Consider the following 115343-nt stretch of genomic DNA (forward strand, 5'->3'; position numbering starts at 1 on the left):
CGGCGGCAGACCCGGCGTCAAGCACACCATGTTCATGGCCGCCCTCACCGCCGCACGCCGCCACCCCGACCTCAACGCCTTCTATCGCCGCCTCCTCGCCAACGGCAAAAAACCCATCGTCGCCACCGTCGCCGTCATGCGAAAACTCATCGTCATCGCCAACGCCAGGCTCAGAGACGCAGCCATCTTCTGAGTTGATGACGGAGGCAGGTGTTGCGAGGGTCCTGCCTCACCGCAGACGCCCCTCCCCTTCCAAACCCCACACGTTACGTATGGATGACGGCCGCGGCAGGCGCTAAAGGTCGCGTCCCATGTATCGTCCCGCGCTGTCCGTCGTCATCCCCTGCTACAACGAGGCCGCGTGCCTCGACCTGCTGCACGCGCGGGTCGCGGCGGCGGCGCGCGCCGCGGTCGGCGACGATCACGAGATCGTGCTCATCAACGACGGCAGCCGCGACGACAGCTGGGCGGTGATGCAGCGCCTGTCCGCGCAGGACCCGCGGCTGGTGGCGATCAACCTGTCGCGCAACCACGGCCACCAGCTGGCACTGACCGCGGGGCTCGACCTGTGCTCGGGCGAACAGATCCTCATCATCGATGCGGACCTCCAGGACCCGCCCGAACTGCTCGCCGACATGCGCGCGACCATGGCGGCGCAACAGGCCGACGTCGTCTACGCCGTCCGCCGCAAGCGCGAGGGCGAGACGATCTTCAAGAAGGCGACCGCCGCCGCCTTCTACCGCGTGCTCGACCGGGTCACCGACACGCCGATCCCGCTCGACACCGGCGATTTCCGGCTGATGAGCCGCCGCGCATTGGATGCGTTGCTGTCGCTGCCCGAACAGGCGCGCTTCATCCGCGGCATGGTCGCCTGGGTCGGCTTCCGCCAGGTCCCCTTCCCCTACGATCGCGCCGAACGCCATGCGGGCGAGACCAACTACCCGCTCGGCAAGATGGTGCGCCTCGCCTTCGACGCGGTCACCGGCTTCTCCACCGCGCCGCTGCGGTTCGCCAGCCATGCCTCGGTGATCCTGGCGGGCGCGTCGCTGCTGCTGCTGTTCTACATCCTGTGGGGCTTCTTCGAAGGTTCGCCGGTGCAGGGCTGGACCTCGACCATGCTCGTGGTGACGGTATTGTCCGCCGTGCAGATGTTCGTGCTCGGCATGATCGGCGAATATCTCGGCCGGCTGTATATCGAATCGAAGCGGCGGCCGCTGTATCTGGTCGCCGACATCGCCGGCCCGGTGAAGGGCCATTCGACGCTCGGCTTCAACGCCGCGGAACCCTCGCCGGAGTTCGAGGTGGCGGACGGCCGCAAGGCGGCGGAGTGATTGTCATTCCTCCCCCGCCAGGGCGCATCGGGTTGAACAGCCCCCGGCCGTTCAAGATCATGCCGGGGGCATGATCGACCCGAAGCGGTGGCCGCCGCAGGCGGTCGGAGGGGGAGGTAAGCGGCACACGTCGTGCTTGTGGAGACGCCCCCTCCACCATTCGCTACGCGAATGGTCCCCCTCCCCCGGCTGCGCCGAGGGAGGACTTAGGCGGGCTCCGCCAGCGTGACGATCGATACCCCCGGCGTCAGCGGCACGCGCCCGACGGCGTGGCGCTCCAGCCGGAAGATCGTCTCGAACAGCGCATTCAGCGGCTTGGCCGGCGGCGAATCGTCGCTGTCGTCGCGCCCGGTCAGCCGCCCGGCGATCCGCGCCGCCGCGGCGAGCGGGAACAGCAGCGAATTGAAATAGGTGAGCTTGGCGGGCTTCAGCCCCGCCGCGTCGATCGCCCTCGCCAGGCTCGCCTTCGAATAGCGGCGGTGGTGGTGGTTCACCACGTCGTGTGCGCTCCACATCCACTGGTGCGCCGGCACCGCGATCAGGATCTTGCCGCCGGGTTTGAGCAGGCTCGCCATCCCCTTCAGCGCGGCGACGTCGTCCTCGATATGCTCGACCACGTCGAGCACCGCGACGAGATCGTAGGCGCCGCGCGCCACGCCGGGCAGGTCGGGCAATGGCGCATCGCCGACCGGCTTGCCGAGCCGCTCGCTTGCGATTGCGCGGGCGGCGGGATCGATCTCGATCGCGTCGACCTCGCCGAACCGCTCGAGCATCGGCAGGTTGTGGCCGGTGCCGCAGCCGATCTCCAGGATGCGCGCGCCCTTGGGCATCTTGCCGTAGCGGGTCAGATAGTCGCTCAGGATGTCGCGGCGCGCGCGATACCACCAATGGGTGGAATCATAGGCGGCCATGCGGTCGTAGACGATGCGGTCCATGTTAAGCGAACACCAGCCAGCGATTGAGGATGAAGGTGAGGATCGTCGCCAGCGCGATCGCCGGCAGCAGCGGCGCCCAGGCGGGCAGGCCGAACTGCGCGGTGCCGATCCAGGTGATGAGCGCGTTCAGCGCCATGCCCGATCCCTGCACGCCGACGAACTGCACCTGTTGCCGCATGCCCGGATGGCGGACCCCGTGGCCCTTGAAGCTCCAGCGGCTGTGCAGGAAGAAGCCCGCCGTCACCGCGACGACGAAGGCGAACGGCACCGCATAGACCGCATGGTCGCGCGGGAAGACCCAGGTGGTCAGCGGCAGGTACACCGCCGAATAGATCAGCGTCGACAGGCCGCCGGCGATGCCGAAGCGCAGGATCTGCCCGCGCATGTCGTTGCCCTGCACGACGTCCAACAGTGCCGATACTTCCCTCGCCATCACGCTCGCCCTAAAGGGAATGACGCGGGAGCGAAACGGGCAATTGGGGTCTGAAGGCTTGAACAGCATAGCACGCGGTCGGCTGGCCGAGGAACTCGACCGGCGCTGGATCGCGCTCACCCTCATCGCCTGGGTGGCGGTGGCCGTCTGGTACGTGTGGAGCGACTGGAACCTGGTCCGCTGGCTGTCGCTCGGCGACACCGACGACAACATGCGGCTGATGCAGGTGCGCGCCTGGCTGGCGGGGCAGCCGTGGTACGACCTGCGCAATTACCGGCTCAACCCGCCGGCGGGCTTCGACATCCACTGGAGCCGCATCGTCGACCTGCCGATCGCCGGCCTGATCCTGTTCTTCCGCCTGTTCACCAGCAACTTTTGGGCGGAGCGGCTGGCGTGCGGCATCGCGCCGCTGATCCCGCTGTCGATCGCCATGCTCGGCGTCGGTGCCACCGTGCGGCGACTGATCCATCCCTTGAGCTGGCCGCTCGCCATCGTCTTCCTGCTCGGCACGTCGGCGACGATGCTGATGTTCCTGCCCGAACGGATCGACCACCACGGCTGGCAACTGGCGATGCTGAGCCTCACCGTCGCCGGCCTGTGCGATAGCCGCGGGGTCCGCGGCGGGCTGATGGTCGGCCTCGCTAGCGCGGTCAGCCTCGCCATCGGGCTGGAGATGCTGCCCTATTGCGCGATGGCCGGCGCGATCCTGGCCTTGCGCTGGGTCTGGGACCGGGCGGAGGCGACGCGCCTTGCCGCTTATGCCCTCAGCCTCGGCGGCGGCAGTGCGATCGGCTTTGCCGCCTTCGCCTCCAACGCCAATTACGCGATGCGCTGCGATGCGCTGACGCCGGTGTGGCTCAGCGTCTGCATCGCGGCAGGCGCGCTGCTGTTCCTGCTCGCCCGGCTCAACCCCGCATCGCGCGGTGTCCGCATCGGCCTGGCGCTGCTCGCCGGTGCGGCGATCGTCGCGGGCTTCGTTCACTTCTTCCCGCAATGCCTCGGCCGGCCGGAGGGCGTCTCGCCCGAGTTGCAGAAGAACTGGCTCGACAACGTCCGCGAGGCCAAGCCGATCTACAAACACCCCTTCCGCCTCGGCTTTCCGATAGCGGCGCTGCCGATCGTCGGCGTGCTGGGCGTGATCGTCGGCACCTGGCGCGCGCGGCGCACTCGCGCGCTGATCGGCTGGAGCGCGGTGGCGCTGTTCGTCACCTTCGCCTGCCTGATGCTGCTGTGGCAGGTGCGCGCCGGCCCCGCCGCGCAGCTGCTCGCGGTGCCGGGCGCGACGCTGCTCGGCTGGATCGTGCTGCCCTGGCTGCTCAACCACCGTTCGATGCCGGTGCGCGTCGGCGGCACGGTGGCGGCGTTCCTGCTCGTCTCCGGCCTGTTCGCCGGGCTCATCATCAAATACCTGCCGGTCGACCGGCCCAACGCCTATACCAAGCGCGTCAACGGCGCGACCGGCAGCTGCGTGCGCTACACCGTGCTGAAGGCGCTGGACCGGTATCCGGCGCAGACCGTCTTCACCTTCGTCGACCTCGGGCCGCGGCTCATCACCGTGACGCATCACGATGCCATTGCCGGGCCGTACCATCGCAACGGCGCCGCGATCCTCGACGTGCAGCATGCCTTCGGCGGCAGCGCGGATCAGGCGCATGCCATCGTCCGCCGCCATGGCGCTACGCTGCTGCTCGTCTGCCCCAACCATTCGGAATCGACCAACTATCGCGCGCGCAACCCCGGCGGCTTCTACGACCAGTTGGCGCATGGCGAGGTGCCGGCATGGCTCACCCCGCTGCCGCTACCGCGTAATTCGCCATTGCGACTGTTCAAGGTGGATTGACGCAAGGCTCCCAATCCACCCGTTCGTGCCGAGCGTGTCGCAGCACGGGTCAGTCCCAAGCCTTCCGTCAGGCCCAGGGTCAACGGGGAGGTTGCCGCTCTTCCGGCGATCGGCAACCCGCCGTCCCGGCAAACTCCAGACTGGCCACGCAAAAAACCACGTGTATGCTGGCGCGCGCGCTGCCGGGGGGCCGCGTGCTCCTTTCCCGCAGGTTCTTCGATGCATCGTATCCTGATCGGCGTTGCCGGCATCCTCGTCATTCTCGGCCTCGCCTTCGCGCTGTCCACCGATCGCCGCGCGATCCGGCTGCGCGTCGTTGGCGCGGCCTTCGCGCTGCAGGCGCTGATCGCGACGATGGTGCTCTATTGGGGGCCGGGCCGGGCCGCGTTGGCCGGCGCCTCGGCCGGCGTGTCGGCGCTGCTCGGCTATTCGCAACGCGGCACCGAATTCCTGTTCGGCAAGCTCGCCAGCCCCGAGATCGGCGGCCAGAGCTTCGCGATCGCCGCCCTTCCCGTCATCATCTTCTTCGCCAGCCTCGTCTCGATCCTCTATTATCTCGGCGTCATGCAATTGGTGGTGCGCTGGGTCGGTGGCGCGATCGAGCGGGTGATCGGCACCTCCAAGGTCGAATCGCTCTGCGCGGCGGCGAACATCTTCGTCGGCCAGTCCGAATCGCCGCTCGTCATCCGCCCCTATCTCGCCGGGCTCACGCCGCCGCAGCTGTTCACCGTGATGACCAGCGGCATGGCGGGCGTCGCCGGCACCATCCTCGCCGCTTATGCCTCGATGGGCATCCGCATCGAATATCTGCTCGCCGCGAGCTTCATGGCGGCCCCCGGCGGCATCCTGATGGCCAAGATCATCATGCCCGACCGCAGCGTCGCACCCGAAGGCGAACTGCCGCTGGGCGACCTGCCCGACGAGAACCGCCAGATCCACCTCGCCGAAAGCCGGATCAGCGGCGCCGGCCCCGCCGCGCTGCTCCCCGAAGGCACGCCGGGCGAACCGCTGCCCGAAGCGACGCACGACGAGGAAAAGCCCGCCAACCTCATCATGGCCGCCGCGCAAGGCGCGCAGACCGGCGTGCGCCTCGCCGTCGCGGTCGGCGCGATGGTGCTCGCGTTCGTCGCGCTGGTCGCGCTCGCCAACGGCCTGCTCGCCGGCTTGGGCGGCCTCGTCGGCCTGCCCGGCCTCAGCTTCCAGGCGCTGCTCGGCTACGTCTTCCAGCCGGTCATGTTCCTGCTCAACGTGCCGTGGGACGAGGCGGGGATCGCCGGCGGCCTGTTCGGCGAAAAGATCGTGCTCAACGAATTCGTCGCCTATATCGATCTGGGCAAGCAGACCGGCCTGTCGCACCAGACGGTGGCGGTGGTCACCTTCGCGCTGTGCGGCTTCGCCAATTTCTCGTCGATCGCGATCCAGATGGCGGTCACCGGCAGCCTCGCGCCCAACCAGCGGCCGATGATCGCCAAGCTCGGCCTGCGCGCGCTCGCGGCGGGCAGCCTCGCCAATCTGATGTCGGCGGCGCTCGCCGGGCTGCTGATCGGCTGATCCCGCGATGACCGGTCTCAAGCGGACATTGGGACCGGGCCAGCTGGCGATGATCGCCATCGGCGGCGCGGTCGGCACCGGGCTGTTCCTCGGCAGCGGCTTCGCGATCGGCCTCGCCGGGCCGGCGGTGCTGGTCAGCTATGCCATCGCCGGGCTCATCACGCTGGCGCTGATGGGCTGCCTCGCCGAGATGACCGTCGCAGACCCCGCCACGGGATCGTTCGGGCTGTTCGCCGAACGCTACCTCGGCCGCTTCGCCGGCTTCCTGGTCCGCTACGCCTATGTCGCCTGCATCATCCTGGCGATCGGGACGGAGGTGACCGCGGTCGCCGTCTACATGCGCTACTGGGCGCCGGACGTGCCGGGGCTGTGGTGGATCGCCGGCTTCGGCCTTGCCCTGCTGGCGGTGAACGGCGCCAGCGTCCGGCTGTTCGGCGCAGTCGAATACGTCTTTTCGGCGGTGAAGATCGCCGCGATCGTGGCGTTCATCGCGATCGGCCTGTGGGTGATCGCGCGCAGCGGCATCGGCCTCACCCACTACACCGCGCACGGCGGCTTCGCGCCCCACGGCATCGGCGGCGTCTGGACCGCGGTGATCGTCGCGATCTTCAGCTATCTCAGCATCGAGATGATCGCCGTCGCCGCCGGCGAAGCCCGCGATCCCGAACGCGCGATCGTCCGCGCCTTCCGCTCGACGATGCTGCGGCTCGCGCTCTTCTATCTCGGCAGCCTGGCGGTGATGCTGGCGCTGGTGCCCTGGACCGCGGCGGGCACCGCGACCAGCCCGTTCGTCACCGTGATGCAGGCGACCGGCGTGCCCTATGCCGCCGGGATCATCAACGCGGTGGTGCTGATCGCGGCACTGTCGGCGATGAACAGCCAGCTCTACACCGCCTCGCGCATGCTGTTCAGCCTCGCGGAAAGCGGCCTCGCACCGGCAGCGCTGGCGCGGGTCAGCGCACGCGGGGTGCCGATTGCGGCGCTGTTGGTGTCGGCAGCGGGGATCGCGGTCGCAGCGGGCGTCTACGCGTGGCGGCCGGAGGCGGCGTTCGGGGTGATGATCGCCATCTCGATCTTCGGCGCGCTGTTCACCTGGGGGATGATCTTCGTCACCCATCTCGCTTTCCGCCGCCGCCACGGGCCGCCGCCGGGCTTCCGGCTGTGGGGCTATCCCTGGACCAGCCTCGCCGGGGCCGGCGCGATCCTCGCGATCCTGCTGACGACGCCGTTCACCACCGCGTTCGCGGCGACGCTGGTCTATGGCCTGCCGTTCCTGGCGGTGCTGGCGCTCGTGTATGCGGTGCGTTACCGCTCCTGATCGTCATCCCGGCCTTCGCCGGGATGACGGTTGAGAGCGGGACGCCCCTACTCCCCCGTCCGCGTCTTCACCTTGTTGGGCAGGTCCTTGCCCTTCGTCCGGCGCGAGGGCAGCTGCACCGGGTTCTTCTTCTTCCATTCCTTGAACGTCATCGGCCCCTCGGGCGTCTCGACGATCGTATCGTCCAGGCTCATCGCGCGTCTCCTCAGCGGGTCGGCTCCGGCGTCGCGCCGCTGTAATCGTAGAAGCCGCGGCCGGTCTTGCGGCCGAACCATCCCGCTTCGACATATTTCACCAGCAGCGGCGCCGGGCGGAACTTGGGATCGCCCGTCCCTTCGAACAACACGCGCGTGATCTCCAGGCAGGTGTCGAGGCCGATGAAGTCGGCCAGCGTCAGCGGCCCCATCGGGTGGTTGAGCCCCAGCTGGCAGGCGAGATCGATATCCCGGATCGTCGCGACGCCTTCACCCAACGCAAAGATCGCCTCGTTGATCATCGGCATCAGCACGCGGTTGACGATGAAGCCCGGCGCGTCGTTGGCGCGCACCACCGCCTTGCCCAGCCGCTCGGCATAGCCTTCGATCCCCGCGACGGTCGCATCGGACGTGGCGAGCCCGCGGATCACCTCGATCAGGCCCATCACCGGCACCGGATTGAAGAAGTGCACGCCGATGAAGCGCGCCGGATCGGGCGTCGCCTGCGCCAGCCGCGTGATCGGGATCGACGAGGTGTTGGAGGCGAGGATCGCGTCCGGCGCCAGCACCTTGCCGACATCGCCGAAGATCGCGCGCTTGATCGCCTCGCGCTCGGTCGCCGCCTCGATCACCAGGCCGCATTCCGCCATCGCTGCGACATCGCCGACCGGCTCGATCCGCCCGAGCGTCGCATCGCGCGTCGCCGCGTCGATCTTCTCCTTCTCCACCGCGCGCGCCAGCAGCCTGGCGATCCCCGCCTTGCCCGCCTCCGCCCGCTCCAGCGACACATCGCTCAGCACCACGCGATAGCCCGCCGCCGCCGACACCTGTGCGATGCCCGCGCCCATCTGGCCCGCACCGATCACGCCCACTGCTTCGCTCACGTCCATCTCCTCGCTCGTTGGACGCGCCATAGCGGCTTTCGATCCTCCGGCAATCAGGGCGCGGGCCGCTCCGCTTGCGCCTCGGCGAGGTAGACGGAGAACAGGCCGTCGGGGTCGGTCCATTCCTTGAGCGGCGTCCACCCGCCCGAGCGCAGCAGGATGCGCGCGTCGCGCGATCCGTATTTGTGGCTGTTCTCGGTATGGATGCTCTCGCCCGCCGCCATCGCGAAGGGCCGGCCATCGACGGAGAAATCGACGTCGCGGCGCGCGACCAGATGCATCTCGATCCGCGCGCGATCGTCGTTCCAGCGCGCCTCGTGCGCGAAGGCGTCGACGGGGATGGTCCCGTCCAGCTCGCGATTGATCCGTTCGAGCAGGTTGAGGTTGAACGCCGCGGTGACGCCCGCCGTGTCGTCATAGGCGGCGACCAGCGTCGCCGGGTCCTTCACCCGGTCCATGCCGATCAGCAGCATCGCGCCCTCCCCCAGCGAGGCGCGCATCGCCCGCAGCAGGTCCACCGCCATCAGCGGGATCATGTTGCCGATCGTCGATCCCGGAAAGAAGCCGAGCTTCGGCGCATCGGCCACCGCTTGCGGCAGCACCAGCGCGCGCATGAAGTCCGCCTCGAACGGCAGCACCAGCAGGTTGGGGAACGCCTGCGACAGCACGCGCGACGATTCGCGCAGGAACGCGCCGGAGATATCGATCGGCACATAGGCCGACGGCTCGGTGCAGCGCAGCAGCACCGGCGTCTTGGTCGACGACCCCGATCCGAACTCGACGACGGCGCGGCCGCGGCCCGCGATCCCCGCGACCTCGGGGCAGATCGTCTCCAGGATCGCCGTCTCGGTCCGCGTCGGGTAATATTCCGGCAGCGCGGTGATATCCTCGAACAGCTCCGATCCACGCCGGTCGTAGAACCAGCGCGCCGGGATCGCGCGCGGGCGGCGCTCCAGCCCGGTCAGCACGTCGGCGCGGAACTGCGGATCGGCCAGGCCCTGCTCGCCGTCCTCGATCTCGGGCTTCGACATTCAGATGTCCTTGGCAAGGCGCACGCCGGTGAACTGCCAGCGCTGGTGCGGATAGAAGAAATTGCGGTAGCTGGCGCGCGCATGGCCGCGCGGTGTGGCGCAGCTGCCCCCGCGCAGCACGAACTGGCCGCTCATGAACTTGCCGTTATATTCGCCGACCGCGCCCTCGACCGGGCGAAAGCCGGGATAGGGGCGATAGGCGCTGCCGGTCCATTCCCACACGTCGCCGAAGAAGGCGGGATCGCCCGCCGCCGCGGGACGCGGCTCGACCGGCCCGGCGCGATCCATCTGGTTGCCGCCCGCCGCGTCATGCGCCTGCGCCGCCGCTTCCCATTCGAATTCGGTCGGCAGCCGCGCACCCGCCCAGGCGGCATAGGCATCCGCCTCGTACAGGCTGACATGCGTCACCGGCGCCGCCGGGTCGATCGGCCGCCGCCCGTCGAGCCCCATCCGCGTCCAGCCGCCGTCCCGCTCTTCCCAATAGAGCGGCGCCGTCACGCCCTCCGCCTTCACCCAGGCCCAGCCGTCCGCCAGCCAATGCCGCGGCTCGCGATAGCCGCCGTCGGCGATGAACGCCGCCCATTCGCCGTTGGTGACGGTGCGGTCGGCGATGCCATGCGACACCAGCAGCGCCTCGTGCCGCGGCCCCTCGCAGTCGAACGCGAAGCCGTCGCCGTCATGGCCGACCGTCACGATGCCGCCCGCCCGCTCGATCCAGCCGATCGGTCCGGGCATCGCCACCGGCACCTTGGGCGCCGCCGGCCACAGCGCCGGCTCCAGCGGGTTCTCGCCGAACAGGTGGAGGATGTCGGTGACCAGCAGTTCCTGGTGCTGCTCCTCGTGGTGGCAGCCCAGCGCCACCAGCTCGCATGCCGCCGCGGGCAGGGCCGGCAGCGCCGCGACCAGCGCCGCGTCGACATGCGCGCGATAGGCACGCACCTCGTCCAGCGTCGGCCGGGCGATCATGCCGCGGCGGTCGCGTGCATGCCGCCGCCCTTCCGCCTCGTAATAGCTGTTGAACAGGAACGGAAAGCGATCGTCGTGCAGCCGGTAATCCGGCACATGGTCGCGCAGCACGAACGTCTCGAAGAACCAGGTGGTATGCGCCAGGTGCCACTTCGCCGGCGAGGCGTCGGGCATCGACTGCACCGTCGCGTCCGCATCGGACAGCGGCGCGGCCAGCGCCAGCGTCAGCCCCCGCACTGCGCGATAGCGTTCGCCAAGCGCATGGGACGGGTCGGGGGCAAGCTTCAACACGACCTATGCTCCCCCCACCATTGATCGAGGTGAAGCGTTTGGCGGCGCAAAGGGTTGCATCCGCACCGCCCTCGGTGCGGAATCGATCAATCGTGACGCGTCAGCGGCTGGCGCCCGGCTGCCACAGCACATCGCCCGCGCCGCGCCCGTTCACCGCACGCGCCGCGACGAACAGCCAGTCGGACAATCGGTTAAGATAGGCAAGCGCCGCGGGGCTCAGCCCCTCGACCGCGGCGGCACTGCGTTCGGCGCGGCGCGCGATTGCGCGGGCGAGGTGCAACGCCGCCGCCGCCGGGTCGCCGCCCGGCAGGATGAAGCTGGTCAGCGGCGCCAGGTCGGCGTTCATCGCGTCGATCTCCGCCTCCAGCCGCGCCACCTGCGCCGGCACGATGCGCAACGCACCGTCGATGCCGGCCGGCGTCGCGATGTCCGCGCCGAGGTCGAACAGATCGTTCTGGATCACCGCCGCCCACGCCGCCGGCTCGCGGGTCCCCAGCAAGCCGATCGCCACGCCCAGCGCGCTGTTCGCCTCGTCGACGTCGCCGATCGCCGCCATGATCGGCGCCGCCTTCGACACGCGCGATCCGTCGACCAGGCCGGTGGTGCCGGCATCGCCGGTGCGGGTATAGATGCGGTTGAGCTTGACCACCCGGCGCGTCAGGTCCGCCCGGCGGCGAACAGGATCACCACCACGATCAGGATGGCGAGCGCCTGGTAGAAGATGCGCATCTGCATCATCCGGTTCGACTTCAGCGAAGCGGCGGATGGCCCTTCGCCGTTCTTCACCTGCGCATGGCTTTCCTGGAGGAAGGCGATGATGCCGCGGACCAGCGAAACCACCGTCGCCAGCATCGCCGCGATCAGCAGAATGATGAGGAAGGTGTTCATGCCGCCAATTTAGGCGTTCGCCGTCGCAAAGCCAATGGGCCTAGGCGCTCGTCGCCGCAAAGCCCAAGGGCAGCCGCCCGGCGCGCAGGCTATCGGCGAGCGCCCGTCCATCCTCGCCCGCGGCGCGCAGGTCGCCGAGCGCGGGCGCACCGTTGCGCTTGGCCAGCCGCGTGCCGTCGGGCCCCAGCAGCAGCGCGTGATGACGATAGACCGGCGTCGGCAGGCCGAGCAGCGCCTGCAGCAGCCGGTGCACGTCGGTGGCGCGCATCAGGTCGCGCCCCCGCACCACATCGGTGACGCCCTGCGCGGCATCGTCGATCGTCACCGCCAGGTGATAGCTCGCCGGCGCATCCTTGCGCGCCAGCACGACATCGCCGAACGCCGCCGGATCGGCGACCTGCGGCCCCGCCGCCAGATCGGTCCAGCCGAGCGGCCCCGCCGCCGCCACGGCCCGATCCATCGCCAGCCGCCACGCATGCGGCACGCCCGCCGCGATCCGGCGCTCCACCTCGGCAGCGCCGAGATGCCGGCACGTTCCGGGATAGACCAGCCCGTCCGGCCCATGATGCGGCGCGCTCGCACTCGCCGCGATATCCGCCCGCGTGCAGAAGCACGGGTAGAGCAGCCCGCCCGCCCGCAGCGTCGCCAGCGCGGCCTCGTACGCTCCGAGTCGCTGCGATTGCCGCACCACCGGCCCGTCCCAGGCCAGCCCCAGCCAGGCGAGATCCTGCATGATCCCCGCGACATGCTCCTCGCGGCTGCGCGTGCCGTCGATATCCTCGATCCGCAGCAGGAAGGTGCCGCCGGCCCCGCCCGCGGCCCCCCGCGCATGGTCATGCGCCCGGATCGCCGCATAGGCATGGCCCAGGTGCAGCGGCCCCGTCGGGCTGGGCGCGAAGCGGGTGACGACGCCGGTCATCCGCCGCGCGCCGTGCGGGGGCTGACGCAGGACGCTTGACCCCGATCGTCCGGCCGTGCTGTCATACCCCCGTCACTCTCGTGGGCGACACGGCCTGCGGGTAATCCGTGGGAGGAGCCGTGTTTCATCCCGATCTGATCCGTCACCCCGACAGTTGTCCGGCGCTCGTCCTCAACGCCGATTACACGCCGCTGTCCTATTATCCCCTCAGCGTCTGGCCGTGGCAGACCGCGATCAAGGCGGTGTTCCTCGACCGGGTCGACATCGTCGCGCATTACGAGCGCGCCGTGCGCAGCCCGAATGCGGAGATCAAGCTGCCTTCGGTCATCGCGCTCAAGCAATATGTCCGCCCCTCGGCCTTTCCCGCCTTCACCCGCTTCAACCTGTTCCTGCGCGATCGCTTCGCCTGCCAATATTGCGGCGTCACCCGCGATCTCACCTTCGACCATGTCGTGCCGCGCGCGCAGGGCGGGCGAACGACGTGGGAGAATGTCGTCACCGCCTGCGCGCCGTGCAACCTCAAGAAGGGCGGGCGCACCCCCAAACAGGCGCACATGCCGCTCTACCTCGAGCCGATCCGCCCGACCAACTGGCAATTGCAGGAACACGGCCGCGCCTTTCCGCCCAACTATCTGCACGACACATGGCATGACTGGCTCTATTGGGACGTCGAGCTCGAGGCGTAGCGACACGGGGAGACAGCATGTGCGTGGCGGATTGATCGTGGCGGCGCTGGGCGGCGCGCTGCTGGCGCTGGGCGCCTGCGGCAAGCAGGAAAACTCCGCGGCAGAGGCGGACGCCACCGTCAATGCGGCCGGCTTCGTGCCGCCGGCGGTGACCAGCCGCGTCGATTTCTCCAGCGCCATGGAACGCCGCTTCCGCACGCTCGACCGTAACGGCGACGACCGGCTCGACCGCACCGAACTGCCGCGGCAGAACAGCCGCCTGATGGCACTCGACCGCAATGGCGACGGCGAGATCAGCATGATCGAATGGAGCGAAGGCACCATCAAGCGCTTCGACCAGATGGACCTCAACCGCGACGGTACCGTCACCTCCGAAGAGGAAAAGGAATGGCGCGCCGGCCGCCGCCCCGCCCCCGCCGCGACCGGCCCCGTCCTCGGCGAGCCGCTGGGCAACCAGGCCGCCGAGAAATAGGACCACCCGATCCTTCCCGGCACGCGTTAACAAAAAGTCCTCCCTCGGCGCAGCCGGGGGAGGGGGACCGCCCGGCGCAGCCGGGTGGTGGAGGGGGCGCCTGCCGCAAATACCACGTCCGCCGCTTACCTCCCCCTCCGTCAGCGCCACCGCGCTGCCACCTCCCCCTGGCGGGGGAGGAGTGAAGCCCTGCCTCGCCAACACCCGCTTTCCCCCGCCCAACGCCATCCCCGGTTGACCGCGCCTCTACCGCAGCGCAGCATGGCGGCATGGCCACCGTCGATCCCGCATCCCTGCCGCCCATCGCCAACAACCCGGACGTCCGCTTCCTCGGCGCCAAGCTCGGCGACGTCATCCGCGCCTATGGCGGCGAGGCGCTGTTCGAGGCGACCGAGACGATCCGCCGCGCCTCCGTCGAGCGCCACCGCGGCCATGGCGACAGCGACGCGGTGCATCGCCAGCTGAGCGACCTCGGCCTCGACGAGACGCTCGATTTCGTGCGCGGCTTCATGCTCTTTTCCATGCTCGCCAACCTGGCCGAGGATCGCCAGGGCATCGCCGCCGAACAGGGCGCCGACGTCGCCGCCGCGCTCGCGACGCTGGAGGCGGAGGGGATCGGCCGCGATCGCGTCCAGCAGCTGCTCGCCCATGCGCTGATCGTCCCCGTGCTCACCGCCCACCCCACCGAGGTGCGGCGCAAGAGCATGATCGACCATCGCAATCGCATCGCCCAGCTGATGCAGCTGAAGGATGCCGGCCGCGAAGAGACGCCGGACGGCGACCGGGTGGAGGATGCGATCACCCGCCAGATCGCGCTGCTCTGGCAGACGCGGGTGCTGCGCCGCGAGCGCCTGTACGTCACCGACGAGGTCGAGACCGCGCTCTCCTACATGCGCGACGTGTTCCTCCCCGCCCTCCCCGCGCTCTACCAGCGCTGGGACCGCGCCTTCGGGGAACGCGTGCCCAGCTTCGTGCGGCCGGGCAGCTGGATCGGCGGCGACCGCGACGGCAATCCGTTCGTCACCGCCGATTCGCTGCGTACCGCGCTCGCCCGCGCCTGCGAGACGGTGCTCGGCTTCTATCTCGACGCGGTGCATGCGCTGGGCGCCGAACTGTCGATCTCGACCCAGCACGTCCCCGTCGACGCCGCGGTCGAGGCGCTGGCGGCGGCGAGCGGCGACACCGCCGAGAGCCGTTCGGATGAGCCCTATCGCCGCGCGCTGTCGGGCATCTACGCGCGCCTCGCCGCGACCCATCAGGCGCTGACCGGCAAGCCCGCCGCCCGCCCCGGCCATCTCACCGGCGATCCCTATCCCGATCCGCAGGCGTTCCGCGCCGATCTCGTCGCCATCGCCCATGGCCTGTCCGCCGCCGGGGCGCTCAAGACCGGCGGCGCGCTCGGCCGCCTGATCCGCGCGGTCGAGACGTTCGGCTTCCATCTCGCGACGCTCGACCTGCGCCAGAACAGCGCCGTCCACGAGCGTGTCGTCGCCGAACTCCTGAAGACCGCCGGGGTCGAGGACGATTACCTGGCGCTCGACGAGGCGGCGCGGGTCACGCTGCTCCGCCGCGAACTCGCCAACGCCCGCCCCCTCGCCAGCCGCTTCACCACCTATTCGGACGAAACCGATTCCGAACTGAAGATCGTCCTCGCCGCGGCGGAGGCGCATGCCAGATACGGCCCGGCCTGCATCACCAACTATATCGTCTCGATGGCGCAGTCGGTGTCCGACCTGCTGGAGATCAACCTGCTGCTGAAGGAGGTCGGCCTCTACCGCGCGGGCGATCCGGCGACCGCCGCGATCATGGCGGTGCCCTTGTTCGAGACCGTCGGCGACCTCGAAGCCGCGCCGGGCATCATGACCGACTGGTTCGCCCTGCCCGAGATCGCCGCCATCGCGCGCGCACGCGGGCATCAGGAGGTGATGATCGGCTATTCGGACAGCAACAAGGACGGCGGTTACCTCACCTCTACCTGGCAGCTGTCCAAGGCATCGACCGCCTTGAAGCCGGTGTTCGAGGCGGCGGGCGTCGGCATGCAGCTGTTCCACGGCCGCGGCGGCGCGGTCGGCCGCGGCGGCGGCTCGGCCTTCGCCGCGATCCGCGCGCAGCCCGCCGGCACCGTGCAGGGCCGCATCCGCATCACCGAACAGGGTGAGGTGATCGCCGCCAAATACGGCACCCGCGACAGCGCGATGACCAATCTGGAGGCGATCGCGTCCGCGACATTGCTCGCCAGCCTCGAACCCGAACGGCTGTCCAATACGGAAAACACGCAATTCGCCGGCGCGATGGATCGGCTGTCCGACACCGCCTTCCACGCCTATCGCGACCTCGTCTACGGCACGGAGGGCTTCCGCACCTTCTTCCGCCAGATGACGCCGATCGGCGAGATCGCGGGGCTCAAGATCGGCAGCCGCCCGGCGAGCCGCAAGAAATCGGACGCGGTCGAGGATCTGCGCGCCATCCCCTGGGTGTTCAGCTGGGCGCAGGCGCGGGTGATGCTGCCCGGCTGGTACGGCGTCGGCCAGGCGCTCGCCGGCTTCGAGGACAAGGCGCTGCTCAAGGAGATGGCAGAGGGCTGGCCGCTGTTCGCCGCCACCCTCGCCAACATGGAGATGGTGCTCGCCAAGTCGGACATCGAGATCGCCGGCCATTACGCCCAGCTGGTCGAGGACGAACGCCTGCGCGAGGCCATCTTCACCCGCATCCGCGACGGCTGGCACCAGACCCACGACGGCCTGCTGGCGATCACCGGCCAGTCGCGCCTGCTCGAAAAGCATCCCGCGCTGGAAGCCTCGATCCGCCTCCGTTTGCCCTATATCGAACCGCTCAACCTCCTCCAGATCGAACTCATGAAGCGCCACCGCGCCGGCGAAGACGACCCCCGCATCGGCGAAGGCATCCTCCTGTCGATCAACGCCGTGGCGACGGCGCTGAGGAACAGCGGGTAATGCAAATCCTCCCCGCTTTGCGGGGAGGGGGACCGCTCGGCGCAGCCGAGTGGTGGAGGGGCAGCCCCAAGCGACAGTCTTGCTTGGCTGCCCCTCCACCCCGCCTCTGCGAGGCGCGGTCCCCCTCCCCTGCGGAGCAGGGGAGGATTTTAGGACAAGAACGGCGCCGCCACCTCCGGCCGCACGCGCAGCAACCGCCCGGTCGCGCGGTCGAGCAGCGCCCAGGTCGTCACCGCCTCCACCTTCACCCGGCCATCCGCGCCGGTGAAGCGGACGTGCCGGTCGAAGCGCGCGCCCTTCGGCGGTTCCGGCACCCAGGTTTCGCCGGTCACGCTCTCGCCGGCGGCGACGTTGCCGCGGTAATCGATCGCATGCCGGGTCACGACCCAGACGAAGGCATCGCGCTGCTCGGGCGGCGCCACCGCCTGCCAATGCGCCACCGCGATGTCCTGGATCCAGCGCACCCACACCGCATTGTTGACGTGGCCCAGCTCGTCGATGTCCTCCGGCCCGGCGGTGATCGTCAGCGTGAAGCTCATGCCCGTCGCCTCCTCCACCAGCGGAAGCCCGCAAAGCCCAGCCCCAGCACCAGCGCCGCCAGCGCCACCCACAGCCACTGCCGCCCGTGCGGGCGATAGCGGCCGAGCAGTTCGGCAATGCCCGTCCCGAACACATAGCCAAGGCTGGTGAACAGCACCGCCCAGATGCACGCCGCCACCGCGTTGATCCACAGGAAGGTGCGGGTCGGCACATGACTGGTGCCGATCGCGATCGGGCTGACGGTCCGCAGGCCGTAGAGGAAGCGGAAGGCGAAGATGAACCCGGTCGGATGCCGCTCCAGCGTCCTCAGCGCCTTGGCGAACGCCGGTTTCCCCTGCGCCCGCTGCACCCAGCGCGTGGCGCGGAAGCGGCGTCCGGCGGCGAAGAACGCCTGGTCCGCGACGAACGAACCCGCCGCCGCCGCGATCATCGCGCCGGGCAGCGACAGCATCCCCTCATGCGCGAACAGGCCGCCGGCGAGCACCATCGTCTCGCCTTCCAGCCCCGCGCCCAGGAACACCGCGGCAAGCCCGTATTGGGCGATCAGCGTCTCGATGCTCAGGCTTCGATTCCCATCTGCCAGAGCACGAACGCATGCTCCTCCGCCGCCTCGCGCAGGGATTCGAACCGCCCCGACTTGCCACCATGCCCTGCGCCCATGTTGGTCTTGAGCAGCAGCAGGTTATCGTCGGTCTTGGTCGCGCGCAGCTTCGCCGCCCATTTCGCCGGCTCCCAATAGGTCACGCGCGGGTCGTTGAGCCCGCCCGAGATGAACATCGGCGGATAGGCCTGCGCGACGACATTGTCGTACGGGCTGTAGCTGCGGATCAGCTCGAACGCCGCCTGGTCCTCGATCGGGTTGCCCCATTCCGGCCATTCGCCCGGCGTCAGCGGCAGGTCGGCGTCCAGCATCGTGTTGAGCACGTCGACGAACGGCACGTCGGCGATCACCGCGCCCCACAATTCGGGGTCCGAATTGACCACCGCGCCCATCAGCTCGCCGCCCGCCGATCGGCCCGCGGTGGCGATCCGCCCGGCGCTGGTCCAGCCCGCCTCGATCAGCCCCCTGGCGACATCGACGAAGTCGTTGAACGTGTTGGTACGCTTTTCGAGCTTGCCGTCGTGATACCATTGCTGGCCCAGATCGTCGCCGCCGCGGATATGCGCGATGGCATAGGCGAAGCCGCGATCGAGCAGCGACAGGCGCCCGGTCGAGAAGCCCGGCGGGATCGCATAACCGTAAGCGCCATAGGCGTAGAGGAACAGCGGCTGCGAGCCGTCCCGCTTGAAGCCCGCCGGATAGACGATCGACACCGGCACCTCGGTGCCGTCGCGCGCGGTGATCTTCAGCCGCTCGGTGCGATAGCCCGCCGCATCGTAGCCGGCAGGGATCTCCTGCACCTTCAGCACGGCAAGGTCGCCGCTCGCCACGTCGTAGTCGTACACCGTGCCCGGCGTCACCATCGATTCATAGCCGAGACGCAGCGTCGCCACGTCATATTCGGGATTGTCGCCGAGCCCGGCGGCATAGCTCGCCTCCGGAAAGGTGATCCGCCGGGGCACGGTCGGTGCGTCGTAGCGGTGGATCGCGATCTGATCGAGCCCGTCGAGCCGGCCCTCCACCACGAAGAAGTCGCGGTAGCATTCCACCCCGGTCATGTAGAAATGCGGATCCGCCGGGATCAGCTCCCGCCAGTCGTCGGGCGCGTCGATGCTGGCGGTGCACAGCCGCCACATCGGATCGGTGTCGTTGGTGTGGATGAACAAGGTGCCGTCATGCGCATCGACGTCATATTCGCGGCCCGCCCGGCGCGGCGCCACCAGGATCGGCGTCGCCAGCGGATCGTTCGCCGGCAGCAGCCGCACCTCGCTCGTCACATGGTCGCCGGTGCCGATCACGATCCACTGCCGGTCGCTCGTCTCCGCGACGGCGACGCGATAGCCCTCGTCATCCTCGTGGAACAGCTCGACATCCTCGCTCACCGGCGTGCCGAGGCGGTGGAAACGGGCATTGTCCGTCCGCCACTGGTCGTTGGCGAGGCCGTAGAGGAAGCCCGCATCGTCGCTGGTCCAGACGATGTCGGACAGCATGCCCGGAATGACCTCGGGCCAATGCTCGCCCGTGTCGAGGTTCTTCACCCGCACCTCGAAGCGCTCGGCACCGCTGTCGTCGATCGCATAGGCGAGCTGGCGCCCGTCGTTGCTGACCGCAAAGGCACCCAGCCGGAAATAGTCCTTGCCCTCGGCCAACGCCGGCTCGTCGAGCAGCAACTGGTCGTCGCCCCCGGCAACAGGCTTGCGCCACCATTTGCGATACTGGCCGCCGGTTTCGAAGGCGGTCCAGTAGATCCAGTCGCCGTCCTTCTGCGGCACGGAGGATTCGTCCTCCTTGATCCGCGCCTTCATCTCTTCGTACAGCCGGTCGACCAGCGGCCGGTGCGGCGCCATCACCGCCTCGAAATAGGCGTTCTCCGCCTCCAGGTAGGCGAGCACGTCGGCATCGTCGACCTCGGGATAGTTCGGGTCCTTCAGCCAGGCGTACGGATCCTCGATCGTCACGCCATGCGCGGTGAAGCTGTGCGGCCGGCGCTCGGCGACGGGGGGCGTGGGATCGGTCGGTTCGGTCATGCCCCTGCCATAACGTCCTGCCCGTCCTTGTCGACGCCCTGTCCTCGGCACGGCGCGGGGCCATCGGGCGCCTTACGGTGCCATTAACCACTTCTTGGCTTCACCCAGGTTAGGAAACCGCGGGTTCGATCGGATGATGCATGCCATGATGATGCAAGGTGCCGGAATGCCGCAGCCCGTCTCACCGGACGATCGCGCGCGCGCCTATGGCATCGATGCCGCGTTCGGCGACGATCTGCGTGAGGTATGGGATTGTATCGCCGACGCATACGTCGCCTGCGTCCTGCCCGCGGTATGGCAGCATCTCGCCGCCGCCCGCCCGGCGGTGTCGCAGGCATTCCACGCCCTGGTCGGCGGGCGCGAGGATGCCGAGCGGCTCCGGATGCTCCAGGGCCGCTTCATGTGCGCGCGCAAGGATGCACGCTGGATCGATGCGACCACCGACCGGTTCGCCGCTTATGCCGATTTCGGAGTCGCCCCGCATGAGCTGATCGGGCTGATCGGCGCATCCAACCTGGCGACGATGACCGTGCTCGGCCGCCGCTGCACCGATCCCGAACGCTTCACCCGCCTCGCCGCGGCGATGGTGCGGCTGAGCCTGGTACAGGGGGACATGGTCGCCACCGCGCTGCAACGCCGCGCCGCCGTCGATACCGCAGCCCGGCTGGAGGCGCAGGCGTGCGCCTTGCAGGACGGTTTCGCCGCAGTGATCGCCGAGGCGGGGACCCGCAGCAGCGCCGTCCGCGATCACGCGCAGGCGGTCGGCGACAAGATGCAGCGGATGGTGGCGCGGAATGCCGCCGTGATCGCCACGGTCAGCGGATCGGTGACGGCGATGCAGGAGGCGACGGGCACCGCCCGTGCGCTGCGCCGCGCGATGGAGGACAGCCGCGGCGAATTCGCGCGCGCGTCGGACACCGCCACCCGCTCCACCGGGCAGGTCGAACAGGCGGTGGAGGTGTTCGACCGGCTGACCGGCCACACCCGCTCGATCGAACCGGTGGTGGCCCTCATCCACGACATCGCCGGTCGTACCAACCTGCTGGCGCTCAACGCCACGATCGAGGCGGCGCGCGCCGGCGAGGCGGGACGCGGCTTCACCGTGGTCGCGCAGGAGGTGAAGCACCTCGCCCGGCAGACCGCGTCGGCCAACGACGTCATCGCCCGCGAACTGGCCGGCATCCTCACCCTGATTACCGCCGCGCTTCAGGCCAATGCGCTGATCCGCGACAATGTGCTCGCGGTGAATCACGCCTCGCAACAGGCGCACGCGACCGTCCAGCAGCAGCTGGCGCGGCTGGACGTGATCGCCGACGCGACCGAACGCACCATGGCCGCCGCCGCCGGCGTGGACGACACGCTGACCGATCTCACCCATTTCGCCGGCGATGTCGCCCGCGATCTCGCCACCTTCGGATCCGCCTTCGCCGCGGTGGACGACCAGTTGCAGGCATTGCAGCATTCGGTCGGCGCCTTCGTGGATCGCGTACGGGCTTGAACCGGCCCCGCCGGCAAGCAACGGGAAACACGTCTGCGGTTGCCTGAACGCCCTGCCCCCGTCATGGCGATGATCGGGAAAACAGGGGAGTAGACGGATCATGGCCGGCGGACTGGTCGCCTTGCTCGACGATATCGCGGCGATGGCAAAGCTTGCCGCCGCCAGCCTGGACGACGTCGCCGGCGCCGCCGGGCGCGCCGGGGCCAAGGCGGCCGGCGTGGTGATCGACGATACCGCGGTCACGCCGACCTATGTCGTCGGCCTCAGCCCGGCGCGCGAACTGCCGATCATCTGGAAGATCGCGCGCGGCTCCCTGCGCAACAAGCTCCTGTTCCTGCTGCCCGCCGCGCTGGTGCTGAGCGCGCTCGCACCCTGGGCGATCACGCCCATCCTGATGGCAGGCGGCGCCTTCCTCTGCTTCGAGGCGGCGGAAAAGATCATCGGCGCGCTCACCGGCCATGGCCATGGCGAGGCGGCCGCCGCGGTGGCCGATGCCGCGGAGCTGGAGGAGCGGCAGGTGTCGGGCGCGATCCGTACCGACCTGATCCTGTCGGGCGAGATCATGGCGATCGCGCTCGGCGAACTCGCCGATCAGAGCCTGGTCAACCAGGCGATCGCGCTCGCCCTCGTCGGCATCGCGATCACCGCCGGCGTCTACGGCATCGTCGCGCTGATCGTGAAGATGGACGATATCGGCCTGCATCTCGCCCGCCGCCCCGGATCGGGCGCGCAGGCGTTCGGCCGCGGCCTGGTCGCGGCGATGCCGCGGGTGCTCTCCGCACTGTCGCTGATCGGCACGGCGGCGATGGTCTGGGTCGGCGGCGGCATCATCGTCCACGGCCTGGAGGCGTTCGGCGTGGCGGCGCTGCCCCACGCCATCCACCACGCCGCGGAGGCCTCGGCGCATGCCGTCGGCGTGCTGCCGGGCGTCGTCGCTTGGATTGTCGGTGCCGTGGGATCGGGCATCGTCGGGCTCGTCATCGGCGGCGTCATCGCCGGCGCCCTCCACCTCGTTCCGCGCAGGCACTGACGGATCGCCGCGAAGGGAAACTGTCCTACACGTGCCGGTCATGCCATGACCCCACTCGGCTTGGCGCCGGCCCGGCGCTATGGCTGCAGAACACATGCCTGCGTGTGACTTTTGTGACTTTTGACGGACCCTTCCGATGACCCATCATGCCCGCCTCGCCGCGCTCCGCGCCGAACTCGCCCGCGCCGGGCTCGACGGCTTCGTCGTGCCGCTGACCGACGAGCATATGAGCGAATATGTCGGCGGCTATGCGCAGCGGCTCGGCTGGCTGACCGGCTTCGGCGGCTCGGCCGGCACCGCGGTGGTGCTGGGCGAGGCGGCGGCGATCTTCACCGACGGCCGCTATACCCTGCAGGTGCGCGAACAGGTGTCGGCGGACGACTGGTCCTATGTCGCCGTGCCGCAGGACAGCGTCGCCGGTTGGCTCGCCACCCATGCCCCACAGGGCGGCCGGATCGGCTATGATCCCTGGCTGCACACCAGCGCCTGGGTGGCTGACACCGCCACCGCCCTCGCCGCGCGGGATGCGACGCTGGTGCCGGTCGCCGCCAATCCGATCGATGCGGTCTGGACCGATCGCCCCGCGCCCTCGCCCGCCCGCCTCACCCCGCATCCCGATGCGCAGGCGGGGCGTTCCTCCGCCGCCAAGCGCGCCGATATCGCCGACTGGCTGGCGGCGAACCGGGCGGATGCGGTGGTGCTCACCGCGCTCGATTCAATCGCCTGGGTGCTCAACGTCCGCGGCAGCGACGTCGCGCATACCCCGGTGGCGCTATCCTATGCGATCGTCGGCAGCGACGGCACCACCGACCTGTTCGTCGCGCCCGACAAGGTCGACGACGCGGTGCGGCAGCATCTCGGCAACGCTGTCCGCCTCCACGACCGTGATGCCTTCGACGGCGCCCTGCGCACCCATGCCGGCCGGCGCATCGCCGCCGACCCGGAGCGCGCCGTCGCCGCGATCTTCGACGCGCTCGCCGCGGGCGGTGCGACGGTGCTGCCGCTGCGCGACCCGGCGGTGCTGGCCAAGGCGCTCAAGAACCCCGTCGAGGTCGCCGGTCACCGCGCCGCCAGCCTGCGCGACGGTGCCGCGCTGTCGCGCTTCCTGCGCTGGGTGGAGACGGAGGCGGTGCACGGCGGCCAGACCGAACTGTCCGCTGCCGCCAGGCTGCTGGAATTCCGCCAGGCGACCGGCTGCCTGCTCGACACGTCGTTCGACACCATCTCGGCCACCGGCGCGCACGGCGCCAGCCCGCATTACCACGTCACCGAGCAATCGAACGCGCCGCTCGTGCCGGGCGACCTGTTCCTGATCGATTCGGGCGGTCAATATGCCGACGGCACCACCGACGTCACCCGCGTGGTGCCGATCGGCGCGCCGACCGCGGAGATGCGCGATCGCTTCACCCGCGTGCTGAAGGGGCATATCGCCATCGCCACCGCGATCGTCCCCGACGGCACCTGCGGCGCGCAGATCGACGCCTTCGCCCGCCGCCCGCTCTGGGAGGCCGGGCTCGACTTCGCGCACGGCACCGGTCACGGCATCGGCAGCTATCTGTCGGTCCATGAAGGGCCGCAGCGCATCGCCTCGCCGAATTACCCCGGTGGTGCCAGCCTGGAGCCGCTGCGCGCGGGCATGATGCTCTCCAACGAGCCAGGCTATTACAAGGCCGGCGAATACGGCATCCGCATCGAGAACCTGCTGCTGACCGTCCCCGTCACGGTGCCGGGCGGCGACCCCGACCGACAGATGCTGGGGTTCGAGACGCTCACCTTCGCGCCCATCGAACGCAGCCTGATCGATCCCAGCCTGCTCACCCCCGCCGAACGCGCCTGGACCGATGCCTATCACGCCGACGTGCTCGCCAGGATCGGCCCGATCCTGGCCGGCGAGGATCACGCCTGGCTGGTGTCCAAATGCGCGCCGCTCGACTGATTCCCCTCGGCCGGCGCGTCCGCCGCGGCCGCGCCGGCGCGCGCCTGTGCCTTGCGCCGACGCAGGTTGGCCCGCAGTTCCGCCGCCAGCCGCGCGGCCCGTTCGTCCTTGTCGCTCATCGAATCTGCCTAAACCGCGCACCCAACGCTTGACAATCCGCCCCCGTTCGTCTCTAGGCGCGCTTCCCGCGTTGGACGCGAGTGCTGCCGTAGCTCAGTGGTAGAGCGCATCCTTGGTAAGGCTGAGGTCGTGAGTTCAATCCTCACCGGCAGCACCATTTTTCAATGACTTAGACGGTTTCGGCGCGGGTTGAGTACGATGGGTCACAACCGGGTCACATGGATGATCCGCCCTTTTCTCGGTGTCCGACACGCCGATGCGTTCTGGTAACGAGGCGAACGGGGCGTGATCCGTGGACGCAATGGCGTCTGAGGGGCTGGATATCGGCGGACGTTCAGGATCTCGGCCGTGCCTTCGGCCAGCTCCGCGCGCGGCTTCCCCGTCATGCATGCCTGCGTATGGGAGATCGCTGGCGGTCGAGTGGCGCGAGAACGAACCCGATCCGCAATCGCATCGGGAGCCGACTGCGGAGCGAGGAGGGCTCAAGGCTCCAGGACCACGACTACGCCACCCGTCGAGCGGAGCGGATCGCGGGCGGTGACAGTCACGCTCGATCGGCCGGCCCATCAGTCCTTCGCCTGGGGCGGTGCCTCGTTCCATTCCTCGGGAGATGCGCCCCGAAGTTCACCGGCCCCGTAGTCGAGCCTCCTCTGCACGTCGCGGATCGCATGCCGAAGATCGGGGGCCATGTCCTTCGCCATCCGTTCGATGGCCTTCTCTCCCCGCACTAGGAATTGTCCCGCCTTGTGCGCCAGCGGCGACGTAGTCGCGAAGTCGGAAACCACGGCATCGAGCATCAGGGACGCCCAGAAGCCGACGACCACGACGACCAGGTTCGTCCCGGACCTCCGCGCCACGCCGGCCGCCTTCGCGCCCTGAAAGGCCCCGCGGGCGCTGGCGCGCTCGAGCTGCCGAAACGTCTCGAGGTCACGAGTCTCGAGAAGGTCCGTCTCCCTGGCGACGTCTATCACCTGGACGACGGGTTGGAGGGCGGCCGCCTCGACCAGGAAGCGACTGGCGTCCTCGTCCGCCTGCCGCACGCTAGGAAAGGATCTCAGCCACGGAGCGAGGCTGCGCACCAGGTCGGTAAGGACACGCCGCACCTCGGGGTCCAGCGGGGCGGCGTACGAGGCCGCCCCGGCTGACAGCTGCTGGTCGAGCTCCACGAACGATCCGATCTCGAGTGCAGTCGGGTAGAGATGACCTAGCACCGTCGGCACGCCGGCGGCGGGTCGGTCGAGCAACTCGACCAGCATGCCCGCGGATCGCGACAATCCATTCCAACCGGGCTGATTGTCCACCCGCACGGCAAGACCGGCGAAATTGCGCGCCTTGTCGAGGATGGCGTTCTGCATCTGACCGACCATCGGCCTCAGCGCGGCCTCGAGGTCTCCCTGCGCGGCGTCTGCGACCATGGAGAACCGATCACCCGCTGGCTCGAATGTGGCGCCGCCGGGCAACTGTCGCAACAGCGCCGCGCGGTTCGCCGCAGCGATGTTGGCCAGCGTCGCTTCGAAGTCCTCTGGCGGCCATCCTGGTGAATTCATGCCGAGCCGCAGGTCGAGCCGGCGCAATGCCGAGCCGATCTCATCGATTGTGGCCTTATCCGCTTCCGGCATTCGCAGGATCTCGGCCTCGGTACGGCTGACGAGGTCGCCGACGTAGATCATGTTGTCGAGGCGGAGGATTTCGGCGGTCGCCGCCGTGAGGGGAAGGTCCGCGATCTCGCTGAACATCTCCACGGTGAGATCGTCGAAGAGGACGAGGTTAATCATCGGAACCCATGATCGGATCTGCGTGATCAACTGGCCCAGTTCGTACTCGATCGGCGCCATGTTCCACCCCGACAGGTCGATCACGCCGTATCGCGACGACAGGTCCCTCGGTGGAGATCCGCGTAGCGACACAAGAACGAGCGACCTTGCCGCTGCGGCCTGCTTGATCACAGCCGCCAGCCAGGACTGGTCATCCGATGCCGACATGTTCGGAGACAACATGACGACGAGCGGGTTCGCCACGGCGTCACGGGCGTCCCACTCGAATGGTGCACTCCTGGCGCGGAGACGGAGTTCCGGCGCACGCCGCAGCAGGGCGCCCTGCAGATCCTCGACCAGCGCCGCATCCGCGGGATGGAAGGCGATCGTGACCTCCGTGTTCTCAGTCATCCAGATCGCCTAGGCCAAATTGCGTCGTCGATACAGCGGCGGCGCACGAACCGCTCGCTCCATCTCCGCTACCCTGACGCTGAACACATAAGGCCAATACTCGGACTCATGGGCCACGCCCGCGCGAATCGCCATGACATCGCAATCCTGCGGCAGGCGTTCACACCCCCCGCCGAGGTTGCGGGATCGGGCTTCCCTAGCGACCGCACGGCCTTGCTGACCCGAAGAGACCTTGGAGGCCTGTCATGCGCGTACCGCCACCGCGTGTGGATCTTACCTGTGGCCTGCATACCGAACTAAGCCGGAATGGTGGTCTCGTGCCCACAAGAATTACGCGGATGGCTCCGGAAATCGGAAAGCGCTAAACTCTCATCCATTCGCATCGAAGCTCGATCGCTGGTCGGCCCCTCACGATCGAAGCCCTTCTCGACGAGCACGAGAAAACGAGCGCTTTGGACGGGCTTGAGGTGGGATGCGATCAGGTCTGGGTTCGCGGGCACTTGACCGACGCGCTTGCTCCGTTGTTCACGACGCTCCTGGACATGCAGTCCTGCCTCGCCTGGTCGGCGATTTCGGATCGAGCGAGACGGTCGCAATCCTGTTGGTCTTCAAGGACGTGGTCGCCACGCAGGATGGGCGGTATGCGTTCGCGTCGCCAAGCGGAGCGAGATTTTAACATGGGCCTCCTCCGCGACGCGGACGTCTACCCTACCTATAGGACCGCCGCCGCCGCGCTGGACGGCGAAGAGTTTGAGGACGTAGTCAGACTTGCCAAAACATTCCGCGCACGCATCAAGCTGATCCGCAGAACAATCGGCGCAAACCTGGCTTCAACCTCGTCCTTGTCCGGCTCCATGCGCTGCGACGTTTCATGATGGTCGTAGGCAACGGACGATTTAAGGTCGAAAATCGTGAATGCAGCTCTCATAGATGCATCGTCGATGATCGGGACTTATTCGATTCCCATCGCGAGCCCGCCGACGGAGGCAGCTGAGCACCGAGACATTGGAGTGCCCCTCGTATGGGTTGCCAGCCTCTCCTCCTCTGGTGCCGGACACGCCGCCATGAACGCCGCAGCGGTCTGGAATTGTCCCGCTAACAAGCTCGTGCGTCCTACGAAACGATGCGGTATCGATCTCCAGAAATGACGAGCAGAAAGCACGACTCGGCCGACGCACTTAGCCGACGGTGGCAGCCGGCGCTCAGGGCGTTTTTCATGCGTCGCCTTCGGGATCCTGCGTCAGCCGAAGACCTCACGCAGGAGGTTCTCATCAAGCTCCTTCAACAGCCGGAGCAGCGCGGCGACAGCTATGTTTTCCAGATAGCGCAGAACCTGCTGATCGATCAGCGGCGGCGCGCGACCGTTCGCGACCGGCACCTTCGATCCGCCCTCGCGGATGAGCAGCGGGACCGCAATCCGATAGATGCCCACACCATCCTCGAGGGACAGCAGCAGCTCGGACTTGCCGCGGAGGTCCTCGCCGCACTGCCGGATCGCACACGGCAGATCTTCATTCTCTATCGCTTCGAGAAGATGAGCCAGCATGACATCGGCTTGGCGTTCGGCATTTCGTCGAGTGCGGTCAAGCAGCATGTGGCAAAGGCGATGGCCGCGCTGGCACGGGCGTTGAGGAACGATCGATGAAGCTGATTACCGGCAGCCCGGCGATCGACCGCGATGAGGAGGCCGCGCTCTGGTGCTTCGAGCTTGCCGAAGGCGACCTGCAGTCTGAAAGGCGGCGAGCATTTGACGACTGGCATGAGGATCCTGACAACGCCGCGGCGTTCCAGCTCGCCGCCGAGGCGTGGGACCTCACCGAGGCCATCGGCAGCGCGCCGGAGATCGTGAGGATGCGCAGCGAGGCTTTGGACAGCTATCGTCAGGGCACGCTGCGTCGCTGGCGGAGCTCGCCGCGGCGACGGTCGGCGATTTGGAGCGTTGGAGCGATGGCGGCGGCACTTTCGGTCGTAATCGGCTGGGCGGCGTGGCCCGACCGGACCGACTACCACACCGCGGTCGGGGAGCGGCAGGTGGCGAAGCTCGACGACGGATCGCTCCTTTCACTCGACGCCGACAGCTCGGTTGAGGCGCGCTTCGATAGTAGACAACGCTCGCTGGTGCTGACTCAGGGTCGCGCCAGGTTCGACGTGGCGCACAACCCGCTACGTCCGTTCACCGTCACGGTCGGCGACAAAGTCGTGGTCGCAACCGGCACGTCCTTCAGCGTAGAGAAGCTTGGCCATGACGTCCGCGTTGTACTTTTCGAAGGGCACGTAGCGGTGCTTGGTCCGACGGGCGCACCGGTCGCGCTGGACCACACGGGGGGGGCAGCGGACGAGGTTCTGGCGCCCGGCCACGAGCTCGTCGTCCACGATAGCGAGGCAGGTCCCGCCCGCGTCGCGGCGACCGACGTGCAGGATGCGGTGCTTTGGCAGCAGGGGCAGGTCAGCTTCGACGATCAGCCATTGCTTCTCGCTGTCGAGCGGATGAATCGCTACCTCGCCGAGCCGCTAGTGGTGGTCGATGTCCCGACGGCACGGGTGCGAGTGACTGGCGTGTTCGATGCGCGCGACGCTTCAGGCTTTCTGGACAGCCTGAAGCAGCTCAGCGGCGTGCGCGCGGTCCGACGCTCGGGCAGAGTACTTCTAACGAAGGATTGAGGACGTGCCCGGAACCGGGATATTGGACGTCGCACTGCTCGCGCCCGTCGCCGCTTGACCAGAACAGTCTTCCTTCCCGCTGCCTGCGCGCTTCTCGTTGGCCCCACCGCGGGAGACGCCCAGTCGCCCCGCCTGCGTCTGGCGATTGCCGCGCAGGACATCGCTCAGGCGCTCAGGGCCTTCGCCCGCGCGTCGGGTCGACAAGTCGCCTTCGACACGGCTGAAGTCGGAAAGCGCCGCTCGCGCGCCGTCACCGGCATCTTCTCGCCCGAAGAGGCGCTGCGCCGCATCATCGCGGGCAGCGGGCTGGTCTTCGCTCGCGGCGCGGCAGGCATCTTCATCGTCACCCGCGCACCGCAAGCCGCGTCTCCGCCGCCGACGACGCGGGTGATCGAGGATCAGACGCCGGCAGACATCGTCGTCACCGCCCGCAAGCGCGAGGAGCGGGCGGTCGACGTTCCGATCGCGTTAAGCGCCGTCAGCGGCGAGGCGCTCGAGCGGCGCGGCGTGCGCAACCTGTCGGACTTCCTGCAGGAAGCGCCGGGCGTCGGCATATATGACTACGGCAACGGCGTTCAGAAGATCACGATCCGCGGGATCTCCACATCCCTGGGAGCCAACGAGAACGGCTATTATCTTGACGACCTGCCGTTCACCGGCGTGACCGTGCCGATCGCGCCGGACGTGCGCGCGTGGGACCTCGACCGCGTGGAGGTGCTGCGTGGACCACAGGGGACGCTGTTCGGCGAAGGCTCTCTCGGCGGCACGGTGCGCATCCTGACCAAGGGCGCCGACCTGAACGACTGGGAAGCCAAGGGCTCGACCTACGTTTCGGACACCGAGGACGGAGGAACCAACCGCGGCATCAAGGGCGCGTTCAACGCGCCGATCGTGCCCGGCGTACTGGCGGTGCGGATCGCGGGCACGGCCGAGAAGCTTCCCGGCTGGATCGACGACGCGACGACCGGCCGCCGGAACCTCAACGACCAGAGCTTCACCACCTTCCGCGCCAAGGCCCGCTTCGATCCCACCGACCGGCTGACGATCAACGGCAGCTACTGGTACTACAACGGCAGCTTCCCAGGCGGCGGCGCCAGCGCCACCGATGACGGGCAACAATCACGCTCGATCGTGCTCGACTCGGGAACGAAGTACCGACTTTACGGCGGCAGCGCGCGCTACGACCTGGGCGGAGCAGAGCTGTTCTACGGGTATTCACACAACAAGCTCGATCTGCCGCAGGAGGGCCCGTTCCTGGGCGGGACGCTGATCTCGACAATCGGCATCACCGTCGATGCGCATGAGGCGCGGATTGCGTCCTCGGGCAGTGGTCCGCTGCAGTGGACTCTCGGCGGTTACGCCCGTGACGCCAAGCGGAACGACGTCTTGTCCTTTGCCCTGTTCGGCCTAGACAACACGAGCGAAACCACGAGCAAAGCGCGCGCGCTGTTCGGAGAAGGCACCTATACGCTACCGTTCGCGCCCATCGATCTCACAGCCGGCTTGCGCTACTACCACGAACGTCTTCGAGGTTTCGAAACCAACGCAGGCATCGTCACCGACCAACCCGGCGACACCTACGAGAGTTGGAACCCACGCTTCTCCGTCGCCTGGCATCCCGTCGCGAACACGACCTTGTACGCAAGCGCCGCCAAGGGCTTCCGCGCGGGTCAGCTCCAGCCAACCGTGTCGGCGTCGTTGGCCGCGCCTCTCGGCATCACCCTCCCCCCGGCGCTCGGCCAGGATTCGATCTGGACGTACGAGCTAGGCGGCAAGGCGGAGTTGTTCAACCGGCTGCTGACGGTCGAAGCCGCCGTCTACTACAGCGACTGGAAGGACGTGACCGTCCGCATACCGATCGGCACCACCGGCTTCAACGGCCTCATCAACAGCAATGGGACGATAACGAAGGGCGCGGAGCTTAACCTCGTGCTAAAGCCGGTCACCGGCCTGAGCCTCGCGGCGAACGGATCTTACAACGATGCGACCTACTCGGGGGCGGTGGCCGGAACCGGGATCGTCAAGGGAGCACAGGTGGACGATGTCGCCAAGTTCACGGCGAACATGTCCGCAGACTACCGGCGGGAGATCGTCACGGGCGTTTCCGGCTTCGGCCGCATCGGGTGGCAGCACACGAGCCCGCGCCGCTTCGTGTCGTTCCCCGGCTATCTACCCGGCGACACGATCGATCGCATCGACGCCCGATTCGGGGTGGATCTGGACCGCCTGACCATCGCAGCGTTCTTCGACAATCTGACCGACGATCGTGGCGCAACCAGTTTCCGCACCGTCCAGCCGATCGCACCCGGCGACAATGACATCACCGCCTTCCGTCTACGGCCGCGCACGATCGGCCTCGAATTGACCGCGCGCTTCGGCGGCTCGGCCCGGTGAGGATGGAGGAGGTAGGATGATGAAGTTTACGATCGCCCTGCTGCTCGCCGCCTCGGGGGGAAGCGCACTGTCGCAAGCGATCAGCCTTCCGGCCGATCGGCCGGGCACCGCGGTTTTGACCGGCACGCCCAAGCGCGCCATCACCGATCCGCGCAGTCTCATCTCGCCCGAACAACGAAACGCCGCGCCGATCCCGATCGGCGACCTGCTGTCGCTTCGCTCGAGCTACTTCGCTGCCTGGACGCCGGACGGCCGGGACATCGTGATGGCCACCGACCTTACCGGGCGGATCAACCTATGGCGCGTGCCATCGTCCGGAGGCTTTCCGCGGCAACTCCAGCAGTCGGAAGACAAGACCTTCTACCCCGCCATCTCGCCAGACGGAAAGACGGTTCTATTCGCCTCCGACGTTGGTGGACGCGAGATCTACGACATCTTCGCGGTGCCGCTGGACGGCGGCACGACGGTGAATCTGACCAACAGCAACGATGCCTCGGATACGGGGCCATTCGTCTTCTCGCCCGATGGGCGCACGACGCTGTTCAACCGCCGGGTCGCTACCGAGCCTTCGACCAACGTCGCCATGCTGACGCTCGACGGTGCCAAGGTCCGCCTGCTGACACACGAGCAGCAGCCTGGCATCTACTGGCGAGCGGTTGCCTTCACCCCGGATGGTCGCCGTGTCATCGCCAACCGGTCTGACCTTCACGCCTCATCGATCTGGAGCATCGACCTCGCGTCGGGAGCGATGACGCGTATCGGCAGCCCGGCCGGCAGCTTCGATTCCGCTGCGGCAATTTCGCCCGACGGCCAATTTCTCTCTGCGACAAGCGAGAACGGTGCAGGCATCCGTGAAGCGGTCCTAATCGACATCGCCACAGGCAAGCGTACTGCCATGATGCCAGGGCCATGGCCGCAGGAGGGTCGTTCCATCTCGCCGGATGGGCGAACCGTGCTGATGGTCAGCAACGTCGACGGCTCGCGCGATCTCTTCGTTTATGACGTGGCGTCTGCGCGAGCGCGCAAGCTCGACCTGCCTGCCGGCCAGAACAGCGACAACGAATACTTCGGCCTCCTCCCCGCCTTCTCGCCGGATGGCGGGCGACTGCTACTGCCTTACTCGTCCGGCAGCGCCCCTTTCGACTATTGGACCTATGATCTGACGACCGGCAAGCGCACGCGGACCACCGACCTCGGCCTCGCGAGCGTGCGGGCACAGGCGCTCCCGAAAAGCCGCACCGTCACCTACAACAGTGCCGATGGAACGCCGATCAGCGCGCTGATGTGGATGCCGTTCAACCTGAAGCGCGACGGCACCGCTCCCGTCGTGGTCATCGCCCATGGCGGACCGACCGGGCAGACCGAGAACAACTTTGACGCGACTGCGGTCGCGCTGGCGTCCCGCGGCTACATGGTGATCGCCCCCAACGTACGCGGCTCGATCGGCTACGGCCGGGCGTTCGAGGAGGCGAACCGCCGGGACCTCGGCGGCCGGGATCTGGAGGATGAGGCCTGGGCGGCCAAATTCCTGGTGGCGTCAGGCTATGCCGATCCGAAACGCATCGGCATCACCGGCGGCTCATACGGCGGCTACATGACGCTGATCGCCGTCTCCCGCATGCCCGATTTCTGGGCGGCGGGAGTGGAAGAGTACGGCATCGTCAACTGGCGGTCGATGTGGGAGCGAGGCTCGCCGGCGCTACGCGAGTACCAGCGCGGCCTGATCGGCGATCCGGCCATCGACAAGGAGGTGTACGACCGCACCAGCCCGCTCACCTACACCGGACAGGTCAAGGCGCCGCTGCTCGTCCTGCAAGGCGAGAACGACATCCGTGTGCCGGCCTATGAGGCCCGTCAGGTGGTCGACACGCTGAAGAAGGCGGGTAGAACGGTCGATGCCAAGTTCTACCCCGAGGAGGGTCACGGCTTCTCCAAGCGCGAAAACCAGATCGACGCGCTGCAGCGTACCGTCGCCTGGTTCGACACGCATCTCAAGGACGTCAAATGACAGCGGCGCTGGTCGCCGCCGCGCTTGGCTCCGCTTCGCCCGGAGCAGGTCGATGCGTCGATGAAGCCGGGACTGCGGTCGACGTCCGCCGCCGGTCATGGGCGCCAGCCAAGCGGTCGGCGTCTGCCGAGCTCACGGTGGAGCCGAGTGGATTGCGCTCGCGCCCGGGTCGAGGGACATGGATGCGATCGATGCCCGATCCCGAACGACCAGATCATCGCGCAAGATTCGGAGACGTTGTCCGAGGGTCCGAGTTCGACAGCTCCTACGGGCGCGGCGAGCCGATCGTCTTCCCGCCCGGCAAGGTCATCCCGGGCCGACGAGAGGCGCCGCCGCATCCAGGCGTGGGCGATGGGCTCGAAGTCGCGAACCCATGTCAGCTCGGCTGCGGCATCGAGAGCAAGGAACCGATCCCCGGAGGCGCGACGCTTCTATTTTCCATCGAACTCTTGGCTGCGGGAACTCCGCAACTCGCGCAAGGAACCAGATCATGAAGATAATGCTGCACATGGTCGCATCGACCCTGGCGTTGGTCGCACCCGCCGCGGCGCAGGACCCGTTTCAGTGGCTTGAGACCCCGACAGATTCTCGAGCTCTGAACTGGGCGCGAAAGGAGACGGACGCGTCGGAAGCGAAGATCGCAGCGATGCCACGCCATGCCGAGATCGAGACGGAGCTGAAGACACTGCTTGCCGCAGGCGACCCACCTCCCGAATTCATGCTCATGGGCTCAGTGGCGTTGCGTTTCCAACGCTCGGTGGCGCATCCGCATGGCGTGCTGTCGGTCGGTCGGCGCGGCTCGGGCGGTGCGCCAGCCGGATGGCGCGAGGTGCTCGACGTCGATGCGCTGCGCAAGGCCGAAGGCAAGGCCTACGAGCTACGCTTCGGTGAGACATCGCTATCCTGTGCACCACCGGCCAACACGCAGTGCCTTCTTTCGCTCTCCCCCGAGGGTAGCGACGAAACCGAACTCCGCGAGTTCGATCTGACAACGGCGAAGTTCGTGGAAGGAGGCTTTCGCACGGCGGCAAACCGGACGTTCGCCGCATGGCTGGACGGGAATCGGCTACTGGTCGAGCACACCCTCAACGGAGCGGCGCAGCTGCCTACCGGATGGCCGGCCTCCGTATCGATCTGGACGCGGGGAACACCGCTGACGGCCGCCAAGGTCGTCTATCGCGCTCAGCCCACCGACGCGATCATGACCGTGCAGGCGACCGGAGAGGGAGCCGATCGGGTCGGCGTCATCACCCGCGCGATCGATTATGAGACGTTCGAACATTTGGTCGTGCACGGCGACGGAACGGTGCGAGCGACGCCGATCCCGCGCAAGGTCAAGATGATCCTGGGGAACTCGGGCGGCGGACGCGTCTTCGCCCAGTTGAGTGAGCCCGCAACGATCAACGGGCGCGCGGTTCCTGCGGAAACCGTCGTCGCCTACGATACGGCAGAGCAGGTGTCGGCGGCGAAACGCCTGAGTGTCGTCATGATACCGACCGCCGGCGAGTTCCTGAGTGACAGCACCTTCGGCATCGCACCCGTCAAGAGCGGATTGAAAATGGTTCTCAGCCGTCGTGGAAGGCAGCGCATCGTCACCGCTACCACCCACGGCGGTGAGTGGATGATCGCAGCAGGCAAGCCGGAGCCGGCCGGCACCGCGGTCAGTTTCGGCGCAGCCGATGGGGATGGCGATGCGGTCGTCGTCCGGCGGGCCGGATTCCTGCTGCCCAACAGGCTCGAGCTGGTCGATGGAGCCCGAGCGCCCCTGCCACTCTACGCCGAAAAGCCGGTGTTCGACGCCAGCGGCTTCGTCAGCGAGCTAAGGACCGCGACGTCGAAGGACGGCACCGAGATCGACTACTACCTGCTGCGCCCTAAGGCCGCAAAAGCAGGCGCCGTGCCGCTGCTGATGACCGGCTACGGCGCGTTCGGGATCAGCGTATCGCCAGAATACTTCGGAAATTGGGTCGGTGGAAAATCACTGATACCGTGGCTGCGCCGGGGCGGCGCCTTGGCGATGCCGATCATTCGCGGTGGCGGCGAGCGAGGCGCCGCGTGGCACTTGGCCGCGATCCGCGACAAACGGCAGAACAGTTACGACGACTTCGCCGCAGTGACAGAAGCAATCATCAGAGATGGTCTGACAACCCCTTCCCACATCGGCGTCTTCGGACAATCGAACGGTGGGCTGCTGGCTGCGGTGATGGGCACGCAGCGCCCCGATCTGTATGGCGCGGTGGTCAGCGACGTGCCGCTTACCGATCTGGTTCGGATGCCGCTGATGGGCATGGGTGCGGCCTGGACGAACGAATATGGAGACGCGAAGGACCCGTCGATGCTGGCAGCGATCAACCGCTACTCTCCATATCAGAACGTGCGTGCGGGCATCAAATATCCGTCGTTCCTGGTGACAGTCGCCACCTCCGACAATAGGGTCGGCCCGGGGCACGCCAGAAAGCTGGTGGCGCGACTCAAAGATGTCGGCGCTCCTGTCTACTATCTGGAGGATCAGGAAGGCGGCCACGGCGTCAGCGACCCTCTGAGCCGGCCCGAGTTGATGGCCGATCGCATGACGTTCCTGATCGACACATTGATGTGACGAGACAGTCGGGCGTCTGAACGAAATTTCGCACGAGACGCCCGCAAGTGATCTAAGGGCCTTGTCGCGCTCTAGGTCAGTCCTGGTATTAAGTGCCCTTGTCGTAGCGGTTCGTCAGGCGGCGCGACAGGCTGCTATACCAAGCCGTTGATTTCTGCGATGCAGGTTGATCCGCAGCTTCTTCGGCGAGCAAAGGGACGCGGGAAGGCGAGTGGTTCATCGGCCGCCTGTAGGGCAAGGGAAAAACATTGACCGAAACCACGGACGGGAGGCCGGACAGCCTCCACTATCTCTGGCTCGAACTGGAAAACGTCCGAGCCTTCGCAAAACGGCAGAAGCTGGATCTGCGCGACGACGAGGGACGGCCCAACCGGTGGTGCCTCATTCTGGGGGAGAACGGCGTCGGAAAGACGACACTGCTTCAGGCGCTCGCTGTCCTACGTCCCGTTCCGAGGGTGGCCGATGGACGCAGGTCCGGAGGTGCCGACGCCGGGGTGCCGACGATGTCGCAACCCGAGCTGGCCGGTCGTGAGAACCACGAGGTGGAGAGATTCGCGAGGCGCTCCGCTTCGCGCGCGGCGATGTCCGCCACCTTGGCGGATCCCGACGGCAAGCGCGTCACCATGTCCGTCGGGATCACCATGGCCGAGGATGCCATGGCGGACTTCCACATACCCGGGGTCCGCCATCGGTTGAGGTCCGCCGGTCCGCTCGTGCTCAGCTACGGCGCTTCCAGGCACATCGGCCACGGCAACAAGTCGTCGGTTGCGGAGCGCGACATGTCGAGCGCGCTGTTCGAGGACTTCGTGGACCTATACGACGCCGAGGAGCTTCTGGAGGAGCTCGATCACGCAGCACGCGTCGGCCCGAAGAAGGTGATGGCGCGGGATGAGCGTCGTCTCGAGGCGATCTACCAGGCCGTGGCGAGCCTGCTCGAAGGTCTGAAGCGCACGGACATTGAGTTCCGTGGACCTCGCGTGCCGGGTCGCAAGCCTTCCGAATGCGGCGTCCACGTCCGCACTCCCTCGGGCGTGGTTCCACTCGCCGATCTCAGTCTCGGGTACCAGGCTATGTTCGCTTGGACGGTCGATCTCGCCTATCGGCTCCTGCAGGCGTATCCGCAGAGCGACGCTCCCATGCTCGAGGCAGCGATCGTCCTCGTCGACGAGATCGACCTCCATCTGCATCCCAGATGGCAGCGCGACCTGCGTCGGCACATGTTGACGCACTTCCCGAACGTGCAGTTCATCGCGACCACGCACAGCCCTATCACCGCGCAGGATGCCATAGCCGAGGGTGGGGTGGTGGCCGTGGTGCGGTGGAACGACAAAGGCGCGCAGATCCTGACGAACCCTCTGCCACGGCGGCACTGGACCATGGATCAGCTCGTGACGAGCGAGCTGCTCGGCTTCGGGGCGCCACGCCCGAAAGGAGCCGAGCGCAAGATGGAACGGCGGGTGGAGATACTTCGCAAAGAGCGACCGACGAGGAAGGAACTGGCCGAACTGGAGGAACTCGACTCATTCGTCGCGTCCCTCCCGGTGGGCAGGATCACGGGCGAGGCATCGTTCGAGCACCTCATGGCGGACTACAGGCGCGATTTCCCGGAGGATGACGCTTGATCCGGATCGCGAAGGGAGCGCCGCCGACGAATCTCGCGGAAAGAGCCCGCGTCGGCCACGAAGGGCACATCGCCGACTACGTAGCGGATCCCGGCGACTACCGCTCGGGCGCCAAGGCCTTCAAGCCCGACAGCGCCATCTATGGCGCCAGGGCCGTCAAGACCCGGCTCAGGGCCAGCCATCACGGCAAGTGCGCGTACTGCGAGGAGCATCTTCCCCCTCGCATCGCGCACGGACACGTGGAGCACTACCGTCCCGTCGCCTTCTCGCAGGACGACGTCGGTTCTCCCGAGATAAGACCGGGATACTACTGGCTGGCCTACGACTGGGACAACTTCCTCTGGAGCTGCCACTACTGCAACTCCACGAAGAAGGGCAACGTCTTCCCGCTCAGGAACAAGCGGATGCGCGTACGACGGCACGATGGCGACGTCACCGCGGAGACGCCGATGCTGATCAAACCCGACGCGGAAGATCCCTCCGAACATATCGGCTGGTACCGGGAAGTGCCCAAGGGACTTACGCCACGTGGAAGGGTCACGATCAAGGTGCTCGGCCTCGACCTTCCGGCGCACGAAACGCGGTTGCAGCACTATCGGAATCTCGAGAGCGCATACGAGCGGGTCTGCGATCTGAACGGCAGTCCAGACGCCAAGGCGCGCCGTCATGCGCTGGCGTTCAGGGCGTTCCTCATGGATGCCGAGCATCCATCGAAGCCGTTCAGCGCCATGTCCGCCGCGTTCAACCGCGACAACCCCCTTCCCCCTCTACCCGAGGAGGACTGACGGACTACGTGGTATCGAACAGCCGAGCATGTTGACGGTCACCGCTCCAGGGCCTTCGCCAGACGACGACCCTGAACCGTGAGGTCGCCGCTGTCGGCTAGGCCGACGAGCTGTCGGCATTCGATCGCGATCTGATCGTGTCGACGATTTGCATGCTCTGCCATGGCAGTTCCGCACGACCGACTTTCGAGCAGGCAGGTCAGCCAATCCTGGATGACGCGAAACACGTAGAGGCCATGCAGAAGACCTTGCGTCGGCCTTAATCGTCCCTGCCAGGGCGAAAACGCGAGATCGTGCGAACTCTGGACCAAAGGCACCTCGTCTTCGATCAGACTGAGCTGAAGGTGCATCGTCTCGTGCAGGATGCTCTCCGCTAGTCGGACCGACGAGAGTTCGTCCACTTGGCCGTGAATGCCGACGAAGATCGAGAACGGCACATCGGGATCGCTGTGGCTCACGTCGTATGCCGGATCGTCGACCCGCAGCGTCGAGACGGACCACACCAGCTCCCTCACGACGTCGCCGGCGCCGGGTGCCCGATCGATCAATTCCATGGCGGCCAGCAGCGCGGCGCTCAGGCCCGCCGATCCCACATCGTCCGCGGACTCCTGAAGCCCCATCGCGCCGTACCGACGCCGCATCGCGTCGTCGAAACGCTCGAGCAGAATGCCTCGCGACCAGCCGGCGCCGTCGACATGGAGGCCCTCCCTCGGCGCCCGTGGATCGGCGTTCAGCACACGCGCGGTTCCATAGGATGGCTGATCGAGTCCGATCTCACGCAGGGCGGTCCAGCCGCTCTCCGCCAGATGCTTGGAGAGGCCTGCATACCACCGGTTCGCAGTCGTCCCCAGAGCATCGCAGATCATCCCGGCGCGAGCCTTCAAGAGACCGCCTTGAAGGTATAGACGATGGTGTCGCGGTTGCCGGATCGGATCGTCGAGACGGCGTGGTGGGACCGGGCGGAGATCTCGAAGCCGAATGCGCTGCGATGATCCGGCACGATGACGTCCGTCACGCTCGCCGGGTCGTCGTCGGCGAAGAGCATGAGGAGCCCGCCCTGCTCGAACGACCACCCCCTGTTGAGCTGGATCAGTAGACGATGGGTCTCCTCGCCACCGATCTCGTCGTTGTGTATCCGGATCGTCTGCCCAGGAACGAGCCGGTGCACCGTAACGTCGACCAGGCTGAGAGCAGGCGCGCCGAGCCGGTCGGAGAGTTCGCGCGCGACAGCCGATACGAAGCGCTCAGAGGCGAGGAAGGCCAGCTCGCCGGGCGGCTGACAACCAAGTAGCGAGAATTCGTGCTGCTCGTAGAAATCCTCCACGCGAAGCTTCCACGGTGCCTCGTCGAGCCAATCCAGCATCGCGACCGAGGCAGCCTCGTCGATCACGTCCGCGGAACGGAAGTTCGCGAAGGGGACGGATCTTACGACCGTGCGCGTGAAGTCCGGGAGCATCACGCCACCTTCCTCGGCGCTATCCGCATTCGCATGTGCTGAATGAGGCGCATCTGATCCTCGCAGAACACGGACGGATTGGTAAGACCCGCCCTGGCGCTCCAGCGATGCGTCGGCATGCCGCCGCCGCAGACCCTCAGCTCTGGGCACGACAGGCACTTCGGAGAGCTGGGCTTCTGTGAATCGTGATAGGCCAGGAAGGAGGTGGACGAGACGATACTCTTCAAGTCGTCATGAACAGTCCAGGTCTCCGTGAAGCGATCGGATCCGTCCGCCGACTTGAGCGTGTCGTTCTTCGTGATGCTGCCATCCGTCTCGACGACCAGTATGCCGTAGTCCTCGTCGCCGACGCCTTCCTTCACCGCGCGGCCACCCAGGATCAGCCTGAGCATGTCGTCCAGCAGTCTGATCCTGATCGGCGACGGATCCGCTAGATAGACGTCGAGAAGGCGGACCATCCAATCGCCGTACTCCGTCGAGACGACGCTCGACTTGCCGAACGGGAGCGCGTCGTGGTTGCCGTCGCGATACAGGAAATCGACGCTTGGCGCGCCGACGGACTTGAAGAAGGCGTACACCTCGGCAGGGTCGGCTTCCAGATCCACGACCGCCAGGAGACCGGAAAGCAGGTCCTGGCCCGTGGGATGCGATAGCACGCGGTGAATCGAGGCGACCACGGCCGCATGCGATGCCCGCCCTCGGACGTCCGGACGATGCCGATCATGCATCCAGGCGGGACCGTCTATGCTGATGCTGATGCCCACGTCGTGCCGAGCGCACACGTCGATCACCGCATCGGAGAGCAGCAGGCCGTTCGTCTGCACGTGCAGCCCCACCGGTGACGGCAGCCATCGCCTGATCGTCGAACAGGCGGCCTCGAAGCGGTCGGGTCCGACGAGCAGAGGCTCTCCACCGTGGAAGACGATGCTGAGAGGAGCATCCTGATCGGCGACGAGGGCCGCCAACCCCTGGGCAAGAACTTCGAGTGTTTCGGGCGACATGATCTTCGGCTGCAGCCGCCACGCCTGATCACCCATCCTGTAGACGTAACAATAGTCGCAATCGAGATTGCAGCGGCTGGCCAGCTTCACGAGTACCGTGTCTATCGCGACCGCCCTGCCCACGGTGGTGATCCCCTCAGCGATTGTGACGATTGTGCGTGCGGTTGTAGGCCGTCGGCGCGCTTACCGCATCGTTGCGCACCTCAGCGATGAGGCGGGCCAACGCGGCGCTGTCCAATGCGACCGACGTGGTCTCCTCAGCACGAGCCCGATGCCCCGACGTCACTGCGTTCATGGATTCCTCCTGTCTATGATCGAACCTCCGCGCTCTAGCACGACCTCCGGCGATTTGGAAATCAGCATGAATCACAATCGATCGAAATCGGGAGATGCAGCTCTGCGGATTATCCCGACGGTCCTTCCAAATGACACCGTGATCCGGAAGTATCTCCAATTTCCAGCATAGCATCATACCTTCTACAGGCGGGTCGACTCGAAAGAAGAAGCGATGCAGTGTCAACGATCGGCGCGCGAATCCATGGCGTTGTCGACTCGGCCGCTGAATTCCGGCCAATCTGGTTTAGAGGACGACGTGACGGCACGGATCTAAGTGAGAACATCCGGCGATCGGCCCCGGAATGGCCAATCCCCACGCAAGGCCGCGTGCGTGTGGAATTGGCCGCCCCGGTGGGGGTCGAAGTGCCGCATTCCGGTCGAAGCGAGGAGAAAGAACGAGGTGGTGGGAGATGCGGCGGCGCAGGCGCCAGACGATCGTCCTCTCCACCGTCTCGCTCCAACGACACGATTTCAGTCGCAGACCGAACAGATCGACGAGGGAGAAGGTCCGCAGGCAATCCGCCACCTCGCGGCAGCTAAGGCGGCAAGCTCATGCTCCGTCGGCGTGGATTCGCGACATGCCGCGCTCCGCAGACGTCGTCGACGACGATCGCAACGGAGCGGCTACACCGGCATGCTGGCGGCGGCGGCAGACTTCCGCAACCGAGAGACATGGAGTTATGATGCGCTATCCCGCAGTGAGCTACCAAGTGACGACCCAACCCGACTATCTCGTGCTGAATCTATTCGACGGCACCTGCCGCGAAGTGGTCTTCGAGAGCCGGGATGCCGCCGGATCCGCAATGTCACCCGGCCGAGCCGAGATCGATGCGGCGGCCGTGACGAGAGGCTTCCTGCCACTCGGAGCGACGATCGTGGCGAGGGCCCGGGTTTCGGCGGATGCGGACCTCCCAGATGCGCTGGCTCGGCGGATCATGGACGACCATCTCGCAGCTTCGCGCTACATCACGCCCGGCTCCGATGCAGCCGCTCGTCTGCTGGACCCTGTGGAAAGTGCCCGATACGACGGGCTGGCCCGACGAAGCGGCGTTGAGTGACGCCTTGAGTACGATCGAAGCCCGCGGTGATCGTTGCTAGGAACGCATGCTTTCAGCCCGGAAGCTCATCGACGTTCTCCGCGTCTGGCTGACCACTAGGCATCGTTCGAGCGAACAGATTCTCCGATGCCCCCTTCCGACCGCACGGCGAGACGCGGGAACCACCTCAAGGTAACAAAGCAGGCTTATCCAAGTGCAAGTTGCCTGCCGTGAGGGCGATCTTTGAGGCAGACGAACGCGCATCGACACGTTCCGGAATACTTCACCCGTCTTGGCGGTTCGGTCGGAACGCCAGGCGAAAAGGCGCCCCATGAGATCGCGTCGCCAAACATGACCGGGGCGCCCCGGCCGCTAAGGCGGACGTTCCGCGATGTCCGACGTCGGGAGCAGTTGACGAACGTGCGGGCATGCCTGTCGATCATTCGGATGCCAACGGAGCACTGATCTCGGTGCCCTGCATGTTCCGCGACTATGCGAGGCACCTCTCTTCCGTTAGGTCCACTTCCATTCAATCGGGCTGGAAACCGGAGAGAACATGTCAGACGACGGGGCCAAAGCTTCCGGCGAGATAGTCGTCGCGGGATCCGAGGCGCGGAGGATCGCGAGGGACATGCTCCGCCGCTGGATCAGCGATCCTGCGGATGCCGTTCTGGACCGGATCGGATCGACTGAGGTACGCGCATCCGCGGACGCCGCTCAACGCCTGAGCGAGCTCACCAAAGCCGCATCCCCACGCGCGATCATCGCCGAGGTCGAGCACATCGTGTCCAATTGGGATGCGCCAGCACCATCCTTACCGCTCCGGTGGCTGCCGGCCCGGCTCGGGGCCGCCAGGATCATGACGGCGGCCGAGATCAACGCGGTAGCGGATCGCCTCGAAGCTGAGCGCGACCAGTCGGAGCGCTGTATGATCGCTCTGAGGTCAGCGAAGGAACGCATGGCGAAGACGTCCAGTGGTCTGGACGAGGCACTGACGATCATCAGATCGATGCGGCCTTTGATGGAAGCCGCGGCAAGGGAACTGCGCGTCGATCAGCCCTCGCGAGCCTTCGACCTCCAGCATCTCGGCAGTGCCAAACTGCTCGAACGCGAACAGGCTCTGCTCACCCAGCAGGCCATCCACCAGCAGGCCCTGATGACGCTGGATGTCATGATCGCCGGTCAGACCATCCTCCAGACCGCGATCGTCCGCGCACGCACCGCCACGCTGTCGGCGCTGCAGGTCGCCATGGCGGCCAGGCTGACCGCCATTGATCGGACGCGGATCGATCCGGGCATCGCCGCGATGCGCGCACGCGACAAGCTGCGCTCCGCCTTGGCGGAGGCGCGCGAGGCGATGGATAGCACGGCAACGAGCGACGTTCCAATCAGCCCGCTGGATTCGTAGCCGCGCCATGCGGTACGCTCACGATCCGATGGAGGTGGAAAGCGCAGGACATGGTGTCGGGGTTGTTTGATCGGATCGCCACTTGGCTCTCGTCCCGCGACGGCGGTTCGGCCGCCGCGGCGCACTTGTCCGTTCCAGCTGTTCCAGCAGTCAGCTCTGACGACGGACGCCTCCCTGATGCATCGCGCCCGCGCGTGGCCCGGCTCGTGTCGCTTATCGACGACATCGAGGCGCGCCCCCGAGACAACGGTGCGATGGTTTCAGCCTTGGCGGAGATGCGCCAGATGCGAGACACCCATCTGCCGCGGCTGATCGCAAGCTACGCAGAGATCCCCGCTGCACATCGCGCGGAGATCTTCCGTGAGACCGGCCGCTCGGCAAGCTACAATCTCAACGAGGCGCTCGATCGCATGATCAACCGAGCCGAGACGCTCTCGCGATCGATGGCGCAGGACGACATCGACAGTTTCGCCGACAATCTCCGCTTCATCGAGCAGCGTTACGGCGACGACGATCAGCGATGACGATCCAGTCCGGCGGCTTACGAAGCCTTGCGCTCGACAATCGTCCTGGACGACTTGGAGCGTGGAAAGCGTTCTCCCGATGGAAGGAGGACCGGTCAGGCGTCGGCGCGAGAGGAAGTGCCTATTCGGAGACGAACGGGAACTTTCGCTCAAGCGTGAGGAACTTCACAGACACGGCTGTCGCCAACGGGGCGTCGCGGCAGCGGCTTCGCGGATGCGGAGCTGCGTTGCAGGAACGATGACTAGGATACGCCTCTTGGGCCCACCTATTGCAAGGATACTACCTCGAGACAGCGGACAATCCTCTGTGTGTCTTCGCATCCGCAGCAGCCGGCGCTCTTGAGCGGGTTTTAATCTCACCCCCAGTGAAACCAGCCGTCAGGACCTCCTTTACAAACGGTGATCCTGACGACCGGATCCTGCGGAGGGGCGACCCGCCCCTCACGTTACTTCTTCTTGCGAGTCCGCTTAGGCGCCGCGGCGGCTTCGACGTCTTCCTCCTCGTCCGCCTGTTCCTCGCCCGCCTCGGTCAACGCCTCGCCCAACGCCTTCAACTTGTCCTGCGACTTTTCGGCCCTCTCGGCGATCTTCGTAGTCGCTGCGCCCAATCGATGAAGAAGCGCATGGACGCGATCGGCGTCGGGCTCGTCCTTCTCGAGCTGCTTGCGAAGCGAGCCGAGATCACGCAGGATGCCCTTGGCACCAGGGGTGTCGAGATCGGCCAAGGCGGCCTCCCAATCCTCAATCATGTCGGCACCCTTCGCGGGCTTCGTCTCATCGAGTCCACGATTGATCGCGTTCATCGTACCGGCGAACTTAACAGCCATCGACGCCATCCTCCTGTTTCATCTGATCGGGTTGCCTCAACGAAACGAAGGCAGGAAGTGTCCAGCCGCGGTCGGAGGTGCTCAGGCCGACTTTGGAATGTATGACGTGATGGCGTGGACGACCCCTGCACGAGCGTAGCTGTGCGATAACTGTGGTCGTTGTAGGTCCATGTGTGGACGACCCCTGTGGCGCAAGAGCTTTTATGCAACGACGAGCACCGGTCGGGTGCATCCATGTGTTCGGCCTGTTCGCGCAGCACCGCACGTCATGTACGCTCCGGCGCACGCTCGTCGTCTGAGTCGCCTGCGACGAGTCCGGAAGCGGCCGGTCGACCTCGATCCAACGTTGTCGCGCAGCGCAAGCCATGCCGATCCCGATCTATGGTCACTCGTTGGAAGACCACAGACGGCTCATCTTCCAACCGGCGCCGACCGAAGAGGCGCGGGACCGACCCTCGTTGCATCGGGCGCGTGACGGATGCATTAACCAGGACGAAAAACCGGTAGGATGGTGGGAAGATCATCAGTTTCCTGTATCCGCCCAGGAGGCCGCGCCGGTCGTCCGCCTGTCCGCCGTCGACCGCGTGGACCTCGAACCCTGCCGCCGAATGTGCCAGCAGGCCTTGCCATGGTCTCGATGAGTATCAAAGCAGCCTGGTTCAGCGACCTAGGCGCGTGCCCCCGATCCGCTTCGTACAAGCCTCGGATCTAAGACGGCCTGTTCATTGCGGACGGGCGGATCCTCCTGTTTGCGTTTGCCGTTGGACGACGGGTAGGCGACCGCTCCGCTATCCGCCCCCCCCCGTGCCATGCACGTCGCGCTCGGCTCAGTCATCGCGTCCGCCCAATTTGCCGTTCCGAAGTTCGGTGTGACGCGCGGAGGGCAGGACATGACGGCTTGGCTTAGAAGATTGTCGCGAACCCTTGACGTCGCTTTTCTAGCTACGCACCGACCAAGCCACGGAGTTGTGCAGGGTAGGATCTGGAAACATCTCAGACAGCCGCCGAAGTGAATGGACCGCTCAGACCCGTACGCGACAATTAGCGACGGGGAAGATCGACCATCCTCCATGGGCGGACCATGACTGCAGACACCCCAGTTCAGCCCAGCCGCATCGTCGGAGTGAGCCACACCGTGCCACGCCCGGAAAAGACGAAGACCAGCCCCTCGCCACTCCGCATCGCACTGCGCAGGCCCCGGACCAGCGGGCGAAGCTCGACCTGCAATCCAGCCGAATACATCAACATCAGGTCGCCATCGACGATCAGTTCGTCGCGCCCGTCCAGCTCCACCACCTCGACCTCATCGACCGGCACCGGCGATTCCACGACGAAGGCCCCCGTTCCGGTCAGCTTGGGCTGCATCAGGCCGTTGCCCGACAGCACGCCCTGCACGGAGCGGTGGATATGGGTCGACAGCACAATATTGCCGTCGCAGGCGTAGAAGGCGCCATCGTCGAGGATCAGCGCATCCTGCGGTCCCTCCATCTGCGCCAGGATGAAATGCTTGGGTGTCGCCTCCGTCCAGACCTCGCCCTGCCCTGCATAGCGGGTCGCGAAGGCGCTTTCCCCGGTGCCGGCGGAGGTGATGGCGCGGGCGAAGAAGCCCCCGGCGCCGGCATTCTTCTGGATGTCGATCTGCAACCGCCCCTTGGCATATTGCAGCGCGCCCGGCTCCAGCAGCGCCGCACCGCCATCCAGCACGATCCGCAACTGACGCGCCGTAGCAGGGTGCGGCGGGTGGAGGTGGATGGTGGCGGCCGTCCCGCCGGGCGAGGCGTTGGGCACATGCATCGGCGTGCCGAGCGCGTGGCTCTTGCGCACGAACTGATACAGTTCGAACCGGACGCCGTTGCCGCCCTGCTCGTCGATCTTGCTGCGATACTCGCTCATGCCGTTGTCCCTTGTCGTTATGCGCGCAGCGGTATCGATGCGGGCGGCACCATGGCATCCGCCACGCCGAAGGCATCGGCGCGGGCCAGGATCCGCTCGGCCCAGCCGCGATGGGTCGATGGCTCGCACATCACCCCATGATGGGCGAACACGGCCGGGCCGTCCGGTGCCAGGATCGCCTTCGCCTCCCGCCACTGGTGCGACGGCACCGCGAGCGCGGCCTGGATCACCGGGACCTGATCGGGATGGATCGCCGATTTGGTGAACAGGCCATGCTCGACATCGCGCTGCACCTCCTCGCGCAGCAGCGCGGTGTCGCCGAACCGCTCGCACACCGGCGCGCTGAGTGCAAAGCCCCAGGGCGCAAAGCTGCCGACCAGCATCCCGATGACCGCACCCAATGGCCCGTCATACGCCGTCCGTCCCGCAACGCGGCGCAGCCCCATCGTCTGCAACAGGTCGTTGCCGCCGATCCGCAGCGCCAGGATGCGATCCTGCACCGCCAGCAACTGATCGCGCAACCGCCGCAGCTCATAGGGATCGAGGGCCTCGCGCGTCTCCAGCGTCGGCATCAGCCGATGCCCCGCCGCATAGGGCAGCGCGAGATAGGCGGGCATGTTATCGGCATGCGCCTTGGGCAGGACGAAGCCCTGAACCCGTTCGATGCCGGGCAGGTGGAGGATATGATCGAGCATCATGCCGTTGCGCGGCCGGATGAAGATCATCGGATCGCGGGGGCCGGCGTCCCGCTGCGCCAGCCGACGCAACAGCGCCGCCAGATGCGCCATCGCCACGGGAATGTCGGCCTCCAGCACCGCATCCTCCAGGCACAGCACCGCGGAGCGCAGTCCCGACACGGCAGTGGGACCGAACAGCCGCTCGTACAGATCGCGCCGGGTGCACGGCATGTACAGCGTGGCGCCCAGAGTCATGGCCAGCGTCATGCGTCCTTCCCCAGGCTGCGGATGATCGCCACCGCGCGGTAACGGCTGTCATCGCCGAGGTTCGAGACGGGCACGCCGCCACGCTCGGCCAGATGGAGCAGATGCGCGACATCGGGATCCTCGCGATCGCGGACCAGCAGCCGTTCAGGCATGCGGCGCAACAGGGCACGCGTCGCCTCGGCGATGCCGGGTTTGATCCGGTTGCGGTCGGCGGTCTGCGCCAGGATGAGCAGGCGCGCGACCATCGCCTCGCACGCGTCGCGCAGTGCCGGCCGTCGCGCCTCATGCCCGTCGATCGCCTGTACCGACGCCCGGAGTGCCAACGGCGTCAGCGCATCGACAAAGGCGCGCGAGCGATCGACCGCGGCGAATTGCGGATAGGTGACGCAGGCGTGATAGTCATCCACCCCCACCAGATCGGGGCGCAGGATCGACCGGCTGACCAGTCCCGAAACGATCCCGTTCAGCAGGCCCGAGGCGATCAGATAATCGTCGTCGCTGGCGGCGATGTCCGCCTGTCCGGCGGGATCGGCGACGACCGCCAGCACGGGCGCGAAGCCGAACGGCCGGTCGGCAAGGCTGGCCCGCAATTCCTTCGCGATCGCCCCCTTCCCCGTCCAGCCGTCGACGAACACGACATCGGCCGGGTCGTGGTGAGCGGCGATATGGCGCAGCGCGTTGCGGTCGATGCCGCGATCGCGGATGATGCTGACGGCATAATGATCCGCCACATGTCCGGTGGCGCGCAGCACCCGCGTCAGCAGCACGCCGATCGGCGTCCCCGCCCGGGCGAGGCTGGCGATCACCACCGGCCGGCCGGAACGTCGCGCCACCAGATGCGCGGCGAGGCTGGCAATGTCGCCCGCCAGCCGCTCGCCGTTGCGCGCCAGCGCGTCGTCATACAGCGACAGATAGGCGTCGCCGGGCACGGCTTCGGGTGCGATCATCTCCGAATAATGGCGGCGACCCGACTGGATCAGCGCCTCTTTGTCCGCAACGTCGGTGGCATCCAGCGCGACCGGCTTGAGCAGGAACGTCACGTCCTCCGCTGCATAGCTGCCCGAGAACGGCGCTTCGGCCAGGGTGGTGACGGGATCAGCCGCCACGCAGGATCTGCCCGCCCAGTTGCGACCCCACCGGCATCATCGCAAAGTCGCACACCGTCATGAACGGCGCATCGGTCAGGCTGTCACCAATGCCCAGGACGGGCAGGTCGCCATGCTCGGCCCGTATCCGGGGCAGCAGCCGCTCGACCGCGTGCCGCTTGCCCAGATAGGGCGGCATCAGCGCGGTATTGTTGCCGTTGCGGTGATCGGTCCAGCCCGCGGCCAGGCTCGGCACCGCGGCATCGACCACCCGGTTCAGCGCGGCGCTGTCCGCCGTCGCATGTTTGACCAGCACGTAAAGCGGCACGTCGTCTTCGGTCAGAACGCGCACGCGGATCGCCTCCCCCTGACGCTCCGCCTCGGCCGCAATCGCACCGGCATAGCCGGTCAGTTCGGCAACGTGCGCATCGGCGCTGGCGGCCATGCGTGCCGCCCATTCCCGATCCACCCGCCCCTGATCGTCGAGGATCACCCCGCCATGCGCACAGATTGCGGCGGTGAAGGGGATGCGAACCCGACGCAGCGCATCCAGGCTGCGCGCCGTCACCGGGATCAACCGCGTCGTCTGCGACAACCAGTTCAGAAAGCCCATCTGGCGCGGCGTCGCATAGCTCAGCGGATCACCCTCGCGCGTGAAGCCCAGCGGCGTCAGCCGATCGGCCGGCACATCCCCCGGACATTTCCCGATCGTCTGGAACAGCGTGTCGTCCAGATCGACGAACGCGATCGCCCCTATCGTCATCGCCACCCCAGAACCGAAGCATCGAGCGCAGAGATCAGCGCCGGATCGACACTGGCTATCGGCGTTTCGTGACAGATCCAATTCGCCCGCCCGTCGGCTGGATCGGCATTGTAGAGATAGTTGGCGACGCCGGTGTCGTAATTGTCGCCGAAGCACAGCCGGGTTGCCATCGCGCCGCCGATCCGCGCCGGGCTGCGGCTGGTCGCCTGCACCACCACATCGCGGCCCGCCGCCTCCAGCCGTTCGGCAAAGCGAAAGGGCAGATAGGTGAATTCGCCGGTGCCAATGATCCGCAGCGGCCCGGTGCCGCCGGGCAAGGGTTCGACCGGCAAAGTGTCCGGCGAATCCTGCCGCCCCAGCCGTCCGTGATTGACATGCGCTGCCATGGTGCCGAGCGACCCCGCCCGCGCCTCGAATGCCGGATCGGCGCGATGATCGGCGGCCGTCCAGTCCAGCCGTCCGCGCAGCAGCGACACGACGTCGGTCGGGCGGGGCATGGCGCTCCAGCGATCCGTGCACGCCGTCCAGTCGGTCAGCGTCGCGACGACGATCCGTTCGACCTGCGGCCATTCGGCGACCAGCGCCGCCGACAGGTTGCGGACGGTGGTGCCGGTGGAGATTTCGTCATCGACGATCACCAGCGATCGCGGATGCGCGAGCGCATCGGATTGCGGGCGATAGATGAGGTGGGCGGAGGCATGGCTGTGCGGCTCCTCGAACCGGCACAGCAGCGGCGCGTCCACCCTTTGCCGGGTGGAATGGATGAAGCCGGCATCCTCGCGCCCCGTCCGACGCCGCCATTCCTCATGCAGCATCTGGCCCAGGCAGATCGCCGTCTCGGCCAGTCCGACGACCAGCACCGGGCCGGGCAGATCGGCTGGAATGGCGGAGGCGAGATCGTGAACGCTGCGCCGCATGACACTGGGCTGCGCGGGCAGATGCCGCCCCAGCACGCGCGACACCACGAGATAGCCCCGCTTCGGATTCTCCCGCGCGGCAAAGTCGCACAGCGCGTCGAGCGACCAGCGGGCGTGCTCGACGCTGACGGTCAGCTGCCCGGTCGGCAGCGCGATGCAACGGGGTGAAGGTGCAGGGTCCGGCACGGCCGACATAAGGCAAAAGCGTCCCGAATAAACGACCGTGGAAAGCCAATCCCGCCGGTCGTCCCGGCGGGATCACGTCATCGGCCCTGGCGTCAGATATTGACGCCGAGCGACTGGGCGAGCGGCCCCAGACCACCGGCAAAGCCCTGTCCGATCGCCTTGAACTTCCACTCGCCATTGTGGCGATACAGATCGCCGAAGATCATCGCTGTCTCGCTCGATGCATCTTCCGACAGATCGTAGCGCGCGATTTCGGTGCCGCCATCGGCGTTGACCACCCGGATATAGGCGTTCGACACCATGCCGAAATTCTGGCGGCGCCCCTCGGCATCGTGGATGGTCACGGCGAAGCTGAGCTTCTGGATCTCGGCGGGCAGCTGGTCGAGGCCCACGACCACGACTTCGTCATCGCCGCTGCCCTCACCCGTCAGATTGTCGCCCTGATGGACGACCGCACCGTTCGCGCCATTCTTGTTGTTGTAGAAGACGAAATCCGCGTCCGAACGGACCCGGCCACCGTCGTTCAGCAGGAACACGCTGGCGTCCAGATCGAACGCGCTGCCATCGGTCACGCGAGTGTCCCAACCCAGCCCGACGCGCACGCCGCGCAGGCCCGGTGCTTCCTTGCTCAGGCTGACGTTGCCGCCCTTGGAGAGAGATACTGCCATCGTCGCTATCCTCGATATGGTCGGCGATCAGCCGACGTTGACGCCATAATTGCGGGCCATGGGGGCCAGGCCGCCCTTGAACCCCTGACCGACCGCGCGGAATTTCCATTCGCCATTGTGGCGATAGACCTCGCCGAAGATCATCGCCGTCTCGGTCGACGCATCCTCGGTAAGGTCGTAGCGCGCGATCTCGCGGCCGGTGATGTCGTTCACGACGCGGATGAAGGCATTCGACACCATGCCAAAGCTCTGCCGCCGTGCCTCGCCGTCATGGATGGTGACGCTGACCGCGATCCGCTGCACGTCGGCGGGCACCTTGCCCAGTTCGACCTTCAGCGCCTCGTCGTCGCCGTCACCCTCGCCAGTGCGGTTGTCGCCGGTATGCTCGACCGAGCCATCGGTCGACCGCAGGTTGTTGTAGAAGATGAAATCGGCGTCGCTGCGCACCTTGTCCCCTGCGCCCAACAGGAACGCGCTGGCGTCGAGATCGAAATCGGTGCCGTCGGTGGTGCGCGTGTCCCAGCCCAGACCGATCAGGATATGGGTGAGACCGGGTTCTTCCTTCGACAGGCTGACATTGCCGCCCTTGGCCAGGCTGACTGACATGGATGTGTTTCCTCTCTCTTGATCGTTCAGATGGACAGGCGTTCGCCGGTCGGCCCGACGGGAACCGCGTCCTCCAGCGCGACGTCGCCCCCGCCTTCGCCACCGCCCTCCCGCCGGTTGGCGCGGATCGAGGCGAGCAGCGCCATGCCGATAAAGGCCGCGCCGATCAGGCCGGTGACGGTTTCGGGCACCTCGACCCGGACCGAGATCAGCATGATCGCGGCCAGCGCGATGATGGCGTAGAAGGCGCCGTGTTCGAGATAGCGATATTCGGTCAGCGTGCCCTTATCGACCAGCATCACCGTCATCGACCGGACGAACATGGCGCCGATGCCCAGGCCCAGCGCGATGACGAACAGATTGTTCGACAGCGCGAACGCACCGATCACCCCGTCGAACGAGAAACTGGCGTCCAGCACCTCCAGATACAGGAACGCCGCCAGCCCCGACTTGGCGACCGCGACCGTGGCGGCGGCATTGCCATGCGACGGCTCTTCCTCTTCCTTTTCGAGGAGCGTGCCGATCGCCTGCACCGCGATATAGGCGAGCAGGCCGAAGATGCCCGCGGTCAGGAAGGTCATCGCCTCCGCCGTCGGGATGACGCGCGAGATGCCGTACAGGGCGACCAGCACGATCGCGATCGCCAGCCCCGAAATCCGCGACAGCCCGGCGAACGGCCGCTCGATCAGGCCGATCCAGTGCGCATCCTTCTCTTCGTCGAGGAAGAAGGTCAGTCCGACCATCGCCAGGAACGCCCCGCCGAAGCCCGAGATGCCGACATGCGCGCCGGTGATGATCCGTTCATAGGCGATCGGATCCGTCGCCGCGAGCACCACCGCATCGATCGGTCCCAGCCGCGCCGCGATGGCGACGATCACCAGCGGGAACAGGATGCGCATCCCGAACACGGCGATGACGATGCCCCAGGTCAGGAAGCGCCGCTGCCAGACCGGCGTCATGTCGCGCAGCACGGTGGCGTTGACCACCGCATTGTCAAACGACAGCGATACCTCCAGCACACCGAGCACCAGCACGATCCACAGGACGCCCAGCGTGCCCGCGACATCGTGTGTCAGCGTCCAGCCGATCCATGCCCCAATGGCCAGACAGATCGCCGAAAAGGCGAACGATCCCTTGAAATATTTAAACATTCTTCCCCCGTATGCCGTCGATCACGATCGAACGGCGCTTAATCCTTGCTCCCCGCGACCCAGCGCAGGCCCCAGCCGAAGCGTTCGTCGAGATCCTGCTGGTCGCCGACATATTCGACGATCCGCGTCGCCTTCAGCTGGCCGCCGTCATTCTCGATCAGGACGATGCCGCACAGCCGGCGGTCGTTGCGCCCGTCGGTCATGCGGACCTCGATCGGCGGCTGATCGGGCATGGTGACCGTCACCACGCCATCGGTCTGCTGCCAGTTGGGCACGCCGTCATAGATATTGGCGAAGACGACGATGCGGCGCAGGTCGGACCAATGGGCGCCGTTGATGCGCATCGTCTCGCCCTGCGAGACGTCGCCCGTACGATCGTCGCCCGACAAGGCGATATAGGGTGACTGGTCGAAACCGCCGAACGCCCGGCCCAGCGCCTGCACGACGCCTTTGCGGCCATTGGTCAATTCGAACAGGCATCCCAGATCCAGATCGATGGCGGTGCTGCCGCCGAAGAACGCCTTGCGCCCCCGCGACCAGTTGAGATTGACGACGATCTCGCCGAAATGGCTGCCTTTCTTCTCCAGGCTCACCGTCTGGCCCGGCTTGTCGAGCGTCACCTTGGTCAGGCGCACCGGCGGTGCGGGTGGGGGTGGTGGAGGCGCCGGCGGTGGCGCGGCATCCTCGGCAACCTCGATCCCGAAAGACCGCGCCAGCGGCGCCAGCCCGCCGTTGAACCCCTGCCCCACCGCTCGGAATTTCCACTGGCCGCCGCGGCGGTAAAGCTCGCCCAGCACCATCGCCGCTTCGGTCGCATGGGCCAGCATCGGGCGATAGCGGATCCCGTCACCGCCGCCCGCCGGGGTGACGGCGATCTCGGCATCGGCGATCAGCGCCAGCGTCTGTCCCTTGGCCTGCGCCTCATGGATCGTCACGCAGAAGACGATGCGCTCCAGCTCGGCGGGCAATTGCGCCAGATCGACGGTGAAGCCGCCCCGCGCCCCCGTGCGATCTCCGAAGCGCACCGCACCGGCCGCGCCATCCGGCTGGTTGTAGAACACCATGTCGGCATCGCCGCGCACCTTGCCATCGGCCGTCAGCAAATAGGCGGAGGCATCCGCCTCGACATCGCGTCCCGACGGGATCGCCCATGAAAAGCCGACAGACATCCGGCTGTCGGTAACCGGCGTGTTGCCGCCCTGTTGAAGCTCGGTCATGCGCCGCAATTCCCCGCTTGGACCACAGATCAGAGAACAGCGTTGATCGCGGAACTCATTTCGTGGAACGTGCGCCCCATGGTCCGCTCGCCCAACGCCTTCATATCCCAGCCCTGACCGTTGCGGGTCAGTTTGGCCATCACCTGCCCCGTGTGGCTGCCCTCTCCCGTGAGGTCGTACCGCGCCATCTCGCGTCCCGTGGTCAGGTCGACCAGTCGACAATAGGCATTGGCGATCCGCTCAAAGGTGTCACCCTGGAAGCTGTTGACCGTGAAGACCAAGGTCTGGACCGAGGACGGGACGCGCGACAGATCGACGTTGATCGTCTCGTCGTCGCCGTCGCCCGCACCGGTCCGGTTGTCGCCGCTATGGACGATGCTGCCGTCCTTGCTCGACAATTGGCGGAACCAGATCTCGTCGACCATGCGGCGGTTGCCGTCGAACAGCAGGCACGAGGCATCGAGATCGATGTCTCCGCCGCCGCTGAACAGACCAAGCAGCCCCTTACCCTTGCGCACGTCCCAGCCTAAGCCCATTGCAATCCTGATCGGGCAGCCTCCGCCGGACTTCTCGAGCGAAACCGTCTGCCCCTTCTGCAAGCTAACCATATCGTATCGAAGCCCCTATCAACTTCCGAATGGTGGCTCGATCAACGACGAAAGGTCAAGATCACACCCGCTTAAATTTTTGATCCGTTTCGGTCAGTGCAGAAAGCGTTAACGGCACCTCTTCATCTTCCGGTGCTGGCCGTGCGAAGGTACAACGACATCGAGTGGAAGGCGGCGGGTTTTATGATCGAGCGGGATCGCTTGACGGCACTGATCGAATATGTCGAGGCTACCGAGCGAGATCGATTGCGCACGGTCAGCGACATGGCGGACTACCGCGCATTTCGGCGATCGGGTGAGGATGTCATCCTGCTTCCCGGCGTCCTGGTCAACGTGCGCGACGACGACGATCACCGTTGGTTGAGCGTGGACCGCCTCGTCCGGCGGCCGCCGCCGGTGCCGAGCGACCCAGAATTGCGCCGATGGATCGACCTGCGCGATGATGTCGCGCAGGTGCCAAGTCTGCGCCGCGAACTACCACGAGAGATGCTCGACGACGCACTGCGCGACGGGATCGAAACGCCTGGTCTGGCGCTGATCGATCATCCCGAAGCCGCGCGATTGAACGCGGCACTGGAGGGCTACAAACGCGAAATCTGGTCCGCCTGGGCGCTCGAGGAACGGCCCCGCCGGCAAGCGATCGACCTCTACAACAGCCTGTTCGCGGTTCGCCAGACGCTGGACGGCGGGTCGGAACGGCCGGTCGAGCTGGTATGGGGCATCGGCGTCGCGCGCTGGACCCGGCCGCTCGGCCGGCTGCACCACCCGCTGCTCACCGTTCCGGTCGAACTGACGCTGGACGAGGTCACGCACCGGATCGACATTCGCCCGCGCAGCGAAGCGCCGCCCGGGATCGAGACAGCTCCGCTCGACGCACTCGACGCGCCCTCTGTCGACGAGTGGCAGGCCGGTGCCCAGCGCTATCTCGACGCGATGGAGGGCGAAGGCCTATCGCCTTTCGATGCGGAGAGCTTTGCACCACCGCTACGCCGGGCGGTCGCGCTGCTCGATCCCGATGGACATTATCTGCCCGATCTGGGCGAACGCCACCCACCGACTGGAGAGACCCTCCAGGTCGATGGCGGCTGGGTCCTGATCGAACGCACGCGGCAAGCGACGCAGTTGATGGACGATCTGCGTCGGTTCAAGGCCGCTCTCGGCACAATCGACGATCCGGAATCCCTGCCGCCTGCCGTCCGTGTCCTGCTGCAACCACCCGCCGACAGCGCGACGACGGAGGCCTATCCCAGCTATCGCGGCGTCTCGACGGTGCCGGGCGTCACGTCCTCGGACGGATCGGGCCATGACCTGTTCTTCCCCATGCCGTTCAATCGCGAACAGGTAGAAGTGATCCAGCGCCTCGCCACTCGGCCGGGGGTGGTCGTGCAGGGGCCACCGGGCACCGGCAAGACCCACACCATCGCCAATATCATCAGTCACTATCTGGCGCTTGGCAAACGGGTCCTCGTCACCTCGCAAAAGGCACCCGCGCTGAAAGTGCTGCGCGACAAGCTGCCCGCCGCCGTTCGCCCGCTCGCCGTCAGCCTTCTCGACAGCGATCGCGACGGACTGAAGCAATTCCAGGAATCCGTCGACATCATCGCCGACCGGCTGCACCGCACCCGCCCGACGGAGACCGCGCAGCAGATCGCGGTGCTCGATGCCCGGATCGAGGCGATCCATCGCCAGCTCGCCAGCATCGACCGGCAGGTCGAGGATATCGGTCGACAGGCGATGACCGGCGCGACCATCGACGGCGCGGGCGTCGAACCCGCCGATGCCGCACGACGCGTGATGGCGGCGGGAGAGCTGGCGGATTGGCTGCCCGATGCCATCGACGTCATCGCCTCGCACGAACCCGAGTTCGACGATGCCGCGATCATCCGGCTGCGCGCCGCGCGCAAGGAAGCGGGTGAGCGGATCGCGCTGCTCGACCAGCCACCGCCGCCGGGTGACCTGCCCGGTGCGGCGGCAATCGGCGCGATACACCGTGATCTGGTCGAGGCCCGCGCTCTGGGTGAACGGACCGGGGGCGATCAGGCACTGGGACGACAGATTGGTGCCGAGGCCGTCGCCACCTTGCGCGCGCAGGCCGAAGCTCTGCTTACCACCCGGCGTCAGGCAATGGCGGGCGGTTTCGGGTGGTCGACCACCGTGCGTGATCGCTGGCTTGCCGATGCCGACGATCCCGCGCTGGTCGCCCTCGACGGACTGGCAGACGAAGCCGGGCAGGTCGCGGCCGAGGCGCGGCATTTCCTGGTCCGCCCGGTCGTTATGCCGGATGACGCCGTCACCGATGCAGCTTTCCGCGAAACCGTTGGCCGATTGGCGGCCGGTGAGGATCTCGGCCTGTTTCAGAGCCTGTTCGCGCGACAGCTCAAGACGCAGGTCGCCACCGTCCGTCTTTCAGGCCGCGCACCCGGTGATGCCAGCGAATGGACCGAGGTTCATCGCCATCTCGTGCTCTGCGATCGGGCGATCCGGCTCGCGGCCGCGTGGAACCATGCGGGACCGCTTGCCGGGGTCGATCCGGTGCCCAGTCAGGAACCGGCCGCCGCCGAGGCCATGCGACGACAGCTCACCCAGATCGCCGCCCTTCGCGCACTGGCGCAGGACGAGCGGGCATTGGCCGACGGCGTTCGGATGTGTCTGCCCGGATGGCGACGCCCGCTGATCGGCGACGATGCCGCGACCGAGGCGCTGATCATGCTGTGCGACCAGCATCTGCTGGTATTCCGCCTATCCGCCGCCGAAGAGGAGCGCGACCGGCTGGTGACGCTGGCGCGCACTATCGGCGGCGCGATCGGTGACGAGATACATGCCATCTTGCAGGACATGGTCGGACAACCGGGCATCGACGCCACGCTGCTGGACCGCCGGTGGCAGGCGGCACTGAGCGAGGTGGCGGTCCTTCGTGCCCTGATCCCCAGCTTCGCGACGATCCGCGACCTGTCCGCGCTGATCGCGGAAAACGGCGCACCCGGCTGGGCCGCACGATTGCAGGCTGAGGCGGTTACGGGCAGCGAGGACGCGCTGACGCCCGGCGACTGGCGCGAGCGCTGGACGCTACGCCGGCTATCCACCTGGCTGCGCCGGGTCGACCGGCATGATCGGCTGCGCGCGCTGGGGCAGGAGCGCGGCGAGCAGGAGGCCCTGTTGCGCCGCGCCTATGAAGAGGCGATCGAACTCCGCACCTGGTGCCGCCTGGCCGAGAAAGCCAGCGATCAGGTTCGCACGGCGCTCGCTTCCTATGCCCAGGCGATGCGAAAGCTGGGGCGCGGCACCGGCATCCGTGCGGGTCGCTATCGTGCCGATGCGCGTGCCGCGGCGGACAGGGCCAAGAACGCCCTGCCCTGCTGGATCATGCCGCATTACCGCGTGTCGGAATCGCTGCCCGCCGAACTGGGCCTGTTCGACTTGGTGGTGATTGACGAAGCGTCGCAATCGACCGTCGCCGCGCTTCCAGCCCTGCTCCGGGCCCGCCAAGTCCTGATCGTCGGCGACGACCGGCAGGTCAGTCCTGATGCCGGTTTTCGCGAAGAGGCACGGATGAACCAGCTGGCCGACCGCCATCTGGGCGGCCAGGTCGCCGATTACCGATCGGCGCTCCGCGAGGAAAAATCGCTGTATGATCTGGGTACGGTCGTCTTCGCTGGTGGTGCGATCCTGCTCAAGGAGCATTTCCGCTGCGTCGGGCCGATCATCGAATATTCCAAGGCGCAGTTCTACAGCCACCAATTGGTGCCGCTTCGGCTGCCATCGGCATCCGAGCGGCTCGACCCGCCGCTCGTCGATATCCTGGTCGAGGACGGCTATCGCCGGGGCAAGGTCAATCCGCCCGAGGTCGACTGCATCGTCGATGCCATCGGTCGCATCGCCGATGACCCGGCGATGCACAAGCGCTCGATCGGCGTGACCACGTTGCTCGGCCAGGAACAGGCTGTCGCGATCATGACGGCGATCGAACAGGTGCTGGGCTCCGAAGTCCAGTTGCGTCACAACATCCGTGTCGGCGAGCCCGCAGCCTTTCAGGGCGACGAACGCGACATCATGTTCATCTCGCTGGTCGCGGATAGGAAGAGCAGCGGCCTGTCCGGCCTGGGCTACGAGCAACGCTTCAACGTCGCGGCATCGCGTGCGCGCGACCGGATGGTTCTGGTCCGCTCAGTGGAGTTGGAGGATCTGCGTCCTTCCGACAAACTGCGCCGAAGCCTGATCGAGCATTTCCATGCACCCTTCGCAGGCGACGACGCCTTGGTCGCCGATCGTCGAACCCGATGCGAGTCGCCATTCGAAATTGAAATGTACGACCTTCTCGTCGAACGGGGTTATCGCATCGACACGCAAGTGCCGGTGGGCACCAAGCGCATCGATCTGGTGGTCGAAGGCGAGAACGACCGGCGATTGGCCATCGAATGCGACGGGGACCGTTATCACGGCCCCGATCAATGGCCGCACGACATGGCCCGCCAGCGCATGCTGGAACGTGCCGGTTGGATGGTGTGGCGCTGTTTCGCCTCGCGCTTCGTTCGCGAACGTGATGCCATCATGGGCGAACTGATCAACTTGCTGGATGCTCGGGGGATCCAGCCGCTACTCAAGGATGGCACCCCGCCAAGCAAGTTCACTGAACACCGCCGCTGGCGCAGCACGCCGGAAACCACCGAACCGGTACCATATGCTTGGCTTGTCGCTGTCGACCAGACTTGATCCGTCTGCGCGGAAGCATCGATGAAGCGCATTACCCACACAGGATTCATTCTCAAGCAGACAAGGAATGGACGACCTTGGAGGAGGTGTGTCGGAAGGCCGGCATATCGATACGGACTTATGACCGATGGCGTGGCAAGACGGGGGGCTGATACCGTCGGAGATGAAGCGTCTAAACGTGCTGGAGAAGGAGAAACTGGCGGCACCGCGCGATCGGCGCTGCATACCATCGGTGCTCAGCTGCAATCGTTGGCAAGCGAGTCGATCGGCGCAAGGCATAGATACTCGCCTCGCATTGGCTGATCACGCCTGTCGCCGGCGCGCGACCATCCCCGGCATCGGACCGATTACCGCATCACCCATCGCCGCGAGCCGCACCCGACGCTTTCCTGTTCCGCTCCTGGCGGCAGCTTGCGGCTTGGCTCGTGCTCATACCGCGTCCTCACAGTTCGAGCGACAAGAAGCGGGCGGCAGGACGGTGTAAGGGCAGCTGAGCGGGGATGACAAACCGGTTAAACCGAGGATCGAAAGAGCCCGGGGTGGCCGCGCTTCGAGCGCGATAACCCGATAGGATCAACTTCGAAAACTTCATCGGGCCAGCAGCCATGCGGTGCTGCGCGACCAGGCTGAACACATGGATGCACCCGACCGGTGCTAGCGCCCGCACCGAAGCTCTCGCGCAGCATCGGTCGTCCACACATGGATCAACGAACGCGTCGTTGCACAACTACTACGGTGGAGGGGTCGACCACCCCATCACTTCAGCTCGAGAAGGATGGACATGCCCGATGACCAAGAAGATCGGCCTGACGTAAATACGAGCACCTCTAGTGAATTGAACTGGTAAGTCTTATATCCCGCTTCCTACTTTGTCCCTAATCGGCTTCGACGAGACGACCGCGACGAAGCTGCGCACGGCTTTTCGCGGCTTCGATCTCATCGCTTTCCGTTATTTCCAGCAGATGATTGAGAACGCGGTCCAAATGCGAACGCATGGCACTTCGAGCCTTAACCGGATCCCCAGTCCTCAACGATGCAAGTATACGTGCATGCTCATTTATTCGCGCATCGTAGCCTGGGCCCCGAGCGCGATGGAGTATCATCTGCGCAAGCGGCGCACGTTCACGAAGATCCCAAAGAAACTCACTTGCCGCGACGAGTGCTCCATTCCCACTAGCTTCCGCCACGACCATGTGGAAGGAGCGATCCGCAGCTTCAGCCTTCTGAACATCGGCATGCTCCATATCGACAAGCAGGCCCTCAAGATGTTTTATCTGCTCAGCGGTGATGTACTTGGCCGCCAAGGCGGCGATCTCACCCTCCACCACCCTTCGAGCTTCGATCAATTCGAATGCGCCTATGTCCAAGTCTGCAGTCGATACATCATCGTCCGGAAGTCGAATGACATAGACCCCTGATCCGCGACGCATCTCGATGATGCCAAGCATTTCGAGCGCGACCATAGCTTCTCGGACGGTAGTGCGAGCCACGCCGAAACGGTCGGCAACTTCTCGCTCCGTCGGGAGCTTGTCCCCCACGCCGTACTGCCCCGACCGTATCTCCTCGAGTATGCCGTCGATCACGATCCGGTAGAGCTTCTCGTTCTTCAATGCCTTCACTCCTGAGAAAGCCAGCCGGCCGAGCCTGTTGCCGAAGCGCGGCTCAGACCTGCAGCATCCATACGACCGGCCGCCTTCGAAGGGCTACCGAAAGCTATGTAGACGTACCCGTAGCATCACCGGTCGCACGAAGTTCAAGCCGAAATCGGTTTGGTCGCCGTTCCAACGCCGTGACATTGTCCAGACCCCCTTTACGTACGACCCTTCCTCGACGCTGAGGTACTCCGTCGCCGGATTGTCAGCCTGCTTGAACCTGATGCGCACGTCGGTGCCGGCGACCAGGAACTCGTCGGGTCCGAGTTGCGCCACCACGGCGCCTCCGACGGGCTGATTCAGGTTCGGGTGCGGCACCATGCGAGGGTCGGTCCGTTCCTTCGATTCCCACAATCCGTATTCCGCCGTCACCGTCCAGGTGCCCATCACCTTGGACTGGTCGGCTGCATCATCACCCTTCGCAAAACCCCAGGTGGCGTGCTTCTGAGCGATACTGGCCCAGTCGCGCGCCATTGGCGCGAACAATCCATACGGTTCGGCAAACTTCGCAAATGTCGCTTCATCAACGATCTGTGCCCCGAGAGGATAGTTCGAAAAGCCGGTGCCATCCATGCCGAACGGGGAAAATCCGATCGCGCCACGGCCCAGCGCGAGCCAGAAGAAGCGTGCGAACTCTGCGGCGTTGCCGATCTCAGGCACCATCAACGCATTGTCAGGCCGAGCATAGCGATCGAGGATCGCTGCTACAGCCTGCTGTCGCCGGATGTAGATATCAGGCGCTACGAAATCGATACTCGGTGCGGCCGCCTTCCAGACATCGATCACATTCCAGTTTGGCCCCCCCACGGCCCCGCCGCCCGCTTTGCTAGGGTCAAAGGGATCGGTCAGAGCGGCATTGCAATACATTGGCAGGTTCAGCACCGCCTTTCCCGCCGATGCAACTTCGTTGATGTAGCTTGCGATGTACCACGCATTGAAGAACTGGTCCGCCGACGTTCCAAAGACCTCCTTCCAGGTGCCCGGCGACCGTTTGAGTGAGGATATAAGCGCAGCTGGAACTTGCCCATCGAACAATAGCTGCGCAGCTGGCGAGAAATCACGGGAGGTGCCCAAACTACCCACCTCATTCTCAGGCTGGATCATCAGAACCGTGTGGTCCCCGTCAACCTCTCGTAGATGCTCCATCAGCTTCACGAACGCCCGTTTGTCGGCAGTGAGCGTTTGTCGACCGTGCGGCGAGAAGCTCTGTTCCGCTGACCCATCGCTCTTCCTCATACGCGGAAAGCGCTGGACATCCGTCTTTACCCATTCGGGCGCATAAGTCGGAGCGGCATTCTTCCATGTACCGAACCAGAGCAGCACTACCCTCAGCTTTCTTGCGCGAGCTTGAGTGATCAGAGCATCCACGAACGAGTAGTCGAATTGACCCTCCCGTGGTTCTAGTTGCTCCCATGCGACGGGTACTTCGACGGTGTTAGCATTCATGTCGGCGATCGTCGGCCAAACCTTCGGCAGGACGGAAACATAGTTGCTGCTGTTCTGGATCTGAGCGCCAAGCATGAGGAACGGCTCTCCGTCGACGATGAGGCTGTGCCTCCCGTTCTCCGCCCTCAACCGCGGGACTGGCAGGTTAGAGGGCCGTGTCTGCGCGCAGGCCATGCCTCCTGCCAATGAACTCAGCATGGAGATGGTGGCGAAAAGGCGCCAAGCGTAACTTTGAGCACGAGCAGTCATGTTTCCTCCCAAATCTGCCCCCAATGCGATCTGATCGAGAATGCGGATGTGCCCGCTCGCCACGTCCAGACAGGTGCAGGGTTGTGGCGATGTAGCCAAAGCACCATGGCCAGACAAACTGGATTTTTTGGACAGGTCGAAAAAAGGCTTTGTGAACAGTGCACATTGCGTTATCGGGGTCTGGACACTCGAAGAAATCGGGGTTTGACAGGGAGTGGATGCGATGAAATTGGCGTGTGGACACTGCCCTCCCCCCCCTCAATGCTGAATTAGACGGGCCAATTCGGCGTTTCGGCCTGCTCGGAAAATTCTTTTGAACCTGCCAAGGACGGAAAAGCTGACGGGCTAGACGCTTTGCGGCGACTTAGAGACACAAAGGGGAGTGATGATGAAGGATCGTTTGCTGCGCTATATGGCGGGTGCTGGCTTGATGGCACTCATGGGGGGCGCCATGCCTGCTGCGGCTCAGGTGGCGCCGCCGCCAAGCAAACCCGCCGCCACTGATGAGGCTTCGACGGACGCGGCTGATATCGTGGTCACGGGAAGCCGTCTGCGATCACGCGGTAACGAGACGTCGTCGCCCGTTACCGTCACCGATTCGGAAAAGTTCGAACTTTCTGGATCTCAGACCGTCGAAGAACTTCTCGTTCAGACGCCGCAGTTCGTCGGCAATTCGTTCAACGCATCAGGCAACGGTGCGAACCAGGGCGTTGCGGCACTCAATCTGCGCGGCCTTGGCGAGCGTCGCAGTCTTACCCTTGTCAATGGTCGTCGGTTCACGGTTACCGGCATTAACAGCCTAACCGACTTGAACACCATCCCAAATGCACTTGTGAAACGTGTGGAGGTAGTCACCGGAGGATCTTCGGCGGTCTACGGCTCCGACGCACTTGCAGGTGTAGTCAACTTCATCCTGCGCGATGATTTCAGCGGCGCTGAGGTGAACTTCGATAATCGGTTGGATGAGCGGACCAAAACGCCCACGCGCTCGATCGATCTTACGCTTGGTGGGAACTTCGCCGATAAGCGTGGTAATGCCGTGATCTCTCTAGATTACTACAAGCGTGATAGCATCGTTCGAGGACAGGTTCCTTTCGCCGCCACTGGCTACACAGATGGCTGTGTTACCTCGCCTTCATTCGATTCGACCGGAGGCTTCGGAACGCCCTTGCCGGTGACTTCCGGACAAACCTGCACCCAGGCGGGCGGTCGCTCCGGCCTAGTTGCGGCAAACTCGGCTGTGATCCCAGGCGGGCGGTTCACCGGGGTGCCGCTCTTCGGTTCCTCGGCGTCAACGCCGGGTTTGAACGCCGCGCTAGCAGCTGCTGGTCTGCAGAACCTGACGTCATTCGGCTTCACCTTCGATCCGAACAGTAACGCTGCTCGCGCCGCGCTCGACCCAGCAGACCGGTACAATAACTCGCCATTGAACGAATTCCAGACTCCGCTCGAACGACGGATGATCAACGCGTTCGCCCACTTCAAGGTTTCTGAGGCGGTCGATCTGTATGCCGAAGGCCACTATTCCAACTATACGACCGACGTTCAGATCGCGCCGCTCGCCCTTTCCGGCAACATCCTCGTCAACGTCAACAATCCGTACGTGTCCGCCGCGGACCGTGAGGTACTGAGGCAGCTAGATCTCGCGGAACGAGGCACAACAACCGTCGGCGCCGGCAATCGGAACTACACGACCACAGCTGGAGACGGACTGGCGGTGTTGGGAAACAATCGCCGAATTTCAGAAGGTGGCGGCGCACGTGCCACGTCCGAACGCAATACGTACCGGATACTAACGGGCGTGCGGGGAGACATTTCGCCGAACTTCAAATACGATCTGTACTATTCCTATGCCCGAACCTCGTTGCGAGAAAGCCAGACCAACAACATCTCGCGCAGCGCGTTCCAAGCGGCTATCCTGTCGCAGAACGGCGCAGCGCCAGCACTTAATCCGTTCGGTCCGAATTTGGATCCTGTGGCTCTGGCTAGGGTTCAGACCGAATCGAGTAACTACACCACCACGACCCAAGAGGTCGTGGCTGGAAACGTCACTGGCTCCCTCTTCAGCCTGCCTGCCGGTCCCGTGGATGCCAACATCGGGTTTGAGTGGCGCAAGAACGCGATCGATCTCAGACCCGATGCCTTCGGACGAACCGGAGATGTCGCATCCGCGCTCGGCTTTCCTGTCGCCGTTGCGGGGAGCACGACCGTCAAGGAAGGCTACGGGGAGATACGCATCCCCATCTTGGCGGACATCTCGTTCATTCGTCTATTGGAATTGAACGGCGCAGCCCGCTATTCCGATTACAGCACCGCTGGGGTCGGCGGAGTCTGGACCTACTCGATCGGCGGCCAGTACCAGCCGGTACGCGACCTTACCTTCCGCGCCCAATTGCAACGCGCCATACGTGCGCCGGGAGTCGACGAGCTATTCGCACCGCAGAACCCGGGCACGCCGGTAGCGAACGACCCATGTTCCAGCCGAGCCCCCAGCACGCAGCAGACTGCGGACGTTAGGGCGCTGTGCATCGCGACGGGTGTTCCCGCAGCCAACGTCTTCACGTCCATCGTGCAGCCGAACGCACAGGTTGGCACTCTAACGGGCGGCAACCCGAACCTGGGACCTGAAAAGGCGCGAACCTTGACGCTCGGCGCAAGTTTCACGCCTAGCTTCCTGCCAAATTTCTCGATCAGCCTCGATGCGTACCGGATCAAATTGGACGGAGCGATCGCCAACCTTGGCGGCACAATCCAGAACACGTTCGATCTCTGCTATACGATCCTGAAGGACACCAGCAGTCAGGCGTGCCAGGCCATCCGCCGCGATCCGTCGTCCGGCGAAATCACGTCGAACATCAATACCGATCCGTACTACGTCCAGCAGTTCTACGCGAACACCGGTGGGATCAAGACTTCCGGACTGGACATCAGCACGAGCTACCGTTTCGATGTGCCTTGGCTGTCCGCTAACGGCCGCCTGACGCTCATCAGCGATATAGGGTATGTCGATGAATACACCTTGACGCCCGTTCAGGAGCTGCCGGCGGTTCGGAACGAATGCGTTGGTGGCTACGGAGCAACCTGCGGACTGCCCATCCCGCGATGGAAGGCATTGTCGCGGATCGTGTACAATGACGATCTCTTCACGTTCTCGGTAAGCCACCGGTACACCGGTCCGATCATCCGGGACAATTACCTACTGCCGCTCCGTAAGGGCCTGACTCCGCCAGCGACGACCGACGTAACAGCGCAGCGGGTGAAGGCTTTCAACTACTTCGACCTGTCGATGATCGTGAACCTGCCGGAGCAGTTCAAAATTTCCGCAGGCGTGACGAACGTCTTCAACAGGCAGCCGCCACTGCTTGGATCCGGCGCTCTAACGTGGGGGCTGAACACTGCTCCTGGTGTCTATGACATCTATGGGCGATCGTTTTTCATCGGACTAAACAAGCGGTTTTAAGCCCTACCCTTCCAGATCGCACGTTTGAAAAATCCTCCCCTCCCCTCTGGGCGCCTGTTCAATAGGCAGGCGCCCGTTTTTTCGGGAGATGTTCACCGGAAAGACCTAGGAGCCACCATGCCGAAAATTGTTGCGGCTCGCGTCATCATCACCTCTCCGGGCCGAAACTTCGTCACGCTGAAGATCGTCTGCGACGACGGCACGACGGGGGTCGGTGACGCAACGCTCAACGGACGCGAGCTTGCGGTCGCAAGCTACCTCAGCGACCATGTCGTACCATGCCTGATAGGTCGCGACGCCCACCGGATCGAGGATATTTGGCAGTATCTGTACAAGGGCGCCTATTGGCGTCGTGGGCCGGTGACGATGACCGCGATCGCGGCGGTCGACATGGCGCTGTGGGACATCAAGGGAAAAATAGCCGGTTTGCCGGTCTACCAGCTGCTTGGCGGCGCAGCGCGCGAAAGCGTGATGGTGTACGGCCATGCCAACGGCACGTCGATCGACGACACGATCGCCGCGGCGCTGGACTATAAGGAGCAGGGCTACAAGGCGATCCGCATCCAGTGCGGAGTTCCCGGCATGGCATCAACCTACGGGGTGTCGAAGGACCGCTACTTCTACGAGCCCGCCGATGCCGATCTCCCGACGGAAAACGTCTGGTCGACCAGCAAATATCTGCGTGTCGTGCCTGACCTGTTCAAGGCCGCCCGGGAGGCCTTGGGGTGGGACGTGCACTTGTTGCATGATGTCCATCATCGCCTGACGCCGATAGAGGCGGGGCGGCTGGGCAAGGACTTGGAGCCGTATCGCCCGTTCTGGCTGGAGGACGCCACTCCTGCCGAAGACCAGGAAGGGTTCGCCCTGATCCGGCAGCATACGACGACACCACTGGCCGTGGGCGAGATCTTCAACTCGATCTGGGACGCCAAGCATCTGATCGAGAACCGTCTGATCGACTACATTCGCGCCACCGTGGTCCATGCAGGTGGAATCACCCATCTGCGCCGCATCGCGGCGCTGGCCGATCTCCATCAGGTGCGCACAGGTTGTCACGGTGCCACCGATCTCTCGCCAGTGTGCATGGCTGCCGCACTGCATTTCGATCTGTCTGTGCCGAACTTCGGCGTGCAGGAGTATATGCGTCATACGCCTGAAACCGATGCGGTATTTCCGCATGCGTACACTTTCGAGAACGGCACCATGCATCCCGGCGACGCGCCTGGTTTGGGTGTCGACATCGACGAGGAGTTGGCACGAGGTCACGAATACAAGCGGGCGTTCTTGCCCGTGAACCGCCTCGAGGACGGCACCCTGTGGAGCTGGTGAGATGACGGCCTCTCCCGCCGGAGCATCTGGGAAGCCGCGCGGTCGGGTGCGCTGGATCGTCTGTGCCCTACTGTTCGCCGCGGTGGCGCTCAGCTACGTCGATCGGCTCGTCCTGCCGACCCTCAAGCCCGAGTTGCAAGCGCGGTACAAGTGGAGCGAGCAGGGCTATGCCGATCTCGCGATCGCATTTCAGGCCGCGTACGGGATTGCCTATGTTCTGTTCGGTCGCTTTGTCGATCGGTCGGGCGCGAAGATCGGCTACGCCGTAGCGGTCGCGATATGGACCGTCGGGCATATCGCCCATGCGCTGTTCACCAGTGCGGGCGGTATGATCTTGGCAAGGCTGCCCCTTGCCGTTGGCGAGGCGGGGGCTTTTCCGGCCGCACTCGCCGCGGCGAACGAATGGTTTCCGCAGCGAGAGCGCGCTCTGGCGATCGGTATCTTCAACGCCGGGTCTAACGTTGGCGCGATCCTGACCCCGCTCCTGGTGCCTGCGATCGCGGTAGCGTTCGGATGGCGCATGGCGTTTATCGCGACCGGCGCCCTTACCGTTCTCTGGCTTGCGGCGTGGCTCGCCTTCTACCGGAGTCCCCGCCAGCATCGCAGCGTCACGGCCGGAGAGCTGGCCTGGATCGAGAGTGACCCGGTGCCCCCTGCACGCGCCGTCGCGTGGAGAACGCTGCTCGGGCTTCGCCAGACTTGGGCCTACATGCTGGGACGGTTCATGATCGACCCGATCTGGTGGACCTTTCTGTTCTGGCTGCCGGACTTCTTCAACCGGCAGTACGGCGTCAAGATGCTCGACTTCGGGCCGCCGCTGGTAGCGGTATACGTACTGGCGGACATCGGCTCGATCGCTGGTGGCTGGTCCTCGTCTCGGTTGCTCGCGCGAGGAGCGAGCCCGAACCGCGCCCGCAAGACGGCGATGGCCGGGTGCGCGGTTTTCGCGCTGCCGATCATATTCGCTGCGCAAGCACCAGGACTGTGGTGGGCGGTGCTCGCGATCGGCCTCGCATGCGCTTGCCATCAGGGCTTCTCCGCCAACGTCTATGCGATCCCAGGCGACCTTTTTCCGCGCGGAATGGGTGGATCGGTGATCGGACTAGGCGGGCTTGCCGGAGCGCTTGGCGGCATGTTGATGGCCAAGTTCGCTGGCACGATCCTGGCCGGCGTCGGGGGCTATGGGCCGATCTTCGCAGTGGCGGGCTTCGCGTATTTTGCCGCACTGTTGGTCGTTCATCTGCTGGTTCCGCGCTACACCCCGGTTGATCCGGAGCGCCTTGCATGACCCGATCGTTGACCCTCCACCCCGATCGCCTGTTTCCCGCCGATCCGGCAACCCGTGCGATCGCGCGCGATCTGCATGCCGGGGTGAAGGACTTGCCAATCGTCAGCCCGCACGGCCATACCGATCCCGCCTGGTTCGCGCGTGACGACGCGTTCAGCGACCCCGCCAGCCTGCTGATCGTCCCCGATCATTATGTCTTCCGCATGCTGATGAGCCAAGGCGTGGCGCTCGACCGGCTCGGCGTGCCCACCGTCGACGGCAGCGACACCGCGCGCGACCCCCGTGCCATCTGGCGGCTGTTTGCAGACCATTATCATCTTTTTCGCGGCACGCCGTCGCGGCTGTGGCTCGACTGGGTCTTCGCCGAAGCCTTCGGCCTCGACGTGCGGCTGGAAGCGGCGACCGCCGATCATTACTACGACCGGATCGATGCTGCGCTTAAGACCGAAGCGTTTCGGCCGCGGGCGCTGTTCGAGCGTTTTGGGATCGAGCTGATCGCCACCACCGAGAGTCCGCTGGACCCGCTTGATCATCATGCCGCGATCCGCGCCAGCGGCTGGAGCGGCCGGGTAGTCACCGCCTATCGCCCCGATCCCGTCGTCGATCCCGAGACGCCGGGCTTCGCCGTCAACGTCCGTCAGTTCGGCGCGACGGCCGGCGAGAATGTCTCCGACTTTGCCGGCTATCTTGCCGCGCATCGCTTCCATCGCGCGCGGTTCCGCGCAGCGGGAGCGACCTCGACCGATCACGGCCACCCCTCCGCCGCAACTGCGGACCTGTCGGCCGAGGATGCCGCCGCGCTATACCTACGTGTGCTCGACGGGTCGAGCATCACAGATGCGGAACGGTTCCGCGCGCAGATGCTAACCGAGATGGCGGGGATGTCGGTGGAGGACGGCATGGTGATGCAGCTCCACCCCGGCGTCTATCGCAGCCACAATGCCGATGTGCTGGCCCGGTTCGGCCGCGACAAGGGTGGCGACATCCCGCTGCCCGGCGAGTTCGTCCATGCACTCAAGCCGCTGCTCGACCGGTATGGCAATGATCCGCGACTGACGCTGATCCTCTTCACGCTCGACGAGGACGTCTATAGTCGCGAACTAGCCCCGCTCGCCGGTAATTACCCCTGCCTGCGGCTGGGGCCGCCCTGGTGGTTCCACGATAGTCCCGAAGGCATGCGGCGGTTCCGCGAGGCCGCCACCGAGACAGGTGGCTTTTACAACACTGTCGGGTTTAACGACGACACGCGGGCCTTTCTGTCGATCCCGGCGCGGCACGACGTCGCGCGGCGGATGGATTGCAGCTTCCTAGCCCGGCTTGTGGCGGAACATCGACTGGAACGCGATGAGGCCGAGGAGGTCGCCCGCGCGCTTGCCTATGATCTGGTCAAGAAGGCGTACCGGCTGTGAGGCTGTCGACCGCGATGCTGGCGACGCTGCCGGTCGGAATCGTCCGCCCAGACTACGATCGGACCAAGGTGCGGCGCGGTGTCGTGCATCTCGGCATCGGCGCCTTTCACCGTGCGCATCAGGCAGCAGTGTTCGAGGCGGCGCTGGCGAGCGGCGACTTGCGTTGGGGGGTGACCGGCGTGTCGCTGCGTTCCACCAAAGTGCGAGACCAGCTTACGGCGCAGGACGGGCTGTACACGATGCTGGTCCGTGACGGCGCGCAGGTCGCGGCGCAGGTGATCGGCGCGGTACGCGAGGTGCTGGTGGCGCCTGAGAATCCGGCCGCGGTGGTCGCCGCGCTGGCCGATCCCGACGTCCATCTCGTCACCCTGACCGTGACGGAGAAGGGCTATAAGCTCGACCGTGCGACCGGGCGGCTGCAGGGCGACGATGCGGAGGTGGCCGCCGATCTGACCGATCTAGCCGCGCCGCTGACCGCACCTGGATTTCTCGTCGCCGGACTACGCGCGCGGCGAGCGGCGGGGCGACCGCCGTTGACGATCCTGTCCTGCGACAATCTACCGCACAATGGGTCGTTGCTTCGCGCCGCTGTCCTTGCGATGGCGGCGGCGCATGATCCGGCGCTGCACGACTGGATCGCGGAGTCCTGCGCCTTTCCGGCGACAATGGTGGACCGGATCGTGCCCGCTACAACACCGGCGGACGTTGCGGCATGGCAGTTGCAGACCAGCCTTGAGGATCAGGCACTCGTCAAGACCGAGCCCTTTCTACAATGGGTGGTCGAGGATCGCTTCTGCGGCCCCAGACCGGATCTCACCGCACTCGGCGTGCAACTGACCGACACGGTAGCCCCTTGGGAAGAGGCGAAGCTGCGCCTTCTCAACGGCGCGCACTCGGCGATCTCCTATCTCGGCGGCCTGGCCGGCTTCGAGGTCGTTCATGAGTTCGTCGCGCTTGAGACAGGTCGCGCCGTCGTCGAGGCGCTTTGGGCCGAAAGCGCGGCGACGCTCACGCCTCCTGCCGGACTCGACCTCGTCGACTATCGCCGCGCGCTGATGGCGCGCTTCGCCAATGCCGCATTGAGGCATCGTACCCGCCAGATCGCGCAGGACGGATCGCAGAAGCTGCCGCAGCGGCTGGTAGCCCCGATCCTCGCACGGCGTACGGCGGGGCAGGAGTTCGACGCGTTGGCGCTGGCGGTCGCGGGCTGGATGCGCTGGCAGGATGGCCGGGACGATGCCGGCGGATCGTTCGCGATCGAGGACCCGCTCGCCGACCGGCTGACGTGCGCGTTGGCCGGGAGCACCACGGCCGGCGAAAAGGTTGCGGCGCTGCTCGCCATCGACGCGATTTTCCCCGCGGATTTCGCCGGCGACCCCGTGGTCGGCGAACGGCTGAGGTATTGGCTGGACCGGCTGGACCGGGAAGGCGCGATGAAGGCGATGCGCCAGCTGACCGCGAGGGTGAGCGACTGATGGGTACGCTGCTGGCTTTCGGCGAGGTCATGTTGCGCCTGTCACCACCGGGGCGCGAATTGCTGATGCAGACACCGCGCCTCGATGTCTGGGTTGCCGGGGCGGAAGCCAATCTCGTGACCGCGCTCGCTCGTTTGGGGCATGACGTCGCGATCGCAACGATGGTTCCTGACAATGATCTAGGTCGATCGGCGATCACCGCGCTGCGCGGCAACGCAGTCGATACAAGCCGCATCCGGCTCGGCGGAGACCGGATGGGCCTGTATTTCGTGACATCCGGCTCAGGCTTGCGCGCCACCGAAGTGCTCTATGACCGTGCCGGGTCGAGTTTCGCCAATGCGGATCCGCGCGACTGGGACTGGGACCAGCTACTGACCGGGGTCGACAGGCTGCATCTGTCGGGCATCACGCCCGCGCTGGGTCCGCGCTCCGCCGAAGCGGCGATCCTCGCGGCCGAAGCGGCGTGCCGGCACGCGGTCCCGATCTCGTTCGACGGCAACTGGCGGGGCAAGCTTTGGCAACGCTGGCACGCCGATCCGCGCGCGATCCTGACCAAGTTGGTAGTGCACGCCGATCTGATGTTCGGCAATCACCGCGATATCGGCTTGTTACTCAACCGGGATTTCGCGGGAGGGGGCGAGGATCGCCGTCGCGCTGCAGCGGAGGCGGCGTTCGCGGCCTTTCCACGACTCCGGACGATTGCGTCGACCGCGCGCCATGCCGAGCATGTCGATCAACATCGTCTGTCCGCACGGATCGATACGCGCGACGCGCACATCCAGACCGCGGAGGTAACTCTGACGGGGATCATCGACCGAATTGGCGGCGGCGACGCCTTTGCCGCCGGCGTGCTGCACGGCCTGCGCCGCAGCGGCGACCCGGCCGATGCAGCGCGCTGCGGACTGGCGCTCGCCGCGCTGAAACATTCGTTGCCGGGGGACGCATCGCTTTTCCGCCAGGCGGACCTCGACGCCTATCTGGCAGGCGGGCTCGACGTCCGGCGCTAAGTAGAACGCAACCAACATTGGGGCGATACAGATGACATTGAAGCCGTATTGGGTTCTGGCGGTCGCCTTCCTCGCTTCCGAGGCACACGCCGAAAGAACAGCTTTGTTCTCGAATGGCCAGGTCGCCGCGATAGTTCACGAGGAGGAACGGCCGCTGGCATTGGCTGCTCAACTTCTTGCTCGCGATCTTACCGGCCTCACAGGTCGTTCGCCGGACGTGTCGTCCGACCTCTCGCGCTGCAGGCGAGTCTGCGTGGTTGTGGCTCGCAGCAACAGCCCGCTCGCTCGAGCCGTCGCCGGTGATGCGGGCGTGCGCCTTTCCGACCTTTCGGGACAATGGGAGCGGTACGAGCGAACACTGTTGCGATCGCGGCGCGATCCTGCGGTTTCCTATGTACTCATTTCTGGCTCTGACACCCGCGGTGCAATCTGGGGTGTTATCGATGTGACCCGCGAGATCGGTGTCTCGGCATGGGAGTGGTGGGCCGACGTCAAGCCTCGCAGGGTCGATCACGTGGAGATCTCTGGCGATCACAAGCTGTCGACCACACCTTCGGTGCAGTATCGAGGCATATTCCTGAACGACGAGGATTGGGGACTGCAGCCGTGGGCGGCAAAGACCTACGAGCCTCAGGTTGGAGACATTGGTCCAAAGACGTATTCTCGCGTCTTCGAGCTGATGTGGCGGCTCAAGGCCAATACGCTGTGGCCGGCCATGCACGATTCGACGAAACCGTTCTACCAGATCAAGGGTAACGCCGAAACCGCGCGCGACTACGCCATAGTCATGAGCACCTCGCATGCCGAGCCGATGATGCGTAACAACGTGCGCGAATGGGACGAGAAGCAGCGTGGACCTTTCAACTTCTTCACCAATCGGCAGCGCATGGTAGAGTATTGGGCCGAGCGCGCTCAGGAGGTGAAGGGGTTCGAGAACATCTACGCGATTGGCCTGCGCGGCAAGCACGACTCCAAAATGGAAGGTGCCGACACCACCGAGAAAGCGCGCGACGCCATGACGGAAGTGATGGGCATCCAGCGTGGCTTGCTTGCGAAGGCGCAAAAAAAACCTGCCGACCAAATTCCGCAGGCTCTGACCCTCTACAAGGAAGTGCTCGACGTTTACCGCGCAGGTCTCAAGGTCCCGGACGACGTGACCTTGGTTTGGCCCGAGGACAACTACGGCTATATCAATCAGCTTTCGACGCCTGAAGAGAGGCGTCGTCGAGGCGGTTCGGGTGTCTACTACCACATAAGCTATTGGGGGCAGCCACACGATTACCTGTGGCTAGCGACGACCCATCCGGCCCTCCTGCGCGAGCAGATGGACCGCGCTTATCAGTTGGACGCACGCAAGATCTGGATCGTCAACGTCGGTGACATCAAGCCGGGCGAGTATCTTACCCAATATTTCCTCGATCTCGCATTCGATCACCGGAGCTTCGAACAGAGTCCTCGCGACCACTTGAAAGCTTGGGCCGCGGACCAGTTCGGGCCGGGTGCGGCTGAGGAGGTCTCGGCAATCATGACAGAGTTCTACGATCTCGCCTTCGAGAGACGACCGGAATTCATGGGTGGCGACCTGACGGAGCCGATTCGGCCGAATGTGGTGAGTCCTTATGTCCGTACGGGAGGCGACGAGGCATGGCGACGGCTGGATCGCTATGTGGCCCTTACGCGTCGTGCCGAGGCGCTGGCTCGAACCATGCCAGCCGATCGCCGGGATGCATACTTCCAACTCGTTCTCTATCCGGTTCGCGGGGCAGCCAGCCTCAATGAGCGCGTCCTCAAATTAGACCTGGCTACCACCTACGCGAAGGCAGGCAGGGCTCCCTTGAACCTAGCGATCCGTTCGGAGTCGTCGCCCGCCGCCATCGCTGCCGAGGCGCCGCGCGCTGACATGAACGCGCTCGTCGATCAGGCCAAGGCAGCCCATGCCCGCATTGTTTCCGACACTGCCGCTTACAATGCCCAGAACGGGGGCAAGTGGAAGGGCATCATGGACATGGCTCCGCGGCGGCTGCCAGTCTTCGAAGAACCGGCGTGGCCGCACTGGAGCTTGCCGAAGCAGGGCGCTTGCGGTCTGGACCTCTCGTCCCTGGCCTTCGTCGAAGGCCGGTCCTCCAAGCAGACCTTTGCCGTCTACTCGGCGGGAATGCCTGTGAGTTGGCACTTCGTCCCCGGCCCTGGCACCAAAGCCTCTGTTACCAACGGCGAGTTGGATGAAGGCAATGGGTTCGAAACCCGCGTGACGCTGTCTTACGATGGCCGCGGGCCCGTTCGTTCAGGCATGGTTGATTGCGGCGGCCGCAAGCTCTCGGTCGATGCCCAGACGAGCCAGTCCGATACCTCTCTGGCGCCCGAGTTGAACCGGATCATCTCGGTTCCGGCGGTTCAGGCGACCAGCCCGCGATGGGAGGAAGTGCCGGGCCTCGGCTCGCGCGGTTCGTCGCTGCGGGTCCGGCTCGAGCAGCCGCAGGGAATGGCGGCGACCGATGCGCCGCTCGTTTATGTCGTGGAGACTGGCACGCGCACCGATGCGGTGCTGCGGGTCGTGACCGTTCCAGTTCATCCGCTCACTTCCGCCACGGGCCTACGTCTAGGCGTCAAGGTCGACGACGGACCTTTGCATACCCTCGACTTCGAGACGTTTGGTCGGAGCGAGGAATGGAAGCGGAACGTGTTGACGAACGCGGCCTACCGTGACGTCGCGCTGCCGCAGTTATCTCCCGGACGGCATCGGATCGAGGTCTTCGCGAGAGATCCCGGCCTGATCCTTGATCGATTGGACTTGCGTCTCGATGGCGCCGCAGACTTTTATGGCGGTGCCATGCTGCCGATGTGATCTCCGGATCACGCATCCGTTTGAGCAGTCCCTTCCGAGGAACGGCGCCGGAGGGATTACGCCTCCCCGCCCATATCGAGGCTGTGCAATGCCTTAGGCGGCGTCTGCATTTGCGGGATTCCAATCTGGCGTGAGTTCTGATTCAAGGCTGGCGAGGGGGTCATGGCTTGAGCAGACGCACGCTGACGGCCGAGCAATGGGAGCGGATTTCAGGATACCTCCCAGGTCGCGAGGGGACGCGCGGACGCAGCGGGGTGGACAACCGGCTGTTCGTCGATGCGATCCTGTGGATGGCGGGCAATGCGGCGCGCTGGCGTGACCTGCCGGAGGTGTTCGGGAAATGGACCGGGGTGCACGCGCGCTTCCGGCGCTGGTCGCATGCCGGTGTTTGGGAACGGCTTTTCCATAGCCTGGCCGACACGCCGGACTTCGAATACGTCTTGATCGACAGCACCATCTCGAAAGCTCACGCCGATGCGGCGGGGGCAAAAGGGGGGCTGAAGCTGCCGCGATCGGGCGGTCTCGCGGTGGCCTGACGACCAAGCTGCATGCCGCCGTCGATGCCATCGGCCTGCCCATCCGCATCCATCCGACACCCGGACAATGGGGCGATCGCCCGCAAGCCGAGGTGCTGCTGACGGGCTTGAAGGGCGTCGGCCACGTCATCGCCGACGCCGCCTATGACGCCGATCCGCTGCGCGCCTTCATCGCCGATGACCTCGGCGCAACCGCACACATCAAGGCCAATCCCAGCCGGACCGCCAAGCCTTCCATCGACTGGCGCCTCTACAAGGAACACCATCAGGTCGAATGCTTCTTCAACAAGCTCAAGCGGTTCCGCCGGATCGCCCTGCGCTGCGAGAAAACCATCTCCGCCTTCATGGGCTTCGTCCATCTCGCATGCGCCATGATCTGGCTACGCTAAATGCAGACACGGTCTAAGACTGGATACGCAGACCAGCTTCTCGCGGTTGGTGTTCACCCACTTGGAAGGCCGTCCTGCAGTTAAAGATGAGATCGCGCTCCTTATCCCCAGCGTTCCGGGTAAGCCTGATACGGCATGCCCGCGTTTGCCGTTGTGCCGATCCGTAGACTATCTAACGCACGACGGCCTTGCTGGCTTTCAGCTCCGTCGCGAGATCGGTTAGGTCCGGCGGAGCCGATCCAGCTTCCAGTTCATCAGAACTCGCGTGCGAAAGAGCTTGAGTCATGGGGCTCGATTGCCTTGGCGCCGCTTGCCTTGTCGATGGAGAGACGCTCAAAGCCCGCCTCGCGCAGAGCATGAGGATCGAATCTCGTTCGGCGTCGACGCCTGCACATATCCGATCGACATGAACGCTTTTCGCAATTTGCCTCGAGAGCATTACGGCGACCCACAATTCGCGAAAATGGACCCATACGCCGCGCGCCGGCTGGACATCTGCACAGATTCAAGCCTTATAAGTAATCGTTGCTGGTGAAATTATCATATTCCGCTGCGTTCGCCTGTCCGTGGCGATGGGATTTTTCAAAGTCTCTCATTGGGTCGTTAGACGGCATGCTGCCGAACAAACCCCGCTGCCTCGTTGAGTGCTTGACGGGCTTCCTTCAGCGGGCTGACGACCCAGACGTGCATCATCTCGGGATAGTGACGATGATCGATCGGCGGATTTCGCTGCTTTAGACGGAGTGCGTCGGAGTCAAGGATGTCGCGATCGCCACTGAATACGATCGTGGGCGGTAGATCGTGCTGGTCAGCGAAAAGCGGGCTGACGCGCGGATCGTCGGGCGCGACGTCCTTGGCCCACATAGGCGAGATCTCCTCGACGAGACGAAGCGAGAGCGCCGGGTCGCGCTTCTCGATCGCAGGTTGATCTGGACCGCTTCCGCTCAGGTCGAGGCATGGCGAGAAAAGTACCAATGCGCACGGCTGCGGCTCCCCGGCATCGCGTAGTGCCTGCGCGAGCAGAAGCGCGATGCCGCCACCGGACGAGTCACCGGCGATGACGATGCTGGCGGCGCCGTATTCCTCGGCCAAGGCGAGATAGTGATCGCGGACCGCCGCCATCGTCCGGCGCCAATCGGCCTCGGGTGCAAGCGGATAGAGGGGAATGATGATCTCCACGTCCAGTCGGTCGAGCAGCCCGGCAACGAGGTTCCACTGGATCGTCTGGAGGTCGAGGACATAGGCTCCCCCGTGCAGATAAAGCAGTCTGGTCGCGGTGCCTGCGCCGCCCGGCTTGGCGACCCGGAACACTCGCATCCCCCCGCATGCGGTATCGTCGAAGCTGATTCGGCTGCGCAACTGCTCGGGCGGCAGCGCCGGGCCAGCCGCCCGATCCCTGGCGATCGTCATGCGAAGCACCGTTGGATCAGACAGATTCGGCGCGACCGTCCGAGCAAACTGGTAAAGCGCCCAGCCGCGCAGCCTTTTGCGGCGCCGTTCCCCAGCCTCTCCGACCGACAGCGCCGCGATCAGCCCGCCGGTAAGTGCCAGACCCGCGCCGGCCGCGATCGTCTTGTGCATGGCTATTCCTTGCTCGAATGGTTGAAGGTGCGTGCGAGTACCGCCACTACTGCGAGGAGCGCCGGCAAGACCATCGCCGGCAGCGCGATCGCGGCAGAGGCTTCGAAGATGTCGGCGATGACGAATGTCCGACCGCCTTTCATCACGGTCCCGACCGGCGCCACCCACCATCGCAACACGTAGCTGAGGCCAAGTCCCGCCCAGATCACAGGTGCAAGGAGATGCCATCGCCAGCTGGTCTCAAGCGGAGCGGGGCGGATCCGGTCGAGGATCAGTGCGACGAGCTGGAACGCCGCCCAGCCGGTCACCAGCCAACCAATGAAGTTCGACAGCGGCACGCCGAAAAGGCCGCTTGGGTGCCGGTAGCTGTGCGTGTGCATGACGGTCGCGCCGATCGCGTCCCAAGGGTAGTCGTAGCCCACCAGGATAAAGGCGGCGACGATCGGGCCGGCCCATCGCGCGACGCGGAAATCCCCATCAAGCGGCTTCAGGATCGTCATAGTCAACGCCCATGCGAACCAGCCGTACACGGCGTAGCCGACGAGCACGACTAGCGGAACCCCGAGCAGGCGAGGCCCGGGGCTGTGATGCTCGAAGAAGCCGAACGGAATTCCCGTTGCGATGCTAGTCGCCTCGAACACGAAGCTAACGCCGCACAGCATCGAGAAGAAGACGACCGCTCCACGCCATCCGACGGCGATCGAGCCGTGTGCGAACAGGATGACAAGCAGCAGCAGGAATTGCAGACCGGCTGCCGCGACCCCTACGTGCGATGTCGGCGACAGACACGACCAGCCGAGCGCGACGAGCCAAACAAGCGCTAGGCTCCAGATGACTGCAAGTCGCCGAGATGCCGAACGCGGAAGATTGTGAGGACCGATCATGCTTACCTCTACGTTCCATCCGATCCATACGATCCCCGCGCGTTCACGCCGGCACGACGGTATTGTCGGCGAAGCCGCCGTGCTTGCCGTCGGATGCGGGGGGCGCTTCGTTCACCTCGCAAGCTGACAGGTCTTGGTCTAGAAGAACGACAGGTCGGACCGCCCCATCGCCACCATGTCAGCCATCTTTTGAGATTTCGCGATCATCAACCAGCTCAAGCTTAGAAAGCGGATGTTGTCGCTCATCGCTCCGACGAGGCTGATCGGCGCATCCTCCGCCATGGCACCGGCGCTGACGAAGGTGCCACCGCGATTGAGGCTGTAACGCACTTTCAGCAGCGGCTCGATCGACGAGCTCTCTCCACGCGTCAATCATGATGTCGACACCCCGTCCCTCGGTCACGTCCTGCGTCCGCGCTGACACCTCGTCCGTGTCGGACTCCAGGATAGCGATCCGGCCGATCTCGGTCAGCGTCTTGACCTTGTCGAACAGGTGGGTGGCGCGCACGACCGGTAAGGCTTATGGTAATCTTTCTATCGGTTAGCACCTCGTGGAATGAGGGGGTGGTCGGGGTTGCCCGACACCAATCAGCGGACCGATGGCCACAGGGACCATCGTCATTCAGTCGCTATGTTATGGCTCTGACTTTTCCTCCAGCATTGCACGTGGATCGTCACCTGGCAGCATCGCAAGGAGCGTATCCAGACGGTCTGCCTCGCAGGCCGGCTTGTCCCAGCGTATGCGCGCGATGCGCGGAAAGCGCATCGCGACGCCCGACTTGTGGCGCTTCGAGCGGTTCAGCCCCTCGAACGCGATCTCCAGCACCAGCCCGCTCTCGGGGAGATGGACGACCTCGCGCACCGGCCCGAACTTGGCGGCGGTATGCTCGCGCACATAGCGGTCGAGCATCGCCAGCTCGTCGTCGGTGTAGCCGAAATAGGATTTGCCGACCGCGATCAGCGTCTCGCCGGCCCCGCCGTCGTGCCAGACGCCGAAGGTGAAGTCCGAATAAAGCGAGGCGCGCTTGCCCGATCCGCGCTGCGCGTACATCAGCACCGCATCGATCGTGAAGGGATCGCGCTTCCACTTGAACCACGGTCCACGTGGGCGGCCCGAAATATAGGGGCGTCGCGGCGCTTGAGCATCAGCCCCTCGATCGCGGGCGCGTCGATCCCCGCGCCGGCCCCGGCCGGATCGGCGCGGATACGCCCGAGGTGCCCCCAATCGTCGAACGGTACGACCGGCGACAGCGTGACGCGGGGATCGCCCAGCCGCGTGACGAACGCCTCCAGCCGGGCACGCCGGGCGGTAAAGGGCAACGGCCGCAGATCCTCCGCCCCTTCCGCGAGCAGATCGTAGGCGCGGAGCTGGACCGGATAGTCGGCGATCATCTTGGCCGAGACGGTCTTTCGGCCGAGGCGTTGCTGGAGCGTCCCGAACGGCTCGACGATGCCGTCCCGCACCACCAGCAGCTCGCCGTCGAGCGTCGCCGGGCCGAAGCGATCGGCGCGGATGCTCTCCATCAAGTCGGGAAAAGCGCCGGAAATGTCGTCGCCGGTGCGCGAATAGAGCCGCGCCAGGCAAGGCTCGTTGCCGCAACTTCCCGACACCGCGTTGACGCGGATGCCTTGCGCAGGATCTCGTTGGCCTGGCGCAACTCACGGACTTCGCGCTCCAACGCCTTCATCTTGTCAGCGACCTCGGTCGGAACGCCAGCGCGCTTGCCGCTGTTCACCTCCGCCTTCTTTACTCACTCATGCAGCGTCTGCGGAACGCAGCCAATCTTCTCGGCAATGGAAACTACCGCTGCCCATCGCGATGGGTGATCGCGCTCGTGATCCAGCACCATCCTTACCGCTCGCTCGCGGACTTCAGGCGCAAACTTGTTCGTCGTCTTGCTCATACAGGCTCCACCTTCTCAGGAGTTGGAGCCTCCGACAAACCCGGGGCGGTTCACTCCCAGTCTACGAAGCGCGTTGACGGCAACGACTCCCAAAACTTCGTCGTAGGCGGCGAGCAGACGCCGTCCGCCCTCCACCAGGATCACTCGTGCGCTCGCGGGATCAACGGGACGAAAGTGGTTCCCGAGCGTGTAGCGTGTCAATTCTGCGGTGGTGCCGGCCCGCTCGACACCGATCGGTCCGCCACCGACGACGAAGGTCATGAGCGACCCACGTCTGACGGGATCCACAGTCGCGGAGGACCGAAGATGTTTGATACGTCGGGGGAGCAACGCAGAGGAGCGGGCGGTCGTGAAGTCGACCATGTGATCCGCGTATCTTCCCGTCCAATATCGCCGGCGGGACAAGTACGGCGTCGACGCTTCTTCCCCGGTTCGCCGGGCCCAAGCTTTGCCAGGTTTGGCGGGCATGTTAAAGAAACGGCGGAAGCGCTGGAGTGTGGCGGGCGAGTTCACGCGCATGGCGGAAAGGCAAGCGGCGGCAAGTGGGGTGCCGAGAACGGTTATGATGGATGCGACCTACCTCAAGTCCCTTCGCGCGGCCGCAAGCCTGCCGGTCAAAAGCTGGCTTTGGCTGCCTGATCGGTCGCACCAAGGGAGGGCTGAACACCAAGCTGCCCGCGCTCGCCGACGCGAATGGCCGCCCGCTGAGCTTCTTTTTGACTGCCAACCAAGTCTGCGACTACTCCGGTGCCGCGGCGCTCCTGAACGATTCGCTAAAGGCAGAGTGGCTGCTCAGCGACCGCGGCTACGACGCCGACCGGTTTCGGGACGCGATGCCGGCAACGAGAATCCAGCCGGGCATCCCCAGCCGTGCATCCAAGGTTTGAAATCCCGTAACGAGCCGGTCAGGTACGACAAATGCCGTTTCCGGCGCAGCCGCATCGAGATCATATTCGGCTGCCACAAGGATTAGCGTCGCGTCGCCACGCGCCACGATAGCTGCTCGACCGTCTTCTTCCCCGCCGTCACTCTCGCTGCCACCGTCATCTTTCGGCTTTGATCGAAGAGTCTTGACCCTACTCGGTCAAATTCCGTTTTTCTTCCGGCTATCGTTGGCTCAATCTTCGGGACCGCAGCTGAAGCGAATCAGCGAGCACGTGCCAGAGCGCCACTTGGCGAGCTTTCAGCGTTAATTCGTTCCCGTAGGTAAGCTCGACGAACAGGCTCTCGACTATGCCCGCGTAAGCTTCGCAGAACAGATCCTCCTCCTCGGCGGTGAGCCCGCGCGCGCTGGCATCCAGCGCCTGACGATAGGCTCTTCTGATTACAGCAAGAAAGTCGGTGTACCGCTCGGTGACCTCGCCCTTCAAGCCGGTCGGAACGAGGTAGACCGTCCTGACGAGGAACCGTAGGAACACCGAATCCTCATAGCGACCGGCAATGGCGGACACATATTCGAGACCCGGCGCGCGCAGTGGATCGTCAGCCCGTGCGAACGCTTCCGCGACGAAAGTGCCTTCAGCGGCGCTTGCGTCGTCGAGGGCCGCGAGGAACAGCTCGTCCTTCCCGGAGAAATGCGAGTAGAGCGTCGCCTTCCGGATGCCGGCTGCCTCCGCGATCTCGTTCAGCGACCCCCCATCGTACCCGTTGACCGAGAAGTGATGGACAGCGGCCTCAGTCACGCGATGGGCGGATGGCGATCGCGATGTCATCCTGACGGCTCCTGAACATGTGGGTCTCAGGGATGCGCGGGAATCCACTGGCGGTCGGGTCGGCAATGTCAGACCGAAGCCGCCACGTCGTGTCGGTTCTGCCTGCGCGATGGCGGGCGGAGCCGACACCTTAGACTCACGCATAGTCGGCGTGGAGGGCATCGAGGGCTAGCATTCCCACATCGACAGTCGACCCGCCGCCATCGACGGTGAGGTTCACGCCCGTGAGGAAGCTCGCCTGTGAGGAAGAGACGAAGCGGATGACTTCGGCGATCTCCTCCATCTCTGCCGGGCGACGCAGCGGGAGGTTGGTTGTCGCGCGCGCATAGGCCTCGTCCAGCGTGCAGTCGTACTTCTTCATGATGCCCTCCATCTCCTCGTTGGACATCGGGGTCTTCATCCAGCCCGGGCAGATCATGTTGGAGCGGACGCCCTTCGGTCCGAAGTCGAGGGCCACCGACTTCATGATACCCGCAAGCCCGTGTTTGGTCGCGACATAGCCGACGTCGTTGGCGGCCGCGAAGTTGGAGGAGATCGAACCAACGAAGACGATGTTGCCCTTGCTCCGTTCAAGCATCGGCAAGGTCATCTTCGCGGTCATCAGCGCGCCGGTGTAGTTCACCTTCACCAGGATATCCCAGTCGGGGTCGGTCATGCTGACGGCGCTGCCCATCTTCAGGATGCCGGCGTTGGCGATCACGGCGTCGAGGCCGCCACCGCTCACCTCCGCGATCTGCGGCAAGGCAGCCTCCCACGACGACCGGACCGAGATGTCGACCACGAAGGGGTGCAATTCGATTTCCGATGCGAGCGCGGTCAGCCTCGCTTCGTTGAGGTCGAGGCCGACGACCCGGTAGTCGTGCGCCGCGTACATGCGGGCGAGGTTCTCGCCGAGGCCCTGGGCGGCTCCTGTGATGAGTACCGTCTTTTTCATACGTAACTCCGAATCATAGTTGAAATGATCTTCGCGCCCGCGTGGGCGCACTCAGTGCGATGAGCTCAAGGGTGGCCCGAACACGCGGTTGAGCACCAGAGCGAGGCAGAAGAACGCACTCGATGCGACCAGCAGGACGATCGAGCACTCGAGCGCTCCGCTGACGCTGTCCTCGCGCACGAAGAAAGCGCTCACCAGCGGTCCACAACTCAGGCCGATGAGCGCCAGCGGGCCGAGAATTACGGCGGTCCAGCGGCTGGGATCGAAATCAACCGCGAAGCTGATCTGCATAGGCTGAATGAACAGCCACAGGGCGCCGAACACCGACAGCAGCACGATGTAGAAGACCTCGCTCGCACCCCAAATCAGCGGCACGATGGATGCGGCGACCGCCAGCGGTCCGACGATCTGGAGCGGACGGTAGGGAAGCTGCTCGCTCTTCCAGGCGTAGAGCAGCGCACCGACGAGTTGGAGGACGAGCGACGCGGCGAAGGCGATAGCGATGCCACTCGCCGAGTAGCCAGCCAGCTGACCGTATCGCTCCATGAACGACCATGCCGCCCCGATCCCGGCCATCTGAGCAGTGACCGCCAGAAGCAGGACGACCAGCGCCGGCGTCACCTGCAGCTTCCCGGTCGCCTCCGGGTTCTTGGCGACTTGGTCCCGGGGGATCATGCTGCTGCACAGCAGCGCCAGGCCGATGATGATCGCGTAAACTATGAAGCCGCCATAGGTGCCGAGCAAGGGCGTCACGAAAAGCGGAACCGTGTAGGCGGCGACGATCTGTGGCAGCGCGGATACCGCCATGAAGATGGCGTTCGTGCGGCTCGGATTGTCCGCATGGGCCAGGATCAGATAGCAGGCACCGACGATGAGACCGCCAATGAACCCGGCGAGCGTGCGTGCGACGAACACGGCGATCGCCGAACCCAGAAGCGGCATGACGAGATTGATCGCGATCAGCAGCACGGACATCAGCATGACGCGGCGACGCAGGCTGCCCTTGTTCAACAAGCCTGGCCCAGCAACGCCGCCCACCGCGAGACTGAACAGTTCGAGCATCGATGCGATGCCGACCTGAGGCTCGGAAAGGACGCGGGCCGAGGCCAGTGCCCCCAGCAGTATCGGTTGAATGCCAACGATCAGCAGGGCCGCGGAACCGAACAGGATCGCTCCCCAGATCACCGAACCTTTCCGACCTGAAGACGCGCCTTCGCTATATCCTTGTGGTTCCACGAGCAATCCCCAGAATATACAATGCTACCTACCGGTCGGTCGTAAAAAAGTCAACTCGTTAACCGCCCACCCGTTCCAGCGCTGATGCGTCCGTTCAGTGTAGCTAGACGCACGCCATCGACGCTGGAGCGGATGGGATCACGCGTGGACTATCAGATCGTAATTGCACGTTGACCTCACGTGCTATGCTGCTGCTTGGAACTGTTCGGCTCAGATCTGGAAGAGTGCTGCAGCGTGTACGAACGTCCGAGCTGCTTCGGCCCAGACTATTGAACGCTCCGGATGCGTGAGCCGTGAGCCGTAAGCCGCGTGCGGCCAGGAGCGATCGATGGAATTTCAGGCACGGCAATTTCAATCGACAACTACTTCTGATCGCAACCTGTCCATCGGACTGGTCAAGACAGCCCGCAGCGAAAGGCACTCGGCCATCGTGCACACGGCCGCGGCCTCAAATCTGAGGCAGACGATGTAGATGGTCTGCGATGCGGATGGCATCCCCCGTCAACGTGGTCCGGTGGGAGACGCAGGACGAGGTGCTGCGCTCCATTTACGCGAAGCATGTGGTGGACAGCTCAAGTCCTGGAAACCAAATTAGACTCAGAACGGCGATGTCCGAGGCAGGAGCGACCATTGCCTTCGATCCCATCGCCGGTGGCGGACTGGGGAATGACCTACTGGCGGCTATGCAAAGCGTCGCGGGCGACGACATGATCGACTAAGGCCCCTATGGCTCCGACGTCCAGAAGCCGCTCGTCATCTGCGGCTCGCTCGACTAGGCCCCGACCACGCTAAACCGACTCGCGTTCGGATTGCGGTGGAGCGATTTGGGATGGCTCCTGTTCCACTTCCTCAAGCGCGCCGGTCCCGAAATTGTGGAGCGGATGCGGGCTCGTATCACGGCCGATATTGGGACGCCGTTTGCCAGCAGCTAAACCCGCGTGATCGGCATGCAGGAGGCACTCGATCCCGATGTTATCGCGGCACACCGCCACAAGGCGATCGGCGAGAAGGTGCTGATCGATCCGACAAGAGGCTGACTACCGGCATTTCCCGCGGATCGTCGGGGCCAGAAAGTATCGAAGCGGACGCTGCCTGTCATGTACGTCCGCTTCGACCACTTGGTAGGCAGTAATGGCATTTGTGGCCTGCGCGTCGACGCCCCGTTCAGCGACGAACCCGCAAATTCGATATGCATCGCGGTGCAGGCTGGCAGGGCTTGTTCAGCCGACAGACCTTGAGCTGGGAAGCGAGAGCGAAACCTCGGCTCGCGCGTCTTCCTCCCGCGTGAGCAATCGGACGCCTCGCCCCTTGGTGATCCAGGCCCAGGTCCAGTTCGTATAGACCGACATACGGCTGCGGAAGTCCACCAGCAGCATGAGATGGACCAGTGACCAGGTGAGCCAGGCCGTGAAGCCACTTAGGCGAAGCCAGCCGAAATCCGCCACGGCACGGGAATGGCCGATGACGGCCATCGTGCCCCAGTTCCTGTAGCGGAACGGCCGGGTGGCTTGCTTTCCGCTGATGCGACGCTGGATCATCTCGGCAACGTATCGCCCTTGCTGCTTGGCGACAGGGGCGAGGCCTGGAAGTGCGTGCCCCTCCCCAACCTGGTAGCTGGCGGCATCTCCGATGACGAAGATATCGGGATGGCCAGGAACCGAACAGTCCGGCTTCACGATGACGGCCTTGTTGCGTGCGGTCTCCGCGTGCAGCCAGGCCCCGGCCTGCCTTCCTTGCGTACCGGCGCACCAGAAGACGTTCGGGCTCTCGATGCGGCCGTTCCCCAAATCGACACCGGCGGCGTCGATCGACTTGACCGCCTGCCCGATCATCGGGGTCACGCCTAGCGACTGCAGCGATTTCAACCCTGCCGCAGATTGCTTGGGCGTGAAGGCTGACAGGATCCTGGGGCCGGCCTCGATCAGCAATATGCGTGCCTTGGACGGATCGATCCGCCGATAGTCCTTCGCGAGCGTCGTCCGGCTGAGTTCCGCAATGGCGCCCGCCATCTCGACGCCGGTCGGGCCCGCACCGATCACCACGAAGGTCAGAAGCCGCTCGACCTCTTCAGGGTCGTCGCTACGCTCGGCACGCTCGAATGCGGAGAGCAACTGGGCGCGGATCGAGAGCGCGTCCGACAATGTTTTGAGGACCGGAGCGAACTCGCTCCACTCTTCATTGCCGAAAAAGCTGTAGCTCGCGCCCGTAGCGAGCACGAGATAATCGAAATCCAGATCGCCCGAACGGACCGTGGAAACTGTCTTCATCCGCGGATTTACACCGTCGACTTCATCCAGCAAGACCGAAACGCCAGATTGAGGCTTGAACAATGCGCGCGTCGCTGTCGCGATGTCCGCCGGCGACAGTGCGGCGGTCGCCACCTGATACAGCAATGGCTGGAACAGATGGTGGTTCGTCCGGTCAATCAAAAGGACGTCGAGGTCTCGCTTCGCCAAAGCCTTAGCGGCGGCGAGCCCGCCAAACCCGGCACCAACGATCACAATCTTCTTCTTTGCGCTCATCACGAGGCTCCGCGCTTCGATAGTTTCTCATCACAGCTTGCGCTATTCGATGCGTTAGCATACGCTCGTATTTCAATGCTTCAAGGGATATCTAGATGGCCCGTCCGAGAACACTCGATCGCGACCAGATCCTCGCGCTTGCCGAAGGACTGGTGGCCACCGAGGGGGCATCGGCACTGACGATTGGCGGCGTTGCCAAAGCCGCTGGCATCTCAAAGGGCGGCATCCAATCGTTGTTCGGCGACAAGGAAGGGCTGATCTCCGCCATGCTCAGACGCTGGATGGAACAGGACGCCCATATTCATGCCAAGGAACTGGGATCGGCGTCTACGTTCGTGGAGAAGATGCGAGCGCACGTCGCGTCGTCCCAAGCGCAGGATGACGCCTCGCAAACGCGCGCAGCAGGGCTTTTGGCCGGGCTGATGCAGTCTCCCGATAGATTGGACGGCATCAGAGAATGGTTCATCCAGCGCGCCGACGGACTGCCCGGTGACACGCTGGACGATCGCAAAGCTCGGCTCGCGTTCTTCGCCGTGGAAGGCGCATTCTTCCTGAGGTTCCTTGGGCTGCTACCGGTTGATGATCGGACTTGGAGCAACATTCAAAGCGACATCGCCAATTTGCTGCTTCCGCTGCGCTCCAGTGTGCGCCCCTCCCTCTCGCGAGCCGGTCCTGCGTGATGGATGACTACGGCGACCCGGCCTGGAAGGTCGGGCTCGCTCGTTCCATTCGACGGCCTCTTTCCGTGGTGGCGAACCGGAGAAGCGTCGTGACGCGAGCCGGCGGTGATGTCTATTTGGCCGGTCAGTGCGATGACAATCGAACATTCCTCGAATGACCGACGGTACGGCATCGACCGTATCGGTCGACGTTCGGCCGGGTTCGACGTGGCCCGCGACTTGGCGCCTCGCCCATTGGTCGCGTGACGGCCGGATGGGCGCGGTCCCTGGTGTCAGCCGACCCCGGCGACCAGCGCCAGGAAGCCACCGGCGGTGGCGTCTATCCTGGTGTCCCTGACTTTTCGATATTCGGCAGATTCGAAGAAGGCTTTCGCGTCCGCCGTCGAGGGAAACCTGATGACCGCGAGAGTTGACGAGGCGGCGCCTTCGACCGGGGTCAGGGCGGCGTCGAACGCGATCATGCTTCCACCGTGACGTGCGACGAGCGGACCAGCGTTTTCCGCGTATCGCGCGAGTGGGGCTTCGTCGCGGACGTCGTAGTTGTCGATTAGGTCGTGAACCCATAAACTGACAGCGGAGATGGCATTAGGCGCTTGCTCCGCCCTTGCCTCTGCCGACCGACACGACTTGCTTCACGCGGCTTCAAAGCTACGCTCGACGCATGGGTGAGAAGGCCGACTTCGACGAGTTGGAACGAGCGCTAGCCAGGCCCGATGCTGAGCTGATGTGTTGGCAGCTGGATGCCTATGCCAGATATCATGAGAACGGCAGGGGCGAGTGGCCAGAAGAGGATGCTGATGCATTCGGTGAGATCATCTCCTGCTACCATGACGACCCCGAAAAGGCTTTCGCCTATGTGATCCTCGGTGCGTCACGATCAGATCACCCCGGATTTCTTGCTGGCCTTGGATGCGGCCCCTTGGAGGATGTTCTTGAGGATCCCTCAGAAGACTTACTTGAACGGGTCATCGCAGAAGCGCGTAAGTCTGCCCGGTTTCGTTGGCTACTCAGTAATCCCTTCAAGGTTGCGGTCGCAACTAGGGCGTGGGACGCCATCGAGAAGTTTCGCATTACCGGGCCACACGAGGAACCATCCGCAGATGAGCTGCCGCCGCGGGGGTGAGGCCTGATGGTCGAGCAGCGGCTAACAAACTACAAGCGAGTGGTCCGCCCATCGAGCCTTTAAAGTGCCGCTGATCTCTGATTCAGTTTCGGCATGAGCCGATATGACCTGACCGACTTCGAGTGGCGCATGATCGAGCCGCTGCTGCCGAACAAGCCGCGAGGCGTGCCCCGGGTCGATGACCGTAGGACGCTGAACGGCGTCTTCTGGGTGCTGCGATCCGGTGCGTCGTGGCGCGACCTGCCGGAGCGGTATGGCCCGCGAACCACCTGCTACAATCGCTTCGTGCGATGGCGGAAAGCAGGCGTATGGGATCGGCTGATGGACGCCATCAGCGCCGCGCATGACGGCGCAATCCAGATGATCGACAGCACTTCCATCCGGGCGCACCAGCAGGCTGCGACGGCAAAAAGGGGGTGCAGATCATTGTCTCGTTCGATCACGCGGCGGCCTCACGACCAAGATCCACGTCGTCGTCGACGCGCAAGGCCTGCCGATCCGGCTCGGTCTAACCGCAGGACAAGCGCACGATGGTCAGATCGCCAACCGCCTGCTTGATCATCTCGGCCCGCGCACCATCGTGCTGGCGGACAAGGCATACGATGCCGATCGCATCCGCGAGTTGATCCAGGACCAGGGCGCCACACCCAACATCCCGCCGAAGAGCAACCGCCGCTGGAAGCCGTGCTTCAGCAAGCGGCTCTACCGCGAGCGCAACCTGATCGAGAGGTTCTTCTCCAAGCTGAAGCACTTCCGTCGCGTCGCCACCCGCTACGACAAGCTCGCCGCCAACTTCCTCGCCATGGTTCAGCTCGCCTCAATGCGGCTCTGGCTGCGAGCTTGTGAGTCTACGGCCTAGATACGCGGCGGCTGCTTCGTCCATTCCGCTCCCCCTGACCGGACCGGAGGAGAATTCTCGCTCTTCGGATTTGGAGAGACGCTTAGCTGGTGACGTAGTTCGCGGTGGTCTTTGCCGCAACCTCGTCCGCAGTGATGCCGGGCGCCAACTCGATCAGCCGGAACGGCGATTGGTGATCGGGTCGCTGGAACACCGCCAGATCGGTCACGATCATGTCAACGACGTTCCGGCCCGTCAGCGGCAGCGAGCATTCGCGCAGGAACTTGGGCGTGCCGTCCTTGGAGGTGTGCTCCATCACGACGATGATCTTCTTGACGCCCGCAACGAGGTCCATCGCGCCGCCCATGCCCTTGATCATCTTGCCCGGGATCATCCAGTTGGCGATGTCGCCGCTCTCCGCGACCTCCATCGCGCCGAGCACGGTCAGGTCGATGTGCCCGCCGCGGATCATCGCGAAGCTCTGCTCCGAGCCGAAATAGGCCGATTGCGGCAGCTCGCTGAACGTCTGCTTGCCAGCGTTGATCAGGTCGGCGTCCTCTTCACCCTCGTACGGGAACGGGCCGATGCCGAGCATCCCGTTCTCCGACTGGAGCGTCACGGTCATGCCGTCGGGGATGTTGTTCGCCACCAGCGTCGGGATGCCGATGCCGAGATTGACGTAGAAGCCGTCCTGCAACTCCTTCGCCGCGCGCGCGGCCATGCCGTTGCGGTCCCAGCCCTTGCTTGCCTGCGTCATCACAACTCACTCCCGGCAGCAGCGGGCACCTCGACGCGTGGCCGGGTCAGGCGGAACTCGATCTTCTTGTCGTAGGGCGCGCCGACAATCATCCGCTTCACGTAGATGCCGGGCAGGTGGATGTGATCGGGGTCGAGACTTCCGACCGGCACCACTTCCTCCACCTCGGCGACGCAGACGCGCCCCGCGGCCGCCGTCGGCTGGTTGAAGTTGCGAGCGGTCTTGCGGAAGATCAGGTTGCCGCTCTGGTCGGCCTTCCATCCCTTGATGATCGACAGGTCGGCGCGGATACGGCGTTCGAGGATGTATTCCTCTCCGTCGAACGACTTCACTTCCTTGCCCTCGGCCACCAGCGTGCCGACGCCCGTCTTGGTGTAGAAGCCGGGGATGCCCGCGCCGCCCGCGCGACACCGCTCGGCAAGCGTGCCCTGCGGGCAGAACTCGACATCGAGCTCACCCGACAGATACTGGCGCTCGAACTCCTTGTTCTCGCCGACGTAGCTCGAGATCATCTTCTTGACCTGCCGCGTGCGCAGCAGCTTGCCAAGCCCCTCGCCATCGATCCCGGCATTGTTGCTGGCGATCGTCAGGTCACGTGTAATCGACATCCTGCTGCGCAGGGAGGACTGGCTGGGAACCACATGGCGTACTTGAGAGCGTGCTGCCCCCACAGTAGCCTGCGTCCTTTGAAGAGGAGGATGAATGCTGACGTGCTATAGTCGCATGGACATGTCGACCAATGAGACCGCGAGGTGCGTTGTGGACGAGGCCGGCCCTCGTGTTCGCGAAGCCAAGTCGCGGACAAACCCGGAAGACATCGCGGCGGTGCGCGCGACCTCAGCCTCAGCTATCCTGTTAACCTGCTTACCGTCTCAAGTCATCTAACGAGTATTTTCCTTGATATCTGGTCGATGCTAGTCGAACTCGTCAGCGCCATAGCAACGCGCATTTCGGCTTCGATCAGCTTCAACATGTGGTCTACGCCCTTTTCCCCTGCTGCCGCCAACGCATAGACCCACGCTCGCCCGAGCAACACGCCATGAGCACCAAGGGCAAGCATTCGAATAACGTCCAGCCCAGATCTAACGCCGCCATCGGCCAATACCGTCAACCGATGTCGCACTGCGTCAGCGATCGGCGGAAGTGCACGAGCCGTGGATGGAACGCCGTCGAGCTGCCGCCCACCGTGATTTGAGACAACGATGCCGTCAGCGCCGAGCTCGGCGGCAGCACGGGCGTCTTCGACGTCCAATATGCCCTTGATGATCAGCGGGCCTTCCCAGACCTCCCGAATGAACTCGAGGTCCTTCCAAGACACCGTCGGATCGAAATTAGCTCGCATCCAGGCGAAGAAATCTTCCAATCCGGTACTCTTGCCAAGGACCGGCGCGACGTTGCCGAGTTGATGTGGCCGTCCCCTCATTCCGACGTCATAGGCCCAGGCAGGCCGCAGCATCGACTGCACTGCGCGTCGGGCGCTACCCATGAAACCCGACGCTCCTGCCAGTCCAGAACGATAGTCGCGATAGCGGGAGCCTGGGACCGGCATATCAACCGTGAACACCAGTGCGGAGCACTGGGCTGCCTTTGCCTGGGCCAGCAGATCACGCATGAAGCCCCGATCGCGAATCATGTAGAGCTGAAACCAGAAGGGCTGCGACGTGCCGGCAGCAACCTCGGCTAGCGGACACGCCGAAACTGTCGACAGGCAGAATGGCACGTCAGCCGTCTGCGCTGCGCGCGCCGCCTGAACCTCACCGCGACGCGCGTTCATTCCTGCCAACCCGATTGGCGCCAAGGCGATGGGGAGACGTTGGCTGCGCCCGAACAGCGTCGTCGACAGATCAAGCGTCGAGACGTCGGTCAGCACGCGCTGTCGCAACGCGATGTCCTCCAGATCAGCGACGTTCCGGCGCAACGTGACTTCTGCGTAGCTCCCCCCGTCGATGTACTCGAACAGAAAATGTGGCAGGCGGCGTCGCGCAAGTTCGCGATAGTCGATCGCGGAAGCTGCCTTCATGACCGAGCCTCCTGAAATTCGTGCGTCGGAAAACACGGTGCGGGCAGAAAAAAGCCCTGAATGATATGCGGCTGAATCATTGCAGGTTCACGAATGCACCGCCATCTACCAGCAACGCCGCGCCGGTGACGTACCGGGCCAAGTCGGACGCAAGAAACATGATCGGCCCGGCGATGTCGTCCGGTTCACCAAGCCTCCCGAGCGGGATACGCTGCGCCATGCGCAAGCGCTTCGCCGGATCGGCAAGATCTTCCTTGTTGATGTCGGTGAGGATCGTCCCCGGCAACACCGAGTTACACCGAATACCGTGGCGACCGAGGGCAATTGCCGTCGACTGCATCAGCGAATGCACGCCAGCCTTAGTCGGCGTGTAATGAGTCTGATATTCACCCCCCACGAGCGCGGAGATGGACGACACCGCGACGATCGCGCCGCCCCGCCCCTGACGAACCATCTGGTTGGCCGCGGCCTGCACCATGAAGTAGGCGCCGTGAAGATTGACGCGCATCGTTCGTTCGAACGTCTCCAAGGGCATATCGAGAAACGCATGGAACGGGCAGATGCCGGCATTGTTGACGAACACATCGATGCCCCCCAACGCTTCGGAAGCCCGTGTCACGAAATCGACCGCGGTTGCCGGGTCGGAGACGTCGCCCGCCACCGCGATGGCTTTGCGCCCCAACTCGGTGATCGCCGCCACGCACGATGCCGCCTCGTCCTCGCTGCCGAGGAAATTTATCGCAACGTCAGCACCGTGTCGTGCGGCGGCAATCGCGGTCGCTCGTCCGATCCCAGCCGATGCGCCCGTGACGAGGACAGCCTTTCCTCCTAGCAGCATCTCTCTCTCCCTATTCCTTTGGTGGCGCGGCAGTCCAGCCAAGGTCGCGACTGACGGCATCGGCCGCGGCGGATACCGTCTTCGACAGCTCGCTCATCCGCTCGTCGCTCATGTACTGCGCGGCGCTGGAGACACTGATCGCACCGACAATGACGCCCTTCGCGTCGCGCACCGGCGCGGCCACGCAGCGTATCTGATCCTCGTTCTCCTCGAGATCGAACGCGCGTCCGGCATCGACGTAGTGACGCATCCGGCTCTCCCATTCCGTCCAATCAGCCGGATGCGAGCCCTCCGCCTGATCGGCATCGAACCGCGCTCGCCAGTATTCGGGAGGGTGATCGAGCATGAGCGCCTTACCGAGGCCGGTCGACGTCAAAGGCTGCCTGTCTCCCACTCGGCTGGAGATCGTAATCCTTCGCCGCCCCGGCATCTTGTCGAGATACAGCGCCCGATCCCCCTCTAAGACGCCGAGATGAACGGTGTCCTCCGTCGATGCCGACAGAGCCTCGAGATGAAGTCGGGCGACCTGGATGATGTCGGCCTGGACATGGGCCAGAGCGCCCAATTCGAGCAGCTTAGGGCCGAGTCGATATCCGGCCCTTGGCGTGAAGGCGAGATAACCTCTCTCAACCAGCGCACTGGCCAACCGGTGCGTCGTACTCTTCGTGAGCCTGAGTCGATCAGCAAGTTCCTGAAGCCCACGCGCCTCCTGGGCGATCGCCTCGATCACGTCGAGGCCGCGCATCAAAGTCTGACTGCCGGCTCCCACCGTCGCTTCCTTGTCGGAATTGCCAAGCGATTCTGTTGACGTCATCGTTTTCATTCCCTAGGACGGAATTCCATAATATGGCAATAGCTACTGCGCTATCTTTATCAACGACGCAGACGATGGGCAGGATGACCGTGGCGCTACCGAAGATCAAACACGTGCGAGCCTTCACCGCAACCGGAGGAGGCGCCGACTACCACGATCAGACCGGATCGCACTGGATCGACGATCATATCGCGACTCCCATGAGCCGTTATCCCGAGTACCGAACGTCGCGACGCAGCTTCGGGATCAACGTGCTCGGTACCCTGGTAGTCGAGATCGAGGCCGAGGACGGAACGATCGGGTTCGCGGTCACGACCGGAGGAGCGCCCGCCTGCTTCATCGTGGAGAAGCATCTCGCCCGGTTCCTGGAGGGCCGCAACCCGGCCGACTACGAGAGGATCTGGGACCAGATGTACTTCTCGACGCAGTACTATGGGCGCAAGGGTCTTGTCGTGAACGCCATCTCGGGCGTCGACCTCGCCCTGTGGGATCTGCTGGGCAAGCTGCGTGGCGAGCCGGTGCATCAGCTGCTCGGCGGCCCGGTCAGGGACGAGCTGCAGTTCTACGCGACGGGTGCCCGCCCGGACGTCGCCAAGGAGCTGGGCTTCATCGGCGGCAAGATGCCGCTGCATCACGGCCCGGCCGAGGGGCTGGAAGGATTGCACAGGAACGTCGCGTTGCTCGCGGACATGCGGGCGAAGGTCGGCGACGACTTCTGGCTGATGTACGACTGCTGGATGGCGCTGGACGTCGACTACGCCACACGGCTGGCCATCGCATGCCACGAGCATGGCCTGAAATGGATCGAGGAGGCGATAAGCCCCGACGACTACTGGGGCTACGCCGACCTGAAGCGCAACGTGCCCAGGGGCATGCTGGTCACGACCGGCGAGCACGAGGCCACCCGTTGGGGCTTTCGCATGCTCCTCGATATGGACTGCTGCGACATCATCCAGCCCGACGTCGGCTGGTGCGGCGGCGTGACCGAGCTGCTCAAGATCAGCGCGCTCGCCGACGCCAAGGGCAAGATGGTCGTGCCGCATGGCTCGTCGGTCTACAGCTACCACTTCGTCATCACCCGCCACAACTCGCCGTTCGCCGAATTCCTGATGATGCATCCGGGACCGACCGAGGTCGTGCCTATGTTCGCGCCCCAGCTGCTTGGCGAGCCCGTCCCCGTCAACGGCCGGATCAAGGCCGGCCAGCTCGACAAACCCGGCTTCGGCGTCGAGCTCAACCGCGACATCCCCCTCAACCGCCCCTACACACACTGAGGTTCTTCCGATGAAATTCTGTCGTTACGGTGCCAAGGGTGCCGAGAAGCCTGGTCTGATCGACGAGGACGGTCGGATCCGCGACCTTTCAGAACATGTAGGCGACGTCTCCGTCGCGGTGCTGGACCAGCTGACCTCCATCCATGCCGCTTCACTGCCGCTCGTCGAGGGCGCTCCTCGCTACGGCGTACCGATCTCCGGGATCGGCAAGATCGTGGCGATCGGCCTGAACTACCGTGACCACGCGATCGAATCGAACCTGCCCATCCCGACCGAGCCGATGATGTTCATGAAGTCGCTTTCCAGCCTGTCCGGTCCGAACGACGACGTCATGCTGCCGAAGTCCGCGACGCACGGCGACTGGGAGGTCGAGCTCGGAGTCATCATCGGGAAAACCTGCCGCCATGTCGATCGCGCCGATGCCCTCGATCACGTCGCGGGCTACGTCCTGGCGAACGACGTGTCGGAGCGGTTCAATCAGAAGCAACGCGGCACGCAGTGGTCTAAGGGAAAGGGACACGACACGTTCTGCCCGGTCGGTCCGTGGCTGGTCACCCCCGACGAGATCGGCGATCCGCAGGATCTCGACATGACGCTCGACGTCAACGGCTCGCGGATGCAGACAGGCAACACCAGGACGATGATCTTCCCGGTCGACGAGCTGATCGCCTACGTCAGCGAGTACGTGACGCTGGAGCCCGGAGATCTTCTTCTGACCGGGACGCCACCGGGCGTCGGCGAGGGAAAGAAGCCGGAGGCGATCTACCTGGCGCCCGGCGACACGATGCACCTGACGATCGCGAAGCTCGGGGAACAGACGCAGGATGTCGTGGCGTGGCGGCATCCCCGCACGGGTGAAGCAGCATGACCGTGTTCGCAGGTCGGTTCTCGGGTCGGACGGCGATCGTCACGGGGGGCGCTTCGGGGTTGGGCAAGGCCGTGGCTGCACGGATGATCGCGGAAGGCGGGACCGTCGCACTTTGGGATCTCAACGCGGAGGCACTGTCTGCGGTACGCGATGAGATCCAGGCGGCGCACGTGGAAGCGGTCGACGTCGCCGACCTCGTCGCGGTCGAGGCAGCCGCCCAAAGGACGCTCGCCGCGCTCGGCAAGGTCGACATCCTCGTTTGTTCGGCCGGGATCACGGGCGCTACCGCGCCGGTGCACGAATTTCCCGTCGACAGCTGGCTTGAGGTCGTCGGCGTCAACCTGAACGGTCTGTTCTACTGCAACCGTACGATCGTGCCGATGATGCTCGAGAACGGTTATGGGCGGATCGTCAATCTGTCTTCGGTCGCCGGCAAGGAAGGGAACCCCAACGCCAGCGCCTATTCGGCGACCAAGGCCGCGGTGATCGGCCTGACCAAGTCTCTCGGCAAGGAGTTGGCCGGCAGGGGCGTGATCGCCAACGCGCTGACCCCCGCCACATTCGAAAGTCCGATCCTGACCCAGCTTCCACAAAGCCAGGTCGACTACATGCGCTCCAAGATCCCGATGGGTCGCCTCGGCGAGATCGAGGAGTCGGCCGCGATGGTCTGCTTCATGGCCAGCGAGGAGTGCAGTTTCACGACCGCCTCGACGTTCGACACGTCCGGGGGGCGCACGACCTTCTGAAGTCATCGATCCAAGGACGGCCCGGACGTCCGTAATGGCGACCCGGCATACCGGGCGCCTCAGGAGAGGATACACCATGCGCGACATTCCCTTCGTCGATGCCCATGTCCATTTCTGGGACCTTGCACGGCTTCGCTACCCCTGGCTGACGCCACCCTTCGCGGATGACGGCCCGAACGGATCGGTCGAGGCCATCGCGAAGACCTACCTGCCGCATGACTATCGACGGGACGCCGCCAGCTGGAACATCGCCGGCGTCGTCCACGTCGAAGCCGGAGCCGACGCCACCCATGCCGCCGCGGAGACCTTCTGGCTGGAACGGCTCGACGACCCTCCAGCCGGGATCGTCGCCCAAGCGGCGCTGAACGATCCCGAGCTGGAACCGCTCCTCGAGACGCACGCCGCGCACGGACGCGTCCGAGGCGTGCGGCACATCGTCAACTGGCACACGAACCCGACGCTCAGCTACACCGATCATGACGTGACGGAGGACCCCGCGTGGGAGAGAGGGTTCGCCCGGCTCGCCGATCATGGTCTGTCCTTCGATCTGCAGGCGTACCCTTCGCAGTTCGCGCGGCTGGTACGCATCATTGCGAGATCGCCCGAGACGCAGGTCGTGATCAATCATCTCGGCATGCCGGTACCAGCCGATCCCGATGGACGTGCGACATGGTCGGACGGTCTTCGCAGATTCGCGGAGCTTCCGAACGTCGCGATCAAGATCTCCGGGTTCGGGTTCGTGCGTCGCCCCTGGACGACCGACGATGCGCGCCCCTGGATCCTCGAGGCGATCGACATCTTTGGCGCTGGACGCGCCTGCGTGGCCAGCGACTTCCCGACCGACGGGCTTTTCGGCACCTTCGACGCCACGCTGGACACCTACGCGGCGATCCTGGAGCCGTTCTCGGCGGACGAACGCCGCGCGCTGTGGGGCGGCAACGCCAATCGGCTCTACCGCCTCGGACTCGAACTCAAGGATCGCGACAATGGGTAATCCGCTCGTCGGTGTCGCCTACCATTGGCTCGGCGGCCTCGCATCCGCCAGCTTCTACGTTCCCTACCGCGGCGTGCGCCGCTGGTCATGGGAGATCTTCTGGCTCACCGGCGGCTTGTTCTCCTGGCTGTTCGCGCCCTGGCTCTTCGCAGGCGTGATGACGAACGACCTGCTCGGCGTCATCGCCGCGTCGCCCCCCGCGACGATCCTCTGGTGCGTCGCCTTCGGCGTCCTGTGGGGGTTCGGAGGACTGACCTACGGTCTCACGATGCGCTATCTCGGCCTCTCGCTCGGCATGGCGGTGGTGTTGGGCCTGTCGACGGTCTTCGGCACGCTCATCCCCCCGATCTTCGCGGGAGATCTCAGCGCCAAGCTGTTCGACACCGCTTCGGGCAACGTCATCCTCGGCGGCCTGTTCGTGACCCTTGCGGGCATCGTAGTGGTCGCGCTGGCCGGCGCCTGGAAGGACGCGTCCCTGCCCGCCGAACAGAAGGCCGCGACGATCGCGGAGTTCGCCTTCCGGAAGGGCCTGGCCGTCGCGATCTTCTCGGGCGTCATGTCGAGCTGCTTCGCCTTCGGTCTGGCGGCCGGGGAGCCGCTGAAGGCGCTGTCCGCCGCGGCGGGCACGGGACCCTTGTGGACGGGCCTGCCCACCCTGTGCCTCGTCATGTTCGGCGGCCTTCTGACCAACGCGACGTGGTGCGCGATCCTGATCATCCGCAACCGGTCGGCAGGCCAATGGATCGGACGCTTCGGTCCGGCACCCGGCGCCGCCGCCACGCCTAACGAGGGGCGCCACTCGCTGCCGACCAACTTCCTGCTCTGCGCGCTCGGCGGGACGCTCTGGTACTTCCAGTTCTTCTTCTACACGATGGGCGAAAGCCAGATGGGGCGCCTGGGCTTCTCGTCCTGGACGCTCCACATGGCCTCGATCATCATCTTCGGCACACTCTGGGGTTTCGCGCTGCGCGAATGGCGCGACGCATCGACCCGTGTCCGGGCGACCGTCTGGGCCGGCGTCGCCCTCCTCGTCTTCGCCACCGTCATCATCGGTTACGGCAACAGCCTCGCATCCTGAAGGAACCACGCATGCGCCTGCGCACCTCCATCCCCGTGTTCCTGCTGTTGGCGGGTACGATACTGACCGGCACGGCAGCCGCACAGAAGGTTGCCCCCTCGGCGCCCGACGCGACGCCAGCCTCGCCTTCCACCGCGGACGACCCGCTGCGCAGCGGCTTCCAAGTTCCGCCGGAGTCGGCCCGCCCTCGCGTCTGGTGGCACTGGCTGAGCGGCAACGTGACGCGCGATGGGATCACGAAGGATCTCGAATGGATGAAGCGCATCGGCGTCGCCGGCGCGATGATGTTCGACGGAGACATGGGAGCACCGAAGATCGTGCCCGAGCGGGTCACCGTCCTGAGCCCGCAATGGTTCGGCAATCTGAAGTTCGCGGCGTCCGAGGCCGATCGGCTGGGGTTGGAGTTCGCGATGGCCGCGGCTCCCGGATGGAGCGAAACCGGGGGCCCCTGGGTGAAACCCGAGTGGGGCATGAAGAAGTTCGTGTGGAGCGAGACGCGGATAGTCGGCGGCCACCGCGCCGGCAAACTCGCTCCACTTCCCGACAACTCGGGACCGTTCCAAGCGATGGCGAAGCACGACTTCACCGGCAAGCCTCAGACGGGCGGACCGGTACTCTCGCGCGACGTCGCGGTGCTCGCCTTCCGTACGCCCGAGGGTGACGTGCCGCTCGGCTCTCTTGCGCCGACCATATCCACGAACGCACCCGCGACGGACACGGCGATGCTGGCGGATGGCGATACGGAGCATGGGGTCACCCTTCCCTCGCCCACTCCTGGCGCACCGACCTGGGTTCGCTACGACTTCGCGGTGCCGACCACCATCCGCGCCCTCACGTACGTCGGTCCGGTGGGAGGGCGCTTCGCCGAAGGACCGCAAGGGCGGATCGAGGCGAGCGACGATGGCACGACGTGGCGTTCGATCCGCACCCTGGTCGGGCAGGCCCACAATCCTGCACCGCAGCGTACGTTCGCCTTCCCCTCGACCACGGCTCGGCACTTCCGCGTCCTGTTCGATCGACCCGAAGCCTCCCGCAATCCCTGGCCGCAGGCTCCCGGGATCACGCTTTCCGAACTCGCCCTGGTGCCGGGTGCACGCGTCGACATGTTCGAGGACCGGGCGGGATTCGGCGTGCTCGCGGACGCGGATGCCGTCCGGACCCCCGACGTCGCGGCCTCCGCCGCGATCCGATCGGAGGACATCCTCGACCTCAGCGACAGACTGCGTCCGGACGGCACGCTCGACTGGACAGCCCCGACGGGCACATGGACGGTTCTGAGGGCCGGCTGGTCGCTCACCGGCGAGGTCAACCATCCCGCCACGCCCGAAGGCACCGGGCTGGAGGTCGACAAGCTGAACGCCGCCCACGTACGCGCACACCTCGACGCGTACATGGCTCCCGTCATCGAGACCCTGGGACCGCTGGTCGGCGATCGAGGTCTCCGATATCTCCTGACCGACAGCTGGGAAGCCGGCCAGGAGAACTGGACCGAGCCCATGCCGGCGGAATTCATGCGTCGGCGCGGCTACGCGCTGACCCGGTTGCTACCCGTGCTGGCTGGCCACGTCGTCGACAGCGCCGAGCGCAGCGACGCCTTCCTATGGGATTTTCGCCGGACCCTCGCGGACCTCGTCGCGGAGAACCATTACGGCACGATCACCCGCTTCGCCAAGGAGCACAGGCTGGGCTACTACGGCGAGGCGACGGGAGCAGCCTGGCCAACCGTCGCGGACGGCATGCTCGCCAAGAGCCTCACCGACATTCCCATGGGTGAGTTCTGGGCCATGCCGTTCGGTGGCCAACCCGCGGCCTTCCAAGGCGTCGCTTCCGACGAGTTTCCCGCGGACATCATCGAGACCCGATCCACCGCGCACGTCTACGGCAAGCCGCTGGTCGCTGCGGAGGCCCTCACCTCGTCGTTGCCGCAATGGACGTCGACGCCATGGTCGCTGAAATGGGTGGTCGACAAGTACATGGCGATGGGCGTGAATCGCCTGGTCCTGCACACGTCCCCGCATCAGCCCGACGACACGCACAAGCCCGGCCTCACCCTCGGGCCGTTCGGGCAGGTCTTCACCCGCCACGAGACCTGGGGGGAGATGGCCAAGCCCTGGATCGACTACCTGTCGCGCAGCTCCTACATGCTGCAGCAGGGAACGCCATCGGCCGACGTCCTCTACTTCTACGGCGAGGGTGCGCCATCCGGGGTTCCGTATCGCGGCGCGGGTGGGGCACTGGATCTACCAGGACACGGGTTCGACTACGTCAATGCCGACGCGCTGCTGCGGCTGGCGACGGTGGACCGGGGGCGTATCGCGTTCCCCGGCGGCGCGAGCTACCGATTGCTCGTACTTCCGGAGGCGCTCGATCGGATGACGCTTCCCATGATCACGAGGCTGCGGAACCTCGTCGCGGAGGGCGCGGTGCTCGTCGGACCCAAGCCGACGGGCTCCCCGAGCCTGGGTTCGAGCGACGACGCCGTTCGCACGATCGCCGACGACCTCTGGGGGCAGACGGACGGCGACTCCCTGACCGTCAACTCCTACGGCAAGGGACGCGTCTACTGGCGTCGGGACGTACCGGCCGTCCTGGCGGCGGAACGGATTGCACGCGACTTCGACTACGCTCCGGACGATCCGGCGATGATTCTGCGCTTCGCGCACCGCCATCTCGGCGATGGGGACCTCTACTTCGTGACGAACCAGAGCGACAAGGCCGCCACCGTCCCCACCTGGTTCCGCGCCACCGGCCACGCGCCCGAGTTGTGGCATGCCGAGACCGGCAGGTCCGAACGGGTCACCTATGCCGTCGACGGCGATCGGACGCGCATCCCGCTGACGCTCGGCGCGTACGAAGCGGTGTTCGTGCTCTTCCGCGGGCCCGGGAGCGCGAAGGGCCTGACCATTGCGCCCCCACGGATCAGGACCGTGGGAACGCTGGCGACCGGCTGGAGCGTCCAATTCCCGACCGGGGCGCCGACCGCGACCAACGTCGGTTCGTGGACCGCCAGCGCGGATCCCGAGATCCGCTACTTCTCCGGCGTGGCGACATATCGCCAGACGCTCACCGCCCCGGGCGGCTGGTTCACCAAGGGCGAACGCCTGTATCTGGATCTCGGCCGCGTCGGAGATGTAGCGGAGGTCCGCATCAACGGCGTCCCGGCGGGAACGGCCTGGGCGCCACCATACCGGCTGGATGTGACCGATCAGCTGAGACGCGGACGGAACGAAGTGGAGATAAAGGTGGCGAACACATGGCAGAATCGATTCGTCGGGGATCTGCAGCCAGGCGCGACGCAGCACGCCTGGACCAACGCGGCATCGGGCGGCGGTTTCGCCCTGCTCGGCAATGGCCTGTCGGCCTCGACCCCGCTGACCCCATCCGGTCTACTTGATCCGGTACGCATCGTCGCGGTGCAGGACGAGGCGGCGCGATGACCCCCACCGGTCTGACCCGGCGTCACGTGATCGCGGCCGGCGCGACGCTGGCTGCCACCACGCCTCTGGCCGCGATGGCGGGCATGACGCACAGGACGTTCCCCAAGGGATTCCTCTGGGGAACCGCGACTGCGGCACACCAGGTCGAAGGCAACAACACTAACAGCGATTGGTGGCTTCTCGAAGGCCTACCCGGAACGTTCATCAGGGAAAGGTCCGGAGTCGCGTGCGATCACTACAACCGCTACCCTCAGGACATCGCGACGATCGCGGCGATGGGCTTGAGCAGCTATCGGTTCTCCATCGAATGGGCACGCATTGAGCCGACGCCTGGGCGCTACGACAAACGTCAACTCGACCATTATCGCGACATGCTGCGGGTCTGCCGCCGGCATGGTCTGCACACTGTGGTCACGCTGCATCACTTCACCTCGCCTGCGTGGCTGGCGGCGCGCGGCGGCTTCGAGAATCCAGCGACCGTGGCCGCGTTCGCCGCCTATGCGGAGGCCGTGCTGCGACACTGCGGAGATCTGATAGACACGCTGTGCACCTTCAACGAAGCCAACCTGACCTTCTCGGACTTCATCCCAACGACGATCCTCGCACCCATGCTGGATGCGGCGAAGAAGGCCAGCGGCTCGTCCACATTCCGCTCATTCCTCTTCGATGACGCGTCCAGGTCCAAGCCGATCGTGCGGGCGTGCCACGCGGCGGCGCGGAGAGCGACCAAGGCGGTCCGGCCGGATCTTCCAGTGGGTCTGACGCTAGCCATGTCCGACATCCAGGATGCTCCCGGCGCGCCAGGAGCAGGAGTGGCGGAGCGATCGAAGCGATACGACGTGTGGCTCGAACTGGCGCGAACCGATGAATTCGTGGGTGTCCAGAACTACACGCGAGAGCGCTTCGATGCGAAGGGTGCGATCCCACCACCGGCGGGGGCCGTCCGCACGCAGCTCGACCAGGAGTACTACCCTGCCGGGCTCGCCGGAGCCGTCCGCTACGCCGCGAGCGTGGCAAGGACACCGATCCTCGTCACGGAGAACGGCATCGGGACGGAGGACGACGCCTTGCGGGGACGCTACATCACCGAGGCGTTGACCGGACTTCAGGAGTGCATTGCCGCCGGCATCGACGTCCGGGGGTATTGGCACTGGTCGGCGATGGACAATTTCGAATGGAGCTTCGGATATGGCCCCAAATTCGGATTGATGGCCGTCGATCGCGTCAGCCAGGTGCGCACCCTCAAACCAAGCGCCTCCCTTTACTCTGCCATCGCGCGGGCGAACGCCGTGTCGGCCTGACGGGCCGCGCACGAGCGGCCGCCAGATGCCTCCCCACTCCGTGATTCCGACCCCTGCATTGTACAACGGAGAGATGGAGTCGTTCGAACGCGCGGGATCCTGCCGCTCGACCGCCTCCATCGACGACGGCAACTCGAACGTGAGCCTACCCCTTGCCTTCGCCTTGCCGATGACGACGTCCATCACCGCCGCGTCGCTGGCGCCGAGCGCCGCCAGCATCGCCGCGGCGCGGTCGCGGACGCTGGTGAGGATCGCCGGACGATCCATGTCGATCGCGACGATCGTGGGCACGCGAGCGGTCGCCTCCAGTATCGCTTCGTAGCCGGGATCGCCCGGACGGAAATCCAGACGGCCCTCGTTCTGCCGGTTTCCAAAGAAGGCATACGGGTGCAGCTCCTCGGACGCCGTGGCCACCTGGACCACGGCAACCTCGGCCTTCGCCGATCGTCGACTACGATCAGACCGGCGGCCCTCGCGATCGCCGCGTCCACGCCGTGCAGCCAGACCCTGCGGCCCGATCGTATCGGTATGACCCCGCCCTCGTTCTCCTCGCTGGGCCGCGTCCGCCGCTGCCTGATCGGCGGCATTTCCGACCTCAACCGCAGCGGCCTACGCGTCCACGTAGGGATCGTCGAACAGCCCCTGCTCGAACTTCAGCGTCAGTACGCGCCTGACGGACTGATCGAGGGGCCACGGACACCTTTCCGGCCTCCGCCGCGGCTATGAGCGGCGCAGGATCATCGACGCCTCCGAACTGGTCCATGCCGGCGTCCACCGCCTTGACGAAGCGGTCCACCCTGTCCATCGCCTCGACGCCCCACGACATCGCGATAGCCGCAGGCGTCTGCGGTCGTTCGCGTGTCGGTGTCGAACAGGCGATCGGGCAGTCGTTGGTAGTACCCCAGTTCGACATGATGAGTCCCGCGAACTTCTTCCTGCCACGCAGCAGTCCCGTGAGCAGCTGACGGTTGAACCCGGCACCGACCTGTTCCAGCGGCCGACCACCGAGCGTGACGCCCGCAATGATTGGATAGGTCGGCATGACGCCCGAGACGCCCGCGACGCCCGCGACGCCCGCGGCGAACGCACCGTCGAACGCGGCGACATGCTGGGCGAAGCTGGCATTGTCGAGCCGGACCGTGCGACCATAGTGGTTGTGCGCGTCGAACCCCCGCGGCTCCGCGCCGTAGCCGACCCAGTGCTTCACAACGGTCGCCACTCTGTCCTTCGAAACGCCGGCGGTGCCGTGCTGGAAGCCCTGCACATAGGCGACGACCAGCGCGGAGACCTTCGCCGGGTCGGATCCGAAGGTCGCGGTTCCACGGGGCCAGCGCGGCTCGCTGGCGAGGTCCGCCTGCGGCGACAAGGCCATGTGGATGCCGACCGCGCGGTATTCCCGACGCGCGACGTCGCCGATCCGACGCACGACGCCGGGATTTCCGAGCGCGGCGAAGCCGAGGGGCTCCGGCCAGAGTGTGAATCCGCTGCCGCGGGTGCTGGCCCCGAGCACGGCCTGGAAATGGTTGCGTGGATCGGTGCTGATCGTCAGCGGCATGCCGAGACGCTATCACGCAGCAAGCTTCTGCAGCTTGTTGTTCTGTTCCGCCAAGTCGCTCGACGACATCGAGAGGCGCGCGATCAGACTTGTGACCCCGTTGCCGACGATGATCGTCCGCGCCTTCGCCAAGTCATAGCCGCCGTCTGACCGGCCGACCGCGTCCCCAACGCCGGGCGCGGTGCCGTGCATCATCGTTCCCGCCTTCTCGGCAAGCGTCATGCGCGCGAGAAGATCCTCCACGCGCCTTTGGACCGGCAGGTCGACGTCCTCGTAGGGATCCAGATGCCCGTCGTGGTTGAGATCGCGATACTGCCGGGCGGCCGTTCGCGGTGCCGCACCCGCCGTGACCGCCAGAGATGCTCCACAGAGGGCGAGCATCGTTCTTCTCGCTTGAAGCTTCCGCATGTCGAACCTCGAACCCGAGATCGGACTACTGGGTCCAGAGGCGATCGTTGACGCTGGCGGTGCCGCTCAGATCGATGTCGTCGACGCTGTGTCCGACCGAGATCGGAACCGCGCCGGCATGAACATGCCAAGACCTGCGGCCGGGATCGTAGTCGGCGATCAGGCGCGGATCGACATCCACCTGGACCGTCCGGCTCTCGCCGGGGGCAAGCGTCACCTTCTCGAAGCCGACGAGCCGACGGACCGGTGCGCCGTTGAAGCCGGGACGGGTCGCATACACCTGCGGCACGTCGGCACCTGGAACCCGGCCGGTGTTGGTCACAGTGAAAGTAACCTGCGGAACGTCGCCGCCGGCAACCCTGATCCCGCCGTAGGAGAAGGTCGTGTAGGAAAGGCCATGGCCGAACGGGAACAGTGGTTTCGCCCGCGTCGCCTGGAACCAGCGATAGCCCGCGTCGGCACCTTCGGGATACTCGACCGGGAAGGTCGGCACCCCGCCGGTCAGATCGACCGTGCTGATGTCAGGGTTGACCGGCTTGCGTGCGGCTTCAGCAGCAGCGGACCGGACCAGTCCCAGCCCCGGAACGTCCGGTCGAGGGCCCTGCACATCGCTAGCTGGAAAGGTGATCGGCAGACGACCGGATGGGTTCACGTCCCCGAACAACACGCGCGTGATCGCCTGGCCGCCGCGTTCACCAGGATACCAGGCGGCCAGCACCGCGGCCACCCGGTCTATCCACGGCATCGAGACGGCTCCGCCGGTCTCGAGAACCACGACGGTCCTCGGGTTGGCGGCGCCGACGGCTGAGATGAGGTCGTCCTGTCCGCCCGGCAGCTTGAGGCTCTCGACGTCGACTGCCTCCGATCGCCATTGCTGCGCGAACACCACGACGAGATCGGCGCGCTTCGCCGCGGCCGCGGCCGCGGCCGCGTCCGATCCGTCGAGATAGGTCACTTCGGCGTTCGGCGCCCTGGCGCGCATCGCCGCCAGCGGCGACGAGGCATGATAGGTGATCTTGATGAAGCCGCTCAGCGGCCCCCCGCCCGGCATCGGCAGTTCGAGCGCTACGCCGCTCGCCGGGCGAACCTGCGACGACCCGCCACCCGACAGCACGCCGATGTCGGCATGTGCGCCCACGAGCAGGATGCGCCTGGCGGTCGCTGCGGCAGGCAGGACCCCGCGATCGTTCTTCAGCAGGACCATGCCCGCTTCGGCGGCTCTCTGCGAAACGTCGGCGTGTGCACGATAGTCGATCGACTGCGGCTCGCTCGGCGTAGGATTGTCGAGCAGACGGTGCGCGATCATCGTGCGCACGATGCGCCGGACCATGTCGTCCAGCCGTGCCGTGGACACCTGCCCGCTGGTGACCGCAGCCTTCAGCGGAGCTCCGAAGAACACCTGCCGGTCCAACTCCTGGCCCGATTCCTGATCGAGACCGGCGGTCGTTGCCCTCGCGGTGGAATGCACCGCCCCCCAGTCCGACATGACCCAGCCTGTGTACCCCCAATCACGCTTGAGGACGTCGTTCAGCAGGAAGGCGTTCTCGCAGGCGTAGGCGCCGTTCACCTGATTGTAGCCGCACATGACCGATCCCGGCCGGCCGATTTCGATGGCCATCTGAAACGCGAGGAGATCGCTTTCGCGCATCGCCGCCTCGGGCATCCGGGCGTCGAGAACGTTCCGACCCGTCTCCTGCGCATTCAGCGCATAGTGCTTGATCGTGGAGACGATGTCGTTCGACTGGATGCCTCGGATGCTCTCCCCAGCCATGCGTCCGGTCAACAGGACGTCCTCGCTCAGGTACTCGAAGTTGCGCCCGTTTCTGGCGTCCCGCACCAGATTGGCGCCGCCGGCGAGCAGAACGTTGAAGCCCTTGGCCCGGGACTCCGCTCCGATCATCGCACCGCCGGCGTAGGCGATTGACGGGTCGAAGCTCGCCGCCGTCATCAGGCTCGACGGCAGCGCGGTGGCGACGTCGCCTTTGCGCATCTGTCCGCCGTTGGCGACGCCGAGGCTCGCGTCGCTTTCGAAGAGATCAGGCACGCCCAGCCGGGGCACGCCCGGCACATGGCCGGCGCCGTTGCGCTTCTCGCTGGGCCGCTCCTTCAGGATCGCGGAGCCGAAGGTGCCGTGCAGCATGGCGATCTTCTCGTCGAGCGTCATCCGCCCCACGATGGCGTCCGCGCGCGCGTCGGCATCGCGCGTGACGGCGGCGTCGGGACGCGCCGCCTCCGTCTGAGCGATCGCCGCGCCCGCACCGCCGATCGCCAGCCCCAAGGCCGACGTCCCGATTACGAGATGTGAGAGGTGGCGGATCATGCGGGACTCCGAGAACGACGATGTCTTCGGCGCCGATGGCGCCGACGTGAAAACGGGTGGCGACGCCGTCGCCACCCGAGGAAAGAGCCTCAGAACTTCCCGCGCAGTCCAACCGAGACGACCCGACCAAGCGCCGAGGCATTCGCCGAGTCGAACCCGTAGGCTGACGCGCTGGCGTCGTAGAAGAACGGCGGATCCTTGTCGAAGAGGTTGGTGACGTCGACGGTGATCTGCGGATCCTCGACGAGGCTGCCCAGCGGGAGCTTCAGTCCGAGATGGAGATCGACCGTGGTGTTGGCCTTCACCCGGCTGTTGTCCACGACGTTGCGGTACTTGTTGATGTAGTTGACGAAGATCGCTCCGTCGACGGGACCGTTGGCGTAGGCGACGCGTCCACGCGCCTTGAAGTCGATCGCGTAACCGGTCCGCAGGCGGCTCGTGACTACGTTGCTGCCGTTGATCTGCTGATCGAAGCCCCAGAGCCAGGTGCCCGCGGCGCCCACGTTGAAGTCCCCGATCGACGTGCTGCGCGCATAGCCGACGTCAAAGTCGAGCCCGTCGATCTTCTGCCGAGCGAAGTTCTGGCGACGCAGATCGTAGATCGCGGTGGGCAGCGTGCCGACGTCGGGGTAGGACAGGCCGTCATGCCTGATGCCGTTGGTTGCAGCCAGGACCTGCGCTGCGGTGGGCGCATAGGTCCGGTAGACGTCGAAAAGCGGATTGTTGGGCTCGCTGACCGGATTGAAGCCCGGGAAGGTGATGACGTTCTTGTAGTCGATGTTGAAGTATGTCGCCGTTAGCTTGAAGCCGGGCAGGAAGACCGGCTTGAAGTCGGCACCGAGCGACCACGTCGTCGCGGTCTCGGGCTGAAGCCTGTTACCACCCGCCAGAATGATCGAATACGCGCCCGGCGCGGTCGAACCGGTGAAGTCCGCGAACCGGATGACGCGCGTGTCGATGGCGGTACCCGCATCGGCGAGGCTCGGCGCGTGGAAGGACGTGCCGTAGCTGCCGTGGAGCACCAAGCCCCGCACGGGTGTCCAGTTCACCCCGATCTTCGGGTTCGTCGTTCCGCCGACATCGTCGTAGTGGTCGTAGCGTGCCGACAGCGAGACGTCGAGCGCCTGGAAGGCGGTCGTCGCGTTCGCCTCACCGAAGATCGGCACGAACACCTCGCCGTATGCCGAATAGCTCTTGCGCTTGCCGAGTGCTTCGGTCTGGATCGCGCCGCCGTCGGGACCGGTGTCGGTGTTCGCGTAGAAGCGCTCCTCACGCAGGCTGCCGCCGACCGCCGCCTTCACCGCACCGCCAGGCAGCGAGAAGAGCGAGCCGTCGACCTTCGCGATGGCCTCCTTGACCTCCTGCTGTCCGAAGTAGCGCGTGCGGTAATTGCCCACACGCTGCACCAGCGACGGATCGTTGGCGGCGCCTACGCCATAGGGGTTGTAGGTGCCCGCACTCACGAGCCTCGTGACCAGTGCCTGATCGATGCCGCGCTGCGTGATGTCGTCGCGTTCACGTCCATAGTTCAGATCGATCGCGCCGCGCCAGCCGCCGCCGAGATCGGCGCCGATGCCCGCGTTCGTGGACCACGTCCGGGTGGAGATGCGGTTCCGGATGGTCGGACCGAGGTCCCTAGAGGGATTGTACGTAACCTGCTGAGTACCGGCGGGGACGCCGGAGGCGACCACGGCGTTGTAGAACGGACCGCCGGCGACCGTCAGGTTCAAGCCGCCGCTCGACACGTTCCCGCCGGAGATCGCCTGATCCGAGCGGAGTTCCCGAGCCGAGTACAGCGTGCGGGCGTGCACCTCGATGCCGCTGCCAAGTTCCTGGCGGATGGACACCAGCCCCTGATGGCGGTGCTGCGCGGGATAGAGATCGTTGGCCTTGTTGACGTCGCATTGGTTCGGCACGCCGGCGCGCGCGCCCGTCGCGGTGAGACCATAGATCACTCCGTTGACGGTCACGTTCGCAGGGCTGCAGAGCGTCGACAACGTCCGCATGCCGTAATAGTCCCGCTCCGTGCCGTTTACCGCGGTGTTCTCCGAATACTCGTAGTCGGCGAGGATCGACCCCGTATCCCACTTCCTCCCGGCCAGGATGCTGCCGTTGTATGTCCGATAGCCATCTCCGAAGCCGACCCTGCCCGCGGTCTCCACGCCGTCGACGTTCTTGCGGAGGATGAAGTTGACGACGCCAGCCACCGCATCGGATCCGTAGATCGACGAAGCCCCGTCCGCCACCACCTCGACACGCTCCATCGCGGAAGGCGGGATCGCGCTCGGGTCGGGCGCGGTCTGGTTTATGCCGGCCCCCGGAAGCCGCAGGCCATCGAGCAGAACGAGCGTCAATCCACCGCCACCGTTGCCGACTCCGACGCCGTGGATCGCGGGCTGATCGACGAAGTTCGCCGAGTTCTGCCCGTTGTTCGTACCGCTGCCTCCGAAGCTGCCCAGCTGGGGAACCGTTCGAAGCAGTTCGGTGGTCGTGCTCGCACCCGTCGCGACGATGTCAGCGCTGGTGACGCTGATGAGCGCCGATCCGGTGGGCGCGACCCCGCGGATGCTGGATCCGGTGACGACGATGTCAGCTCCCTGGTCGGCGGGGATGGAAGGATCCTGCGGTCCAACTTGTTGAGCATCCGCAGCGGATGACGATGGCGCAGCATTCGCGGAGGGGCCATCCACCGCTACGCCCGCCTGCACTTGCGCGAATGCGGGCGACGCGATCGCCATGCCAGTCGTTGCCAACATCGTTGCCACGAATTTCTGCGTATTCATGTACATCCCCTCATCTCCTGAAGACGCGGTGGTTGCAGCGCCCTAAGGGTCATAGTTTTATTGTAGATCGGAACTAGAATGCTCGAGCCGCCAGGCGAGCTACATCTTACAGCTGTTGCATCCCATGCAAGCATCGCTCCCCGAATTTAGCTAAACCTACGTTAGCGCGACAGTCTTCGCTATCTGGACCTCACCTACCCCGATCCGACAACCTTCGCAAGCGGTATTTCATCACCTGTGAGATTGTCCCGTATCATGGGATTTGATCGTTCAGCGGTGTCGTCGGTGCCTAGGCGGCCGGCACGACGACCCAGAAGGGCACGGCGATCGGCGAAACCTGTCGCGCAGACGTCGATGTACGTTTCGCGGCTGCCGTGACCGGAATGCCATTGTCGAACGGAACCGATAGCCGCACATTTCTAATCGCGAACTTCTGCGGGTCAGCCGCGGCCAAACGACTGGCTTGGGACGTCAGATCGGCCCTGATCAGCGCGTCGTGGCCTAGCGCGCGGCCATCGATTCACGTCATCAGCGACCGCCCAACGCGATGGCGGAGCGTCCCTCGATATGGGAGATCGCGTTGCTGCAACCCGCCTGACCGAACGACGTCTAGTTAGTAGCACGCGAAGCCAGCGATGGTCCGTTCGCCGACCGACTTCCCGCCCCCCCCCATGAGAGCCATGACGGCGGTGAAGAAGGCGGACGAGGTTTCAACTCCGCCTCTTTCATCATCGGCCGCTTGATGCGTTCGATCGACCCGGCCGGCGTGATCCGAAGCCAGTCGACTCCCGATTGGAACCGCTCGCGCCTTCTCGTTACGACTTTGCCGCTCTCCCGCTGCATGAAGGACGAGGAGGCGACGATCCATGACGTTGCGAACCAGAAGCGATATCAGCCGCCGATCGATCAGCATGATGTGGAGGCCGCAGATTATGCTGCGTGCGCAATGGGCTGATCTGCCAGCGGCATCGAGATTCAGGTATGAGTTCGCCTCTTCGGCTGGCAGGTCAGTCGCCCCCGGCCTTCGCGATCACCTCGGCGATACAGATAACCGGGTCTCCGTAGGGCTTCACGAGTGCGAGCCTCACCGTGACGCCGCGCCGACGCCACCGACAAGACCCATTGATGTGAGCATCGCGATCTGATCCAGACTCCGCAAGGAGGCTGCGATGTACGACCTGATATGGTTGACGGAGGATCAGATGGAGCGGCTGCTAACGTTCTTTCCTATGCGACCGTTCTTTCCTGAGAGCCATGGCAAGCCTTGGGTGTATGACCGGCGAGTGCATAACGGGATCGTCTTCGTCAACCTTAACGCGCGGCGCTGGCGAGATGCTCCGAGCGCCTACGTCCCCCACAAGATGCTGCAAAATCGGTGGAAATGCTGGGGTGAACATGGTGTATTCACGCGCATGATGAAGGGGCTGGCTGCGGGCAATGTCGAACCCGGCATCGCCAAGGTCGACGCGACCTACCTAAAGGCGCACCGCACGGCTTCGGACCTCCGGGTTGAAAAAAGGGAACCTTGGCCGTCTGATCGGCCGCACGAGAGGTGGCATGGGCGCCAAGCTTCATGCCGTCGCGAATGCGAACGGGCCGCCCTTGAGATTCTTCATGATGGCTCGGCAAGCCAGCGACACCACTCGCGTGCTGGACGACCTGCCAGAAAGTGCAGTGAGTGCTCGGTGATAGCGGCTACGACGCGGATTGGTTCGGGGACGCTTTCAAGGGCAGGTGCATTCAGCTTCACATCCTGGGCCGGCGATCACGCGACCAGCCGGCCGAATGCGAAAAGCGTCGCTACCGGCACCGCAGCCGCATCCGTTTCATATTCGGCCGCCTCAACGACTGGCGCCCGGTCGCGACCCACTAGATTCGCCACTCCACCGCCTTAGCCGCGTCTCCCTCGCTGCCACCGTCATCTCCTGGCTGTGATCAACGAGTTCTGACCCTAGAAGCATTCGCTGGAGGCAAGCTCAAAATGCATCGTTGTTCCTACTGAAGATAGCTGTAGATATGCGGAATACAGTGTTCGATCTACCGCAACCAACGCCGCCGGGTAAGACAGGTTCGTTGAAGACGCTTACGCCAGTTTTAATCTACGCGACCACTTGAAACGGACAAAGTAAGTATGAGACGCCGATCCAGCTCCGATCAAAGGCAGGATGCTGCTCGAACACGAGCGGCCTTGACGGATGCTGCTCTGACCGAGTTCGCGGAATATGGATTTGATGGCGCAAGTCTGCGGCGCATATCAAGCGCTGCCGGCGTCAACCTAGCCATGATTGCGTACCACTTCACCGATAAGGCAGGCCTCTATCAGGCAACAATCAGCTATATGGTTGATGTTGCCCTCAAAGATTTCTCGCCGACCCTATTGGGGACGGCACAACGCATAGAGTCGAACGATGTAGGCCACTCGGAATGCCTTGGCATCGCCTCGAGCCTCATAGAACCTTTTCTACGCATATCGTTGACAGGAACCAACACGGCCTGGGGCAAGCTAATGCTGCGAGAACAGCTTGATCCCAGCAAATCGTTTAAACTTCTTCACGAGAGACTGGTGGCAGAGCTCATAAGGTTATTGGCACACCTGCGAGCGCAAGCAGATGGAAGACAGGTTTGCTTCGCCGACACGTCTGCTGCACTATCCATCTATGGTGAAGCCATGATCTTCCTTACCAACCGTGCCAGTGTAGCATTGATTTTTGGACCACGTATTGCCGAGCCAGGATTTGTGGAGGAAACCGCCCGAGAAATACTGTCTCGGCACTTTCCTCCACATGACTATGGGCAACCTGTCGAGATTACATCTTGATAATTATCTGTACGGCTGCTTCGTCAGCCTCGTTCACGGCCTTGATACCCTTGTCGGCAACTTCGACGATATCTGCACGACCTAGCTTTTCGGCGTGGAGCTTGATCGTAGAAACCAGCGGCCCCCAATAGCCCAGAGCGGTCCGGAGCGAATCAATCGCCGCCATATCAGCTGCTTCGGCGTCCGGCGCTTCGTCCATCATCCGCATCGCAACATTCAACTGGGTCTGGAGGATCAGATTGGGCTCGTCGCCAGCCTCGACGCCGTAATCCGCATTGAACACCGCGAACCATTCCCCGAACTTGCGAGAGTACTCGGCGCTATCGCGAACATGCTTTGCCAGATCGGAGTCGCCGATGCGATCAGCCGTCTGCAGCGTGCACTTCACGGCGGTGGGTGAGCCGGTCGCAACGGCATACAGTGCCTGGCTCAGAAGGGCACGATCAGTGGATTCGGACATAACGGACTCCTGTTGGGATTATGCCAATCACTCGTTTGGCATCGCTGCCCAACTGCTAGGATCCTGTGAAGTTCCTGGGACCACACTGCCGATCCTCGTCCCGCGCCAGCCCTAGATGGGGCGGCTGTAACGTGCTCCTGGAAAATCATGTCATTGGTACCTCAGCTCGTCAGATGGAGACGAGCGATGCGTCGAGGCGTTTACACCGAGGATCAGATCGTAGGCTTCCTGCGTCAGCGCGAACCTGGCGCGAGCCGCCGGCGCTGGTGCTGTCGGTCCAAGCCAAGGGGAGCTGCGCGCGCGCCCGCCTCCCCACGGTCTACGGGCCGCTGACGTCGGGAACGGCCGACGGCGGTA

At 65.2% G+C, this 115343-nt stretch carries 94 protein-coding genes, 1 tRNA gene and 7 pseudogenes; 49 read left to right on the top strand and 53 right to left on the bottom strand.

What is annotated here, in order from left to right; all coding sequences use genetic code 11:
* Both ACTZQ5_RS05385 and ACTZQ5_RS05390 read left to right on the top strand, forming a co-directional pair.
* A pseudogene (locus ACTZQ5_RS05385) lies at positions 1–193 on the top strand (hypothetical protein); the annotation flags it as partial.
* A 118-nt stretch (positions 194–311) separates the two neighbouring features.
* Positions 312–1331 carry a glycosyltransferase family 2 protein gene (locus ACTZQ5_RS05390; protein WP_443584142.1) on the top strand — a complete coding sequence of 340 codons (1020 nt, stop codon included), beginning with the start codon at positions 312–314 and terminating at the stop codon, positions 1329–1331.
* 206 nt (positions 1332–1537) lie between these two features.
* On the opposite strand, the gene ACTZQ5_RS05395 is transcribed toward ACTZQ5_RS05390, so the two are convergent.
* Positions 1538–2266: a class I SAM-dependent methyltransferase gene (locus ACTZQ5_RS05395; RefSeq protein ID WP_443584143.1), complete on the bottom strand. Its 729-nt coding sequence runs from the start codon at positions 2264–2266 to the stop codon at positions 1538–1540.
* A gap of 1 nt (position 2267) precedes the next feature.
* Complete coding sequence (locus tag ACTZQ5_RS05400; RefSeq protein WP_443584144.1) at positions 2268–2699, bottom strand: GtrA family protein; 432 nt, start codon at positions 2697–2699, stop codon at positions 2268–2270.
* A 67-nt stretch (positions 2700–2766) separates the two neighbouring features.
* On the opposite strand from ACTZQ5_RS05400, the gene ACTZQ5_RS05405 reads away from it, so the two are divergent.
* The 3 genes from ACTZQ5_RS05405 to ACTZQ5_RS05415 all read left to right on the top strand — a co-directional run bounded on the left by ACTZQ5_RS05405 (position 2767) and on the right by ACTZQ5_RS05415 (position 7408).
* Positions 2767–4539, top strand: coding sequence for an AcrB/AcrD/AcrF family protein (locus tag ACTZQ5_RS05405; protein ID WP_443584505.1), 1773 nt, complete (start codon positions 2767–2769; stop codon positions 4537–4539).
* Positions 4540–4758: 219 nt separating this feature from the next.
* Complete coding sequence (locus tag ACTZQ5_RS05410) at positions 4759–6090, top strand: NupC/NupG family nucleoside CNT transporter (RefSeq protein ID WP_443584145.1); 1332 nt, start codon at positions 4759–4761, stop codon at positions 6088–6090.
* A gap of 7 nt (positions 6091–6097) precedes the next feature.
* Entirely contained in the window at positions 6098–7408 is a 1311-nt protein-coding gene (locus ACTZQ5_RS05415; protein WP_443584146.1) for an amino acid permease, read from the top strand.
* A 47-nt stretch (positions 7409–7455) separates the two neighbouring features.
* On the opposite strand, the gene ACTZQ5_RS05420 is transcribed toward ACTZQ5_RS05415, so the two are convergent.
* From ACTZQ5_RS05420 to gluQRS, 7 genes are all read right to left on the bottom strand, one after another.
* Positions 7456–7602: a hypothetical protein gene (locus ACTZQ5_RS05420; protein ID WP_443584147.1), complete on the bottom strand. Its 147-nt coding sequence runs from the start codon at positions 7600–7602 to the stop codon at positions 7456–7458.
* Between the two features lie 11 nt (positions 7603–7613).
* The gene (locus ACTZQ5_RS05425; RefSeq protein WP_443584148.1) at positions 7614–8486 is read right to left on the bottom strand and encodes a 3-hydroxybutyryl-CoA dehydrogenase; all 873 of its coding nucleotides are present in this window, start codon (positions 8484–8486) and stop codon (positions 7614–7616) included.
* Between the two features lie 53 nt (positions 8487–8539).
* Positions 8540–9517 carry an L-histidine N(alpha)-methyltransferase gene (egtD, locus tag ACTZQ5_RS05430; RefSeq protein ID WP_443584149.1) on the bottom strand — a complete coding sequence of 326 codons (978 nt, stop codon included), beginning with the start codon at positions 9515–9517 and terminating at the stop codon, positions 8540–8542.
* Entirely contained in the window at positions 9518–10774 is a 1257-nt protein-coding gene (gene egtB / locus ACTZQ5_RS05435; RefSeq protein WP_443584150.1) for an ergothioneine biosynthesis protein EgtB, read from the bottom strand.
* A gap of 100 nt (positions 10775–10874) precedes the next feature.
* Complete coding sequence (locus ACTZQ5_RS05440) at positions 10875–11423, bottom strand: cob(I)yrinic acid a,c-diamide adenosyltransferase (protein ID WP_443584151.1); 549 nt, start codon at positions 11421–11423, stop codon at positions 10875–10877.
* Positions 11424–11431: 8 nt separating this feature from the next.
* A complete protein-coding gene (locus tag ACTZQ5_RS05445) occupies positions 11432–11662 on the bottom strand; it encodes a twin transmembrane helix small protein (RefSeq protein WP_443584152.1) in 231 nt (76 codons plus the stop codon).
* A gap of 40 nt (positions 11663–11702) precedes the next feature.
* Complete coding sequence (gene gluQRS / locus ACTZQ5_RS05450) at positions 11703–12581, bottom strand: tRNA glutamyl-Q(34) synthetase GluQRS (protein ID WP_443584153.1); 879 nt, start codon at positions 12579–12581, stop codon at positions 11703–11705.
* Between the two features lie 119 nt (positions 12582–12700).
* Here gluQRS and ACTZQ5_RS05455 point away from each other — a divergent pair, with 119 nt between their 5' ends.
* The 3 genes from ACTZQ5_RS05455 (at position 12701) to ppc (ending at position 16693) form a co-directional block, all read left to right on the top strand.
* Positions 12701–13267 carry an HNH endonuclease gene (locus ACTZQ5_RS05455; protein ID WP_443584154.1) on the top strand — a complete coding sequence of 189 codons (567 nt, stop codon included), beginning with the start codon at positions 12701–12703 and terminating at the stop codon, positions 13265–13267.
* Positions 13268–13286: 19 nt separating this feature from the next.
* Positions 13287–13739 (top strand): EF-hand domain-containing protein, encoded by a 453-nt coding sequence (locus ACTZQ5_RS05460; protein WP_443584155.1) that lies wholly within the window; start codon positions 13287–13289, stop codon positions 13737–13739.
* Between the two features lie 269 nt (positions 13740–14008).
* On the top strand, positions 14009–16693 hold the full coding sequence (gene ppc / locus ACTZQ5_RS05465) for a phosphoenolpyruvate carboxylase (protein ID WP_443584156.1): 2685 nt from the start codon (positions 14009–14011) through the stop codon (positions 16691–16693).
* A 149-nt stretch (positions 16694–16842) separates the two neighbouring features.
* Here the strand turns inward: ppc and ACTZQ5_RS05470 are convergent, their stop codons facing one another.
* The 3 genes from ACTZQ5_RS05470 to ACTZQ5_RS05480 are packed head-to-tail and all read right to left on the bottom strand — an operon-like array spanning position 16843 to position 19861.
* Positions 16843–17232 (bottom strand): acyl-CoA thioesterase, encoded by a 390-nt coding sequence (locus tag ACTZQ5_RS05470; RefSeq protein WP_443584157.1) that lies wholly within the window; start codon positions 17230–17232, stop codon positions 16843–16845.
* Complete coding sequence (locus ACTZQ5_RS05475) at positions 17229–17795, bottom strand: DedA family protein (protein WP_443584506.1); 567 nt, start codon at positions 17793–17795, stop codon at positions 17229–17231. The genes ACTZQ5_RS05470 and ACTZQ5_RS05475 overlap by 4 nt, the downstream gene beginning before the upstream one ends.
* The gene (locus tag ACTZQ5_RS05480) at positions 17792–19861 is read right to left on the bottom strand and encodes a S9 family peptidase (RefSeq protein WP_443584158.1); all 2070 of its coding nucleotides are present in this window, start codon (positions 19859–19861) and stop codon (positions 17792–17794) included. Before ACTZQ5_RS05480 ends, ACTZQ5_RS05475 begins: the two co-directional genes overlap by 4 nt.
* Positions 19862–20027: 166 nt before the next feature.
* Here ACTZQ5_RS05480 and ACTZQ5_RS05485 point away from each other — a divergent pair, with 166 nt between their 5' ends.
* From ACTZQ5_RS05485 to ACTZQ5_RS05495, 3 genes are all read left to right on the top strand, one after another.
* A complete protein-coding gene (locus tag ACTZQ5_RS05485) occupies positions 20028–21359 on the top strand; it encodes a methyl-accepting chemotaxis protein (protein WP_443584159.1) in 1332 nt (443 codons plus the stop codon).
* A 100-nt stretch (positions 21360–21459) separates the two neighbouring features.
* Complete coding sequence (locus ACTZQ5_RS05490) at positions 21460–22389, top strand: DUF808 domain-containing protein (protein ID WP_443584160.1); 930 nt, start codon at positions 21460–21462, stop codon at positions 22387–22389.
* 136 nt (positions 22390–22525) lie between these two features.
* Entirely contained in the window at positions 22526–24325 is a 1800-nt protein-coding gene (locus ACTZQ5_RS05495; RefSeq protein WP_443584161.1) for an aminopeptidase P family protein, read from the top strand.
* Here the strand turns inward: ACTZQ5_RS05495 and ACTZQ5_RS05500 are convergent.
* Positions 24286–24444: a hypothetical protein gene (locus ACTZQ5_RS05500; protein ID WP_443584162.1), complete on the bottom strand. Its 159-nt coding sequence runs from the start codon at positions 24442–24444 to the stop codon at positions 24286–24288. The genes ACTZQ5_RS05495 and ACTZQ5_RS05500 overlap by 40 nt on opposite strands.
* An 83-nt stretch (positions 24445–24527) precedes the next feature.
* Between ACTZQ5_RS05500 and ACTZQ5_RS05505 the strand changes: the two genes are divergently transcribed.
* Positions 24528–24602, top strand: a tRNA-Thr gene (locus ACTZQ5_RS05505).
* Positions 24603–25011: 409 nt separating this feature from the next.
* Here the strand turns inward: ACTZQ5_RS05505 and ACTZQ5_RS05510 are convergent.
* Positions 25012–26610: a hypothetical protein gene (locus ACTZQ5_RS05510; protein WP_443584163.1), complete on the bottom strand. Its 1599-nt coding sequence runs from the start codon at positions 26608–26610 to the stop codon at positions 25012–25014.
* A 641-nt stretch (positions 26611–27251) separates the two neighbouring features.
* On the opposite strand from ACTZQ5_RS05510, the gene ACTZQ5_RS05515 reads away from it, so the two are divergent.
* The 9 genes from ACTZQ5_RS05515 to ACTZQ5_RS05555 all read left to right on the top strand — a co-directional run bounded on the left by ACTZQ5_RS05515 (position 27252) and on the right by ACTZQ5_RS05555 (position 38679).
* Complete coding sequence (locus tag ACTZQ5_RS05515) at positions 27252–27485, top strand: hypothetical protein (RefSeq protein WP_443584164.1); 234 nt, start codon at positions 27252–27254, stop codon at positions 27483–27485.
* Positions 27486–27826: 341 nt separating this feature from the next.
* Positions 27827–28255 carry an RNA polymerase sigma factor gene (locus ACTZQ5_RS05520; RefSeq protein WP_443584165.1) on the top strand — a complete coding sequence of 143 codons (429 nt, stop codon included), beginning with the start codon at positions 27827–27829 and terminating at the stop codon, positions 28253–28255.
* On the top strand, positions 28252–29271 hold the full coding sequence (locus tag ACTZQ5_RS05525; RefSeq protein ID WP_443584166.1) for a FecR family protein: 1020 nt from the start codon (positions 28252–28254) through the stop codon (positions 29269–29271). The genes ACTZQ5_RS05520 and ACTZQ5_RS05525 overlap by 4 nt, the downstream gene beginning before the upstream one ends.
* A 54-nt stretch (positions 29272–29325) precedes the next feature.
* Complete coding sequence (locus ACTZQ5_RS05530; RefSeq protein WP_443584167.1) at positions 29326–31665, top strand: TonB-dependent receptor; 2340 nt, start codon at positions 29326–29328, stop codon at positions 31663–31665.
* Positions 31666–31684: 19 nt separating this feature from the next.
* Positions 31685–33673, top strand: coding sequence for a S9 family peptidase (locus ACTZQ5_RS05535; RefSeq protein WP_443584168.1), 1989 nt, complete (start codon positions 31685–31687; stop codon positions 33671–33673).
* Between the two features lie 191 nt (positions 33674–33864).
* Complete coding sequence (locus tag ACTZQ5_RS05540) at positions 33865–34167, top strand: FKBP-type peptidyl-prolyl cis-trans isomerase (RefSeq protein WP_443584169.1); 303 nt, start codon at positions 33865–33867, stop codon at positions 34165–34167.
* Positions 34164–36272: a prolyl oligopeptidase family serine peptidase gene (locus ACTZQ5_RS05545; protein ID WP_443584170.1), complete on the top strand. Its 2109-nt coding sequence runs from the start codon at positions 34164–34166 to the stop codon at positions 36270–36272. Before ACTZQ5_RS05540 ends, ACTZQ5_RS05545 begins: the two co-directional genes overlap by 4 nt.
* A gap of 248 nt (positions 36273–36520) precedes the next feature.
* A complete protein-coding gene (locus ACTZQ5_RS05550) occupies positions 36521–37894 on the top strand; it encodes an AAA family ATPase (RefSeq protein WP_443584171.1) in 1374 nt (457 codons plus the stop codon).
* The gene (locus ACTZQ5_RS05555) at positions 37891–38679 is read left to right on the top strand and encodes an HNH endonuclease family protein (protein ID WP_443584172.1); all 789 of its coding nucleotides are present in this window, start codon (positions 37891–37893) and stop codon (positions 38677–38679) included. The genes ACTZQ5_RS05550 and ACTZQ5_RS05555 overlap by 4 nt, the downstream gene beginning before the upstream one ends.
* Positions 38680–38717: 38 nt before the next feature.
* Here the strand turns inward: ACTZQ5_RS05555 and ACTZQ5_RS05560 are convergent, their stop codons facing one another.
* The 4 genes from ACTZQ5_RS05560 to yhhA are packed head-to-tail and all read right to left on the bottom strand — an operon-like array spanning position 38718 to position 41431.
* Positions 38718–39563 (bottom strand): aKG-HExxH-type peptide beta-hydroxylase, encoded by an 846-nt coding sequence (locus ACTZQ5_RS05560; RefSeq protein WP_443584173.1) that lies wholly within the window; start codon positions 39561–39563, stop codon positions 38718–38720.
* Entirely contained in the window at positions 39560–40135 is a 576-nt protein-coding gene (gene yhhC, locus ACTZQ5_RS05565; RefSeq protein WP_443584174.1) for a cyclophane-containing peptide 2OG-Fe(II) oxygenase YhhC, read from the bottom strand. The genes ACTZQ5_RS05560 and yhhC overlap by 4 nt, the downstream gene beginning before the upstream one ends.
* Positions 40135–41259: a cyclophane-forming radical SAM/SPASM peptide maturase YhhB gene (gene yhhB, locus ACTZQ5_RS05570; RefSeq protein ID WP_443584175.1), complete on the bottom strand. Its 1125-nt coding sequence runs from the start codon at positions 41257–41259 to the stop codon at positions 40135–40137. Before yhhB ends, yhhC begins: the two co-directional genes overlap by 1 nt.
* Positions 41260–41272: 13 nt before the next feature.
* Entirely contained in the window at positions 41273–41431 is a 159-nt protein-coding gene (gene yhhA, locus ACTZQ5_RS05575) for a YhhA family cyclophane-containing RiPP (protein WP_443584176.1), read from the bottom strand.
* 724 nt (positions 41432–42155) lie between these two features.
* Here yhhA and ACTZQ5_RS05580 point away from each other — a divergent pair.
* The 3 genes from ACTZQ5_RS05580 (at position 42156) to ACTZQ5_RS05590 (ending at position 44441) form a co-directional block, all read left to right on the top strand.
* Positions 42156–42530, top strand: a complete 375-nt coding sequence (locus ACTZQ5_RS05580; protein WP_443584177.1) for a hypothetical protein — start codon at positions 42156–42158, stop codon at positions 42528–42530.
* Between the two features lie 610 nt (positions 42531–43140).
* The gene (locus ACTZQ5_RS05585) at positions 43141–43917 is read left to right on the top strand and encodes a hypothetical protein (protein WP_443584178.1); all 777 of its coding nucleotides are present in this window, start codon (positions 43141–43143) and stop codon (positions 43915–43917) included.
* A 50-nt stretch (positions 43918–43967) separates the two neighbouring features.
* Entirely contained in the window at positions 43968–44441 is a 474-nt protein-coding gene (locus ACTZQ5_RS05590) for a hypothetical protein (protein ID WP_443584179.1), read from the top strand.
* A gap of 446 nt (positions 44442–44887) precedes the next feature.
* Here ACTZQ5_RS05590 and ACTZQ5_RS05595 read toward each other — a convergent pair whose 3' ends face one another.
* The 11 genes from ACTZQ5_RS05595 to ACTZQ5_RS05645 all read right to left on the bottom strand — a co-directional run bounded on the left by ACTZQ5_RS05595 (position 44888) and on the right by ACTZQ5_RS05645 (position 55306).
* Entirely contained in the window at positions 44888–45277 is a 390-nt protein-coding gene (locus ACTZQ5_RS05595) for a hypothetical protein (protein ID WP_443584180.1), read from the bottom strand.
* 1092 nt (positions 45278–46369) lie between these two features.
* A complete protein-coding gene (locus ACTZQ5_RS05600; RefSeq protein ID WP_443584181.1) occupies positions 46370–47161 on the bottom strand; it encodes an AIM24 family protein in 792 nt (263 codons plus the stop codon).
* A gap of 17 nt (positions 47162–47178) precedes the next feature.
* Positions 47179–48105 carry an HpcH/HpaI aldolase/citrate lyase family protein gene (locus tag ACTZQ5_RS05605; RefSeq protein ID WP_443584182.1) on the bottom strand — a complete coding sequence of 309 codons (927 nt, stop codon included), beginning with the start codon at positions 48103–48105 and terminating at the stop codon, positions 47179–47181.
* On the bottom strand, positions 48102–49211 hold the full coding sequence (locus tag ACTZQ5_RS05610) for a cysteine protease StiP domain-containing protein (protein ID WP_443584183.1): 1110 nt from the start codon (positions 49209–49211) through the stop codon (positions 48102–48104). Before ACTZQ5_RS05610 ends, ACTZQ5_RS05605 begins: the two co-directional genes overlap by 4 nt.
* On the bottom strand, positions 49201–49953 hold the full coding sequence (locus ACTZQ5_RS05615; protein ID WP_443584184.1) for an HAD family hydrolase: 753 nt from the start codon (positions 49951–49953) through the stop codon (positions 49201–49203). The genes ACTZQ5_RS05610 and ACTZQ5_RS05615 overlap by 11 nt, the downstream gene beginning before the upstream one ends.
* On the bottom strand, positions 49950–51065 hold the full coding sequence (locus ACTZQ5_RS05620; RefSeq protein WP_443584185.1) for a phosphoribosyltransferase domain-containing protein: 1116 nt from the start codon (positions 51063–51065) through the stop codon (positions 49950–49952). The genes ACTZQ5_RS05615 and ACTZQ5_RS05620 overlap by 4 nt, the downstream gene beginning before the upstream one ends.
* Positions 51066–51148: 83 nt before the next feature.
* Positions 51149–51724 (bottom strand): TerD family protein, encoded by a 576-nt coding sequence (locus tag ACTZQ5_RS05625; RefSeq protein ID WP_443584186.1) that lies wholly within the window; start codon positions 51722–51724, stop codon positions 51149–51151.
* 27 nt (positions 51725–51751) lie between these two features.
* The gene (locus ACTZQ5_RS05630) at positions 51752–52330 is read right to left on the bottom strand and encodes a TerD family protein (protein WP_443584187.1); all 579 of its coding nucleotides are present in this window, start codon (positions 52328–52330) and stop codon (positions 51752–51754) included.
* A gap of 26 nt (positions 52331–52356) precedes the next feature.
* Entirely contained in the window at positions 52357–53481 is a 1125-nt protein-coding gene (locus ACTZQ5_RS05635) for a DUF475 domain-containing protein (protein ID WP_443584188.1), read from the bottom strand.
* A 38-nt stretch (positions 53482–53519) separates the two neighbouring features.
* Positions 53520–54698, bottom strand: a complete 1179-nt coding sequence (locus ACTZQ5_RS05640; RefSeq protein WP_443584189.1) for a TerD family protein — start codon at positions 54696–54698, stop codon at positions 53520–53522.
* 29 nt (positions 54699–54727) lie between these two features.
* On the bottom strand, positions 54728–55306 hold the full coding sequence (locus ACTZQ5_RS05645) for a TerD family protein (protein ID WP_443584190.1): 579 nt from the start codon (positions 55304–55306) through the stop codon (positions 54728–54730).
* A gap of 132 nt (positions 55307–55438) precedes the next feature.
* On the opposite strand from ACTZQ5_RS05645, the gene ACTZQ5_RS05650 reads away from it, so the two are divergent.
* Complete coding sequence (locus ACTZQ5_RS05650) at positions 55439–60016, top strand: PDDEXK-like endonuclease domain-containing protein (RefSeq protein ID WP_443584191.1); 4578 nt, start codon at positions 55439–55441, stop codon at positions 60014–60016.
* Positions 60017–60441: 425 nt separating this feature from the next.
* The gene (locus tag ACTZQ5_RS05655) at positions 60442–60510 is read left to right on the top strand and encodes a hypothetical protein (protein WP_443584507.1); all 69 of its coding nucleotides are present in this window, start codon (positions 60442–60444) and stop codon (positions 60508–60510) included.
* A gap of 381 nt (positions 60511–60891) precedes the next feature.
* On the opposite strand, the gene ACTZQ5_RS05660 is transcribed toward ACTZQ5_RS05655, so the two are convergent.
* Positions 60892–61626, bottom strand: coding sequence for a FadR/GntR family transcriptional regulator (locus ACTZQ5_RS05660; RefSeq protein ID WP_443584192.1), 735 nt, complete (start codon positions 61624–61626; stop codon positions 60892–60894).
* Positions 61627–61719: 93 nt separating this feature from the next.
* Complete coding sequence (locus ACTZQ5_RS05665) at positions 61720–63426, bottom strand: GH35 family beta-galactosidase (RefSeq protein WP_443584193.1); 1707 nt, start codon at positions 63424–63426, stop codon at positions 61720–61722.
* 325 nt (positions 63427–63751) lie between these two features.
* Between ACTZQ5_RS05665 and ACTZQ5_RS05670 the strand changes: the two genes are divergently transcribed.
* The 8 genes from ACTZQ5_RS05670 to ACTZQ5_RS05705 all read left to right on the top strand — a co-directional run bounded on the left by ACTZQ5_RS05670 (position 63752) and on the right by ACTZQ5_RS05705 (position 77101).
* A complete protein-coding gene (locus tag ACTZQ5_RS05670) occupies positions 63752–66823 on the top strand; it encodes a TonB-dependent receptor domain-containing protein (RefSeq protein ID WP_443584194.1) in 3072 nt (1023 codons plus the stop codon).
* A gap of 117 nt (positions 66824–66940) precedes the next feature.
* Entirely contained in the window at positions 66941–68152 is a 1212-nt protein-coding gene (manD, locus tag ACTZQ5_RS05675) for a D-mannonate dehydratase ManD (RefSeq protein WP_443584195.1), read from the top strand.
* Position 68153: 1 nt separating this feature from the next.
* Positions 68154–69440: an MFS transporter gene (locus ACTZQ5_RS05680; RefSeq protein ID WP_443584196.1), complete on the top strand. Its 1287-nt coding sequence runs from the start codon at positions 68154–68156 to the stop codon at positions 69438–69440.
* Positions 69437–70849: a glucuronate isomerase gene (gene uxaC, locus ACTZQ5_RS05685; protein WP_443584197.1), complete on the top strand. Its 1413-nt coding sequence runs from the start codon at positions 69437–69439 to the stop codon at positions 70847–70849. The genes ACTZQ5_RS05680 and uxaC overlap by 4 nt, the downstream gene beginning before the upstream one ends.
* Before the next feature lie 14 nt (positions 70850–70863).
* Positions 70864–72324, top strand: coding sequence for a mannitol dehydrogenase family protein (locus tag ACTZQ5_RS05690; protein ID WP_443584508.1), 1461 nt, complete (start codon positions 70864–70866; stop codon positions 72322–72324).
* On the top strand, positions 72324–73331 hold the full coding sequence (locus ACTZQ5_RS05695; protein ID WP_443584198.1) for a sugar kinase: 1008 nt from the start codon (positions 72324–72326) through the stop codon (positions 73329–73331). Before ACTZQ5_RS05690 ends, ACTZQ5_RS05695 begins: the two co-directional genes overlap by 1 nt.
* Before the next feature lie 31 nt (positions 73332–73362).
* Positions 73363–76176, top strand: coding sequence for a glycosyl hydrolase 115 family protein (locus tag ACTZQ5_RS05700; RefSeq protein WP_443584199.1), 2814 nt, complete (start codon positions 73363–73365; stop codon positions 76174–76176).
* A 167-nt stretch (positions 76177–76343) separates the two neighbouring features.
* Positions 76344–77101, top strand: a protein-coding gene (locus ACTZQ5_RS05705) for an IS5 family transposase (protein ID WP_443584200.1) whose coding sequence is annotated in 2 segments (ribosomal slippage) — positions 76344–76662 and positions 76662–77101 — 759 coding nt in all. Because the reading frame shifts where the segments join, the coding sequence is not laid out codon by codon here.
* 603 nt (positions 77102–77704) lie between these two features.
* Here ACTZQ5_RS05705 and ACTZQ5_RS05710 read toward each other — a convergent pair.
* The 6 genes and pseudogenes from ACTZQ5_RS05710 to ACTZQ5_RS05735 form a co-directional block, all read right to left on the bottom strand.
* Positions 77705–78682, bottom strand: a complete 978-nt coding sequence (locus ACTZQ5_RS05710; RefSeq protein ID WP_443584201.1) for an alpha/beta hydrolase — start codon at positions 78680–78682, stop codon at positions 77705–77707.
* Positions 78683–78684: 2 nt separating this feature from the next.
* Positions 78685–79566, bottom strand: coding sequence for a carotenoid biosynthesis protein (locus ACTZQ5_RS05715; protein ID WP_443584202.1), 882 nt, complete (start codon positions 79564–79566; stop codon positions 78685–78687).
* A gap of 138 nt (positions 79567–79704) precedes the next feature.
* Complete coding sequence (locus ACTZQ5_RS05720) at positions 79705–79938, bottom strand: hypothetical protein (protein WP_443584203.1); 234 nt, start codon at positions 79936–79938, stop codon at positions 79705–79707.
* A gap of 262 nt (positions 79939–80200) precedes the next feature.
* Positions 80201–81141 (bottom strand): annotated as a pseudogene (locus tag ACTZQ5_RS05725) (cisplatin damage response ATP-dependent DNA ligase); the annotation flags it as partial.
* A gap of 44 nt (positions 81142–81185) precedes the next feature.
* Positions 81186–81470, bottom strand: a pseudogene (locus ACTZQ5_RS05730) (transposase); the annotation flags it as partial.
* A 15-nt stretch (positions 81471–81485) separates the two neighbouring features.
* The gene (locus ACTZQ5_RS05735) at positions 81486–81989 is read right to left on the bottom strand and encodes an FAD-dependent oxidoreductase (protein WP_443584204.1); all 504 of its coding nucleotides are present in this window, start codon (positions 81987–81989) and stop codon (positions 81486–81488) included.
* Between ACTZQ5_RS05735 and ACTZQ5_RS05740 the strand changes: the two are divergent.
* Positions 81940–82530, top strand: a pseudogene (locus ACTZQ5_RS05740) (IS5 family transposase); the annotation flags it as partial. The gene ACTZQ5_RS05735 and the pseudogene ACTZQ5_RS05740 overlap by 50 nt on opposite strands.
* A 46-nt stretch (positions 82531–82576) precedes the next feature.
* On the opposite strand, the gene ACTZQ5_RS05745 reads toward ACTZQ5_RS05740, so the two are convergent.
* The 3 genes from ACTZQ5_RS05745 to ACTZQ5_RS05755 all read right to left on the bottom strand — a co-directional run bounded on the left by ACTZQ5_RS05745 (position 82577) and on the right by ACTZQ5_RS05755 (position 85301).
* Positions 82577–83182, bottom strand: a complete 606-nt coding sequence (locus ACTZQ5_RS05745; protein ID WP_443584205.1) for a TetR/AcrR family transcriptional regulator — start codon at positions 83180–83182, stop codon at positions 82577–82579.
* 136 nt (positions 83183–83318) lie between these two features.
* Entirely contained in the window at positions 83319–84167 is an 849-nt protein-coding gene (locus tag ACTZQ5_RS05750; RefSeq protein WP_443584206.1) for an SDR family NAD(P)-dependent oxidoreductase, read from the bottom strand.
* A complete protein-coding gene (locus tag ACTZQ5_RS05755; protein ID WP_443584207.1) occupies positions 84168–85301 on the bottom strand; it encodes an MFS transporter in 1134 nt (377 codons plus the stop codon).
* 533 nt (positions 85302–85834) lie between these two features.
* Between ACTZQ5_RS05755 and ACTZQ5_RS05760 the strand changes: the two genes are divergently transcribed.
* Complete coding sequence (locus ACTZQ5_RS05760; RefSeq protein ID WP_443584208.1) at positions 85835–86071, top strand: hypothetical protein; 237 nt, start codon at positions 85835–85837, stop codon at positions 86069–86071.
* A 501-nt stretch (positions 86072–86572) separates the two neighbouring features.
* On the opposite strand, the gene ACTZQ5_RS05765 is transcribed toward ACTZQ5_RS05760, so the two are convergent.
* Positions 86573–87874 carry an NAD(P)/FAD-dependent oxidoreductase gene (locus ACTZQ5_RS05765; RefSeq protein WP_443584209.1) on the bottom strand — a complete coding sequence of 434 codons (1302 nt, stop codon included), beginning with the start codon at positions 87872–87874 and terminating at the stop codon, positions 86573–86575.
* 95 nt (positions 87875–87969) lie between these two features.
* Here ACTZQ5_RS05765 and ACTZQ5_RS05770 point away from each other — a divergent pair, with 95 nt between their 5' ends.
* Positions 87970–88554: a TetR/AcrR family transcriptional regulator gene (locus ACTZQ5_RS05770; RefSeq protein ID WP_443584210.1), complete on the top strand. Its 585-nt coding sequence runs from the start codon at positions 87970–87972 to the stop codon at positions 88552–88554.
* Between the two features lie 272 nt (positions 88555–88826).
* Here the strand turns inward: ACTZQ5_RS05770 and ACTZQ5_RS05775 are convergent, their stop codons facing one another.
* Positions 88827–89135 (bottom strand): DUF1330 domain-containing protein, encoded by a 309-nt coding sequence (locus tag ACTZQ5_RS05775; protein WP_443584509.1) that lies wholly within the window; start codon positions 89133–89135, stop codon positions 88827–88829.
* An 80-nt stretch (positions 89136–89215) separates the two neighbouring features.
* On the opposite strand from ACTZQ5_RS05775, the gene ACTZQ5_RS05780 reads away from it, so the two are divergent.
* Complete coding sequence (locus ACTZQ5_RS05780) at positions 89216–89677, top strand: DUF6869 domain-containing protein (RefSeq protein WP_443584211.1); 462 nt, start codon at positions 89216–89218, stop codon at positions 89675–89677.
* 129 nt (positions 89678–89806) lie between these two features.
* Positions 89807–90536 (top strand): annotated as a pseudogene (locus ACTZQ5_RS05785) (IS5 family transposase).
* A gap of 82 nt (positions 90537–90618) precedes the next feature.
* Here the strand turns inward: ACTZQ5_RS05785 and ACTZQ5_RS05790 are convergent.
* The 5 genes from ACTZQ5_RS05790 to ACTZQ5_RS05810 form a co-directional block, all read right to left on the bottom strand.
* The gene (locus ACTZQ5_RS05790; protein ID WP_443584212.1) at positions 90619–91272 is read right to left on the bottom strand and encodes a CoA transferase subunit B; all 654 of its coding nucleotides are present in this window, start codon (positions 91270–91272) and stop codon (positions 90619–90621) included.
* A complete protein-coding gene (locus ACTZQ5_RS05795) occupies positions 91272–91880 on the bottom strand; it encodes a CoA transferase subunit A (RefSeq protein ID WP_443584213.1) in 609 nt (202 codons plus the stop codon). Before ACTZQ5_RS05795 ends, ACTZQ5_RS05790 begins: the two co-directional genes overlap by 1 nt.
* Before the next feature lie 269 nt (positions 91881–92149).
* Entirely contained in the window at positions 92150–93292 is a 1143-nt protein-coding gene (gene lldD / locus ACTZQ5_RS05800) for an FMN-dependent L-lactate dehydrogenase LldD (RefSeq protein ID WP_443584214.1), read from the bottom strand.
* Positions 93293–93368: 76 nt separating this feature from the next.
* Positions 93369–94130, bottom strand: coding sequence for an L-rhamnose 1-dehydrogenase Lra1 (gene lra1 / locus ACTZQ5_RS05805; RefSeq protein WP_443584215.1), 762 nt, complete (start codon positions 94128–94130; stop codon positions 93369–93371).
* A gap of 10 nt (positions 94131–94140) precedes the next feature.
* Positions 94141–94953 (bottom strand): IclR family transcriptional regulator, encoded by an 813-nt coding sequence (locus tag ACTZQ5_RS05810; RefSeq protein ID WP_443584216.1) that lies wholly within the window; start codon positions 94951–94953, stop codon positions 94141–94143.
* A 74-nt stretch (positions 94954–95027) separates the two neighbouring features.
* Here ACTZQ5_RS05810 and rhmD point away from each other — a divergent pair, with 74 nt between their 5' ends.
* From rhmD to ACTZQ5_RS05845, 7 genes are all read left to right on the top strand, one after another.
* A complete protein-coding gene (gene rhmD, locus ACTZQ5_RS05815; protein WP_443584217.1) occupies positions 95028–96218 on the top strand; it encodes an L-rhamnonate dehydratase in 1191 nt (396 codons plus the stop codon).
* 10 nt (positions 96219–96228) lie between these two features.
* Positions 96229–97086: a 2,4-didehydro-3-deoxy-L-rhamnonate hydrolase gene (locus ACTZQ5_RS05820; RefSeq protein ID WP_443584218.1), complete on the top strand. Its 858-nt coding sequence runs from the start codon at positions 96229–96231 to the stop codon at positions 97084–97086.
* The gene (locus tag ACTZQ5_RS05825; protein ID WP_443584219.1) at positions 97083–97832 is read left to right on the top strand and encodes an SDR family NAD(P)-dependent oxidoreductase; all 750 of its coding nucleotides are present in this window, start codon (positions 97083–97085) and stop codon (positions 97830–97832) included. The genes ACTZQ5_RS05820 and ACTZQ5_RS05825 overlap by 4 nt, the downstream gene beginning before the upstream one ends.
* A gap of 76 nt (positions 97833–97908) precedes the next feature.
* Positions 97909–98826 carry an amidohydrolase family protein gene (locus tag ACTZQ5_RS05830; RefSeq protein ID WP_443584220.1) on the top strand — a complete coding sequence of 306 codons (918 nt, stop codon included), beginning with the start codon at positions 97909–97911 and terminating at the stop codon, positions 98824–98826.
* On the top strand, positions 98819–99904 hold the full coding sequence (gene rhaT, locus ACTZQ5_RS05835; protein ID WP_443584221.1) for an L-rhamnose/proton symporter RhaT: 1086 nt from the start codon (positions 98819–98821) through the stop codon (positions 99902–99904). The genes ACTZQ5_RS05830 and rhaT overlap by 8 nt, the downstream gene beginning before the upstream one ends.
* Positions 99905–99915: 11 nt before the next feature.
* Positions 99916–103341 (top strand): glycosyl hydrolase, encoded by a 3426-nt coding sequence (locus ACTZQ5_RS05840; protein WP_443584222.1) that lies wholly within the window; start codon positions 99916–99918, stop codon positions 103339–103341.
* On the top strand, positions 103338–104642 hold the full coding sequence (locus ACTZQ5_RS05845; protein ID WP_443584223.1) for a family 1 glycosylhydrolase: 1305 nt from the start codon (positions 103338–103340) through the stop codon (positions 104640–104642). The genes ACTZQ5_RS05840 and ACTZQ5_RS05845 overlap by 4 nt, the downstream gene beginning before the upstream one ends.
* A 102-nt stretch (positions 104643–104744) precedes the next feature.
* Here ACTZQ5_RS05845 and ACTZQ5_RS05850 read toward each other — a convergent pair.
* The 5 genes and pseudogenes from ACTZQ5_RS05850 to ACTZQ5_RS05870 form a co-directional block, all read right to left on the bottom strand.
* Positions 104745–105065, bottom strand: a pseudogene (locus tag ACTZQ5_RS05850) (glycoside hydrolase family 3 protein); the annotation flags it as partial.
* 172 nt (positions 105066–105237) lie between these two features.
* Entirely contained in the window at positions 105238–106197 is a 960-nt protein-coding gene (locus ACTZQ5_RS05855; RefSeq protein WP_443584224.1) for a glycoside hydrolase family 3 N-terminal domain-containing protein, read from the bottom strand.
* Positions 106198–106209: 12 nt separating this feature from the next.
* The gene (locus ACTZQ5_RS05860; RefSeq protein WP_443584225.1) at positions 106210–106419 is read right to left on the bottom strand and encodes a hypothetical protein; all 210 of its coding nucleotides are present in this window, start codon (positions 106417–106419) and stop codon (positions 106210–106212) included.
* Positions 106420–106630: 211 nt separating this feature from the next.
* Positions 106631–108925 (bottom strand): glycoside hydrolase family 3 C-terminal domain-containing protein, encoded by a 2295-nt coding sequence (locus ACTZQ5_RS05865; protein WP_443584226.1) that lies wholly within the window; start codon positions 108923–108925, stop codon positions 106631–106633.
* An 89-nt stretch (positions 108926–109014) separates the two neighbouring features.
* The gene (locus ACTZQ5_RS05870) at positions 109015–111714 is read right to left on the bottom strand and encodes a TonB-dependent receptor domain-containing protein (RefSeq protein WP_443584227.1); all 2700 of its coding nucleotides are present in this window, start codon (positions 111712–111714) and stop codon (positions 109015–109017) included.
* Positions 111715–112450: 736 nt separating this feature from the next.
* On the opposite strand from ACTZQ5_RS05870, the gene ACTZQ5_RS05875 reads away from it, so the two are divergent.
* From ACTZQ5_RS05875 to ACTZQ5_RS05885, 3 genes and pseudogenes are all read left to right on the top strand, one after another.
* On the top strand, positions 112451–112663 hold the full coding sequence (locus ACTZQ5_RS05875; protein WP_443584228.1) for a hypothetical protein: 213 nt from the start codon (positions 112451–112453) through the stop codon (positions 112661–112663).
* A gap of 214 nt (positions 112664–112877) precedes the next feature.
* Positions 112878–113643: pseudogene (locus ACTZQ5_RS05880) on the top strand (IS5 family transposase).
* Positions 113644–113896: 253 nt separating this feature from the next.
* Positions 113897–114526 carry a CerR family C-terminal domain-containing protein gene (locus ACTZQ5_RS05885; protein WP_443584229.1) on the top strand — a complete coding sequence of 210 codons (630 nt, stop codon included), beginning with the start codon at positions 113897–113899 and terminating at the stop codon, positions 114524–114526.
* Here ACTZQ5_RS05885 and ACTZQ5_RS05890 read toward each other — a convergent pair.
* A complete protein-coding gene (locus tag ACTZQ5_RS05890) occupies positions 114516–114986 on the bottom strand; it encodes a hypothetical protein (RefSeq protein ID WP_443584230.1) in 471 nt (156 codons plus the stop codon). The two genes, ACTZQ5_RS05885 and ACTZQ5_RS05890, sit on opposite strands and share 11 nt — an antisense overlap.
* Positions 114987–115343: the final 357 nt, after the last annotated feature.

Source organism: Sphingomonas cellulosilytica, assembly GCF_052321755.1.
Lineage (GTDB): Bacteria > Pseudomonadota > Alphaproteobacteria > Sphingomonadales > Sphingomonadaceae > Sphingomonas.

What these genes read in the sequence shown, in the direction of transcription:
- ACTZQ5_RS05390 (WP_443584142.1), top strand. Translation starts at nt 312, where the DNA reads ATGTATCGTCCCGCGCTGTCCGTCGTCATCCCCTGCTACAACGAGGCC.
- ACTZQ5_RS05395 (WP_443584143.1), bottom strand. Translation starts at nt 2,266, where the DNA reads ATGGACCGCATCGTCTACGACCGCATGGCCGCCTATGATTCCACCCAT.
- ACTZQ5_RS05400 (WP_443584144.1), bottom strand. Translation starts at nt 2,699, where the DNA reads ATGGCGAGGGAAGTATCGGCACTGTTGGACGTCGTGCAGGGCAACGAC.
- ACTZQ5_RS05410 (WP_443584145.1), top strand. Translation starts at nt 4,759, where the DNA reads ATGCATCGTATCCTGATCGGCGTTGCCGGCATCCTCGTCATTCTCGGC.
- ACTZQ5_RS05415 (WP_443584146.1), top strand. Translation starts at nt 6,098, where the DNA reads ATGACCGGTCTCAAGCGGACATTGGGACCGGGCCAGCTGGCGATGATC.
- ACTZQ5_RS05420 (WP_443584147.1), bottom strand. Translation starts at nt 7,602, where the DNA reads ATGAGCCTGGACGATACGATCGTCGAGACGCCCGAGGGGCCGATGACG.
- egtD (WP_443584149.1), bottom strand. Translation starts at nt 9,517, where the DNA reads ATGTCGAAGCCCGAGATCGAGGACGGCGAGCAGGGCCTGGCCGATCCG.
- ACTZQ5_RS05445 (WP_443584152.1), bottom strand. Translation starts at nt 11,662, where the DNA reads ATGAACACCTTCCTCATCATTCTGCTGATCGCGGCGATGCTGGCGACG.
- gluQRS (WP_443584153.1), bottom strand. Translation starts at nt 12,581, where the DNA reads ATGACCGGCGTCGTCACCCGCTTCGCGCCCAGCCCGACGGGGCCGCTG.
- ppc (WP_443584156.1), top strand. Translation starts at nt 14,009, where the DNA reads ATGGCCACCGTCGATCCCGCATCCCTGCCGCCCATCGCCAACAACCCG.
- ACTZQ5_RS05470 (WP_443584157.1), bottom strand. Translation starts at nt 17,232, where the DNA reads ATGAGCTTCACGCTGACGATCACCGCCGGGCCGGAGGACATCGACGAG.
- ACTZQ5_RS05480 (WP_443584158.1), bottom strand. Translation starts at nt 19,861, where the DNA reads ATGACCGAACCGACCGATCCCACGCCCCCCGTCGCCGAGCGCCGGCCG.
- ACTZQ5_RS05485 (WP_443584159.1), top strand. Translation starts at nt 20,028, where the DNA reads ATGCCGCAGCCCGTCTCACCGGACGATCGCGCGCGCGCCTATGGCATC.
- ACTZQ5_RS05490 (WP_443584160.1), top strand. Translation starts at nt 21,460, where the DNA reads ATGGCCGGCGGACTGGTCGCCTTGCTCGACGATATCGCGGCGATGGCA.
- ACTZQ5_RS05495 (WP_443584161.1), top strand. Translation starts at nt 22,526, where the DNA reads ATGACCCATCATGCCCGCCTCGCCGCGCTCCGCGCCGAACTCGCCCGC.
- ACTZQ5_RS05500 (WP_443584162.1), bottom strand. Translation starts at nt 24,444, where the DNA reads ATGAGCGACAAGGACGAACGGGCCGCGCGGCTGGCGGCGGAACTGCGG.
- ACTZQ5_RS05510 (WP_443584163.1), bottom strand. Translation starts at nt 26,610, where the DNA reads ATGACTGAGAACACGGAGGTCACGATCGCCTTCCATCCCGCGGATGCG.
- ACTZQ5_RS05515 (WP_443584164.1), top strand. Translation starts at nt 27,252, where the DNA reads ATGCGTTCGCGTCGCCAAGCGGAGCGAGATTTTAACATGGGCCTCCTC.
- ACTZQ5_RS05520 (WP_443584165.1), top strand. Translation starts at nt 27,827, where the DNA reads ATGCGTCGCCTTCGGGATCCTGCGTCAGCCGAAGACCTCACGCAGGAG.
- ACTZQ5_RS05525 (WP_443584166.1), top strand. Translation starts at nt 28,252, where the DNA reads ATGAAGCTGATTACCGGCAGCCCGGCGATCGACCGCGATGAGGAGGCC.
- ACTZQ5_RS05535 (WP_443584168.1), top strand. Translation starts at nt 31,685, where the DNA reads ATGAAGTTTACGATCGCCCTGCTGCTCGCCGCCTCGGGGGGAAGCGCA.
- ACTZQ5_RS05540 (WP_443584169.1), top strand. Translation starts at nt 33,865, where the DNA reads ATGCCCGATCCCGAACGACCAGATCATCGCGCAAGATTCGGAGACGTT.
- ACTZQ5_RS05545 (WP_443584170.1), top strand. Translation starts at nt 34,164, where the DNA reads ATGAAGATAATGCTGCACATGGTCGCATCGACCCTGGCGTTGGTCGCA.
- yhhC (WP_443584174.1), bottom strand. Translation starts at nt 40,135, where the DNA reads ATGCTCCCGGACTTCACGCGCACGGTCGTAAGATCCGTCCCCTTCGCG.
- yhhA (WP_443584176.1), bottom strand. Translation starts at nt 41,431, where the DNA reads ATGAACGCAGTGACGTCGGGGCATCGGGCTCGTGCTGAGGAGACCACG.
- ACTZQ5_RS05580 (WP_443584177.1), top strand. Translation starts at nt 42,156, where the DNA reads ATGCGCTATCCCGCAGTGAGCTACCAAGTGACGACCCAACCCGACTAT.
- ACTZQ5_RS05585 (WP_443584178.1), top strand. Translation starts at nt 43,141, where the DNA reads ATGCTCCGCCGCTGGATCAGCGATCCTGCGGATGCCGTTCTGGACCGG.
- ACTZQ5_RS05590 (WP_443584179.1), top strand. Translation starts at nt 43,968, where the DNA reads ATGGTGTCGGGGTTGTTTGATCGGATCGCCACTTGGCTCTCGTCCCGC.
- ACTZQ5_RS05595 (WP_443584180.1), bottom strand. Translation starts at nt 45,277, where the DNA reads ATGGCGTCGATGGCTGTTAAGTTCGCCGGTACGATGAACGCGATCAAT.
- ACTZQ5_RS05600 (WP_443584181.1), bottom strand. Translation starts at nt 47,161, where the DNA reads ATGAGCGAGTATCGCAGCAAGATCGACGAGCAGGGCGGCAACGGCGTC.
- ACTZQ5_RS05605 (WP_443584182.1), bottom strand. Translation starts at nt 48,105, where the DNA reads ATGACGCTGGCCATGACTCTGGGCGCCACGCTGTACATGCCGTGCACC.
- ACTZQ5_RS05615 (WP_443584184.1), bottom strand. Translation starts at nt 49,953, where the DNA reads ATGACGATAGGGGCGATCGCGTTCGTCGATCTGGACGACACGCTGTTC.
- ACTZQ5_RS05620 (WP_443584185.1), bottom strand. Translation starts at nt 51,065, where the DNA reads ATGTCGGCCGTGCCGGACCCTGCACCTTCACCCCGTTGCATCGCGCTG.
- ACTZQ5_RS05625 (WP_443584186.1), bottom strand. Translation starts at nt 51,724, where the DNA reads ATGGCAGTATCTCTCTCCAAGGGCGGCAACGTCAGCCTGAGCAAGGAA.
- ACTZQ5_RS05630 (WP_443584187.1), bottom strand. Translation starts at nt 52,330, where the DNA reads ATGTCAGTCAGCCTGGCCAAGGGCGGCAATGTCAGCCTGTCGAAGGAA.
- ACTZQ5_RS05635 (WP_443584188.1), bottom strand. Translation starts at nt 53,481, where the DNA reads ATGTTTAAATATTTCAAGGGATCGTTCGCCTTTTCGGCGATCTGTCTG.
- ACTZQ5_RS05640 (WP_443584189.1), bottom strand. Translation starts at nt 54,698, where the DNA reads ATGACCGAGCTTCAACAGGGCGGCAACACGCCGGTTACCGACAGCCGG.
- ACTZQ5_RS05645 (WP_443584190.1), bottom strand. Translation starts at nt 55,306, where the DNA reads ATGGTTAGCTTGCAGAAGGGGCAGACGGTTTCGCTCGAGAAGTCCGGC.
- ACTZQ5_RS05670 (WP_443584194.1), top strand. Translation starts at nt 63,752, where the DNA reads ATGAAGGATCGTTTGCTGCGCTATATGGCGGGTGCTGGCTTGATGGCA.
- manD (WP_443584195.1), top strand. Translation starts at nt 66,941, where the DNA reads ATGCCGAAAATTGTTGCGGCTCGCGTCATCATCACCTCTCCGGGCCGA.
- ACTZQ5_RS05680 (WP_443584196.1), top strand. Translation starts at nt 68,154, where the DNA reads ATGACGGCCTCTCCCGCCGGAGCATCTGGGAAGCCGCGCGGTCGGGTG.
- uxaC (WP_443584197.1), top strand. Translation starts at nt 69,437, where the DNA reads ATGACCCGATCGTTGACCCTCCACCCCGATCGCCTGTTTCCCGCCGAT.
- ACTZQ5_RS05690 (WP_443584508.1), top strand. Translation starts at nt 70,864, where the DNA reads ATGCTGGCGACGCTGCCGGTCGGAATCGTCCGCCCAGACTACGATCGG.
- ACTZQ5_RS05695 (WP_443584198.1), top strand. Translation starts at nt 72,324, where the DNA reads ATGGGTACGCTGCTGGCTTTCGGCGAGGTCATGTTGCGCCTGTCACCA.
- ACTZQ5_RS05700 (WP_443584199.1), top strand. Translation starts at nt 73,363, where the DNA reads ATGACATTGAAGCCGTATTGGGTTCTGGCGGTCGCCTTCCTCGCTTCC.
- ACTZQ5_RS05710 (WP_443584201.1), bottom strand. Translation starts at nt 78,682, where the DNA reads ATGCACAAGACGATCGCGGCCGGCGCGGGTCTGGCACTTACCGGCGGG.
- ACTZQ5_RS05715 (WP_443584202.1), bottom strand. Translation starts at nt 79,566, where the DNA reads ATGATCGGTCCTCACAATCTTCCGCGTTCGGCATCTCGGCGACTTGCA.
- ACTZQ5_RS05735 (WP_443584204.1), bottom strand. Translation starts at nt 81,989, where the DNA reads ATGCGCGTGAACTCGCCCGCCACACTCCAGCGCTTCCGCCGTTTCTTT.
- ACTZQ5_RS05745 (WP_443584205.1), bottom strand. Translation starts at nt 83,182, where the DNA reads ATGACATCGCGATCGCCATCCGCCCATCGCGTGACTGAGGCCGCTGTC.
- ACTZQ5_RS05760 (WP_443584208.1), top strand. Translation starts at nt 85,835, where the DNA reads ATGCGGATGGCATCCCCCGTCAACGTGGTCCGGTGGGAGACGCAGGAC.
- ACTZQ5_RS05765 (WP_443584209.1), bottom strand. Translation starts at nt 87,874, where the DNA reads ATGAGCGCAAAGAAGAAGATTGTGATCGTTGGTGCCGGGTTTGGCGGG.
- ACTZQ5_RS05770 (WP_443584210.1), top strand. Translation starts at nt 87,970, where the DNA reads ATGGCCCGTCCGAGAACACTCGATCGCGACCAGATCCTCGCGCTTGCC.
- ACTZQ5_RS05780 (WP_443584211.1), top strand. Translation starts at nt 89,216, where the DNA reads ATGGGTGAGAAGGCCGACTTCGACGAGTTGGAACGAGCGCTAGCCAGG.
- ACTZQ5_RS05790 (WP_443584212.1), bottom strand. Translation starts at nt 91,272, where the DNA reads ATGACGCAGGCAAGCAAGGGCTGGGACCGCAACGGCATGGCCGCGCGC.
- ACTZQ5_RS05795 (WP_443584213.1), bottom strand. Translation starts at nt 91,880, where the DNA reads ATGTCGATTACACGTGACCTGACGATCGCCAGCAACAATGCCGGGATC.
- lldD (WP_443584214.1), bottom strand. Translation starts at nt 93,292, where the DNA reads ATGAAGGCAGCTTCCGCGATCGACTATCGCGAACTTGCGCGACGCCGC.
- lra1 (WP_443584215.1), bottom strand. Translation starts at nt 94,130, where the DNA reads ATGCTGCTAGGAGGAAAGGCTGTCCTCGTCACGGGCGCATCGGCTGGG.
- ACTZQ5_RS05810 (WP_443584216.1), bottom strand. Translation starts at nt 94,953, where the DNA reads ATGAAAACGATGACGTCAACAGAATCGCTTGGCAATTCCGACAAGGAA.
- rhmD (WP_443584217.1), top strand. Translation starts at nt 95,028, where the DNA reads ATGACCGTGGCGCTACCGAAGATCAAACACGTGCGAGCCTTCACCGCA.
- ACTZQ5_RS05820 (WP_443584218.1), top strand. Translation starts at nt 96,229, where the DNA reads ATGAAATTCTGTCGTTACGGTGCCAAGGGTGCCGAGAAGCCTGGTCTG.
- ACTZQ5_RS05825 (WP_443584219.1), top strand. Translation starts at nt 97,083, where the DNA reads ATGACCGTGTTCGCAGGTCGGTTCTCGGGTCGGACGGCGATCGTCACG.
- ACTZQ5_RS05830 (WP_443584220.1), top strand. Translation starts at nt 97,909, where the DNA reads ATGCGCGACATTCCCTTCGTCGATGCCCATGTCCATTTCTGGGACCTT.
- rhaT (WP_443584221.1), top strand. Translation starts at nt 98,819, where the DNA reads ATGGGTAATCCGCTCGTCGGTGTCGCCTACCATTGGCTCGGCGGCCTC.
- ACTZQ5_RS05840 (WP_443584222.1), top strand. Translation starts at nt 99,916, where the DNA reads ATGCGCCTGCGCACCTCCATCCCCGTGTTCCTGCTGTTGGCGGGTACG.
- ACTZQ5_RS05845 (WP_443584223.1), top strand. Translation starts at nt 103,338, where the DNA reads ATGACCCCCACCGGTCTGACCCGGCGTCACGTGATCGCGGCCGGCGCG.
- ACTZQ5_RS05855 (WP_443584224.1), bottom strand. Translation starts at nt 106,197, where the DNA reads ATGCCGCTGACGATCAGCACCGATCCACGCAACCATTTCCAGGCCGTG.
- ACTZQ5_RS05860 (WP_443584225.1), bottom strand. Translation starts at nt 106,419, where the DNA reads ATGACGCTTGCCGAGAAGGCGGGAACGATGATGCACGGCACCGCGCCC.
- ACTZQ5_RS05865 (WP_443584226.1), bottom strand. Translation starts at nt 108,925, where the DNA reads ATGATCCGCCACCTCTCACATCTCGTAATCGGGACGTCGGCCTTGGGG.
- ACTZQ5_RS05870 (WP_443584227.1), bottom strand. Translation starts at nt 111,714, where the DNA reads ATGTACATGAATACGCAGAAATTCGTGGCAACGATGTTGGCAACGACT.
- ACTZQ5_RS05875 (WP_443584228.1), top strand. Translation starts at nt 112,451, where the DNA reads ATGCGTTCGATCGACCCGGCCGGCGTGATCCGAAGCCAGTCGACTCCC.
- ACTZQ5_RS05890 (WP_443584230.1), bottom strand. Translation starts at nt 114,986, where the DNA reads ATGTCCGAATCCACTGATCGTGCCCTTCTGAGCCAGGCACTGTATGCC.